We start from the raw sequence: 92,058 nt of genomic DNA, 5'->3' as shown, positions 1-92,058 counted from the left end.
AACCAAAATTTATTTTAACACCAGGTTGGGATTTTTTTAATACATCGCTATAAGCTTTCCAGAACCCTACGCCTAGCGTAGGGTTTTCTTTCTACGAAAAATAAAGCCACCCATACTCTTAAGGTGGCTTGAACTGATTAATGTAGATAACGCTTTACATCTTTATAGAAATTCTCTCTCGTTCCAAAATAGACGAATATTATGTGATTATCCCCTTCGAAATATTGATAGCAAATTCGCAATGAAACTTGTTGAAACTTGAAATCTAAGGATCTTAAATCCTTTAGGTCGCCTTTTAAGGGAGAACCAATGGATGGTTCCTTTAATATTTCTTCTTGGTGCTTAATAAATTCTTCGTAAAGCTTGCTATTGCTTTTCTCTACCTTTTTCAAGATTCTTTCCATTTTCTTCGTCGAAGAACATGTCGAGCCCATTAAAATCGTCTCCTTCATCCTCCTCCGACACCGCATCACTTGTTATGTCATTTAGAAATCCATCAATACGGTTATCCAAAAACCTGTTGTATTCTTTCACTCGACGTGAAAATTCATCTGCTAAATCATCACCAGAAAACCCTTCACTCATCACATTTTGTAGGATCGTTTGAATATCTTGATCTTGAATAGACTTTTTTTGTTCTGGTTTGATTAGTATAGCGTTGTCTAGCAAATAAGCATGGACCGTTTCTTCTATTCCTAAATAATCAAAAAAAGCCTTTGGTATCGTGAGTTGCCTTTTAGATGTAATTTTTATATCCCTATACTCACGAATATTCCCGAATTCGTTAGCGCCCTCTGCAATTTGTATTTTCATATTATTTATCATCCTTTTAGTTTCTCAACTTCTATTTACAGTCTCTACGAACAACTACTTTCTCATATTTTTTGGTTTATGTGTTTACTTCAACTTTTTTCCCAGTTAAATTTGTTCGACTATGTTTTGTGTTTTTTAATATCTATTAATGTTTATTTGCTTTTTTATATAATGTTTCAGCTACTAGTGGGAATATAGATGGTATATATCCTTACTAAGTAAGGTTACTCTTATTATACCCATATTTTATAAAAAAACAACCTTACTAAGTAAGGAATTTAAAAAAGTTGTTTTATTCTGTTTGCACATAACTTGGTTGATACTGTTTTTGAAGAAGAATGCATGGCTACTGTGCCGAAGATTCTTCGAATAAGCCAAAGAATAAGGATAAGAAGAAAACAACGTTTCTTCGTTGAAAGGTTGTTTCATCGTCTATTTCTTCACAACCGTCTAAGTTAGTCGCTCCTCCAATCAACTCTTGCCCCGTTACTTTAAGTATATTTATTCACAACCTCTCCCCTTAAAATTGGGAAGAACCCCAACAGCGTAGCTTTGACCAGCAGTCCAATTCCAAGACTCATTATATGCTGTTTCTTTTACGGTAAAAGGGATATGATTATTAGCTGATATAAAAAAGAATGGAATTGATGAATTTAGGTAAACGTCTGCATATTGGCTTTTAGCGGCCTCTGAAAGATTATTTTCCCTGATAAATACTGCGTCATAAGACTTCAGTTCTTCACTTGCCATTTCATCAAATGAGATTTTTGTAAATATCACTTGTTCCTCATTTACCATAAGTATAGTTTATCCTCTTTTCACTAACCTGCTCCGACAGTGAAAAAGCATTCCTGCTTGTTCCGGAAACGCACGCTTTCGCTAACGTACAATTATTCACAAAATTAATTACATCATTACAGCGGCCAATGGAAAATTTATATATTTGGAAATAATACTAAAGATACGTCTTTAAATTCATTGAGGAGGTACATTATGAAATTTATCTTAGGTAGCATTTGTTTTTCCTTCTTACTCTTTATTGGCATTTCAGTAAATGCAGAAAAAATAAGAAATGAAAAGGAACAATTGATACTTTACCCAGCAAACCGTGACAAAGTAATTAGGCAAAGCCCAGATCAGTTTTATAAAGAGTTACAAACAGAATTTCATTACAAGGAGTATTCTGGTGCAACATTAAGCAAAAGGGAAAAGGTTCTATTTAAAGACATTGATAAATTTGTCTATAAGTACAAAGATGGTGAAGTACAATATTCTTATCCTGATTCTAACATTAAAGAGTTTTATCCTGCTCCAAACCCTAATAGGCAGGTCTATTTTCTTATGAGCGTAAAAGAAACAGAAAAAGAATTTAAAGGACAATATGCTATATATGATGCCGAAACAAAACAGTTTATATCATTACTATCTTGTTTTCGAAAAGTTATAGTATCTGGATGCTAATCCAATCAATTATTGATTTCCTTAACTATTTCTTTCATTACCCCTTTTAAAATTTCCAGTAATCTTTGCCATTATTAACTGTGCTTCCGTTGTACTTTCTGCAACACTAATTTTCTTTAGAAATTTCTCTGCTTCTGTTCCTTTCAAGACTTTTACTTGTCTGCCATTATAGTCCAGAAAGACTGTATTATCTTTTGTTACTCGAAAATTAAAAGGTTCGTCATCTAAACGATTTCTTTTATCGATATTATTCATTATCTTTTTATCATCCCTTTATTATTATTTTTAGCACTAACCCGCAACGGTAAGGAAGTTGCAACCTTGAACTCCCCACCACTTAGCATCTATTACGAGCTGTTTGAAGTGGGGGGATTGATCAATCCCCATTTATCTATGAATCCTTACATTATATTCCATAATGCAATTTTCAGCCATTATGATTTACCCTTATTAAGAAAACAACGATTCTTCCTTGAAGAGTTGCTTTTCTCTTATTCTATTTCTTCCAATAAAGCAACCATTCGTAAAAAAAAAACGACTGCCCTTATTCAGCAATCGCACGCGTTCCAACCTATTTTAATTTCCTTCTCTTTATAAACATAAACAAGAACACCATTGCTACCATAATAAGAATGGCATAAACAAAATTTGAGTAGATGTCCATTTTTTCCACAATAACTTCCCAGTTAGAACCTACCGATGCCCCGAGGTTGACTAGTACAATATTCCAAATCAGCGTTCCGACAAAAGTAAAGGCAAGAAAAACTCCAAAATTCATATTGGACATCCCTGCTGGAATTGAAATTAGGCTTCTAATTAATGGGACAAAGCGGCAAAAGAAAACTGTCCATGAACCATATTTATCAAACCAGGCATCTGCCTTATGTATATCATGTTTGGTCACTCTTAGAATATGACCCCATTTATTCACGACCTGTTCCAATCGTTCCACACCAAACTGGAGTCCAAGGACATAGAGCACAATCGCCCCAATCATTGAGCCGGCGGTAGAAGCAATCACGACTCCAACAATGGTTAAATTCGTTGTCGAGGTCATAAATCCACCAAATGTCAAAATCACCTCAGATGGGATAGGTGGGAAGATATTCTCCACCGCAATTAGGAGCATAATCCCTACATAGCCATAGTCATTCATAATGTCCAGCAACCAATTTTCCATACTGAGCTCCTTCAATTCAATAAATTCACGCTACCTAAAATAGTTTAACAGAAATAAACACCCATTAGATCATTTTCACTAAAGAGACTCGTCCACTCTATAAATTATACGATTTGAACCTGCTAATATGAATGATCAATATTTTTTCTTTTTTCGTGAACGAAATAGATTTCCCATTCGTACTATCTTTAGTTCGCAATTATTTATTAAATTATCACGAATCGAGGGTGCAAAAATGAAGGTATTTCTGATTTTCTGGATCGCTTCCGTCATCGGTGCGATCGCGGTCACGCCATATCAATTTAAGATGTTGCAAGGAAAAATAGAAGAGGAGCGAAGAAACAAACCAGGAAAAAAGGTGCCGTCTACACCTGTCCTCATGCTCATTAGTGTTTTTCAGTCAGCCTTATTATTAGGGGTGGCTTCCTATGTAGGAACAAGATTTGCCCCGAAGGTGGACTTACATTGGTATATAGTAGATAACTGGTTGTTCGGGATAGACATTCCTTACTCTGTTCCCACTATGATTGTCGTGGCTATTCTTGCAGGCTTACTATTATCTATTCTGATTATCGCTATTGATATGGCCTTTGCTAAGAAGATGCCGAAGATAGACATGCCGCTTCCATCAAGAAAACAATCCTTACTAGCCTCATTGTATGGCGGAATCTCTGAAGAAGTGTTAACAAGACTTTTCATTATGACGATTACTGTTTATTTAACTTCATTGATTGGATTAGAAGACAGCGCCTATTGGATTGGTATTGTAGTAGCCGCACTATTATTTGGAGTCGGTCATTTGCCAGCAGCGATCCAAGCCATCGGTAAGACGAAGGTCGTTGTCATCCGTACCATCCTATTAAATACCATTCCTGGAATCGTTTTTGGTTATTTGTATTGGAAATACGGAATTGAAATCGCAATGATCTCACACTTTGCTGCAGACATTGGGTTACATGTTGTGTTCGGCCCATGGTACCGAAATAAAATCGGACAAAAATAAAAAGGGGATCTCCCCTTTTTTTGCTTAGATTAAGGTAAACCCACTCAGTAGAATCATAATCGCTAATATCGTTCGCAACGGCTTTGCGGGAAATTTAGAGGACAAACTGCTTCCTATCATCACTCCCGGAATGGAACCGACAAGAAGGTTAAACATTAATAAATAATCCACATGCCCGATACCCGCATGGAGTAGGCCAGCCACCGTCACCAATAAAAAGGCATGTGCGATGTCGGTTCCGACTAATTCGGATGGGGTCATTTTGTATAAAAAAAGCATCGCTAGCGCAAATAAGGAGCCCGAGCCAATCGAAGTCAACCCGACGATGAATCCCAGGGCTGCACCGATTCCAATAGTCAATGCTTTCTTTTCTTCCAATGACTTCAGCTGAATACGATTTAACTGAAACCTTTCTTTCATAAAAGTCTTAATCAAAGTCGTGATGGCCACGACAATTAGAACATAACCAAGTGCATGCTTAATGATTTCATCCTGATTTTGAAAAAAGGTATCGAAGAGATGAAGAATTCCCACCGCACAGGCTGCACTCGGAATACTTCCGATGGCTAAATATTTCACAAGCTTTAGATTTATTGTCTTTTGGCGCCAATGCTGAACCGAACCGAAAAATTTTGTAATGGAATTATAGGTAACAAATCCCCTTCGGTCAGTTGGAACGGAGCCCGTAATAAAGCTATTGATGCAGGGAAGGACTAATCCTGTTCCAATACTGCTAATCACAAGTACCGCAAAAAAAGGAACCAATTTTTCAAAAAATACGAGCACAGAGAATGAAATCGTCATCAGTAGCAAACCTATGACAATCAGAGTTTTCATCAACCTCATCTTTTTCCCAATCTTGCTCCCTGTGATATAAGACGTTGTTGTCATGAAAAGCAATGGAATAGCAAGGATTCCACCCTTTAAAACACCATCAATTTGATGCTCTTTTTCGAGAATATCGGAAATATAAAACAATATTCCAAATAAAGTAAACAAACAGGTTGCCCCAGTTAAATAAGCAACAAAAAGCCAGCGTCCTTCCGTCTTAAAAACGGAAAGCAGGCCCTTCACATACTGTCCAACCGGAGGTGGTTCCTTTTTTGTCTTTTTTTCCTTGATAAAAAATATCGTTAATAAAACAGAAATTAAGCAAAAAACGGGAAAGGCAAAAAAAGCTGCGTACCAGAATAGAAGGGCAAATAAGGACCCGATAATCGGACTGATCACCTTTCCAAATCCGTTGGAAGCCTCGACTAGGCCTAGAACCTTACTCTGTTCTCCCCCTTTGAACAAGTCACCCGTCAATGCCATCGCAATAGGGGCTGTACCTGCTGCTCCGATTCCTTGCATAATTCTTCCCGCCAAAATCCATGTATATGCACTGGAAAACCATGCCGCTGCAGCACCCGCAAGTAGCCCTCCTGACCCATACAAAATAAGAGCAGGAATGATAATGGCCTTACGAGAAAAACGATCAGATAAATAGCCTAGTACAGGGATAGAAATGGCAGCAGCAATGGAGAATACCGAAATAATTAAACTTACCTTAAATTGGGTTATATCTAGTTCTGTTTTCATCTTAGACAGGATCGGGATAAGCATGGAGTTCCCCAACACGAGAATGAGCGGGATAGAGCCAATGGCAAAAATGGTCATCCCTTTATGTTTTCGCTCAGACAAAATCGAACACCCCTATCCAAATACGAATTTAAAGAATAGCCAATGAACCTATTTTATTGTTTGAGTTGATTTCGAAGAATATACAAAGCTTGATAAATTTACCTTCAGTTACATCAAGCCTATTTCCATGTGTAAAAGCCCAATATATACACATTCACCCAGATTATGAATATAACTATCCTAGGAAAAATAGAGGAGGCTTACGCCCATGGATTTTTTGCGATTGCCGAAGAGAACTACTGGAAGTAGAAGCTATGGCCTTACTTCTATTGTTGATTTCGGTACGCCTGTAGGTGAGTTAAAGCATATACTTGGTGATTATCACCAGTTCATTGACATCGCCAAAATTGGCATTGGCTCAGCCTATATTGCGCCAAACCTAAAGGAAAAAATCAAGCTTTATCAAGAATATGGAATCCGTCCCTATTTCGGTGGAACTCTGTTTGAAAAATGCTATCTGCAAAATAAGCTTTCAGAGTACTTGAGCTGGTTAGCTGAATTAGGCATAGAATGGGTGGAGGTTTCAAACGGCACTTTTGACATTCCATTGGAAGAAAGACTGGAGATTGTGTCAGAGTTCAAAAGAGATTTCTGGGTGATTGCAGAGGTAGGTTCCAAGGATTCCGAGTGTGATATGCCTGTTACGGAATGGAAACAAGAAATAGATTACTTTTTGAATGCAGGCTGCCAATATGTCATCACAGAAGGCAGGGACTCAGGCACTGCAGGTATCTATGATCAAAATGGCCGAATTAAATCAAATCTCGTCAAGAACCTGCTAGAAGAACTCGATGATAAAAAAATAATTTTTGAAGCCCCTACTCACAAGCATCAAATGTACTTTATTAATGAGATTGGTCCTAATGTGAATCTTGGAAATGTAAAATTGGCTGATGTATTGATTTTAGAGGCACAAAGACAAGGCCTTAGAAGCGAAACCTTTTACTTGGAGGAGCAGGAATGGAAATTACCCTTATAAGGCATCTCCCAACAGAATGGAACAAGAAGCATAAGCTTCAAGGAAAAAGGGATATCCCCGTCCTGCCAATTTCGGTAAAGGACCAATGTGACATGCTGGATAATGCACTACTTTTAAGAGGAAAATGCTTTGAATATGTTCTTTGTAGTGCTCTACAAAGAACAGAGCAAACAGCCTTCGCCTATGGATATGAGCCCATCAAAGAATCATTATTAAACGAATTAGATTTTGGGAAATTCGAGGGACGTCCAAAGAGTGAACTTCTTGCAGCTTACGGAGACCAATGGCTTGAAAATCCTAGAGAGATGGTTCTCGGCGAAAGTCTCTTAAATTTAGAACAGCGGATTATTCATTTTTTGAAAAAATACAAGGATGCTTCAAGCATCTTAGTCTTTGGCCATGGCTCCTGGATGCGAGCATTCATCTCCTATCATAAATATGGACATATCAACAAAATGAACAAACGAACCGTAGAAAATAATGAATCCATTTCACTAGAATTTATGACGGTCGAAGCGTAGAAACGAGGTGATTTACTTGGCAGAGTGTTTAACCTATGAGAACTGGGGTGAGCCGATCTTCGATGATCGTTCTGATTACTATGAGGTATTAAAATGGGCTTTCCAAGAATATGGGGATGACATTGTCTATGCCTGCAGCTTCGGAGCAGAAGGCATCGTACTTATCGATCTCATTTACAAAGTCAACAAAAGAGCAAAAATCAAGTTTCTGGATACTGGGCTCCATTTTGAAGAGACCTACGAATTAATTGAACAGGTTAAAGACCGCTACCCCAGCCTTCAGATCGAGATGGTGACACCTGAGCTAAGCTTAGAGGAGCAATCAGAATTACATGGAGAAAAGTTATGGGCACAAAACCCCAATCTTTGCTGCCATCTTCGAAAGGTCATTCCTCTCGAAAAAGCTCTAAAGGGTTCAAAGGCGTGGATATCTGGGTTGAGACGTGACCAATCCCCTACAAGAAAGACAACACAATACATCAACAAAGATGAAAAATTCAAGAAGATCAAAATCTGCCCGCTCATACATTGGACATGGGACGATATTCTCAGCTACATCCATCTCAATCATCTTCCCTATAACCCCTTACATGATGAAGGCTATCCAAGCATCGGCTGTGCGCCATGCACACGGCCCGTGAATCATTCAGGAAACCTTAGAGAAGGCCGCTGGGCAGGACTGAACAAAATAGAATGTGGGCTGCACTTAGAAAACTAATGTGAAAAAAGGAGTTGTAAAAATCGTGTCAAAAAGCATTCCACATGGTGGAAAACTAATTAATCGAATGAACCTTCATGCAATGGAAGACTATTCACGAAATTTCGTTGAGATCGATTCGTTCGAGCTAAGCGATTTGGAGTTAATCGCAAATGGCGCCTACAGCCCATTAGAAGGCTTCATGAATCAAAAGGATTATGAGTCCGTCGTCTATCAGATGAGATTGTCAGGTGGGCTGCCTTGGTCTATTCCTATTACGCTAGCGGCAGATCGAGAGAAGGTGCTCGAGCTAGAAACCGGTGAAACGATCAATCTCATATACGACGGAACCATTTTTGCGACGATGGAGCTTGAGGAAATCTTCTATCCCGACAAAGAAGTAGAAGCCCTAATGGTCTATAAGACCATGGATTTGAACCACCCAGGGGTACAGAAACTAATGAATCGTCCTGATTACTATTTGGCAGGGCCGATCACCCTCTTGAAAAGACCCCCTAAAGATAAATTTGTGGACTATTATATAGATCCTGCCGATACAAGACAACATTTTCAAGAGTTGGGCTGGAAAACGATTGTTGGATTTCAAACCCGTAATCCTGTTCATCGAGCCCATGAGTATATTCAAAAATCCGCATTAGAAATAGTCGATGGCCTTTTTCTACATCCCTTAGTGGGCGAAACAAAGGCTGATGATATTCCAAGTGAAATTCGAATGAGAAGCTACCAGGTACTGTTGGAGCACTATTATCCAAAGAAACGTGTATTCTTATCTGTCTTCCCAGCTGCCATGCGCTACGCAGGCCCACGAGAAGCCATTTTCCACGCCATCGTTCGCAAAAACTTTGGCTGTACCCATTTCATTGTGGGAAGAGATCATGCAGGTGTTGGAAACTACTACGGAACCTATGATGCTCAGAAAATTTTCTCCCATTTTAGTGAAGAAGAGCTTGGGATTAAACCATTATTTTTCGAGCATAGCTTCTATTGCACAAAATGCGAGAACATGGCTTCTGAGAAAACATGTCCCCATGATCGTGAGCATCATGTCATCCTTTCCGGTACAAAGGTCCGCTCCATGCTAAAGAACGGCGAACTCCCTCCTAAGGAGTTTAGTCGGAAGGAAGTCGTCGAGATCTTAATTCAAGGAATGAAGGAAATTTACGTAAATTGACAACTTAGACCGTGTAAAGGATGTTAGAAATGAGAAAAAGTAATCATATCACGTGGCATCAGGCCACCATTTCCAAAAAAGATCGTCATTTACTTAATGGACACAAGAGCTGTGTTCTGTGGTTTACTGGACTATCTGGCTCGGGCAAGTCCACATTGGCCAACGCAGTGGACCAGGCCCTTTATCAACATAAAGTTCAAAGCTTTTGTTTAGACGGTGACAACATTCGCCACGGCTTAAATAAAGACCTCAGCTTCCGAAAAGAAGATCGAAAAGAAAATATTCGTAGAATCGGGGAGGTCGCAAAGCTCTTCGTCGATAGTGGGCAGATCGTTTCCACTGCATTTATCTCACCCTTTCAAGAGGATAGGGAATTAGTCAGAAGCATGTTTCTTGAAGGAGAATTTATTGAAATCTATCTCAAATGTCCATTACAGGTTTGTGAAAGTCGGGATCCAAAGGGGTTATATAAGAAGGCGAGAATAGGAGAAATTCCTGAATTCACTGGAATTTCGTCCCCTTATGAAGCACCTACAAATCCAGAAATCATCATTGAAACGGATCGAATGACGATTGAGCAATCAGTTATAAAAGTATTGTCCTATTTAAAAGGAAAGAAGATCCTTTAATATCGGATCTTCTTCTTTTCCCTCCATTTCAAGACTAAATTAATCTCTTAGTCTAAATTTACTTATCAATCCTCTTAAGATCTCTGCCCTCTCCGCTAACGCTGTGGCGGAAGCAGTGACTTCTTCAAGTGTCGCTAATTGTTCCTGTGAAGCCGAGGCAATTTCGGATGTGTTATTGGAAGAAATTCTTGCTAACTGAGCTACTTCTTCTATTAATGTATGAACCTGTTCGATACTGGCAGACATCTCTTCTGAGATAGCAGAAAGTTCTTGTGTTTGGGAATTCACTCCCTCGATTGATCTTAGAATTTGGTCAAATGTCCTTCTTGTTTCTTCCGCTAATATAAGTCCGTTCTTTGCGATTTCATTTCCATCATTTGTTATTTCCGCGGCTTTCCCAGTATCTTTTTGGATCAGTTGAATAATCTCTCCAATTTGATTAGCTGATTTCCTCGATTGCTCCGCAAGCTTCCTTACTTCATCAGCTACTACAGCAAAACCCTTGCCATGCTCCCCCGCTCGCGCTGATTCAATAGCTGCATTTAATGCTAGTAGATTGGTTTGATCGGCAATATCCGTTATAACGCTTATAATTACTCCAATTTCATTCGTTCTGCTTTCTAAAGCCTTCATCATAGAATTTGTATCCGTTGTGGAACGATAAATTTCATCCATTTGTCCAACAACCTTATGAATATATTCATTACCGATAGTGGCCTGCTTCGTTGTTTCACTTGCTGATTCTGCTACCGTTCCTGTCGAATCAGCAATTCGTTGAACTCCAATCGTGATTTCAGCGATGGCATTCACACTCTCCTCTGTGTTTCTTCCCTGGATTTCAATCGTATTAGAGACTTCTTGAATGGATTGAACAACCTGGTTTGTTGCAGAAGTCGTCTGTTCACTACTCGCCATTAATTCCTCAGAAGAAGATGCGACCTGCTCAGATGTAAGGTTTACCTCATGAATAATCTCTCTCAATGTTTCTGCCATTTCGTTGAATGATGTAGCTAATTTTCCAATTTCATCTCTACTTTTTACCTTAATAGCTTCAATCATTAGGTTGCCTTTCGTTATTTCTTCTGCTCCCTTTGAAATAAGCTGAACAGGACCGGAAATACTTTTACTCAAAGTTAAGGCGATTGCTACACCCATCAAAACGGCAATAATACTAATAATAAGAACAGTAACCATGATAAGTTTCGTTTGCTTTGAGAGCTCTTTACTAATAGCGTTTAGATTCTTTTGCTGATAATTTAATAGTTCATTTGCTAGTGCTGTTAATTTCTCTTTAGCTGGTTGGCCTTCTTTTTCCATGGCATGAATATATCGCTCTGAATAGTCTAATTTCTTATATTCAATCATCTTACTTGCAATAGCAGAGTACTCTACCTCTGCCGCCATGATATTATCGATAAGGGTCATACCTACTTCTTCGTCTGTTGTTAATGTTCTCAATGTTTCAATCGTATTTTGAAAATGTTCTCTAGTAGTATTGAAACTGTTTAACGAATTTTCATCCCCGCTTATCAAATAATTTTGAATATACATAATTTCATCAGAATTGCTTAATACTAAATCATTGGTAAGTTTAATTTTTTCTGTGCTGCCTTCTAGCAATAAAGCGTACCTATTATCAATTTTCTCAAATTGAAAGTAAGTAATTCCTGTTACTATCGCTAACAGTAAGATTATCGAAAAAAAACTAAGAAGGATTTTTTTCCTAACAGTCATATTCATATTTTTATCCACTCCTTTCGCTTCTTTCAAAGCAAGCAAAAAACCTGAAATAAAATAATCCATAGTAATAAATAAGCTACTATGGATTATTATTTCTCTAAAAAGCTTTACCTGTGGATCCAAATAGTCGGATTTTTCCTCTAACCGTTTCTTTCACAGCTTCTCGGCCATAGCGAATATATTTACTAGCATCATAAATGTCTGGATCTTGATTTAAAATGTTTCTCACGGTTTTAGAAAAGGCCAGATGATTGTCTGCATTTACATTAATCTTTGCCGTTCCTAGTGAAATGGCCTTTTTTATCTGTTCTGCAGGTAACCCTGAACTACCATGTAGGACCAATGGAATACCAACGATTTGAGATATTTCCTTCATTTCCACAAACCCAAGCTTAGGTTCCCCTTTGTATAGCCCATGAACGGATCCTAAGGCTGGAGCTAAACAGTCAATTCCCGTCTTCTTGACTAACTCTGCACATTCGTGTGGATCAGCATATATTGATTCTTCCAACACAATGCCATCTTCTTCTCCAGCGATGCTTCCCAATTCTGCTTCAACCGTTATTCCACGTCTATGAGCGTATTCAACAACCTGTGCTGTTAATCTTACATTTTCTTTAAAAGAATAATGGGAACCATCAAACATAACAGAGGTAAATCCTGCATCTATAGCAGCTTTACAATTTTCCACACTAGATCCATGATCTAAGTGAAGTGCTACTGGAACGGTAATGGACATCTCATTCATTAGTGCTTTTACTATAGCCACTGCGACTGAAAAACCACCTAGATAATCAACCGCCCCTTCAGTCACCCCCAGAATAACAGGAGATTTTTCTACCTCCGCTGCTTCTAAGACGGCCTGCGTCCATTCGAGATTATGTATATCGAAATGCCCAACAGCATAGCCCTCACTTAAGGCTTTTGTTAGCATTTGTTTAATTGAGACTAATCCCACCTTGACGTCCTCCTTCCCAAGATAAGGACTTAAGTAAATTTAATAATGATGAATGATTTCACTTAATTAAGCTTCGCTAAAATTTCTCTAATAAAAGCTGGCTCATCCTTTGGAGTCCTTGAAGTAATGATGTTTTGACTTACCACAACTTCTTCATCTTTGTATTTTGCACCGCTATTAATAACGTCATCGCGAATACCAATATAACAAGTAAGTTCTTTCCCCTTAAGAATATCAGCACTTATCATGACCTGTGGACCGTGACAGATTCCAGCAATTATTTTCGTTTGATTATTTAGAGCCTTTACAAATTCTACTATTTCTTGATTAACCCTCAATTCTTCAGGTGCACTACCACCTGGTATGACTACTGCATCAAACTCACTTGCATTAGCTTCAGAGGCTGCTAGTTCAATTTCATAAGAAACTGTATTTTTCTTTCCTTCGCATATTATTCCTTTTGCATTCCCGATAATGACCGTCTCATGTCCTGCTTCCTTGACTGCTTCATATGGATTTTTCATTTCAGAGTCCTCGAAGCCTGGTGCTAGAAGAAAAGCTACTTTCGCCATTTTATTACCTCCAGAAGAAATTTTTTTAAAAAAGGGAAAGCCCCTACCCTATATAGTAGAAGCTTCTCCCTAAGTTAACTAGTCAATCCCTATTGAAAAATTAAGCCTTAGTGCTGACGTTTGTTAGGTCAAGGAAGAAATCATAAGCCTCTTTATCCGTGTACCCCTCATGAACTACTTTATTTACAGCTTGAATCATTTCCTCAGGGAAATTTGATTGGAAAATGTTTCTTCCCATATCAACTCCAGCTGCTCCTCCTTGGATGGAGTTATAAGCTAAAGTTAAAGCGTCCTTCTCATGAATCTTCTTTCCACCTGCAACAACCAACGGTACAGGACAAGCGGCCGCTACTTTTTCAAAATCATCGCAATAATATGTTTTAACAATTGAAGCACCAAATTCAGCTAACATTCTCGTTGCTAACAAGAAGAATTGAGTAGTTCGCTCCATTTCTTTTCCTACAGCAACAACACCTAATGTAGGAATCGAATATCTAGTGCCTAGATTAACCGCTTTATTCAATTGTTCAATAGTTTCTTTCTGTCCGTCCGCACCAATGAAGGTTTGAATTGCTATTGCGCTAGCATTCATTCGAATGGCATCTTCAATGTCAACTACCATTGATTCATGACTTAAATCATCCTGTAAAACACTTGAACCTGATGATGCTCTTAATGCGATAGATTTATTGAATGTAGGGGGGACACTACTTCTAATCGCACCTCTAGTACCCATCAAGCAATCTGCATAATTTGCTAACTTTGGAATAAGAATATCTAATCTTTCCAACCCAGATGTTGGGCCCATAAAGTACCCATGATCAAATGCCAGCATTACGGTTTTGCCAGTCTCTGGATTAAAAATTCTTGATAATCGGTCCTTCATTCCCCAGTCTAAGTTTGAAGCACCTTTTACATGATAGTTACCATGATTTGAAAATGGAACATCCTCTGAAAAATTTTTCGCTGCCTTATTTCCAATAATATCTGCCACTTTTATCTTCCTTTCTTTGCTGTAATTCTATGAATCTTTGAGATTAGAAATCATAGTCTTTTGTATTATCCTTTGTAAAAACCGTTCTTTCTGGTAAAACAATGATCCCTGAATCATCAGCTTCATAGTCATAGCCTTGAATTTTATTAGACTCTACTTTTACTTGACCAATTTCAGGAACATCTAATGTATCGCCTACTTTTAACTCATTGCCTAGCGCTAAGTGATAAGCAATATAGACCGCGAGTGCACCTTGGTCCTTAACATCCCATAAACCATGATTTTCAATTGTGTCATTTTCAATATACTGTCTCATTGAGTTAGGTGTTGCGAATCCTGTAATAATGACATCCTTTTTGTTTAAACCCTTGTTTTGAGCTGCCTGTGCCATTGCTGGAAGGGCAGTTGAATCAGGGCAAATGATAATATCAATATCAGGGTAAGTATCTAAAATACTTTCACCTACTTGAAGAGATAATTGTTCGTTCCCTTCACCAAATTGAGTAGTAACAACTTCCCACTTAGGGTATTTTTCTTTTATATATTTATTTGCATAATCAACCCATGAGTTTTGGTCAGGAACAGTTGGACTTGAGTAGAACCAAGCTACTTGTTGTGCTTCATTCGGATTTTCAAGTTGGCCTGCTGCCATATCTACAAGCATTGAACCTAATAATTCCGGTGTACCTTGATTGATATAAGCTGTTCGATATTTAGGATCAACATCGGAATCCCAAGTCACTACTTTGATTCCTGCATCTAATGCTTTTTGTAACGCTTGATTCAAGCCGTCAGAAGAAACCGACGAAATTGCAATTGCATCTGCACCACTATTTACTGCACTGTTAATAATTTGAACTTGGTTTGCAACGGTACCTTCAGGTGCACCATCATACTTAACTTTAAAGCCGATCTTCTCAGCCATTTCTTGAGCACCATCATTTCCAGACTCAAAGAAGGAGTTTCCTGTCATTTTTGGAATGAAGACTACTTCAATATCCTTTGCATCCTTTTTTCCTCCATTGTCACCTTTTGGGGTGCTTCCAGCATCGTCACTATTACAAGCTGCTAATAACATTGTTGATAGAGCCAAACCTGTTAATGCTTTAAAGAATTTTGATTTACGCATTTAGACTACCTCCTCTATCCTTTTTAATAGTTAATAATCTTTTCATGCTTGTCTTGATTTCTTGACCTCCCATTAAAGCTACCGAAATAATCAAGAGAAACCCTGTAGCTAAGCCTATATACTGTGTTTGGACCCCACCCATCTGCAAGCCTAATTTTAGAAAACCTATAATAATACTTGCGAGAGCTGTCCCGATAACACCCCCTTTACCGCCAGTTATTAAGGTGCCTCCTAATACAACAGCAGTTAATATCGGCATTAAATATTCAGCACCAAAATCTGCTCTGGAACTCCCTAAGTATGATGTCAAAATAACCCCAGCAATCCCCGCACTTAGCCCTGATAATACATAGGTACTAGCCATTATTTTTCGAGTATCAATCCCTGAGTACTCTCCAGCATTTTGGTTGATTCCAGTTAAATAAATATATCTACCATACCTAGTCCTATGTAAAAGGATATAGGCGATGAGCAGCATGACAACAAATACGATAACGGAGTGTGGAATACCAAATAACTTCCCATTTGCTAAATTAATGAACCCCTCCGAAAATCCAGAAATTCCTTCATAAGTACTTGCTCCGGATATACCAACCAGCACTAGTGCAATACCACTATACAAGAGCATTCCACCTAGTGTAATAACCATCGCTTGAACTCTGGCATAGGCGATTAGAATACCATTTAATAAGCCACATAAGCCGCCAACTAATACTGCTAAAAGTGCAGCGCTCCAGATATTCATCCCAACCACTTGAGCCAATAATCCTGTAACCACTGAAGTTAGTCCAATAATAGAGCCTCCAGATATATCTATACCGCCAGTAATAATTACGAAGGTAACAAAGAAAGCGATAATCGCAATTCCTACAAAATCGTTAAAACTATTTAATAGAATGTTAATATTCCAGAATCTTGGATTGATCATGCCGAAAATTACGACTTCTGCTACTAAAGTTGCTAGTAATACTAAGTTCCGTTTTGGTATTTTTTTCATCATACTAACCTCACACCTCCTCCTGATAGTTTAGGACCCTTGCATTTAATCTTTCCTTTATTGTTTTCTTGGTGTTGCGGCGTGAAATTATTGCATCAACAACAACGATTATAATTAAAAGAGAACCTGAAATGGCTGAGTTCCAGAATGCAGGAACCTTCAAGAATACGAGTGCAGAGTTAATTGAGCTCATGATAATAGCGCCTATTGAAGCACCAACAATGGATCCAATACCTCCACTTAAACTTACCCCTCCCAGGACAGCTGCTGCGATAACCGTCATTTCGATTCCTACTCCAGCCGTTGTTGATATAAATCCAATCTGACTAGCAAATATTAATCCTGCTATAGAAGCACAAACACTATTAATGACGAAAGCGATAATTTTAAATCTCTTAACAGGTATTCCGATTAATACCGCACCATCCTCGTTATCACCAATAGCAGCGAAATATCTTCCCTTTTTACTATTAGACAAGAAAAGATGAACAAGAATGACTGCTAAAATAACAATAATGGTTAGGAAATTTATTCCCAAAACTTTCATTTGTGAAATATGTTTAAAACTTTCTGGAAGATTCTCAACCCATTGACCTTTTGTAAAAATAACTTGGGTCACCCTAACAATTTCCAACATCCCTAACGTCATAATAAAGGAGGAAATTTTTAATTTAGTAACTCCAAAGCCATTAATTAAGCCGATTACAGCACCAATTGCGATAGCCGTTATAACAGCTATAAAAATGCTCCCTCCATCTCTAAGAATAACTCCACTTACAGCAGCACTTAGCCCTAGCACTGCACCGATTGAGATATCGATTTCACCTGTTAACAAGACGAATGTCATCCCCATCGCTAACACAATATAGAGCAAGCTGTTTTTGAGCGCATTTTGAATATTTCCAGCTGAGATGAAATCAGAGTTTACTAGACCTACAATAATGAAAAGTAAGACTAGGAATATAATTGTCCTAAATTCTCTATGCTTATGAAAGCTTGTAAGTTTAGGCATGTCTTTCACTTCCTTTATATGTGCCAAAAGCTGCATTCATCACGTTTGTTGCATTTATTTCATCTATTCCTAAACAAACCCTACAGGTTCCTCGGTAAATTGCATAAATTCTATCACTGATTCTTTCAATTTCTTCTAAATCAGATGAGATGAGTAAGATCGAGTAACCCTGCTCTTTCAACTGCATAATAATGGAATAGATATCACTTCTAGCAGCTGCGTCAATTCCTCTTGTTGGTTCATCCATAATTATGAGCTGTGGATTTGTTGATAAGATTCTTGCAATTACTACCTTTTGTTGATTTCCACCAGATAATGATTTAATCTCGTCATCATGACTACTAATCTTAATGCTTAGTTTGCTTACATATTCATCGGTAATCTCTTTTTCAAATTTTTTATCGAGGAAGAAACGACGCTTCTTAATTACTTGAGCGGTTACATTGCTACTCACAGAACTAATGGAAAAAATTCCGTTTAAGAATCTGTCTTCAGGAATGTATGCTAACCCGCTTTCAATCGTTTCATTAGCTGCTAAATCCGTGATATCTTTACCATTCAAATAAACTTTTCCACTTTGAACTTGGTTAATACCATAAATAGCCTCTGCAATTTCAGTTCTCCCAGCCCCAACTAGACCCGCAAGACCAACAACTTCTCCCCTATATACATTAAAACTAATATCTTTAAAGCCATCTCCACAAAGTTTCTCTACCTTAAGTATTGGCTCTTCGTGACTACGATCAATATATTCCTTCCGAAAAACGTTACTCTCGCCTTTCTCACTATCAAGAGGCAATAGTCCCTTGATTAACATATCCTTTGTGAAGTTATTAATTTGACCTTTAAGGGTAACTTTACCATCCCGTAAGATAACTGCATGTGTGGAAATTTGAAAGACCTCGTCCAATCGATGTGTGATGTAAAAAATCCCTACTCCAGAGGCTTTTAATTGTTCAATCAATTTAAACAAAGACTCAGTTTCTGCAAATGTTAACGAAGAGGTTGGTTCATCCAAGATAAGAACTTTTGCGTCTCTTAACAGCCCCTTAATAATTTCAACCTGTTGCTGTTCTGCTATGGATAACGATAGAGCAAGTCTATTTAGATCTAAATTCCAACCTAATTGCTCGATTAGACTTTTCGCAGACTCCCTGACTTCAGCCTTAGTTTTATCAAATCCAATGGTAAGGTTCTGCTCAACAGTCATATTTGGAAATAATAATGGCTCTTGTGGAACTAGGTATATCCCCAACTTATTGGCGATTGCAGGGCTATAATTCGAAATCTTATTTCCCCGGATTTCTATACTACCTTCATCCTCTTTATAAACACCTGTTAAAATTTTCATTAAAGTGCTTTTTCCCGCTCCATTACCGCCAATAATGGAAATAACCTCTGATTCACTTATTTCAAGAGAAACACCTTTTAGAACTTTGTTTTGATTAAATGATTTCTGGATATTTTCTAATTTTACGAGCAGTCTTGAACCTTCCATAAAAGCCCCTCCATACCTTCCTAAAAAATACGTGTATGTATCCAGTTAGAATTGAAATCGCTTTCTTTAATTAATCCAAATTATAAATAAAAACAATTTATTAATCAAGTATCATTTTATTATTTTTTTAACTATTTCGATTGTTCACTAAACGTACATATATTTAAATCAAGATAGATATACAATTCACGAAGGATACTTATAAATTAAGGGATTACATCAACTATATCCCTCTCAAAATTATTCATCACTAATATTGACTATCTTTTTTTATTGTTGCTATAATGAAGATGCTAACGAAACAATTGTTTATGCTAATATATTTTGTTTAACTAAATAAATTTAAAAGAGTGATAAAAAAATGGGATATGAAAATGATTTAATCGTAAAAATTGCATGGCAGTATTATATTGAAGGTTTAACACAAAATGAAATTTCTGAATCGCTAAACCTTTCCAGGATGAAGGTAATTAAATATCTTGAGAAGGCAAAAACGAATAATGTTATCCAATTCAAAATTAACCTAGAAGAAATGGATAACATTAACATTCAAAATAAGATCAAAGAAAAGTTCAATCTAAAGGATATTTATATTGTTCCAACCTCAAGTGAAAAAGTAGAGAGCCTTACCATTGCTGCTGCTCAATATATTGAAGATCGTATTACAAGCGACACCATGCTCAGCATTGGCTATGGGGAAGCAGTCTCGAAAACGCTCGCACACTTGAGCATATCTACAAAATATAAAATAACATTCGTTTCTTTGTCTGGTGGTGTGAAATTCTACATGCCAACTGCAATTGATACAAGGTCTGACTACTATACAAATCCAAATTATAATCACTATATTGTACCTGCACCTTTGCTTGTAGCTTCAAAAAATCTCGCCGCCCAGCTTCTGGAGGAAAAACCGGTAAAAAAAATATTGGATATGGTTCCTTATTCTAATATCACAGTAATTGGAATTGGCGCATTGAATGACAGGGCCACTTTAATCAAAGAAGGATACCTCAATACGAATGATTTTGAAATATTGAAGACTAGAGGCGCTGTCGGTGATTTGTTAAGCCAATTTTACGATATTAATGGCAATGTCTTGGATTTGGATTTTCACGAGAAGCTTATCAGCACTGAAATTGATGTATTAAAATCACTTAATCATGTTGTAGCGGTTGCTGGGGGCCTTGACAAAAAGGATGCCATCATAGGGGCACTTAGAGGGGGATATATTGATGTACTAATTACGGATGAATTGGTTGCCAACAGTCTAATTTCAGATGAATCTTAGTGAATCAAATGAAAGGGTGGTTATTCATGGAAAAATACTTAATGGCCATTGATGCTGGTACTGGAAGTGTAAGAGTCATTTTATTTAACACACTCGGAAAGGAGTTGTATGTCGCTCAATCCGAGTGGACACACAAAGAGGACGTTCGATACCCAGGTTCAATGGATTTTGACATTGTTACAAACATCGCAATCATTACTAATTTAATCAAGGAAACCATCACAAACAGCAGGGTAAATCCAGAAGATATTCTAGCCATTTCTACAACGAGTATGAGAGAAGCAATCGTCCTATATGACGAGACAGGAAAAGAATTATGGGCCTGTGCGAACGTTGATTCCCGGTCCAATAATGAGGTTTCTAATTTGTATAACATAAGCGATACAATTGAATCTGATCTTTATAAAATTTCGGGTCAAACATTTTCTTTAGCGGCAATCCCAAGGATTCTCTGGGTCAAAAATAATCTTCCTGAAACATACGATAAAATTAAGTATGTCACGATGCTCAACGACTGGATTACCTACCGCTTGTCTGATGTAATTTCAGTAGAACCATCAAACGGCTGTACTTCTGGCCTTTTTGATATTAAGAAAAGGACATGGGATTCCAACATTGCAAAGAATGTAAATCTAAGAGAGGACATTTTTCCAATCGTTCATGAAAGCGGTACAGTAATTGGTCAAGTAACTAAAGAAATGTCAACGCTTACAGGATTAAGTCCAGAAACATTAGTAGTTGCTGGAGGTGGGGATGCACAGCTAGGCTGTATTGGTGCTGGAGTAATCAACGAAGGAGATGCTGCAGTATTTGGCGGGAGTTTTTGGCAATATGAGTATACTACAAACAATGTTCAAATCGATGACGAATGCAGGGTAAGAATCAACTGCCACGCCGTCCCAAATACTTGGCAGTATGAGGCCATTGCCTTCTTCCCAGGTCTCGTCATGAGATGGTTTAGGGATAGCTTCTGTGAGTTTGAAAAACATTTTCAAAAGGAAACAGGCGAAAGTGTTTATGTTCAAATGGAAAAGCGGGCTCGCGATGTACCTCCTGGTAGCTATGGCATGCTAGCTACATTTTCCGATGTCATGAACTATAAGTCTTGGAAGCATGCAGCCCCAAGCTTCCTTAATTTCCAACTGGACTCAGAGAAATTTAATAAAGTGAGCTTTTATCGCGCCATTATGGAGAATGCCGCATTTGTCACAAAAGGAAACATTGAGTTAGTCAATGATATTACAAACACTTCTCCTGAATCAATTGTTTTTGCTGGTGGTGCATCTAAAAGCGAATTATGGTGCCAAATCGTTTCCGATGTACTGAACAAGCCATTAAGGGTACCGGTAGTTAGAGAGTCTACTGCTCTTGGAGCTGCCATTTGTGCTGGAGTAGGTGCAAATGTTTACAATAACTTTGATGATGCGATTGCAAAAGTCATTCAATTTGAAAAAACGTATTATCCGATTAAAGAGAATAATGCAGTTTACGAAGAGCTGTACAAAAAATGGAAAGAAATTTACAAAAAGCAATTAGAACTAGCTGACAATGACTTGACAGAACATATGTGGATAGCACCGGGAATTAAATAGAATACTAGATGGAGTGATTACAATGACAATCGTTAACGAGAATGATAGAGAATATAGATTTGGAGACAGTGGTCCAAAATATTTATTAAGAGGACCAAGAATGAATTTTGGTATTGTTGTTTTAAAACCTGGGCAGGATTTCCAAGCTCACTATCACAATATTATGGAGGAAAACTTCTTTATTCTCGAAGGAGAGTTAGAGATTCATATAGATAGTGAAATTTTCCAGTGCAAAAAAGGAGATTTTATCCATGTAGAACCAAAAAAGGTTCATTATTTAGTCAACAAGGGCGAAACCGACTTTAAAGCTGCTTTTATGCTTTCACCTTTCCAAGAAAAAGATAAAGTTGATGTAGAATATAACCCTCCCGTTTAATTGGAATAAAAATAGAATGAAAGTTCTCTCCCAGCTCAAAAGCAAAGAAGATCCTTTAAAGCATAAGGATCTTCTTTTATTTCTTCCTCCAACTCGGGATCAAAATGCCTCCTGGATAAATTTTAAGATTATAAATAAAGTCAATAATATTGGTCGAGATAAATTGACAGATAATCGCGAAGATAACAATTTTATAATCAATGACGAGGGCGGTTAATAAAAAGATCAGCAGGTTAATCCCCATCATCACCTTACCTGGACTCCACTTCTTGTAGGAGGCAATCATCAAGGCGGGAATAACCATTCCCCCACTGGATGCCCCTGCACGAATGAGGATGCCTACGCCAATACCAAAAAAAATACTACCTCCTAAAATATCCAGTATGATATGCCAATGTGGGATTGGGAGAAAATACGAAGATAGGATCGTGACAGTAGTGGAGGTTGTCGCCACAGCTAGAATCGTTCGAAATGTCCATGTGTAGCCAAAATATTTCAAAGCAAATACAAGGAAAACAATATTAGCTAACCATAAAGAAAAGCCTAAAGGCAGTTGAAACCAATGATTCGCTAAGATGGCCAAGCCAGCCGCACCACCCGATGGAATGGAATGGGGAAACAAGAAGATGGACATCGCCATTCCTTGTAGAGATGCTCCTAAAAATAGCGAGCAATAAATTAATAATGTTTTATACATTTCTTGTTTCCCTCCCAACCAGGCTTCTCCCCTTGTCCATTTTATGAATGATGAAAAGAGAATATGAATTCACTTCTGAATTCTCTCTTAGTTGCATCACTCTTTTTTTATCCGGACAATCAGCAACATGAAAAAGGATAGAAGGACAATGGAAATGACCCACATCCATGCCATTTTCATATTACCAGAATCAATGGCTATATAAATGGCTGTAGGAATCGTTTGTGTTTCTCCCGGAATATTACCTGCGAACATCAGAGTAGCTCCAAATTCACCCAAGGCCCGTGCTATGCTTAATATACTTCCAGAAATAAGGGCTTTTGAAGCTAACGGAATAGAAATAAATAAAAAAATTCTCCATTCACTTGCTCCATCTACCCGAGCTGCGTCCTCTATGTCACGGTTAACCCCCTCAAATCCCGATTTTGCGGATTGATACATAAGTGGAAATGCTACAACGATGGAAGCAATGACAGCTGCCCACCATGTAAAAATGATGGGCTGCCTAAAGATCCATTCGATTGCCTGTCCTGCCAAGCTATTCTTCCCAAAGACGACAATAAGAAAAAATCCAACAACTGTAGGTGGGAGAACCATCGGGAGCATGAGAATGGTCTCCAAAACGGCTTTCCCTCTAAAAGTTCTTCTAGCGAAAATTCTTCCTATCAACGCTCCAATGAAAATAACGATAATACCCGATATCGTAGCTACCTTTATTGATAGCCAAATTGGACTTAAGAATTCTTGCATGAATTCTTTATTTAGTAGTAAATCCATATTCCTCAAATACCTTTAGAGCAGCATCACTTTGTAAATACTCATAAAATTCTTTTGCTGCTTCGTAATGTTTTGAATCTTTAATGATCCCAAGTGGATAAATAATTGGAGTATGTGTTGCCGGATCGGCTGACGCAACAATTTCAATTTTGTCAGAAACCAATGCATCGGTTTTGTAAACAATTCCAGCGGCCACATTACCAGTTTCAACATAAGATAAAACCTGACGAACATCCTTTGCGTAAACTACTTTTGATTCAACATCTTTCCATATATCCATCTTTTCAAGAGATTCTTTTGCGTATTTTCCTGCAGGCACTGATTCAGGAGTCCCGATTGAAATTTTGCCTACCTCTTCTTTTGTAAGATCTTCAAAACCTTTAATCGATTGATCCCCCTTTGGAACAACTAATACAAGTTCATTTCCAAGCAGATCCAATCCATCTTCCTTTGCAATATTCCCTTCCTCTACCAATAAATCAAACTTATCTTCTGCTGCTGAGAAAAATAAATCAACTGGCGCTCCTTGAGAGATTTGCTGCTGCAAAGAACCGGAGGCTCCAAAGTTGAATTTCAAAGTTACTTCAGGATGTTTTTCTCGATATGTCTGCCCGATCACATCCATTGCATCTTTCAAACTTGCTGCTGCAGAAATCGTTAATTCCACCTTCTCCTTACTTTCTTTTTTTGGTTCCTGCTTGTCTGAAGATTGATCTGTATTCTCATTATTCGAACACGCTACCGCAAACATAAGTACAAATAAGAGAATACCAACGAATTTAAACCACTTTTTCATTTTGCACCTCTGCCTTATGAATATAATTAGTTATAACCATTTATAACTAATTATAGTTTATTATAACTAGTGATAAAAATAAATGACTAATCTCACAGTTTTAGAATACACATATCCTTAGTTTTTTCCCATTATCCGTCTAATTAAATGCAATCTTCTATTTTTCAATCAAAAAATGATGTTATTTAATATGAGCAAACACAAAGGAATAGCCGATTAAGCTATTCCTTTTAATTTCCTATTCGTTTAATCTGAAAAACTGGTTAACCTCTTATAGTTCCGCTTCTAAACGAGTTAACAATTCAATAACTTGGTTTGAAGCTCTTTCAAGCTGCTCAAAGGCTTTTTCAACACCAGCTGAATCACTTTTTGTATAACACTCAACTGCTAGTTTGGCATATTGGTGGACTTCTTTGTGAGGCTCCTCTAATTGTTTAAAGGCATCCTTACTTTTCACATGAGCAGGCAAATCACCATAATACCACTTCCCTAACCTGCACATATCATGTGATGTTACCTCTTGTGCCCCAATAGATACAACTCCTAGCATCATATTATATACTTTCCACTTCCAGAGTAGATGATCTGTTTTAGCCACTCTAACAATATCTTTAGCACTAAGTTTAACGTTAATATTAAAGAACGATTTGCGATAATCATCCAATTGACTACTCAATTCAAAAACTGTTTCTGCTGTCTGTTTTGCAATTTTTTGAGAGTGAACACTGTATTCATTAATAATGCTATTTCGCTCTGCAATATCCACAACCGTAGCTGTCTGCTCTTCACTCATCGCAGCTATTTGTGCAGTTGATTCACTAATCTCTTTCATCATTGACACAATTCTCATTAATGCATCTCCAGCGTACTCAGCTCCTGTAACACTTTGTTCAACTAAATTCCCTGTATCCCGAATTTGTTGTATAAGCTGCACTGATACTTGCTGCAAAGAGTCCATATTAGAAGTGATTTTAATTATTTGCTCCTTCGTATGCTCAGATAATTTTCGAACTTCTGCAGCTACGACAGAAAAACCACGCCCATGTTCACCAGCCCTAGCTGCTTCGATACTAGCATTTAAGGCAAGCAGGTTCGTTTGATCCGCTATTTCTCTTATCATCTTGACTACATCCTGGGTATGTTTAATTTCCTGACTAAGCTGTCCCACCTTTGTTACGACCTCTTCATAAACATGACCCACCATCTGTATACCATGTAGCGCCTCATCTACCACTCGTTTACTATCTTCTGCTGACTGAACAGCCTCATCGGTTCCTTCGGCTACCTTTGTAGCATAGTTAGCAACTTCTTGAATTGATGAGCTCATTTCTTCTGTTGCTGCTGTCACACTATACGTTTCATCGAGCTGTTTTTCCATGCTTGTAATAAGCTGCTTTGTCGTGTCAATGCCTGTTGTCTCACTGAGCATGTCTGAAACAGAAAAAAGAAAGGATTTAAAGGTTTCTTCCATATATTTTTCTACAATAAGCTGCTGGTCAAATGCAGCAAGCTTTTGAACCGCAAGAACCGTTTTCATCATTCTATCAGGATTTTGATGTGATTTTTCCATTAATATTGAGGTCATTAGTTGAATCATTAAGTGATGAGCAGATATAAAGTGTTCTGCAGTCAAGTTGATTCTACTATGTACCTGCCCAATATTAAGTCTTGTGGATATATATTCATAATTGACTTCCGCACTCAAGAATTGATGCAAGTATTTTTCCATTGTCTTCTTTAATTTTTCAAAGGTCGAGTGTTGAAGGATGATTTTTTGAAGCTGTTCCACCGATTGGATATTTTCATAGAAGTGATTAATCAATTCCTCTTTAAAAGGAGCTAGAATGATAGCAGCCTCTTTGACATATGCCAATGAATCTTGATCAATACCGAAAAATTTCAATCGTTCTTTGACTCTTTCCCCGACTTGGGAAATATCTGTTTTACCCGAAAAATTCAAATATTCATTCCATGGTTTAGCTTTTTTTACAAAAATGTTCATTAACTTCCCTCCGCAATAATTAAGTTTTATTTTTATTTTTATAATTCTTCAATCTTTGTAAAAAATTATCGGCATCCTTATCAAAAAAGTTAGAAAAAAAAACCGACCCGTAACATACTAGGGTCGGTTGCACTACTTGCTCCAAATCATCCAAGTGCCCACATACAAATGATTCTTCATCGCTTCCATAATTCTATGTATTAAAATGTCATTTACTATATTTAAGTTTATTATAGTTAATAAATTACAAAAATCAACAAAAACTGCTAAATATATCTAATTTATGATAAAAAAGTAAAGACCACTAGTTTATAAGACTACCAACTGATTTCTCCCATTTTCTTTTGCTTTGTATAAATTTCTGTCCGCCAATTTGATTGCTTCTTCAAGCTTAGTGTTTTTTTCTATTTCAGCTAGCCCAATTGATACAGAGACCTTTATAGATTGATTTTTATCTATTTTGAATAAAGTAGTCCGAATCTCATTCTGAATTTCCTCAATCAGCTTTTTTGCTTCTTCAAAACAAGCCGTCCTTTGGTACAGAATAAATTCCTCGCCACCATACCTGGCAATTTTTATATTTTCATTTTCATACTTCTTGAATATCCTCGCCAACATCATCAATACTTGATCTCCAGCTATATGACCATATTTATCGTTCAACTGCTTGAAATGATCAATATCGATCATGGAAATGGAATGTGTTTTATTTACTTCCAACAAACTTTCCTCAACTAATTGTGTGAATTTATTTTTATTTAGTAGTTTTGTAAGAGGATCGTGGCAAGCAAGGAATTCCAATTGCTGCTTTAAAGCCTCGCGCTTATGTTCTAGGAGAATAAAAAGATAAAAAATGACAGCTGTACCAAGAAATGATAGATACCTTATCCAGAAAATATCCATAAATATTTCCAATCCGTTAGGAAGGATAAATATAATAGGGAAATCAGAAATAAACCAACATACTGATATAAGGATCATTCTGCCTATCAAATGGCTGCGGGCTTTGTCGGGTTTATAAAATGACAAGGTAAACAAGGTCGGTAGAATCATACCGAATATTATTCCTGGAATGGCCCCATCTCCTCCCATGAAAAAGCGCCAAAAGCTGACAATAGTAAGGACAGGGAGCGTTATTTTCCAGCCTCTGAGCAGCGCCAAGAATATGAGTGGAATCAGCCTTAAATCCAGTCTGTAGGATCCAAATTGAATTGGCAAATAAAACATTGCAATAATTACCCCTGAAAAGAGTAGAATAATACACAAACTAATCTGCCTCTTAGAAAAATGTTCCCGGAAGCTCATGAGTGTGCTCATTGTTAAATGACCCAATAATATGATGGCCAAATTTGATAAGATGGATTGAATCATAGGCAGTAACCTCTTTTCAGAATTATTTCCACCTTTATTATAATGGAAATATTGTAAAATACAAGAAATTGAATAGTAATTTATACCTATGAAAATAATATAATATAGTCAAAAGTCCTATGTCTATCCATTTATTTATGTTGTATTTTTTAGTCCCCAGCAGCAAGCTAAAAAGATAATTAACATCCTTATTACCTCAAACTAATATTTTTTTACAATTCCATTATAGATTTCTTAATATTAAAATGGTAAAATAGTCACAATTGAATAATAGTCATAAAGTACTAAAGTTTTAAATTATCTGCGACTACCTATCAGATCCTCATATAGAATGGGTGGGAATGAATTGTCCGTATTAATTATTGATAAAAAAGGGGAAGATTGTGAACTTCTAAGGGATTATTTACATTCGATGGGAATTAGCAATATTCATTTTACTGTAACAACAGAAGAAACCCTAAAAGATTTAACCGAGTCACCTACAAAAGCAGAGTTAATCATATACAATTATGATCCCTCAAGCATTTCCAAAACTCAGCTTATGAATTGCCTAGGGCTGCTTGTCGAATTAGTTGACATACCAATCATATTGCTAACCCCCTTGAATGATAGGAGTATTGTTGAAAGAGCTTTTGAAAGAGGGATTTATGATTTCATTCCTGAGCCGATTGACTATCTTCATTTCAAGGCTAGAATTCATGCTTCAATTAAATATCAGAATGAAACAAGGCTACGAAAAAATAATGAATATAGTTTTCAAACAGATTTAGCCATTGCAAAAAAAATACAGAGACATGCATTGACTCCTTCATTATGTAGTAAAAATATACAATTTGATGGAATTAATATTCCAACCAATAAACTAGGAGGTGACATGTATAGTTGGTACCAGATTGATGAGAATTTATACGCAGTCATGCTGTTCGACGTCATGGGACATGGCATCGCTTCTTCTTTGGTAGCTATGTCTATTCGCTCCCTTTTAAAAGGTATGATGACAAGATTAATAGATCCTGTCAGCGTCATGAACGAGTTAAATCGGCACGTCTATGAATTATTCGCTGATGAGGATGACATGCAGAGCTTTTTGTTGACTGCTATATATGTCGTAATTGATATAAAAAACGGTCAGATTCAATATGTAAACGCAGCAAACCCTCACGGCTTCATCTTTGGAAAATTTGGAGAAGTAATCAAGCTGCCTTCAACTACAACGATCCTAGGACTACTTCCGACCATTAATGTCCATAAAAAAACGCTGACACTTAAGGGCTGGCATCGCATCATTTTATATACAGATGGGTTATTCGCTTTAAGTGATAAAAATGTTCTCTCTAGTAAGCTGTTCAATCCTTACCTCACTTATGACAATTTTAAGGCCTTGACGAGTTTTACCGATGATCATTATTTGCATCAGAGACAGCATAATGATGATATAACTATTGTTTCCATCACAATAGACATTTAAAGGTAGGTTTTATATTATGGAAATCACCCTTAGCCTGCTACCTAATCAAAAAGGAATAACATTTGTTGACCAGATGATTCATACATACATGACCGTCTATGATCTTCCCAGTAAAAGAGAAATATGTTTTGTAGTCCACGAACTAATGATTAATGCAGTAGAAGCCATGAATGAGACTGGGAATAATGAAAAAAAATCTATCGAACTGCAAGTATTCTATTTGGACGGAACGATGAAAATTACCGTGATAGATTCAGCTGGAGGAATCCCAAATGAACATTGGGAAGATTTTTTACAGCTTGACACGGATATTATTACATTTTCTGATCGGGGTCGTGGATTGCTTTTTATCAAAAATATGGTTGATGAGATTTGGTTTAAGAATGTATCCGAGGAAAAGTTTTTGTAGGAGTCTCCAAGAAGATAATTACATGAACTTTGTAGCTTCTAATCATTTTAAAAGAGACAAATTGTAAAACCTATTGGGAGGGAATCAAATGAAGTGGACCATTGGAAAAAAAATGAATTTCCTGATGATCAGCTGTATTGTTTTATTAACCGCTATTCTGGCTGGTCTCAACTATTATTTAACAAAGAAGAATTTAATTGAAAGTGCTCAGATGAAGCTAGTATCGGATTTACAGCTAAGTTATCAGTATATTGATGAGAAAATTCCTGGGGAATGGCAAATTGTTGATGGTCAATTATATAAAGGAAAGACTAGCCTTGTTGGTAATGAAGAACTTGCAGACATGACTGGAAAGCTTACTGGTGGCAATGCGGTTTCTTTATTCCAGTTGGATACTAGAATTGCGACGAATGTTGAGCAAAACGGAAAGCGAATGCTAAACACAAAGATCTCTGATGCGGTTGCGGAAGTGGTTCTTCAGAAGAAGGAAAGATATCTAGGACAAGCTGATGTACTAGGAGAGTCATATCAAGCAGCATATGAACCAATCAAGAATAGGAATGGAGAAGTAATAGGGATTTGGTCTACAGCCGTTCCGGAGAAGCCATACTCCAAAATCGCTGCTTCATCAGCAATTGATAATCTTGTCATTTCTGCCATTATCGCACTTGCCATAGTAGTTCTTATTACCATTTTCATGAAAAGGCAAGTTATATCGCCAATTATGAGACTGCGCGATAATGCTAACGAAATAGCGAATTTGAACTTAAAGGTTGAGCTTTCTACCCCAAAAGGCAAGGATGAAATCGCCGACTTAGCAAATTCCTTCATCAAAATGAAGGACAGTTTACTAGGAATCACCGCTAATATAACGAATAACACGAATCTAGTAGCAGAGTCTTCCAATCTACTAGCTGAGGCTGCCATTCAGACAAGTGAAGCTGCTAATCAAATTGCCTTAACAATGAATGACGTTGCTGCAGGAACAACTACTCAAGCCCATCAGGCCGGGGTGATCCTCACGATGATGGAAGAAACAGTTGATGAGGTAAAAGCCAGTTTGGAAAGAGCCGAGAAAACCCTTAAAAACGCCAAAGAATCAACTCAAATTGCCAGAACAGGAGAAGAAGCAATAAATGAAGCTATTAAGCATTTAGGGACTGTTACGCAAACAGTGACATATGCTACAGATTCGATACACAAATTAGGAAAACGTTCTGAAGAAATCGGTGGCATTATTACAGTCATAACAGAAATCGCAGAACAAACAAATCTACTTGCCTTGAATGCTGCCATCGAAGCTGCCAGAGCGGGAGAGCAAGGAAAAGGATTTGCTGTGGTTGCTGAAGAAGTTCGCAAATTGGCAGAGCAATCAAGTTTTTCCGCTGGGAAAATTACTGGCCTAATTGAAGATATTCAAGCTGAGACGTCCGTGACTGTACGAACAATGGAAAGCAACTTAATAGCAGTTAATGATCAGGTGAACATTATTAATAAAGGCGGTGAGGCATTAAAAGAAATTGTTGAAAAAGTTGAGGAAACGGAGAAAGGTGCAGAGGAAATGAAAAATGCCTTTGAACTTGTAAGCAACAATTCTCAAAATGTTCAAAATGCCATTCAGGAGATTTCTAGTATCATTGAAGAATCTGCTGCTGCCACTGAAGAAATCGCTGCAACCTCCGAGGAACAATCTGCTACAGTTGAAGAAATCACGTCAAGCTCCAATGAATTGGCAACAGTTGCCGAGAAGCTTCGAAACGAGGTCAATAAATTTCAACTATAACAGAGGATTCGCATCCAGAATTCATAATAAAAATATAGAAACGTGAAGGGATGTAGGAATAATGGAAAGTAGTAAACCCAATATTAGAATAGAAACTAGGCAAGAATTTGTAACTATTTTTCTTGAAGGGAATCTCGAGTATGGCATGCTTGAGGAGATTAAAAAGGTGCTGCAAAACCAAAATCTAGAGACGGACCAAGGATACGTTATCGATGTCCAAAGAGTAAATAATATTGACAGTACTGGATTTGGGATGATTGTTAATTTTGCCAAAAGAGTATCTGTTAAAGGAAAAAAGATCGTGTTTATCGTTGTTGACGATTTCATCAGAAATTTATTTGCGATATCACAGGTGGACAAGGTATTCCCCATTGTCGACAATATGACAGCGGCCCAGAAAGAAATGGTAGCAAACTGGACAGGTGAATTATCCATTAACGAGTATTAGCTTAATTAAAAAGGCTTATCCCCATCACTTGAGGATAAGCCTTTTACCTATTATTAAAAGTTTGCGATTCTTCTTACATGACCAGAAAAATGACTCTTATAGTAACCAGAATTCATATCTGCAATCGCTACACCCGTAGAAGACTGAGAACCGATGAATTTGCCTCCTCCAAGGTAAATCCCCACATGTCCATCCTTCTTGTAGGTGTCGAAGAATACTAGATCACCAGGGCGAGCTTCGCCATAGGAAACTCGGGTACCTTGATTTCTTAAGGCACTAGTGCTTGTCCCAATATTGATGCCAGCTTGTCTGAATGCCCAGCTAACAAAACCAGAACAGTCAAAACGGCCATTTGCTACATCATATTGGCTTCTTCCAGCACCAAACACATATACAGAGTTTCCAATATATCGATAACCAGCTTGTAAAATTGTATTTAGGCTTCCATCATTTGCAGGTGGAACATATCCAACTTTTCCACCGCCGCTACTGCTGCTGCCGCCTTTACTGCTTCCACCTGATGATGATTGAGAACTACGTGCAGCGTCTCTTGCAGCCTTTGCAGCCGCCTCCGCTGCCGCTTTTTCAGCTGCGATTCTGGCAGCTTCCTTCTCTTCTAGGTCACTCTTCTTAGCAAGATTGCCCTTTTGTTCTTCTTCAAGCTGCTTTTTCAATTCATCGTTTTGAGCCTTTTGCTCAAGCATTTGAGCCTTCATACCTTCAAGCTCTGTTTTCATTTCCGTTAATCCAGTTAATTTCTCATCCACTGCGGCCTGTTTTTCTTTTACAGCCGCTTTATCTAATTCATGCTGTTTAATCAAATCGCTATCAGCGTTAGCAATTTGTGAGACAGCAAAAACACGGTCGATAAAATCACTAAAATCCTCAGAGCCTAATAATACTTCAATATAACTAACCTTTCCACCTGATTCCTGGAAGGACTGTGCACGCTTTTTAAGTATCTCCGTTCTTTTGGCAATCGTGTCATTTAAGACAGCAATTTCTGCTTCGAGCTTTGCGATTTCTTGTTGAGTTGTTTTTATATCGCTTTCTGTCTTAACAATCAAATTATTATTGTCTCTAATAGCCTCTTCCACGCGTTTAATTTGTTTCTGTAAGTCAGACAATTCTTTTTGCGTATTAGCTATATCTTCATTAACTTGTTGAATTTGTGAAGAGTAGTTTGCACTTACTGAAGGGATTGCAATTAGGCTTCCAACTCCTAAAATGATGGATGTGTTCAGAGCTACAAGTTTCTTTTTCAACATAAGCTTTCCTCCGACCTCTTGATTTCGACAAGTTCTATTAAATATGTACTCTACGAAAAACCGATTAAATTACAAGTTCTTCGCTTTCGTTCGTAATTTTCTATAAAAATGACAAATTTCCAGTTAAAAAAACATTTTTTTCTCTGTCTAGTACTATAGCAGTCTATCATAACAGTAAGGTTAAGATAATATTACAAATATATTTCAATTTATTAGTACCAGATGCTAATACAAGCACAAAAAAAGCCTCCCAAAATGGGAAGCTCTTTTATTGTTCATTCGTATCTTTTTCTTCTGGTTTACTGTAATCATACTGAGAACGGTCAACTGGCTTGAAGCCGTTCGGTGCATAGAAACGTAGCAAATCTCCGTTTACGACCTTGTCAGATAGATGCAATTTATATTCAACAATTTTCTGGAGTCCTTTTGCTTTCTCCTGCTCGGTATCACTGAGCGGCTCTCCAGTATTGGAATCATAGAACTTTCCACCTACTGATGAAATAGTTGGGCTTACAAAATCACCATTTCGGAATGGGATTAGGGTATCGTGCTGCTCTGATAATAAATCCGTACCTAATTGCACATACTCTTTTGTATCAATTCCTAATAAGTGCAAGAGAGTTGGAAGTAGGTCGATTTGGCCACCATAAGTATGGTTGATACCGCCCTCCATACCTGGAACACGGATGAAGAGTGGCACACGCTGTAGGCCTGCTGCTGTATCAAAGGTTGACAGCTCTCTGCCAATTACTTTCTCCATCGCACTATTATGGTTTTGTGAAATACCGTAGTGGTCTCCGTACATGATAATAATAGAATTGTCATAGAGACCAGATTCCTTCAAATCATTGAAGAATTGCTCTAACGCTTCATCCGCATAGCGAGCCGTTTGGAAATAATTATCTACAGACTTATCACCGGTTGTATGCGGCCCAATCGTTGCCAATGACTGATCCATTGAATATGGGTAGTGATGAGATACAGTAATAAATTTTGTATAGAATGGCTGTGGCATTTGTTTAAGCATTTCGAAGGATTGTTGATAGAAAGGCTTATCCATTAGACCATATTCAGCCATATTTTGATCATCTGTTTCATAATAGCTTAAGTCATAAAAACGATCGTAGCCAAAAGATTTGTAAATCTCATTACGATTCCAGAAGCTTCCGGCGTTTCCGTGGAAGACAGCAGAAGTGTAACCCTGCTGGCCTAAGATCGCTGGCGCAGCTTCGTAAGTGTTCAAGCCTTTTGTTGTAAAGGCCGACCCCTGTGGCAAGCCATACAGTGAATTCTCTAACATAAACTCAGCATCAGAGGTTTTTCCTTGAGCTGTTTGATGGAAGAAGTTATCAAAGAACATCGTGTTTCCATCTTTTACTAAAGAATTCAAGAATGGCGTTACTTCCTCTCCATTGAGCTTATAGTTAATAAGAAACTCCTGCATCGACTCAAGATGCAAGTAGATCACATTCATCCCTTTACCAACGCCAAAATACTTTGGATTAGGTTCCGCATAGTTGGACTTTGTAAAGTTAATGACTTCCGTAATATCACTGCTATCAGCTAGTACCCTTTGGGCAGATGCCTTCGTACTTTGAACGGCATCATAAATTGTATAGTTGTACATTCCCAAGTACTTGACAATATAGTTTCGGTCAAAGCCTCTTGTTAAAAGCTGCGGTCTATCTCCTTCTGCCAATGCAAGATTCAAGCTTGAAATTCCTAACGCAAGAGATAGCACCCCGGCAACAGTGCGTCGGTTAAAGTTCTTTGCATCAACCTTTACTACTTTAAATACATATAGCCCAATGAGTAAGAAAACATCTACAAAAAATAGAATATCATATGGTTTTAAGAGTGAAACAACACTGCTTGATACATCACCGAAGTTCTGTGTTTGAAATAAGGTTGGCAGCGTAATAAAGTCGTTGAAAAATCGGTAATACACGACGTTTGCATAGACAAGAAATGATAACAAAAAGTCTAATATCAATAATACCCGATATTTTCTTTTTCCCTTAAAGAAAAGTGCTATTCCCAAAAATAATAGGGAAGATCCAAGTGGATTTATAAATAATAAGATTTTCTGTAAAGTATTCTCAATTCCTAATTCAAATTGTGTTAATTGAATGACATAAGTTTTTATCCAAAGGAGTAGAACGGTAATCAAGAAAAAACCAATATATTTATCAAATATTTGAGGACGTTTTAGTATTTTATTCATTCTTGCACCTACCTTCTAGTAAACTATTATACATTTCTGGTTACGGAATAAAATATGAATTTTTTCCCAAATTTATTTATTGCTAACTCGGCTTCTGTTTGTAATCGGATGAAATCATCTTTGGGACAAAATCCTCAACAATATATATGATAGAACTGCTCAAATTTGAACATCAATAATAGATATTCATGTATCAGTTTCTGCCACCAACCTTGAACAAAATATTAATATACTCCTTTTTTTAAAAAAGTCAACTGGCTAATGATTTATTTTAAGAAAAGAACTTTTCTCAAAGCTTGTTGCTAAATAAAAATACTAACATTATGAATAGACGTATTACCCTCAAAAAAGTTTCCCCAAACGTAAAAGTTTCACTATTTTGAAAAAAGGGCTCATTGCATGATTCATTTTTCATACAAATAGCCCTTTTTCACTACTTTAGTTGGATAATTCGACAAATATTTTCTGCTGCTGAAGCAAGATTTTTCTCGCCAGACTGTAAAGCTTCCTCAATGGAGGTTACCTCTTTAAGGATCCCTATAACAGAGGTGAATCCGTGCTTATACAGTTCCTCAATGCCAGCTCCAACCCGTCCGGCAAATGCTATGACTGGAATGTTCAAGCGGCTGGCAGTTCGTGCTACACCATAGGGCGTCTTTCCATAAAGAGTCTGTCCGTCAATGCTTCCTTCCCCTGTAAAAACAAAGTCGGCACCAACCATTTTTTTCTCAAGATCGGTATATTCGATCACAAGCTCGATACCTCTCTTCAATTCTGCATTTAGAAAAGCCATTAATCCTGCCCCAAGCCCTCCAGCAGCACCTGCCCCTTCCTTCTCAGCAATATCTTTACCTGTAAATTCATAAATTTTGTTGGCAAAATGTGTAAGGTTCTGATCGAGCTGCTTCACGATCTCAGGTGTTGCTCCTTTTTGCGGACCAAAAATGTAGGAGGCCCCATTGGGACCAACTAATGGATTGGTGACGTCACATGCTACTTCTATGGTGACCGAAGCCAACCGACCATCAAGCTGACTCGTGTCGATGGTGTCCAGCTCTTTTAAAGAACCTCCCCCAAATGAAAGCTCCTTTCCTTCTTTATCCTTAAATGAAGCTCCAAGGGCTTGGAGCATTCCCAAACCACCATCATTTGTTGCACTTCCACCTATTCCGATTAGTATTCTCTTTGCCCCTCGATCAAGAGCGTCCTTAATTAGCTCACCCGTCCCGTATGTAGTCGTAAAAAGCGGATTTCTCATCTCTTTCTTGATTAATTGGATCCCGCTTGCACTTGCCATTTCGATTACTGCTGTCTTTTTGTCTCCCAGCAGTCCATAATTCGCAAGAACCTTATCCCCTAAAGGTCCAGTAACCTCGATGTCGATCACAGTTCCATTCAACCCGTCGACCAATGATTCGACGGTTCCTTCACCACCATCTGCCATTGGAACAATGACACATTCAGCATCAGGAAATACATTTTTTATTCCCTTTTCCATCGCAAGGGCTGCCATTTTTGCTGTCATACTCTCTTTGAATGAATCTGGTGCTAAAACAAATTTCATCGAATCTCAACCTTTTTCTATTATTTATTCTTCACTTTTAGTGTTGATTATGACACCGCCAACGAAAAAGAGCATGTTCATGATAGAACATACTCCTCTAGTTTCAGCTTAAATTTTCTTTTGTTCTTCCTCTAAATCATCATCCATAATCCCTTTTGTAGAACTCTTAAATTCTCGAAGGGATTGTCCGAAAGCTCTTCCGATTTCAGGTAACTTTTTAGGTCCAAAGATAATAAGGGCAAGTACAAGAATAATGATTAACCCTGGAATGCCAATATTTGATAGCATTTCTCGACCACTCCTTTTGTATATCGCTTCAGCACCATTCGCTATCAAGCATTCAACAGCTTGTACAACGCTGGTCAGGGTGCTTTAGCTCATCTTAGTTTACCGCATCAAAAATTTTCATTACATATTCTATCCAACAACATTGTAACACAGTTTACCACCTATTGCGCAAAAAGTAGAGTTTTTTTCGTGCAACGCACACACTCCTCTACGCTATCAGACAATGCCTCAAAGGACTGTCCACAGGTTTGACATGTCTTCATTTGAATGTCAAATTTCCTCTCTTCGTATTGACGAACGGTCTCAGAAACGGAAATTGCTTTTTCTGGACAAATATCCTCGCATAAACGACAAGCAGAACAGGCCTGTGCTGAAATAATAACATGTGAATTTGTGATTTGGATACAATTTTTATCACAGAGCTTTTGACACGCTTTACAGAGGGTGCATTTTTCTGTGTCCAAATAAATATCGGCGAATTGATAGTCCTGGTAATATTTAGATAAATCCAAATCCTTATGATTAAATCTCCATTTTGCCGGCGCCATTTCCTTCATTAGTGATTGTGTTTCTTCTTTCCAAGAAAAGAATAGCTCCCTGCGGGTATAGGTTTCTTCTTTGCGCTCGATTTTTTTATACTGAATGGACAAAGGAGCCATATCTAACTTCTTCAGGAGCTCATTCGTCTTCTCGATCGTCTCACTCCATGCTTCGCCTACGTTTTCCTCGGAAATAATGCCTTTTACACCTTTTCTAGCATAGACCAGCATTTCCTTCACCGAGGGAATCCTGTCCTTGTCTACCACTAGGTGCTGCTGTATGAATTCCCTTTTAGGAAAAATACCTGCCACAGCTTGCACGGGACATGCTGAAATGCACTTGCCGCACTCCATGCATTTCTTTTGATGAATGACAGGTATTCCGTTTTTTAGCGTAATGGCTTCTGTTGGACATATGTCCAAGCAGCTTGTACAGGTTGAACGGGGACTCTTATGGCGAGAACACGATGTCAAAATGCAATATTCGTAATCTAGACTCTCAATCCATTTGCTAAAAATCCCCATTTTCAACACTCCTTTTTTTTGCCGCATAATGCGTATGGGTTCACTTCGTTGCTCGTACCGAACAAAACACGTTCACTCCATACGTATTATGCTAAGTTCAACACTGAACATTATCAAAGACAATAATTAAGCTCCTAGTACATAGAATACATATCTACTCATGCCTTCAGCTAAGAAAAGAACGACTAATGCTACATAGGCAAATGTAAGAGAAACTTTTTTTGCACGACCTAGAGATAAATAGCCTAGCACGCCTACTCCAAGAACCTCGATAATCCATCTTAATGCTACAGTTGTTTGATAGCCTTCAAGTGAAGCGAATGCGTTATGTCCTGCAATCATATTTACTTCAGGAATAGCTGTACCAAATAATGCGACACCTATTAGTTGAATAGCGATCCCTGCTAAAGAAATGAAGAATGCACTCCTAACAACATTCTGTGCTAGTTCACTTTGATTTCCTTTTAATACCGGTACAAGAAGGCTAGCAGTAAGTACTGGGCCTAACACTAAAGCAGTTCCGTAAAATGAAGTGAATGTATTTATGGAGTGCCATCCGCTTACTAAGGATTTAGAGTAAATCGCACCCATACAATAAATATCAACAAGTCCAACTACGGATGTGATAACTAGCAGAAGTAGGTTTACCTTTTTCTGCAAAAGAGCAAATCCCGCTGTTACACAAGTAGCCCCAATAAATGCACTGGTCACTAGTATTTCACGACTCATCCAAGAAGTGCCGACATTCCGAATCGCATTTAGTGCATGAGATGGTGTTCCTAAGTGAGCAAATGAAGCAGCCAAACCTACAATTGAAAATCCTGCAATGACTAATAAAGGAAGCTTCATTGCTTTATAGGCTTGCTCTGTGCCAAGTTTCATCATTTTTTTATAAAAAATAGTTAGCATGAGGATGCCGCCGATAGCTGCCTGCATACAAACGGTAAAGATTAATAATGCCCATTCATTCATGATTATGACCTCCCTTATTTAGTATGGATAATTAGGTTTGGTTTTGTAATGCTTGAGGATGGAAGCCCTTTGATGTTTGCATTATCACCATGTTTCTTTCTTAATTCATCAATTGGTCCGAACTCAATGGCTCTCATAATACAGGATGAGACGCACACTGGGTCTTCCCCCTTCTCACGTAAATCTAAGCATGTATCGCATTTTGTCATTTTTCCGATTTCTTCATTATATTGCGGTGCTCCATATGGACAGTTCCATTCACAATAACGGCACCCGACGCATTTATCATGGTCAACTACAACGACGCCATCCTCTTCACGTTTGTGCATAGCAGTTGTTGGACATCCTTGTACACATCCTGGCTCATCGCAATGATTACAAGAAATAGATACATGATAGATTGATGGCTTTGGGAAGGTTCCTTCCTGAAAGTCATATACTCTGCGGTAGTTTCTTCCAATCTCTAAATCACTTTTATCCTTGCAGGCAACTGTACAGGTTTTACATCCCACACATTCTGCAACATTTATATAAAAACCCATTTGAGTCATGATTCAAGCCCTCCTTTAATCAAACTTGATAATTCGCTGTGCCCATTTTGCATCATCTTCAAGTTGCTCTCCGTCCCACTTCTCCAAATTACAACGGGCTGTATTATATCCGGATGTACCTAATCCAGTCGGGACAAAACCAACAAGCATATTATCTGCCCCTCCTCTGTCTACTCCTGTTTCTTCATCTATATCAACCCATGCTCCATGTGGTAGGGCAATTGTTCCAGGCATTAATGTTTCAACAATTTTTGCTGGTCGAATCGTTTTACCGTGTTCGTTAGACATAAGCACCGTTTCGCCTTCTTTAATTCCTAGTTTCTTTGCATCCTGAGCACTGATATAAACTGGATTTGGCCAAGCTTCACGGAGCTGTGGAACGTTATCAAAAGTACTATGTGAACGCCTTAAATAATGTGGATTAAATACTTGATATGGGTACTTTCCTTTTTTCTTCGTTTCCCAGTTTTCGAAAGTAGATTCATATCCCTCTGCCTTCGCCATATATTTTGGAATTGGAGGAATCTCTGTAAAGGCAGTCTTTGAAGCCTCATTTAGAGCTCTACAGTATATTTCAAACTTCCCGCTTTCACTGGAAACAGGATTCTCCTCTGGATTATCGATAAAATCCTTGTAGGCAATAAAGCCATAGTTATCGCCTGGTTTTCTAGGAATCTGATATATTCCTGTGTCAACAAATTCCTTCAATGGAATACGCCCTTGCTGAGGTGTTCCTTCTACTCCCCACTCCTTAATATCTTGGGCAGTAATGGTACAAAGCGGCTCATAATCCACTCCATTTTCTTTAACAACTTCACTTCCGGCAAGCTGATTGAAGTACATTTGCTTTTCTGAAATTGGATATACTTCATCTGGATTGGTTCCGAACTTCTTCAATAATTCTTTGGCGATTTCGATATCCGTCTTGGATTCATATAATGGATCAATAATTTTTGACCAATTGATTAAGATCTCTCTGTTTCCTCCTTTGACGGCACCTTCTGTTTCCCACTGAGTAGCAACCGGGAGGACAATATCCGAATACTTGGCATTCGTTGTTAGGGCATAAGCATTTGTCACAACAAACTCTACCTTACGATGTGCCTCTATTCCTCTTCCAATGCTGCTTCGGGTTTGTAAATGAGCATTGTAATTATGATAAATAAACTGGATATCTACTTTTCTTTTCCCTTCACCTTTTTGAAGGAACTCTCCATTCAATACAGCATCCCAAATTTCATTTTCGTTCATTAGATTGTCTACTGGATTATCGATAGAAGGAAGTCCAGCTCCTCCACCTTTCAACAGCATTGGACCGTTGTTCCCAGCATACTCCCAACAGCTAACTCCTGTCATATTGCCAGAGCTTCCCATATGTCCTGTCATCATGCCAAGAGTTGAGAAGGTTTGTACCCATCCTTCTCCATTATTTATACGAGCAGGTGCCCAACCTGTTAATAATGCAACTCTTTCAGTACCGCCAATCTCACGGGCAAGAGAACGAATTCTACTAGGTTCAACACCACAAATTTCAGCAGCCCATTCTGGTGTTTTTGGTTGCCCATCGTATGTTCCAAGAAGATAGTCTTTGAAATTGTCCTTTGGGTCTGCCCCCTCAGGCATATGGTCTTTATCAAAACCAATCGTATATTTATTTAAGAAATCCCATTTCACCAATGGATTTGTTGCTGGATCATCCTCGTCTAGTAATGTATACATCATCCCAAGGGCAAGAGCATCGTCCGTTCCTGGTCTAATTGGAACCCAATCTGCATCAAACACACTTGCAGAATCGGTATACAATGGATCAATCGTAATAAAGCGTGCTCCAGCTTTTTTCGCTTGTAAATAGTTGTAGGTCGGACTTCCCATTGTGCTCCAAGCTGGATTGGCTCCCCATAACACAATCAATTGTGAATTACGAAGATCTAGGCGATCATTAATCCCATTAACGTAAAGACCTTCCCCAACTCCAAGCATTTCATACGTATACAGCCATGCTCCCCAAGAGATCGTTCCAGTACTTTCTGTACAACCACCTTGTGTTTTGAACACTTTCCCTATGTCAGCTCCACCAGATACATAGATGGACTCATTTCCGTATTTTTTCTTAATTCTATTTGTCTCAGAAACGATATGATCGAGAGCTTCGTCCCAAGAAATTCTCACCCACTGGTCTTTGCCTCGAAGCTCTTTCTTTCCACCACCAGGCTCCCAGTTCTTACGTTTCATTGGATATTTCAAACGGTCTGCATTAAACACTTGCTTCCGTTGAGAACGTCCTCTCAAGCAGCCTCGCTGCTGTGGAAAATCAGGACTATCTGGATGTGTATCGTCTGTTTTTTGACGAATGACAACCCCATCCTTCACCAAGACCTTATTTAAGCAACGGCTTCCACAGTTATGCCAGCAAGCAGCTGTTTTCCAAACACCTTCTCCTCCGCTATCTTCCATACCAATATTTGCTTCAGCCTTTGCTACAAGACCCCTACTCACTGGAATGGCCGCAGTCGCAGCAATTGCTGAAGACCAGCCAATAAAAGATCTTCGGGACATTTTAAATTCTTGTGCTTTCTTAAATAGATCAAACATCGTAATTCTCCTTTCATTAGGAAAGTTATTGAATAATTTCTATATTCAAGAGTTCTTTTAGAACCTGTGAATCCATTTGAAGATAATAATTTAACACCTTGGCCATCCCTTTATAAAATTGGGTATCAGCATTTTCTATAATTTTCTTGCTGAATTCTGGAACAAAAACGAGTAAATGATTATCCATAAACTGTTTTTGCTCAGCAAGTAAGTATGTGACTTCTTTGATATTTCCTTCTTCAATAGACTGAAGACAGAGCTTATTTAAGTGGTAGAGAAAATCTAATTCTAATCCGATATGGTCATCTGCTTCGACATGCCGTTCAGCAATTTCAAACCCAAAATGCTTATATTTGTTTCTTACATCTATCGTGCATTGCTGAAAGAGAATGGGCTCCTTCTGAACGTAGACAGATTCCCAAGGAGGGGCTGGTAATTCAAAGGGACCTACCATCATTCTCGTATAATCCCAATGCAGGTCATCAAAGTGACTCTGGTTATGAACAACATCAAACCTCTCAAAATACTCCTTTATCTCATTAATCCCATTTTGAATTTCTTGCGAATCTTCTTTAAATGGGAACATCTCAGCCATGTTTTGCAGCCTAAAGATTTTTATATATTCTTGTGAAGGCTCTTCAATAAAGAATCTCCGCAAAATGTCATAGGCGTATTCCCTAGCAAAAAGAAGATCAGCTATTTCCTGCAAGGCGATTTGAGCTCTCATAAGTCTCTCCTCCTGTTATATTTATAAGCTCTTCCATTTTGAATAGATCTGGTGTCGTCCAATCAAGGCCAATTTCACGAATAAGTTGTTCTCCATCTTCCCTTTCCGCTACATTGGAGCTGATTGCAATTTCGATATTTTTGTTTCTCAAGTGCTTTATAGCATGAATAGAGAATTGAATGAAATCGTACTGGTCATTTTCGGTATAATGAATCTCATTTTTTTCTAGAAGTAATTTCACTTTTTTTCGTTCAGTGCCAAAAACCTTAGCTGTTTTAAAAAAGTAATCGATATCAGAAAAAGTATAAGTGCGATCGAGTGCCCCACCGTAATTTTGCTGATAGACCTGCCCCGTATGCTTATTTTCTAAAGAGCAATAATGAACACCCAGATTTAAGTTCTCTTTCAAAGCAAACTCTACAAGTTCTAGACATTCTTTTTCACTTTCTGCTACTGCAAGCCCTCCTGCATACCAATAGTTGTAGTACATTTCGTATGGAGGATATTTAAGCTGAAAGCCTCTTTCTTTAAAGGCTTCAGCATTGCCAAGTGGGAAGCAAAATTCCAACAAGTTAATGCCGAATATATCAATTTTGTCCAATTTAAGGAGGAGTACCTTCATCTCATTTAAGGTTCCAGGAATAACAGGCATTTCAACCATAATGTTCGGAATATATTTCTTCGCAAGCTCAATTCGACCAAGTGTAAAGTTGATGCGTTTATACGAATCGTCCATTTTGATGCTGAAGCGAATTTCATCTAACCCTGATTTTTGAAGCTTCTCTAATAACTCTTCATCTAATAGATCTCCTGTTGTATAGAGCCTTGTGTAAGCCTCGGGTATCAAGTCGTTAGCAGTTTCGAAAAACTCTACCGTCTCATCCTTAAAAAGGAGTGGCTCCCCACCCGTAAGTGCCAGATGCTTAAGCTTGACACCGCTATTGACCAGCTCCAAAAGTTCCTTTTTTATGTCTTTTTGTTGATTCTTATAAAAGGTGTAATCATCCTGATTTGGATTAAAGCAAAAATAACAACTACGGTGACATTTTAACGAGGTATAGGTTGTGTAGCTTCCTGTTCCCGTTTGACATGCCTCGCAAGCACTGGATATTCTACCTGTGACAACGCTTTTCTTGTTATTGCGAATCGTTGCACCCGCATTTTCTAATTTCCTTAACTTCAACTCTTTTTCAGAATCAAGAGCTTTTACTTCAAAAGGAAGGCCAAACGTCTCTATATGTTCGATCGTCCTTCTTTCAATATTTGTGTATATTTGAGCATATTGCTGAAAGACTTTGTTTTTTATCGTTGTGACATTATCCATTGTGATTTTTCGAAGCATATCCTCACATCCTTTTGGTAATAAGAACCTCACAATAAACTATATTGTGAAACTCATCACAAACTTGAGCTTATTTTTATTATAGAATGAAGAGTAAGAGAAAGATACGTACTCAGTAGACAAAAAGCAATGGACATTTTTGTACTCTGTAACAACTCATTTATTACGAACTTGTGACTTCGATTGTTCAATCAAAAGGTCTGAATTAAGATAGATAGGTGAGATTGCTTTAAGAAAGGGTGATTAGATGGGCAATTTGGAAGAAAACCGCCTTGTTCCTGATATATTCAATAGTCTGCTAGTAGTTTCTGCTGAAGAAGGATTAAGTGGGATTTCAAATGAGCTGTCTAGGCTCTTATCCCTCCCGGTCATTGTTACCGATACTTTTTATAATGTACTTGCTACATCCATTGACAACGACCCATTGGAAATCGTCGTTTCTACCCATTTCGAAAGACAGCAAAATACAGCATATTTTAAATGTACGCTAGACATATTAGGAGAAAGCTATGAAAGTTTTGGCCTTCCAATTCGTCAACGGGAGCAAAACCATGGCTATTTATTTTTTTTGAATAAGCACTCAGAACATCATATTCTTGAAAAATATGAAGCACTTAATCAGTTTAGCGCTTCATTATGTATGCTTAATCTAAAACAGCTCAACGATCTTAAAGAAGAAAAACATCGCTTTAAGGATGCTTTTCTATACGACATTCTTTATGGAAACTTTAAAAATAAAGAAGATATTATTTCCTATGGGGCCATTTGGAAATGGGAGTTAGACCAGCCTCATATGGTGATTGTTTTTTCTATCATAGAATACAATCATTATTCAGCCGATCGACAATTAATTGAAACTCTTCTATATATAATAGATAAAACTCTCACTCAGCACGGAATTGAGCCAATCACAATTAAGAAACAAAATGAAGTCATTGCTATCATCCCAGCAAGTGAGAAAACAAGCTTTTCTAGTAAAAGCAAGCTAATTGATTTCCTTCATTATCTCATCGATGAGACTAAAGAAACGAGCTTACTAAATCGAGTAGCTTGTGGAGTCGGACAAATATACGATAACCCATTGGAATTATACAGGAGCTATCAGGAATCAAAGGTTGCTTATGAGTTAGGCTTGTTATTAAAAATAGAAATACCATTTTTTCATAATCTAGGACTTGAACGAGTGTTATACAAACATGATTTACAGGATCTGAAGGAATTTTATCAACATATTGTCGGAGACTTAGTGAAGTACGACCAATTAAACGGAAGTGAACTGATGTATACTCTAGAAAGCTTCGCTCACCATCAGTTTGATCTAAAGCAAACTTCTGAAGCGATTTTCCTCCATCGCAATACATTAAGATATCGAATCAAAAAGATCGAGGAAATCTTAAATATCAAATTAGATGACTTTCATCATCGCCTAAATATAACCGCCGCCTTCAAAATCAAACAGCTGCACAAAATTTAAAGTAGGTGATCTGTCGATGAAAATAACTCGCAATGTATGCCCCAGAAACTGCTTTGGAACCTGCAGCATTCTCTCCTATGTGGAAGATGATCAATTGCTAAAGATAACGGGTGATCCAAAGCATGGCTTTACCGGAGGACATTTGTGTGCCAAGGGCTATGCCTATACCCAATACGTGGATAACCCTTTGCGTTTAAAATATCCGATGATCCAAGCATCAAGGGGCTCTGGGAATTGGAAAAGGATTTCATGGGACGAGGCCTATACCATTATCGCTGAGAAAATGGTTGAGCTCTACCGCCGCTACGGTTCTAATCTAGTAAGTGGATTTAATAAATTTTCAGGAAACTTAGGTTTGCTGCATTACGCTGTGGAAGGGATGTTCAATAGCATTGGACCACATACAAAGACATACGGAGATCTCTGTCTAGCTACTGGAGAAGCAGCTATTAGAGATGCCTTTGGTGATTTCATTAGCCCGATTCCTGAAAATATGGCGAATGCCAAAATGATTGTTATCTGGGGGGCGAATCCTGCTGTTACTAATATTCATCAAATGAAGTTTATTTACAATGCACGAAAAAACGGTGGGAAGCTCGTTGTCATTGACCCAATATATACAGAAACGGCTGCCAAGGCCGATTTATTTGTGCAAATAAATCCTGGTACCGATGCGCTCCTCGCATTAGGAATTGCGGAGATCATTCTCGAAAAAGGAATGGCCGATCTCTCCTTTGTAGAAAATCAAGCAGGATTTCGCGAGTATAAAGAGCTTCTATCAAACACTCAAATTTCAGAGATATGTAAGCACACAGGGGTTAGACTCGAAGTAATGGAAGAGCTAGCGGATTTGTATGGAAATCTAAAACCTGTTGCTACATGGAGCGGGTTCGGTCTGCAACGCAATGAGTTTGGCGGTCAAAGTATTAAAGCAATTAGCTCCTTGGCGGCCATTTCTGGCAATCTTAAATACGGGGGTGTCTATTATGCCCACGGAGATATTAGCGATTTTCCTATGAATCTCTTAAATTTCCCTGAAAAAAAACATCCAACTATTAAGGACTCAAGAAGGGTCAACATTTCCAATTTTGCCGGGGAATCAAACAGGCTTAAGGACCCGCCACTAAAGCTATTATGGATCGCCTCACGCAACCCGCTTGCCCAGGATCATAATATGAAGGCCTGGAAAGAGCTGATTAGTAGCTTAGAACTAATCATCACGGTAGATTTATTTATGACGGAGACAGCGAAACTATCCGACATTGTTCTCCCTGCAGCAAGTCATTTTGAGGAGGAGGATCTAAACGTCAGTTATTGGCATCATTGGCTTGCAGTGAATGAAAAAACGCTCCCTCCTTTCTACGAAGCAAAAAGTGATCTAAAAATTGCCGGGGAACTAACCCAAAGATTGAACGAAATATCTCCCCAATTCTCTACCTTTCCGTCCAAGCTAGAGCCACTAGATTGGATTGAGAAAGAATTGAATGAGAAGGTGAGAGATTTGTACGGAATTAAGAGCTATAAGGATTTATTAGAAGGACCTAAGCCACGGAGGGATGAAAGAAAACAGGAAGGTTTTTTTTCCTTCATTAATTCGAATGATGTCAAAAGGATTTATGATGATTCAGAATGGAGGAAACAGGAAAAACATTCATATCCATTTCGACTGCTCTCACCGCAGTCACTGCTCCAAATTCATTCACAGTTTGGTAATCTACCCTGGCTCCAACCAACTGTTGATGAAGGAGAAGAAACAATTGTTGAAATAAACGAAAATATCGCCGCAAGCTCTGGGATTTCAAATAATATGAAAGTAAAAATATATAACGAGAACGGTTCAGTTATCGCAAAGACCAAAACAAACCCGCAATTGCCTTCTGATTGTCTACTTGTCAAACAAACAGGAGTGAATTCTATCAACCAGCTTATCGGAATACACGCAGAAATGGATATGGCCCCGACTACAATCTATTTTTATGATAGCTTTGTAGCCATCTCAAAACTATGACGGAAAGAAGACGATCTAGATGACGAAACAAATGGGATTTATATTTGATGCTGATATGTGTATTGGATGTATAGCTTGCGAAGTCGCTTGTCGGAATGAAAATAATACAGAGGGAAATATCCGCTGGCGCCGTGTGTCAAGGCTTACATCCGAGAGTTTTCTGTCTAATTCCTGCAATCACTGCAGCAGTCCAGAATGCTTTCGTGTTTGTCCTGAAAATGCATTTACAAAGCGTCATGATGGCATTGTTCTCATTGATTCCAATCTTTGTACAGGTTGCCAGCTTTGCGTAAATGCTTGTCCTTACGGAGCGCCGCAATATAACTTCGAGACGAACAAGGTCTCGAAGTGTCAAATGTGTTATCCTCGACAGGACAAAGGACTTCCTCCTGCTTGCGTTGAAGCCTGTACAACCGGTGCATTAACGATTGCAGATTTAGAAGAATTCCATGATCCTGATGCGGTACCAACGATTGAGGGATTTCCTGATATCCGCATGACCCAGCCATCTGTGGCTTTTTATTCTGTGAAAGATAGAAAAAGGTATTTTCTTAATAGATAATAGAGTTTATTTGTGGTAAAAGTCACTGACATCTGTTAATATTTGTATTAATATGGATATAATCCCTTTTAAGTAATAGTAAAGGGAAGCTACTATATTCTGATTGTTTTCAGATAAGCAGATCTATTAGGACTTTATTTAAAGGAGCAGTTACCACAATGGCTGTACTTGCTAACGAAAAAAAATTAGTCAATATGATTGAAACATTGAGAAAGGAAATGATTCAATCGGGAATGAAGGAGGGTCTCTCCAGCAAAAAAACAATTGAATTAAGCCAGCTCCTTGACCAATACATGCTTAAGTATCAAAAAACAACCTATAAAATATAAGGACTCTCTCAATTAGCCGTTTAATGTTGAGGGATTTTTTGTTCCAATGAGAAAAGTCTAGGCATAAACCTAGACTTTTCATAGCTACTTATTTTGGTGTGTTTATACCAGAATTCGATACAAGAAGCTGTGCTCTCTTGTTGTTGGTTGCAATGATATAAATGGCTCCGATGGCAATCGCTGCCGCAATGATGGAACCAATATTGAAGATTCCTTTTTCGTTCCACCACACGATTGAGTATCCAAGTGCACCAAGCAATAAGGCATAATAGGTAAATGGCAGAAGTGTTTTTCTGATAACGGTTCCTTCTTTTCCTACTAAACCAACAACAGCCGATGCAGCAACTACGTTATGAACACAAATCATATTCCCTGCTGCTCCACCAACTGCTTGCAATGCAACGATCCACTCTGGATTAACCCCAATCTGTGAACCGACATCGTATTGGAACAAGGAGAACATCATATTACTGACCGTGTTACTACCAGCAATAAAGGCCCCGATTCCTCCAATAAAGGTTGCAAAAATTGGCCAAGCATCTCCAACTAATGCTGCAACACCATTCGCAAGTTCGATTGGCATTCTTTCATACCCAGCTGCTCCGCCACCAGTATTTAAGAAAACCTGAACCATTGGGACTGTAAAAATTAAAGCAGTTGAAGCAGAGATCATTGTCTTTGCGGATTGGCTCAATGCACGCCCATAGGCTTTACCGTCCATTCCATGTAAGAAATATGTGATTAGGGATACTAAGATGAAGATTGCACCAGGTGAGTAAAGAGGTTGAAAACTAGATGTAATTCCCGAATCGAAGATGTTTTCCCATTTTAGCGTCCAAGCTTGACTCCATTCCATAAATGGCAAGGATTTCAATCTTGTTAATATTAAGAAAATTCCGACTAATACATATGGAATCCATGCCTTCCCCATGCTCATGCTGCCACTTTTGTGCGCTATATCTTTAATCTCAATTTTACCAGACCATTCAGGATCCCATTTTGATTTTTCTTCAAAATCCCATACCTCATCCTTTGGCATTAGGAAGCCTTTTTTCGCTGCAAAGATGACAATCGCTAAACCAACAAGTCCACCAACCATCGATGGGAACTCAGGTCCAAGTGTATTTGCTACAATCACATATGGAATCGTCATAGCAAAGGCAGAGAACAAAGCAAATTTCCAAATCTTTAAGCCTTCAGTAAAGGACTTGTTCTTACCGAAGAATTTTGTCATGAATGCAACCACGATAAGTGGAACTAAAGTACCTGCAATCATGTGCAAGATTGAGACTTTTTCAGCAATACTAACAGTTAATGCTAGAAAATCATTTGTAATACTAGGGTCAGCTGCTAAGCCCGATTGAGCTCCTACTAGCATTGGTGTTCCAACGGCTCCAAAGGAAACTGGAGTACTTTGGATGATCATCCCTGCAACAACGGCAGCCATTGCTGGGAAGCCTAATCCAACCATTAATGGTACCGCAACAGCAGCAGGTGTACCAAATCCCGCAGAACCTTCAATAAATGAGCCGAATAACCAAGCTACAATAATAACCTGAATACGTCTGTCTGGTGAAATATCTGTAAATCCTTGACGAATCGTCTTAATTCCACCGCTTTCCTGAAGCGTATTTAAAAGTAGAATCGCTCCAAAAATAATGTACAAAAGTGTTCCTGCTGTGAAAAGACCATGGAGTGAGGCAGCAGCAACATTAGCTCCTGGCACCTTCCAAACAAATAAAGCTAGAACGATTGCGACTACGTAGGAAATTGGCATTGCTTTACTAGCAGGCCAACGAAGCCCTACGAGAAAGATGGCAACTGCAATAATTGGCAGAAGCGATAAAAAACCTAACATGCCTGTACTCATAACATTTCCCCTTTCAAGTTTGTTAATAAAAAATAATAATTTCTACTGTTGCTTAATAAGCAACAAAGTTATACAACAATACAAAAAATGTTATATAACAGATACATCCTAAATAAGATTATACACAGTTTATTTTATGATTCAACAAATATTTTGAAAATTTTTTAAATAAAGTAAAATAAAAAAATTTGTTCGAAATATCTTTTTCAAGGTTTTTCCAAAGTTTATCCTACCCTAGTAGATTTCTAGTAAAGCTAAAATAGGAACAATATTGGTCAAAACCTAAAGATTTCAAACAAATTTTCATAAAAATTATGAATTTCCAACATAACCGAGTCTTGCGGAAATCATTCTGCCAGCAGTCATCATTTTTTCTTTTAAACGCTCCAGTCTCTCATCTGTCATTCTCATGGTCGGGCCTGAAATACTGACCGAAGCGACGACTTTTCCTAAATGGTCAAAAATTGGAACAGCAATACAGGTGATTCCCGTCTCATTTTCCTCCAAATCCAATGCGTATCCAAGCTGCTTCACTTTCACGAGTTCTTGGAGAAATTCATCCTTGTCGGTTATCGTTTTATCCGTATGCATGGGCAACCCTTTACGGTCGATGATGTCTAATACAATATTGAGTGGCAAATGTGCGAGAATGGCTTTCCCTACAGAGGTACAATGCATAGGGGCTCTTTTTCCTACCTTTGAATGCATTCTCAATGTTTCATTGCCTTCCAATTTTTCAATATAGACGACCTCGCCCTGATCATAGACAACTAGATGAATAACCTCATTAGTATCTCGCTCAAGCTCAAGTAGGAATGGCTTTGCCTCTGTTCGTAAATCAATCGATTCTAATAATCTTGAACTAATTTCCAGGAATTTATAGCCAAGCTTATAACGTCCTGTTTCTACGTCTTGTTCAACATATCCATATTGCACTAATGTTGACAAAATTCGATAGACGGAGCTTTTATTAATATCGATTTGATTGGCAATCTCTGTCACACCAAGACCGCCCTTCTTGGAGCTTACCATGGCGATAATGTCTAAAGCCCGCCCTACCGACTTAACCGTATTTTCCCTATCTTTATTATTCATATGAATGTTTAACTTTCAGCTCCTATCTTTTCATATAGCGTAAATGTGTTTCTTAATACCCCTATTTCTTCAATTTCACATTCAATGATATCATTTGCGCGAACAAATTCCGCTCCAACCGGGCTGCCCGTGAGGATTACATCTCCTGGCTGCAACGTCATTACTTTAGAGAGATAAGAAATCATTTTGGGAATAGAAATAATCATCAATTCTGTTCCACTATTTTGTTTTTCTACTCCATTCACTTTAGCGCGAATTTTTATTTTTTCTATCTCTAGCTCTGTCTCGATTACCGGCCCAAGCGGTGTGAACGTATCAAAGGATTTTCCGACAGTCCAATGGCCAGCCTCATGGAAAAATTGCGGTGCGGTCACATCGTTTCCGATTGTATAACCGAATATGTAGTCGAAAACCTCCGACTCCTCAAGATCTTTTGCTTCCTTTCCAATAATGACAGCCAGCTCCGATTCAAATTTCACTTCCTCACAACCTACAGGGATGTTAATATTCTCCTCAGGACCAATAACGGATGAAGTCGGTTTAAAGAAGAACACCGGAATGTCTGGGAGAGTATTTGGAAGATCTGTCTTTTCCGCGACAAAGTTTGCTCCGATTCCAATGATCTGATTTGGTTCTAGGGGAGCTAGAAACACCGCTTCATCCGTTGAAAAGACTTGTCCCGTATAGGACCAATCTTTGAAAATATCACCTTTAATTTCTCGTATAACATCATTTGCAACGACACCTGTATAGGTAGTCGAACCGACTCTAAAACGCGTGAATTTCATTTTGCTTCTCCTTCGCTTAGTTTTTTTTGAATATACTGTGAATTCATGCGATGTCTTAGCTAAATGAGTCTCTACGATGTTATCTCTTTGGTGGTTCTCTGCTGTTCTGCTTATCTGATATCTAGTATGAAGAAGGAGGCATTCTTTTTCAAGATAGAATGCCTCTATACGGTGTGAATATTTTATTGTCGGTTGGTGCACCAACCCACTAAATTTATCATATTATTTTGCTACAGCAACCTTCGCTTTAAATTCTGCACGGCGACGATGTAGAATTGGCTCTGTATAGCCATTAGGCTGTTCGTAGCCCTTAAATACTAGGTCACATGCAGCTTGGAAGGCAACGGATTCATCATAATTTGCAGCCATTGGACGATAAGCAGCATCTCCTGCGTTTTGCTCATCAACTACCTTTGCCATCCGCTTCAATGTCTCTAATACTTGCTCTTCGGTTACAATACCATGGTGAAGCCAGTTTGCCATATGTTGACTAGAGATACGGAGTGTTGCTCTATCCTCCATCAATCCAATGTTATTAATATCAGGAACCTTCGAACAACCAACACCCTGTTCAACCCAACGGACAACATAGCCTAGAATCCCTTGTGCGTTGTTATCTAGCTCTTGCTGGATTTCCTCCGGTGTCCATGTAGGATTTTCAGCAACCGGGATGGTTAAAATATCATCTTGTAAATCTGCATTTGCAGCCTCTTTGAGTAATTCATTTTGGACTTCAGCAACGCTTACCTGATGATAGTGAAGGGCATGCAATGTTGCTGCTGTTGGCGATGGAACCCAAGCCGTGTTCGCCCCTGACTGTGGATGACCAATTTTTTGCTTAATCATCTCAGCCATCATATCCGGCATAGCCCACATTCCTTTACCAATTTGAGCGTGGCCCTGGAAGCCCACGGAAAGCCCGACATTAACATTAGATTTCTCGTAACCTTGTAACCACTTGGTCGCCTTCATATCGTTCTTGCGAATCATCGGTCCTGCTTCCATGGATGTATGCATTTCGTCGCCAGTTCGATCGAGGAAACCGGTGTTAATAAAGACGACTCTTTCTTTTACCTTACTAATCGCATTCTTTAAGTTAATGGTTGTACGGCGTTCCTCATCCATAACTCCGATTTTTAAGGTATTGCGCTCTAGTCCAAGTAAATCCTCGACACGATCGAAAAGTTCATTAGCAAAAGCTACTTCCTCAGAGCCATGCATTTTAGGCTTTACAATATAGATGGAACCCTCGGATGAATTTTGGAATTTACCAGTGCCTAAAAGAGTATGTTTGCCAATTAAACTCGTCAGAACTGTATCCATGATCCCTTCTGGAATTTCTTCTCCGTCTGGGCTTAAAATCGCATTTGTTGTCATTAAATGACCAACATTACGAGTGAACATGAGGGAGCGTCCCTTTAGGGTAACTTCCTCTCCAGTTGGAGAAGTATACTCTCGGTCAGGATTCATGGCACGGGTCATTGTCTTGCCTCCTTTTTTGAAGGTAGCAGTTAAATCCCCTTTCATGAGACCGAGCCAGTTGCGATAGACGTGAACCTTATCCTCTGCATCAACAGCCGCCACAGAATCCTCACAGTCCATAATCGTAGATAGAGCCGACTCCATTAATACATCCTTCACGCCAGCCTTATCTGTTTTTCCAATTGGTGATTCACGGTCGATTTGAATTTCAAAATGAAGGCCGTTATTTTTTAATAGGACTGCAGATGGCTCATCCCCGCTTCCTTGATAACCAACAAATTTAGAATCATCTACTAGACCTGTTGTCGCTCCGTTTGCTAATTGAACAACTAGCTTGCCATTCGCAACGGAGTATTTTTCCGCATCCTTATGTGAACCGTCAGCCAATGGTGCCGCTTGGTCAAGAAACTCCCTCGCAAATTCAATTACCTTAGCACCTCTTACAGGGTTGTATGCTCCCTCGCGATGAGCTCCACCTTCCTCACTAATCGCATCCGTGCCATAAAGAGCATCATAGAGGCTTCCCCAGCGGGCATTCGCTGCATTTAACGCATAACGAGCATTGTCAACAGGTACAACCAATTGCGGCCCTGCAACTAAAGCAACCTCAGGGTCCACATTCTCTGTTGTCACTTGATAGTCTTCAACCTCTGGCTCAAGATAACCAATTTCCTCAAGGAAGCGCTTATATTTTTCAAAATTAAACTCTTTATTTTCTTTATGCCATTGATTCAACTTCTCCTGAATTTCATCACGACGTGCTAATAATGCCTTATTCTTTGGAGCTAAATCTTTAATTAGCGCTTCGAACCCAGCCCAAAATTGATCTTGGTCCACTTGGCTCCCTGGAAGGGCCTCAGAATTAATAAAATCAGCAAGAATTCCTGCAACCTGAAGATTTCCAATTTGAACGTATTGAGTCATTGATTCTTCCTCCTAATTCCATTTTGTTTGTTATTACGAAACAGCGTTTCTTTTATTATTTAAAAAAATAATATCATGAAAAAAATGTTCTTTCAACAATTTTCAAAAAATTAATGAGCGTCTATTTATTTGGAGCAGCAAATAGAAAACGCTGCTCCCTAGACCTTTAGACCGTTTTCACAGCCTCTTTTAATTCCTTTTTAACCTCTGCACAGCGCCCCGGTGAAGGGAAAAGTTTCCCTGAGTTGAGAAGATTCTTCGGATTAAAGACTTCACGAATATCGGTTTGGGCGATTATTTCTTGATCGGAGAAAACATAGCGCATTTCTTCCTTTTTTTCGATGCCGACACCATGTTCTCCTGTAATGGTTCCTCCGACATCTGCACAGACCTGGAGACAAGCGCTTCCAGCCTTCAAAGCCTTTTCGGTTTCTCCGGGCACTCTCGCATCAAAGAGGACAAGAGGGTGAAGATTGCCATCTCCTGCGTGGAAGATATTTGAAATGCGCAAGCCGTATTCTTCACTAATTTTATTGATTCTTGCTAGAACTTCAGGTAGCTTACTTCTTGGTATCACTCCGTCCTGAACAAGATAGTCTGGAGAGATGGCACCCATCGCACCGAAACCGGTCTTCCGGTTGGCCCACCATCTCCCCCTCTCTTCTTCACTCTGCGCTACCTTTACTTCACGAACATTTTGCTTTCTGCAGACCTCCAAAATTTCATTAATTTGCTCATCGATCCCTGCTGAGATCCCATCCACCTCAATGAGAAGGAGAGCTTCAATATCTCGCGGATGACCTACTGGGAACGCGGCAGCTTCGACCCCTTCAATCGCCGTCTTATCCATCATTTCAAGCGCTGCAGGAACAATTCCAGCAGAAATAATATCTGAGACTGCTTGACTTCCATCCGATACTTTATCAAAATACGCTAATACGGTTTGTTTCGCCTCTGGATTCTTTAGAATTCTTACCGTTATTTTCGTAACTATTCCTAGGGTTCCTTCAGAGCCTGTCAATAGGCCTAATAGATCATAGCCTGGAGCATCAGGCACTCCATTTGTGCTAATCTCTAGAATTTCACCGTTTGGCATGACGACCTCAAGACCAAGAATATGGTTTGTGGTGACTCCGTACTTTAGACAGTGGGCACCACCGGCATTTTCAGCTACGTTCCCACCAATCGTACAAGCATATTGACTGGAAGGATCTGGGGCATAATAGTAGCCTTTATGAGCAATTGAGTTGGTTAGCTTAAGATTGACAAATCCTGGCTCTACTACCGCACGGCGATTTTCAAGATCCACACTTAAGAGCCGCTTCATTTTCACCAAGCTAATGATCACTTCCCCATTTAACGGGATTGCACCGCCACTAAGCCCCGTTCCTGCACCTCTTGCTAAAAATGGTAGCCCATGGGCATCACAATATTTCACAATCTCAGCGACCTCTTCCGTATTATCTGGAAAAACAACCGCCCTCGGTAGATGCTTATGAATCGTAAAACCATCACAGTCATAGGCGAGAAGATCGGGTCTCTTGTAAAGAATCCACTTCTCTCCGACGATTTTCGCAAGATTGATAATATCCTTATCCGTTGTTTGCAAGCCTTTTCTTGCCATTAGTTCCCCCTCTCTTTCTCATCTTCTTTTTGGTATGCCCAATCAAGCAATTGGACGGTATGAACAATTTTTTGATTTCTACCATATTTTTCAACCCCAACGGCCATCTGCAGCATACAGCCAGGATTCCCCATGGAAATCATTTCAACATCGGCAGGCACATTCTCCATTTTGCTTTCTAGAACAGCCCCTGCCATTTCAGGATTAGTAATGTTATAAACTCCCGCACTTCCACAGCATCGATCGGCATTTGGCATGTGAACCATTTCAACACCAGGTATATTGATTAATAAATCACGTGGTTCCTCCCTTACGCCCTGACCATGGGCTAAATGGCATGCATCGTGGTAGGTAATCTTTGTATTCAACTCTGCCTTTGGAATTTCGTAGCCTGTATCGTATAAGTATTTTGAAATATCCTCTACCTTTTGAGAAAATTCCTCTGCTTTTTCGCGCCATTCTGGGTCTTCCCGGAACAGCTCTGGATATTCCTTCAGCATGCAGCCACAGCCAGCCGCATTGACGATCACCTTTTCCGAACTTCTAAAAGCTTCAATATTCTGCTTAGCAAGCTTTCTTCCTGTTTCACGATCCCCTGCATGCACGTGAAGGGCCCCACAGCAGGTTTGATTTTTAGGGATAGTCACGTCATTTCCGTTTCTTGTCAGCACATTAATCGTTGCTTCATTAATATCGCTGAACATCACATCCATAATGCAGCCTGTTAACATCGAAACCTCATGCTTTGTTTCCCCTTTTGCCTTAATCACATCCTGATTTTTGTATTTCTTTTGAACAGGCGTACCGATTTTTGGCATGATTTTTTCCATTTCAACGAGATGCTTTGGCATGATATGAATGAGGCCTGTCTTTCGAACTACCTGTTGTATACCGCTTTTTTGATAGAATTTAAGAAGGCCACCTAAAGAATGCATGCGGTTTTGATGGGGGAAAAGTCCTTCAAGAATCGCTTTGCTGACCGTCCCTTTAAACCCTTTGAGCGGCATCGCTTGTCGCACCTGACCACGAGCCTCCTCAATCAGTCCACCAACATCTACATCAGCTGGGCATGCAGTCGTACAGGCACGACAATCAAGACAAACAAAGACAGGATCGGCAAATTCTTCATCGACTACGAGCCTTCCCTCCGCTACAGATTTGATCAGATGAACTCGACCACGTGGAGAGTGCTGCTCCTGACCTGTTAGTTCATAAGTCGGACAGGCTTCTAGACACATCCCACAGTGAACACAATCGGCCCACTTTTTTTCATCAGGCGGATCACTCCATAGGTAATTGCTTAAGCTATTTGTTTGGCAGGATGGGGCCTTTTTCAAATCCAATTCTCTTACACTCAAGGTTATATCCCTCCTACAAATCGTTTAGGATTCAAGATATGATTTGGGTCAATCTTCTTTTTGATTCCATCTAACAGAAAGAAGTAAGATGGCTTCTCTCCCCATACACTAATCTTTTGCCGAAGTGATAAAGGGAGATGCTTAATGGTCACATACCCACCGAGTCCCTCGGCCACGCTTCTTAAATGATAAATTGCAGCTTCTATATCCTCATTTGCACCCGCTAGGTTTATTTGACAAAGTCCATGTCCTAATCCTCCATGGGCTTCGACACGAAGATTATATGAATCACGGAGAAGTTCACTTTCTTGAATCATCTTGAGAACATCAAGATTAACTACTCCAACTTTGAGTGAGGCCTCTGTTTCTTGTTCCGTTTTTGCCTTTTTTCCATTCGGAGCAAGACGATAAAAATGCTCCCAAAATGCTTGTGCCTTGTCCTGTGGAAGTATTTGTATTTCGCTATTATTTGGTTTTATTTTCTTGATGAATTCTTCTTGATAATGCACCGAGCTCTCTACATCCTCAAAACACATCGCCAAAATATATGAACTTTGTCCAGTAAGAATCTCAGACATCATGGGGCTTATGAGCTCCAGTGAAACAGGCTCCATCATCGAGTCTAGTATCTTTACTGCAAAGGCTTTAACCTGTTCGATGTCTCCACTCGGAAATGATAGTAAAACAAGACTCTCATATTTCGGCAACGGCCTTAGCTTTAAAGTGATCTCCGTAATCACGCCTAAAGTACCCATGGAGCCAATAAAGAGCTTATTCATGTCATAGCCTGCAACATTTTTTACAACCTTTCCTCCAGTACGGATAACCGTTCCATCAGGATAGACAACACGCAGACCGATCACGACATCCCTTGCGGAACCATACCCCAAGCGTTTGGGTCCACTATCATTAGCCGCAATCACTCCGCCAATCGTAGCGTCTTCTGGCCAAGCAGGGTCTAATGAGACTTTTTGATTGTAGCCAGCTAAATAGTCCTGCAGTTCCTTGAAGGGAGTCCCTGCCTTCACGGTCACAGTCATATCTCCAACTGTATGCTCAATAATCCCCCGATAATTCCTGAGGGAGAGGACGATATCCTCACTTTCCGTGATTCCACCATAACCTCTTTTTGTCCCCCCTGATACGACGGAAATAGTCTTTCCATTCTCATTTGCATAGCTTAATAGTTTGACTATTTCATCCTCAGTTTCTGGGGCAGCGATTATTTTTCCCGAATTTCCTAGATAGGAGCTCTGTGCATCGTTTTCGGTAATGCATTCTTCACGTATAATGTCCTTTAATTCCGTAAGAGCATTTGAAGTCATCATCAAAACGTCCCTCCTCTATTCTTTTATATCTGCTCTCACTACTTGCTTTCGGATAGACTCCATAGATTTGTCTGTAAAATCCGTTCCACGTATTCTAAATGTTCAGTCATTTTATTCTTAGCTTCTTCTGCGTGATTCGCTCTAATCGCATGAAAAATATCTTTATGCTGCTCATTGATTTTCTTTACTTTGAGGTGATCTCTTTGGATGAAATGGTGAAAGTCATTCATATGTTTTTTCGTGGTGGCTGAAATGAATTGCATGAGTTGAATGATGATTTGATTTCCAGAGGCTTTAGCTATTGTCATATGAAAGTTATAATCATGCTCCCAATCGCCCAAAGCTTCTTGGGATATGATTTCTTTTAGCTCTCTTACATGTCTATCTGATCTGTTCGTGGCTGCCAATTCCGCAATTTTCGGTTCTAGCATTTTTCTTACTTGGTATAAATCGCGAACATCACTTGATTCAGGGCTTATTAGTGGATGATTAAAAAGGGTGACCGATTCAAACGTTCTTATGTAGGTCCCTTCTCCTTGTCTGACATCAACAGTACCTTTTCCCTTAAGGGTGATAATCGCATCCCGTATCGCAGAGCGACCTACGCCAAACATATCACACATTTCACGGACCGACGGAAGCTTTTCCCCTGATTGAAATGTCCCATCCTCAATAAGCTTCTCTATTTGTTCTACAACAGATTCCGATACCTTCTTCACATAAATCTTCTCTACATTCACAAATTCCTCCCCCTTTCCTCCTGACATTTTTTCAGATATCACATATCTGATATGCGCTATCTAATCACATTAAATCATTGATTCCGACAATAATCAATCATTTTTTGAAATTATAGAAAAATTAAGAAATCCAGAGCGAATAGAATATTCTTTCATATACTGACAAGAAGAATAGCTATTATTTCAAATCTGTTATAGTACAAGCCTAACTGATTTTTTCAAGGGTCATGAATCGAAAAATGATGTGAATAAATATATTTCCTTAAACAAATAATAATGAAAAAATAGAGGTGAGATAGTAATGGGGTTACTGAATGCCTTTAACGAGTGGAAAAACAATCGTTATGAAAAGCATGTTTCGCAAATGAGGGATGAAAATAAATGTCCAGAGTGTTATGGCAGAGGATTTTTGATTTATCCAGCGAATGAATTCGTCTATTTGTCCAATCCGCTAGATTGTCCCGGCTGCAATGGCAGCGGTCTATATTCTGAATGGTCTAATCTAGTATAAATCAGTATACTTTTTATCCAATAAAATAAATTTAACCTACTGATAGCCGTCAGTAGGTTATTTGTATGAGACTCTAGCGTCTATTGCTCTTTGGATCAAATGCATCACGGAGACCATCCCCGATAAAGTTGATACAAAGCACGGTTAATAGTATTGCAAGTCCAGGTGGAACCCAAGCTTCAGGACTATTTCTTAGAATTCTTATACTCTGAGCTTCGGAAATCATATTGCCCCATGTTGGTGTAGGCTGTGGTATCCCAAAACCAAGGAAGCTTAATGCCGATTCGATAATGATATAGGTAGCCATCATTAAGGTAGCATTAACGACGATTGGTCCAATCGCATTCGGAATAAAATGCTTTAGGATAATTCGCATATCACTAACACCTATTGCCTTGGCACCTATAATAAACTCCTGCTCCCGCAATGTGAGGAAAGTTCCCCGTATAATCCGTGTCAGGTTTGGCCAGGAGGTCAGGGCAATGATGCTGACAAAGATAACTACATTCACCTTCTCCAATACTGCAACGATCGTTAGAACAAGAACTAGGAATGGCAGCATGAGCATTAAGTCAGTTGCTCTCATAATAATGGCATCAATCTTACCACCATAGTAACCAGCAATAGATCCCAATAATACTCCGATCACGAGTGTGAAGATCATGGCACTAAAGCCAACGATGAGAGAAATACGCCCTCCATACAATAGACGAGCTAAATTATCCCGACCCGAGCCATCATTTCCAAGTGGATGATCCGCACTTGGTGGACGTTCTACTAAAGACAGATTCGATTTTGTTGGATTCTGATCCGTAATTAATGGCGCGAAAACAACAAGTAGAATAATCACGATCAGCATAATTACACTTATAACAGCAAGCTTGTTTTTCATAAAGCGATTAATGGCAATACGAGTAGGGCTTGTCCCTTTTTCCGCCTTATCTATGACGTTTCCTGGATCAATACTGGTAGTTTGTTGTGGTTTAAGTTCCATTGCATTCACCTCAATCGTAGCGGATTCTTGGGTCAACGATACTATAGAAAATGTCAGCTAATAAGTTCCCTAATAGAACTAAGAAACCTAGCATTAAATTAATCGCCATAATGGTTGGATAATCTCGATTTCCTATAGACTGTAAAAATAATCTCCCAAGACCAGGAAATTGGAAAACACCTTCTGTAATAACGGCCCCAGCCAATAAAGTCCCTACTTCAAATCCCAATAAGGTAATGATGGGGATAAGCGCATTACGAAGAGTGTGCTTGTACAGGACGGATCTTTCGGTCATCCCTTTAGCTCTTGCTGTACGAATATAATCACTTCCTAGTACATCAAGAACCTCGGAACGCATATAACGCATATAAGTAGCTGTTCCCGCCAAACCGAGAGTTAAGCTTGGTAAGATCAGATGACGAATCTTATCAATAAATAATTCAAAGCCTTCCATTCCAGGTCTAGTAACCGTTCCTTGAGCAGGTAGCCAGCCTAGTGTGATAGAAAAAATATAAATCGCCACTAATCCAAAGAAAAAGTTCGGTGTCGCAAGTCCGAAGAAGCCAAAGGCTGTCGCACCATAATCAAGCGGTGTATACGGATGCCTTGCTGAATAAATCCCAATTGGAATTGACACTACAATTGTGATAAACAATGTCATGAGTCCCAAATATAAGGTATTTTCTAGCCTTTCACCTATAAGGTCCGATACGGCTCGTCCCTTAAAAATCATTGATTCACCAAAATCACCACGAATGGCACCTTTAACCCAATTCAAATATTGAATATGGATGGGATCATTTAGACCTAAAGCCTCTCGTTGCTTCTCATATACTTCCGGGTTAATTTTTGGATCTAATCTGCTGGAAAACGGGTCTCCTGGTGCGGCTTTGATAAGGCCGAAGCAAAGGATTGTAAGGACAAAGAGCATTGGGATAAAAACAAGAACTCTTCGGATGATATATTGATACAATGTTGTCCCTCCATTCTAGAAAAGAAAAGAGCGCGGCGCCATACCAAACGCTCTTTTCCATATTTTTGTAGAAGTTATTACTCAGTTACATACCATTTATGTGGATTATTATGGAAGCGGTATGGTAACACTTCTACACCTTGTAAGCGCTTATTATAAGCCCATAGCTTGTTCTTAGCATATAATATTACGGCAGGAAGATCTTCACCGAACATTACTTGCCATTCGCTTAGCTTTTCATTGCGATAAGCTTTATCGAAAGCTTCTGGTGGCTTATTAGCTTCCACTAGCTTTGCATCAGCAGCTTCGTTGTTCCAGCGTGGATAGTTGTAAGGAACATCTGATCTCCAAATACCGCCTGGGTCTGGATCATCGCTAGCTAAAGACCATCCAATTAGGAATAGATCCCATCCATCTGAATTAACATCAAGATCTTCAAAGTATACAGCTGCTTCTTTTGGTTGTACTAACTCAACCTGAATTCCTACTTCTTGAAGGAATTCTTGGATAATTGGAGCAGAACGCTCACGGTCTTTGTTTCCTAGTGGATAGTTAAGATTTAGTACCCACTTATTTCCTTGTGGATCTTCACGGAATCCATCTCCGTCTTTATCAACATAACCAGCTTCATCTAATAACTTTTTAGCTTGATCTGGATCATGCTTATATTGAGGAGGATTCTTATCATCATAAGCATCAAATTGTGTTGCGATCGGAGAATTGATAACCGATCCTTTTCCATAGAATAATCCTTCCATGAGGGCTTCACGGTCAATCGCATAAGCAATTGCTTGACGTACCTTTGGATCTTTAACCTTTGGATTTTCTTTCCACTTTGATTTGTCCATGATCGGTCCATGATTCATCATGAAGCCCATGATTTGATAACCAAAGTCTGGTTGCTCAACAATTTCGATATTTGGCATTGCAGCGACTGTTTCATAGTCTGCAGCTGCAAATCCGTTTGGATCCGCTACGAAATCAATTTCACCATTTTCTAACAAACCAAGGATAACCGCTTGGTCAACAACCTTCCAAACAACTTGATCCAAGTATGGCTCACCTTGCCAATAATCAGCGTTCTTAGCAAGAACATATTGCTCACCTTGAACCATTTCAGTAAACTTGAATGGTCCAGTACCAATAACTTTTCCTGCTTCACGAGATTCTGGAGCAGAAGGCATATCCGCAATATCCATGCTACCAAAAATATGCTCCGGAATGATTGGGAATGCTGCGTCACCTAAAGCCTTTACGTTTGGCTCTTTAAACTTGAACGTAACTGTATGATCGTCTACTTTAACGACACCTTGGAATTCTTGTGAAGCACCTGTACTATATTCGTCATAGCCTAATAGGTTCTCAGCAATGTAAGTACGAATTCCCCCAGCTTCAATATATCCAGGGCTTGCAAGCATCTTATATGTGAACACAACGTCATCTGCCGTAAATGGTTCTCCATCATGCCACTTTGCATTTTCTTGAAGCTTGAATGTCACTTCAGATTGATCATCGTTAAATGTCCATTCTTTTGCTAGGCTTGGGATAAACTCAAGATTTTCATCTTGTCCAACTAATCCCTCATAAATGAAATCAATAATATTTGCTTCATATGCTTCTTCATAGAAAATTGGGTTAAACTGTCCAGATGGAGCTGTATCCATTGCACCCGTTAATGTTCCACCCATTTGTGGTCCTTCAGCTTTTTGCTCTGTTCCTTTCTTACCATCCTTTGGTTCATCACTAGTCTTCTTGCCACCCGAACAAGCAGCAAGGATACCTAGCAAAAGAACAAAGCTAAGTAATAATAACAAACTCTTCTTAAACTTCAAACTATTCACCCCTTTTAATATTTGGAAATCAATTAACTACAAAGCTCTCGATTCTTTAGCAGCACCACCTCCTTTTCAGCAGGCTGTTTTGGTCACTAATTTTGCTTATCATATAAATGACATGCAACATAATGTCCTTCACCTACATGGATGAGATCTGGTCGATCAATTGAACAACGCTCATGGGCCTTTGGACAGCGAGTTCGAAAAGCACAACCTGATGGAGGGTTTGATGGACTTGGCAAATCCCCTTTTAAGATGATTTTTTCGCGTTTATTCACCACATCTGTAGATGGGACTGCAGATAATAGGGCTTCAGTATATGGATGCAATGGAGTTTCGTAGAGATTTTTCTTCGGTGCGATTTCTGCAATCCTTCCTAGATACATAACTGCTACTCGATCACTAATGTGTTTGACTACACTTAGGTCGTGAGCAATAAATAAATACGTTAAATTAAATTCATCCTGCAGGTCTGCCATCAAATTAAGAACCTGGGCCTGAATGGACACATCAAGTGCGGATACAGGTTCATCACATACAACAAATTTCGGATTCAAAGCGAGTGCTCTTGCAATGCTTATCCGCTGTCTTTGCCCACCCGAAAATTCATGTGGGTATTTGAGGCGGGCATCTGGTCTTAGACCAACTTTTTCTAGCAAGGCAATTGCTTTATCTCGACGTTCCGACTTTTTTAGTGATGTTTGTACAAGAAGTGGCTCCTCAATTAATTCCTGAACATTCATTTTTGGATTTAGAGAGGCAAATGGGTCTTGAAACACGATTTGCATATCACGTCGATATGGACGTAGCTGTCGATTAGAAAAGCTCGTGATATCTTCATTTTCAAACAGAATCTGCCCTTCAGTGGGCTCCATTAGACGCAGAATCACACGGCCCAATGTTGATTTTCCTGAGCCAGATTCACCTACAACCCCTAATGTCTCCCCTCTTATCACGCTTAGGCTTACGTCATCAACGGCCTTGACATGCCCAAGAGTACGCTTCAGGACGCCTCCCTTAATAGGAAAGTATTTCTTTATATTTTTTGCTTCTAGTATATAATCCTGATCTGTCTTTTTTTCTAGTTCTCTTTCTACTACTGACACTAGTTAGCCCCCTCATTCATACAGATAGCATCGAACTTTATGCCCTGGCTCTACTTCTCTTAATTCCGGATTCTTCTCACGACATTTGTCCATGGCATGTGGACAGCGATCGGAAAAGCGACAGCCCACTGGAAAGCTATGTGCTGCTGGAACCATCCCCTTGATCGCACCTAATCTATCAACCTCTTTTTCTAGACTTGGTAAGCTCTCAAGTAATCCAGTTGTATAAGGATGCTTCGGATTTAAGAACAGTTCCTCTACCTTCGTTTCCTCCACAATTTGTCCACCGTACATAACCATTACCTTATCGGCATATTCAGCGACAACGCCCAAATCATGGGTAATAAGGAGAACGGCCATGTTGAATTTCTTCTTCATCTCGTCCATTAAGTCGAGAATCTGTGCTTGAATAGTCACGTCGAGAGCAGTTGTTGGTTCATCTGCAATTAATAGTTTTGGGTCACATGAAATCGCAATGGCAATCATTGCTCTTTGTCTCATTCCACCTGAAAGCTGATGTGGATATTCCTTCATCGTTTCTTCTGCTCTTGGGAAACCAACAAGTTTGAGCAATTCTATTGCTTTTCTTTCTGCCTCTGCTTTTGAAATTTTCTTATGTCGAATGAGTGTTTCTTTTATTTGATTCCCAATGGTAAACACTGGATTTAATGCCGTCATCGGTTCCTGGAAGATCATCCCGATCTCTCTGCCACGAATATTTGTCATTTGTTTATCCGTTAAACCAACGAGGTCTTTTCCGTCAAAGAGAATTTGTCCGTTCTCTATTTTTCCTGGTTTATTAATTAGCTTCATGATCGATAGAGAGGTAATGCTTTTCCCACTACCAGATTCGCCGACAAGGGCGACTGTCTCACCTGGATTGACGGAGAAATCTACACCATCTACGGCTTTTGCCACTTTTTTCCCTTCTAAATAGAAGTATGTTTTTAGTCCCTTCACATCTAATAATGTTTTTTGTGTCATTCACTGCACCTCAGCTTTGTATCCACATACTTGTTGTTAGTCATGGATTAGAATTGTGAAAAAATGATTTTTAACAAAACCGTTAAAAATCATAAATATGAACTCAAATAATAATTTGTTAGCAAAAGTATACTATCAGGTTCAAATTTTTGCAATATAGGGAAAAATTGAAGTTGTTATAATTTTCAATTTAATTTCGACTTCCGAAGGAATTTTTATTATTAAGAGGGACGAAAGAAATAGTTTTGAAATAGTTTCCAGAACTTTTTTAGAATAATAAATTAACAGAAAAATCATTTTATTTACTAGTTCTATAATGAATCTTCCCATAAATTCGTCTAATTTTGACATAATATTTACACTTAATAGATTCTCATTCAAAAAATCATTATTTATCTATTAACCTCCTAAAAATACATTTGTATTCATAAAAATTCATCTTTGTAACAATTGAAACTTTTTTTCTCAATGTTATTTCTCCTTATTAAATCAACCCTAACTTCCCTGTTTTCTAATAATTTTTTAGCTCAATTTACTATTGTATGCTTCTCTTCTACTCGACTTTCCTTTGTATGAAGATCACAACAATGAATAATACTATGAAGGCAATAGATTAGTTCGAAAGGATTGTTAGCTGTGCTATCAAGAGACCAAATTTTAGATTTCAAACGAAAACTGGAGCAACAAAAAGAAGATATAGAGGATAGATATGACGTAAATGACCATTTTGGCTTAACATCTGGACATTCCCATGAATCAACGGGGGAATTGTCTTCTTATGACAATCACCCTGCAGACGAAGGGACTGAGCTATTTGAAAGAGGAAAGGATATTGCCTTGAACGAGCATTACCAGGACGAACTGAATGACATCAATAAAGCATTACAGGCTATCGAAGACGGTACGTACGGAAGATGTGAAGTATGCGGAAAAGAAATCCCTCTCGAACGATTAGAGGCATTGCCTAACACCACATATTGTATTGAACATTCACCCGATCAAGTGACCTCCCATGAGCGACCATTAGAGGAAGGGGTCTTAATGCCCCCGTTCGGAAAATTTGATATGGACGAACAGCATGAGTCAGTCTCCTTTGATGCGGAGGATTCATGGCAAGAGGTTGCCAGCTGGGGCACGTCGGAATCCCCATCTGATCTCGTTGATGTACCCGATAACTACGACGAAGTCTATATCGAATCCGATGAAAATGTTGGCTATGTAGAGGATTATGAGAATTTCGTCGGCGTCGATATGGAAGGAAAGAACATTACAATCTATCCAAATGCCCAGCATGAGCGCTATGAGGAGGTCTTAGACGAAGAGGGAATTATGACAACCTTTGGCGACCTCCCCGCATTTGAGCATGAGCCCTATGTAGAGGATAAAGAGGACAAGGATTAATTCCATTGTCCTCTTTTTCATTAAGGCTGTGTCATATTTGATTGTTGATCTTAATATCGCCTTATACATATACGTTCACTAAGTTATTCGTACCGAATAAAACCCGTTCACGTACATGTATAAGGCTGAAATCAACACTGAAGACTAACATAGCTTTTCATTAAAAAAGCAATTCGTATACCTCATTTAACTGATTTTCCCGCTCATTATCGTGAGATTCCTTCGCATGATTAATTTCGTCAGGAAGAATCTTATTTAAAAAATCAATTTGATGAGCTGACAGCTTTCTCACAAATGATTCCTCTGTGGTAAAATCAAACTCCCTTATGATTGAATAGATCTCTTCAGCAGTATCTGAGCGATCAGTGTAATTTGATAATATTTCCTTCAAATACCCTAATGGTTGATTCAATCCATATCCATCCCTTCTATTTTGAGAGTATATCTCTATTGTAGAATGTGCTTATTTAAGGCGATTATAACCTGCAGTTTTTTGTTACCCTCGTTTATCAACAGAAAAAAGTGGTCACAATGATGAGGAAGTTAACCACCGAGGTGATGGGCTGTGCCACCCCATTTGTACTTAAATTTTGTCAGGCTACCACTCTTTTTTCGAATCCTTATTATCGCCTTATTAATTATTTTCACCTTTGGATTTCTTATTTATATCGTAGAACCTGAAACATTCACAAGCCCATTTGAAGGAATATGGTGGGCGATTATTACAGTTTCCACTGTAGGCTATGGTGATATCGTACCGAAGACCACGCTTGGGAAATTGCTCGGAATGCTCCTGGTACTACTAGGAGCTGGTTTTGTATCCACCTATTTCGTCACATTGGCTTCAACCACTGTAAAAAAACAAACGGATATATTAGAAGGGAAAGTCATGTTTAAGGGAAAGGATCATTTTGTTATTGTTGGCTGGAATGAACGCTCAAGGGTTATCACGGAAAAAATTCTAAAGAGCTTATATCATGCACCTGTTATTCTGATCGATCAGAGTTTGGAGAGTAATCCATTTTCAGACTATCGTGTTCATTTTATTAAAGGCAGAGCCCATATAGATGAAACCTTAATGAAGGCAAATATTTATGAAGCAAAAAAAGTCATCATTACAGCGGATCAAAATCTCGATGAACTGCAAGCAGATATGAACTCAATCTTAGCCTTGCTAGCGATAAAAGGCCTTAATCCCCATGCAATCTGTGTAGTAGAAATGCTTACAAATGAACAGGTGCCTAATGCGCAGAGAGCAGGGGCCGATGAGATTATCCAATCCAACCTTATTTCCGCATCCATCATGATGAATTGTCTATCTGCAACAAGGATGGCTGAGCCTCTTGTATCCCTCCTTGAACAGTTCAACGGAAGCCGATTTGTTTTCCGTTCTTCAATCTCCTTTATTGGAAAGAGCTTCATCGACACAAATAAGCTCCTTATAGAAGAAGGATCTCTTTTATTTGGGATAAAAAGGGGAGTGGACACAATCGTAAACCCACCACACCCTTTTATTATTAAGGAAGAGGATATTCTTCTTGTCATCAGCAAGACAGAGAACAGCTAAAGAAGGGGTTCTCTGGCGCAAATACCAATACCTTTTCCCATATTCTTATAATTTTTTGGAAAGGGAGCATCCTAATCTAAGACAAAGTCCCCCTTAGCTTTTCCAAGGGGGACTTGCCTTTTATAATCTCTTTTCCAGCTCTGCTTTCTTTTCCTCGAAGCCAGGTTTTCCAAGTAAAGCAAACATATTGACCTTGTATGCCTCGACACCAGGCTGATCAAATGGGTTCACTCCTAGTAGATATCCGCTCATAGCGCAGGCCTTTTCAAAAAAGTAAACCAGGTAGCCAAAGGTGTATTCATCAAGCTTTGGTACGGTTACGACCAAGTTCGGTACTCCTCCGTCTGTATGGGCAAGGAGCGTTCCTTCAAAGGCTTTATTATTGACATAATCAACGGTTTTTCCAGCGAGATAGTCGAGCCCATCCAAATCACTCTCCGCCTCTTCGATGGTCAGTTCATGACGTGGTGTCTCCACTTTCACAATCGTTTCAAATAGATCCCTTCTGCCCTCCTGCACATATTGACCTAAGGAATGTAGATCGGTGGAGAAATTAGCAGAGGATGGGTAAATCCCCTTCTGATCCTTTCCTTCACTCTCTCCGAAAAGCTGTTTCCACCATTCTGAAAAATATTGTAGGGAAGGCTCATAATTGATGAGCATTTCAATCGTTTTCCCTTTGTTATAAAGAATATTACGAACGGCCGCATATTGATACGCTTGGTTCTCTTCAAGTTCAGAGGCACTGTATTCCTCTCTGGCATCTGCCGCACCTTTCATCATAGCCTCAATGTCCGCCCCACTCACAGCAATAGGTAGGAGTCCGACCGCCGTTAGCACCGAGTAGCGACCGCCTACATCATCTGGGATTACAAAAGACTCATAGCCTTCCTCGTTTGCAAGAGTCTTAAGGGCACCTCTTGCCTTATCTGTCGTCGCATAGATTCGCTTTCGTGCTTCTGCCACTCCGTATTTTTCTTCAAGGAGCTTCCGGAAAATTCGAAAAGCAATGGCAGGCTCTGTCGTCGTTCCTGACTTCGAAATAACATTGATGGAAAAATCTCTTCCTTCTATTACATCCATGACATCCTTCATATAAGTGGAGCTAATATTATTGCCAACAAAAATGATCTGTGGAGTTTTTCGTTTTTCTTTACTAAGAGCATTATAAAAGCTGTGATTGAGCACATCGATAGCAGCACGTGCTCCCAAGTAAGAGCCACCAATTCCGATGACGAGCAAGATCTCCGAATCATTCTTTATTTTTTCGGCTGACTTTTGAATTCGGAAAAATTCCTCTTTGTCATATTCCACCGGTAAATCAATCCAACCTAAAAAATCATTCCCAGCCCCTGTTTTCTCGTGAAGGGAGTGGTGGGCAACTTTAACCAAATCACGTAAATATTCAAGCTCATGTTCACCAAAAAAACTAAGAGCCTTTGTATAATCAAAATGAATTTGTGACATAATGGCCTCCGTCCAAAAATTTAATATTTGGCTGTTTTCATAACTTTTTTATGGTCCTAATGCCGTTCTTGTGAAAAAAGCCTTCTATATAAGCCTATCCATTCATGCTGGATTTTTTTCGTCTCGCTTTGAATTTTAGAGTTGTTTATAAGGAAGCTTTGTAAATCGCCAGTACATCCTCACGATTCAATTTCTTAAAGCGACCAAATTCTCCATTTATCATCGCTTTGTCTGCCATTATTTCAAGTTTGCTGTCATCAATGTCGTAGTCTGCTAATCGTGCTGGCGCGCCGATACTACTCCAGAATTCGCGAAGCTTTTCGATTCCTTCTAATCCTGCTTCTTCGGCTGTCTTGCCCTCAGGGTTGACGCCAAACACCCGAACTGCCAGCTGCTTGAAGCGTTCTGGCTTGACGTGAAGATTATGCTTCATCCAGTTTGGGAACAGGATGGCAAGTCCTCCGCCATGGGGAATATCATAGACAGCAGAAACCGCATGCTCAATATTATGTGTTGCCCAATCGCCCTGATATCCCATTGACAACATACCATTCAAAGCCATCGTTCCATTGTACAGAATGGTGGCACGATCCTCGTAGCTCTCTAAGTCATTCAAAAGCTTCGGCGCAGTTTCCATCACTGTGATAAGAAGCGATTCACACATCCGATCCTGAAGCAATGTATTCTCCTCTAAATGGAAGTAGTGCTCGAATACATGGGACATCATGTCAACAATTCCATAAACCGTTTGATTTCTCGGCACTGTATATGTATTGACTGGGTCCAAAATCGAAAATCTCGGGAAGGTTGCCGGGCTTCCCCAGCCGTACTTTTCATTTGTCTCCCAATTTGTAATGACAGAGCCCGAATTCATTTCTGACCCTGTTGCCGCAAGTGTCAATACCGTTCCAAATGGAAGTGCTTCCTTAGCAAAAGCCTTTTTTATCACTAAATCCCAAGCATCCCCGTCGTATTTCGCACCAGCAGCAATCGCTTTCGTACAGTCAATCACACTTCCTCCACCAACTGCCAATATGAATTCGACTCCGTTGGATTTACAAATTTCAACACCTTTGCGTACAGTCGATATTCTTGGATTTGGTTCCACTCCAGATAGCTCATATAATTCTACATCTATTTCTTTTAAAATTTGAACAACCTTATCGTAAAGGCCGCTTTTCTTAATACTTCCGCCCCCATAAACGAGAAGAACCTTTTTGCCGTATGCTGGCACTTCTGTTTTCAGCTGTTCTAATTGTCCTTTTCCAAAAATTAATTTAGTCGGATTCCAGTATGTAAAATTTTTCATGATGTTTCCTCCCTTCTTTAATTAACACTTGGCTGTTTTCGCACGGATTGTGGTTCTGGAATGTCCTTAATACCGGCCATTCCGTTTCATACTAGGTGTGCGATACGCAAAGATTGAGCAGCACTTTTCTCCGTTGTTTCTACAGATAGACTGCATCAAACATCGTTTCCTCCAATTATTTGTTATTCAAAAACAACAATGTTTGAGAAAAGAGCCTAACACTTTTATTATCATTTATCTATTTTCGAATGGCAAATAATATAATACGCAAAAAATCCTTGCACTTCGGCAAGGATTTTTAAAAGATAGGGCCTATTATATGTTGTTGTTGTTCTATATACCGCCTTATACGTGTACGTTCTCTAAGTTATTCATACTGAATAAAACCCGTTCACGTACACGTATAAGGCTACAATTAACATTATCTAAGACTAGCTTAATATTTTCTTGATTCGTTCAATCGCCCAGTCTAAATCCTCTTCACTAATCACAAGTGGTGGTGCGAAGCGGATGACCGTATCATGGGTTTCCTTACAAAGTAAGCCTTCATCTTTTAGCTTTTCACAATATGGACGTGCTGCTTCATGTAACTCGACACCGATGAATAGTCCACGGCCACGAACCTCTTTAATGATTGAATTATTGATTTCCTTGAGCTTCGCTTTGAAGTATTCCCCTAGACGAAGGGAACGTTCAGCCAATTTTTCTTCTACTAGAACATTGATTGATGCAATGGAAACGGCGCAGGCCATCGGATTTCCACCAAATGTCGAACCGTGGGAGCCTGGGTTAAAGACCCCAAGAATGTCCTTATCCGCAACTACGCAAGAAATCGGAAATACTCCTCCACCCAGCGCTTTACCCAAAATGTACATATCAGGGGTGACATTCTCCCATTCACAGGCGAACATTTTCCCAGTTCGAGCTAACCCAGCTTGGATTTCATCTGCGATAAATAGAACGTTGTTTTCTTTACATAATTGATAAGCAGCCTTTAGGAAGCCCTCAGGAGGGATCACAATCCCCGCTTCTCCTTGAATTGGCTCAATTAGAAATGCCGCTGTGTTTGGCGTAATCGCAGCCTTTAGAGCATCTAAGTCGCCGTAAGGAATGAGCTTAATCCCCGGGAGCATCGGTCCAAAGCCACGCTTATATTCTTCATCCGAGGATAAGGAAACAGCTGTCATTGTGCGACCGTGGAAATTTCCGATACAAGCGATAATTTCTGCCTGATTATCGGCCACTCCTTTTACATCATATGCCCATCTACGTGCTGCCTTAAGCGCGGTTTCAACTGCCTCCGCACCTGTATTCATCGGGAGAGCCATATCTTTATCGGTGAGCTTACAGATCATTTCGTACCAAGGGCCAAGCTGATCATTGTGAAACGCACGTGAGGTTAACGTTACCTTATCTGCTTGCTCCTTAAGTGCCTCGATAATTTTCGGGTGACGATGGCCTTGGTTTACCGCAGAGTATGCACTGAGCATATCCATATATTTATTGCCTTCCGGGTCCTCCACCCAAACTCCCTCTGCTTTAGAAATAACAATCGGTAGAGGATGGTAGTTGTTGGCTCCGTATCGATTGGTTTGTTCAATAATAGACTCTGTTTTGTTTGTAACTGTCATATGCTGGCACTCCTTTTCTTCTATATATCACTTTCTTCTACAAGTTCAATACATTTCTGATGTTGTCTTTGCCTGCATATGAAGAAGCAGGTAGTCTGGACCGCCAGCCTTGGAGTCGGTCCCTGACATATTGAAGCCACCAAACGGCTGATAGCCAACAATCGCTCCAGTACAGCCACGGTTGAAGTAAAGGTTTCCGACATGGAAGTCTTCACGAGCCTTTTGGATATGCTCGCGGTTTGTCGTGATCACAGCACCTGTTAGACCGTATTCCGTATTATTGGCAATGTCAATCGCCTCATCGAAATCCTTTGCTTTCGCAAAAGCGACGACAGGTCCGAAGATTTCTTCCTTCATTAAGCGTGCTTCCGGATCTAGATCTGCAAATACCGTTGGCTTGATGAAGAAACCAGTCGAGCTGTCTCCTTCTCCACCTGCCATGAGACGACCTTCCTCTTTGCCAATTTCGATGTAGCTCATGATTTTATCAAAAGCTGCTTGGTCGATGACAGGTCCCATGTAATTGTTTTGATCCACTGGGTTTCCTTGTGTTAACGCATTAGTTAGCTCAACCACACGGTTAAGAACCTGATCATATACATCCTCTACGACAACCGCACGGGAACAAGCAGAACATTTCTGTCCGGAGAATCCAAAAGCAGAGGCAACGATCGATTGCGCCGCAAGCTCAAGATCGGCTTCCTTGTCCACCACAATCGTGTCCTTACCACCCATCTCCGCAATGACACGCTTCAACCAGATTTGGCCGTCATTTAGTTTCGAAGCCCGTTCGTAAATTCTAAGACCAACGTCACGGGAGCCTGTGAAGCTAATAAAGCGAGTATCCTTATGGTCCACTAAATAGTCTCCAACCTCAGCCCCACTTCCTGGCACAAAGTTCAGTACGCCAGCAGGTAAGCCTGCCTCCTCCATCACTTCGACAAATTTTGCCGCTACGACTGGAGTTGTCGATGCCGGCTTCAAAAGTACCGTATTCCCTGATACAATTGCCGCCACCGTCGTTCCTGCCATGATCGCCAATGGGAAGTTCCACGGCGAAATAATTACGCCAACACCGAGCGGAATATAGTCATAACGGTTATATTCATTGGGACGGCTGTTGACTGGAACACCGTCTTTGATTCGAAGCATTTGTCGTGCATAGTATTCGAGGAAGTCAATCGCTTCAGCTGTATCCGCATCCGCTTCTCTCCACGGCTTACCCGCTTCCTTCGTCAATAGAGCAGAGAACTCATGCTTGCGACGACGAATAATGGCAGCTGCTTTGAACAGGACATCCGCACGCATTTCAGGCTTCGCCTTTCTCCATGATTGAAACGCTTTCACCGCAGCCTGCATCGCTTTCTCTGCAAGCTCCTTGTTTGCCTTTGACACACGACCGATGATTTCCTCTTTGTTTGCTGGATTAATAGAAATGATTTTGTCCTCGGTTGAGATTCGCTCTCCCCCAATGACCAAATCATAATCCTGACCTAAATAGCCCTCGACTGTATTCAAGGCTTGAAGATAGCCTTCTCTTTCCTTTTCTACCGAAAAATCGGTAAACGGTTCATGCTTATATGGCTGTACCATGTTTTATCCCCCTTTTTTAAAATCATTCATTGATTAGATATGCAAGAATTATGCCAATTTCAAAAGGCTGTTGTAGATGGTATTTTTGTTTAATAGAGCAAAATAATTTTGCCCTTCTAGGCAATCTTTTGCAAAAAAACCTTGCACTAGCTAAAATGGAGAATGAAAGTAGGGAGATATTATGGAAGCTAATAATCTAAAGGATATCATATTTGAAAAAATCCTTGATTCGATCGATGTTGGTGTACATGTCGTCGACTCCAATGGAATGACGATTTTTTATAATCGAAAAATGGGTGAAATTGAGGAGATGAAGATAGAGGATGTTCTTGGAAAAAACATTCGCGAGGTCTTCTCTTTCCATAAAAATGGAGATAGCACGCTGCTCAGGGTACTGAAAAGAGGAACAAAAATCTCCAATGTGCGCCAATCGTATTTTAATAATAGGGGCCAAGAAATTACGACAATTAATAATACCTTCCCGATCGACAAGGACGGTGCACTAATCGGGGCGATGGAAATTGCCCGCGATGTTACAAAGATTGAAAAAATGATTCGAGATAACATCTTAAAAGGAGATACGAGGTATACCTTTGATAGTATCATTGGGCGGAATGATGCACTCTTAGAGGTTATTGAAGCAAGTAAGCGAGCGACAAGGACCAATTCCTCCATTCTCATTATCGGTGAAACCGGAACAGGAAAGGAGCTCTTTGCTCAAAGCATTCACAACGGCAGCAGTCGCTCCTCAAAGCCCTATCTCTCTCAAAATTGTGCCGCCATCCCAGATACATTAATGGAAGGAATCCTCTTCGGAACCAAAAAAGGGGCTTTTACAGGCGCAGTCGATCGACCTGGCTTATTTGAACAGGCCAATGGCGGTACATTGCTCCTTGATGAAATCAATTCGCTTGATTCTTCGCTGCAAGCAAAGCTTTTGCGTGTCATCCAGGAGAGAACCGTCCGCAGAATTGGGGATACAAAGGATGTCCCTGTCGATGTACGCATCATCGCTACGATTAACGAGGACCCGATCGATGCCATTACTACTGGAAGACTGCGAAAGGATCTATTCTATCGACTAAGTGTTGTTTCGCTCTTCATTCCCCCTTTACGAGAAAGAAAGGATGATATCGAAGAGCTCATTCACTTTTTTATAAAAAAATACAATCACTTGTTTCGGATGAATGTTGCAGGAATGGAAAAGGGGCTCATGTTAAGATTAATGGAATATGACTGGCCAGGAAATGTTAGGGAGCTAGAGCATATAATTGAAGGAGCAATGAATCTAATTGACCAAGAGGAGTTCATCACCTCATCCCATCTCCCTATCCATCTGCGACAAAGGCCGCAATTTCGCAAAGAGGAAATGAACTTAGGCGCAGCGAAAGAAGAAGGAAAATCACTTGATGCTTTCCTTCGAGAAGCCGAAATCGTTTTTTTGAAAAGAAGCTTGGGGCAGCATGATGGGAATATTACAAGAACAGCCAAATCATTAGGAATGAGTCGACAAAACCTGCAATATCGCTTGCGGAAATACAATATTCGAGCTGATTTGCGGTAAGTTGAGGATTTTTGCGAAAGCAGTATTTCCAGCCTTTTTGATCGAAAAAACCGGGCAGCAAATTTTCCACCCGGTTTTCCATTCTTATCTTTGAGATTGTTCAATCCATTCTTGAAGCTTATCTTTAAGTGTATTGAAGCCTTGCGGAGTTTCTTCCTGCTTGAATGCTACTGCTGCTTGACGCTTGCGTGGTTTTTTTGCCTTTGGAGCTTCTGTACGTACAGGTGCTTCTTGAGTCGCACGAATGGATAGGCCAATTTTTCCTGCTTCCTCATCAATAGATAACACCTTAACTGTTACTTCATCTCCAACTTTTAAATGCTCATTGATATCCTTAACAAAGCCATGTGTCACTTCAGAAATATGAACAAGACCTTGAGTATTTTCACCAATTGCAACAAACGCACCATAAGGCTGTATACCAGTCACCTTTCCTGCAATAACACTTCCTACTTCGATTTTTTCTGTCATGAGAACACTCCTAAATATGATTTATTTTTTATACTTTTCCCTACTCCTTAGGCGATTACCCTGCAACCTTTTATAGGGGACCCACAGAGCATAACCACACTTGAGAAAAAAATAGGGCAGACTTTTATCACCGTTCGATTATACGTCTGTCCCCCAAATTTTTAAGAATGATTTAACTAAGGGAAGTTCACTTTATACGCAATAAAAAATTATATCATAAGTAGGAGAGTTTGACAAAAGACACAATTTGGCTTCTGTCCGTTCAAATCTTCAAATTTCTCAGATTGTCTATGAAGGCGTTTAATTTAAGTTATTTTTGACTTCTTAAAGTTAGCATATTTATTTCGGGTGGATTCAAGAATCGGAACTTCAAAAAGAAAATCGCATCACTGCTCCCAAGGCCGGTGCTTACATATTGCTGTACTCTTTGATAGTTCCACAATCCTTTGACCCGATCCTGCGGAGGAAATAAACCGCCCCAAGGGTAATATGGATCAGGAACGAATAGCGCACCGATGATTGGCAACCGAATTTGCCCGCCATGGTAATGACCTGCCATAATTAAATCATAGTTGTGAAAGGTATATTTCTCATCAGCCTTTAGATCATCGATTTTTGCATCAGGAATAGGGTAGTGGTTTAGAGCAATCAGGACGTCTGAATCGGTCAAGGTGTTCAATGTGGATAATTTTTGTAAAAGCTGCTGTTGCTTAGGGCCAATTTTAATCTTGCTTCGTCCTTGATCAACTTTGGTCCGAATTGAGTTCTCAAAATAGGTAAAATATAATGCAGCATCATCTCGTTTTACTGTTTGGACGGAATCCAGTAGCTGAACTCCTCTTTCCTCCAATCCCTTAACAAAATCATCCTTTTCCTTCGGATAATCCGAGCCAAGAATATAGCTTTCCGGATCCGTATTCCCAGGAACAAAAAAGGCAATCTCCTTGTTGTCGATCCCCTCCAATAATGTATAAACTGGTTCATAATTTGTACTTTTCGGATCATCAAGCAAATCTCCAGTAAAAACGATAGCATCATAATCAACCGAATTAATGGCTTCCAGCAATTTTTCCTGATGATCCCCAAACTTCCTTTCATGAAGATCCGTGATTTGCAGGATCGTGAAGCCATCGAATTCTTCCGGCAGACTATTGATTGAAATGGTTTCTTGGACGGTGATGATGCGGTTGTTGTCGTGGATGGTGTAGATGCTTAATAGGATAATACAAACGGTAAAGACCATTCCGATGAGAAGGAATAATTTTTTTCTGATTGGAATTTTCACAATGTTACGTTCTCTCCTTGATTTTAGGCACTAGGTTTCCATCTGAAAGGAAATCCTTTTTTTCTATTATATAGATTTCTTAATTTCCTATTTAGTGGTTTTTCCAATAGGACATGAATAATTGAACCAAAAATAATCGAAAAGACGATCAATAAAATGGCCAGCAAAAAATTAGGGATTTTCAGGATTGTCATAGAACTAAGGATAATGCTTAATGCTGACATACACGTGAAATGTGTTAAATAAATGGAAAATGAGGCATCTCCTAGAAATTTGGCCATTTTTGGTATTGTAATTTCTCTCTGTAGATCAATGGAAGAAAACCCAATAAGTAAAAAGATTGAAGATATGGTTGTTGTTATTTGCAAGTCTATATTAAAATAACCAAATTCTTCATTTATCCATGATAGCGGGAAACCGATTAATCCCGTAAAAATCATCACCTTTGATATACCCATTTGAATTGGTATTTTTGTAACCAAATAGGCACAAGCAACTCCTAATAAAAAGATCAAATTATTAAAACTAAATAAGAAGTTGATGAAATAATGCGAACTCTTTAGCACTTCTATGCTAAAGAGTAATGAAAGAAATCCCCATACAGCCGGAATAAATACTGATACAAATTTTTTTTCAAAGAAAGATAGGGAAATAATTAAATAGAAAAAAACCGTATGCGATAAGGACCAAGCCACACTTAATATTGGATATTCATCATCTGGATAAAGGAGAAACGAAGCGATGATATGACCGATGTGCCTCTCATTTCCTGAACCTAAGCTTGGAAAGATAAAATACACAGGCAAAATACAAAGGGTTAATATCCAATAAAACGGATAAATACGTATGAATCTCTTGTATAAGTAATCCTTAACTTTTCCTTGATTTCCAAAATCCTTATGGTATAGGTAGTAGACCATAAAGCCTGAAAGGGCAAAAAAGTAGTACACTCCACCAGAACGTGCAACATGTGGCAAATGTAAGAAATCGTAATGGAAGTAGGTAGCCATAAAAGCTTTTGCATGTAATAAAATCACAAATAGCGGCACTAACGCTCTAGAGAACTGGATTAAGTTTAATTGCTTTCTCATAAGAGACCTATCCTTTCACTTGGGGATCTAATTGTGAAGTCATTAATTGTCTTTTTGCTTGCAGTTTTTTCAGAGCTGAGTGAATCGGTTTCTCGATCAATACATGAAACATGGAACCGATTATTATGGATGATAATATCAAAATGGAAGCGAGTAAAATGTTCGGTAATTCCCGAATTGGAGAAGAACCAAATAGATTACTAATAAGAGACATACACGAAAATTGCGTTAAGTAAATGGAGAAAGATGCATTCCCGAGAAAATGAGCAAGCCTTGGAAGCTTAATCTCCTTCTGTAAATCTATGGATGCAAATCCTAATATCAAAATAATGGAAGAAAAAGTAGTACTATACTGAAGATCGATATTTACATAACCATATTGAGTGTTTAGCCAAGATAAAGGAAACCCAAGTATTCCGAAAATGACAGATAAGACGGATAGAGAAGTAGGAAATCGAAATTGTGTAACCATATATCCACAGATAATACCGGACAGAAAGATAAGATTGTTGAAATTAAATAAGAAATTTACAATAAAAACAGAACTAGATAAAATCTGAAGGCCGAATAATAATGAAAAAAAGCCCCATACAAATAGCAGGGCTTTTGAAAACAATCTATGAGTTAAGAACAGTAGGGAGAACATTAAGTAATAAAATACGGTATATACAAGTGACCAAGCCGGTGGTAATATTGGCTCAATTTCATACGGCATTAAAAGAAGAGATGTAATAATAGTCCCCATTTCTTTATTTTGCCCAGTGCCTAAGCCTAAAAGGATTGAAGTAAAGGGTAAAACACTGAGAGTCAAAATCCAGTAAAATGGGTATATCCTTATCCATCTGCCATATAAGAATTTTGAAATAATCCTTGGATTGCCAAAGTCCTTATGATATAAGTAATACATCATAAATCCTGATAGAGCGAAAAAGTAATACACTCCGCCGGACTTTTGGACATTTAATAAAAAGGGAAATCCATTTCCAAAATAATTGACCATAAATGCATCGGCATGTAATAGCATGACAAATAGCGGCACTATTACCCTCGAAAATTGTATTAAATTCAGCTGTTTCCGCATTCGAAAGCGTCCTTTCAAGTCAGATTTTTTACAGAACTAAATAATTGTCATATTTAACAAGTGTTGTTCCCTCTTTATAGTCTGGACTATTTTCAGTGTTTGCTCTTCCGCTTAGATTATTAATAATGTTCTTAACAAAATTCTGACCCATTTCATGAGCATGAAGATATCCCCCGCCAAATCTTGGATTAATCTCGGAGATAATATATTTATCCTCCTTCTTGAAGCAGTCAATATCAATAGGACCTGAAGGATTAAGGACATCGATTAGTTTTCCAACCAATGCTTTGAGTTCTGGATCCTTAACTGATATGGATTTGTCTGTTTCTCCAGCTCTCATCTTTATTTTTCTTTTCATAAAGATATTTGAAGGTTTATTTGTGATTAGATCGATATAGCAATCCACGCCATATTCCTCCCCATTAATAAATGGCTGGATAACCATTTCCTCATTCCTATATTCCTCAAGTTGCTTTAGGCTAGTAACCATGCTAATACCTATGCTTGCACTGCCTTTCCGTGGCTTCACGATAAGGGGAAATTGCAGCTCTCTTATTTTAATTGCATTCATAACCTCATTTAGGTTCACATAGGTTGGAACTGCTGGGATTTCTCGCTTTCTTAAAAACTCATATGTTTGATATTTATCGAAACAAATATCCACGATTTTTTTCTCTGAAACAATTACCTCAATACCATCCTGAGCAAATTCATCCTTAAAGCCTGCCAGTAATGAAAGCTCTGGATCAATTAAGGATAGTACAGCATTAATTTGATATTTATGACAATGATATTTGATATGGCTGATATACTCTTGATGATCGATACGCGGTACAATTTCATAAGCATCTGCATGATATAATGCTGGCGCAGTTGGATCACAATCTACAGCTACAACCATTCCATTTATTTGGTTAAGCTCTTTTCGAAAATACTCAACCAATTTTACCCTACGCCCCACACTGCATATTAAAATATTCATGTGTTTCTCCTTTTTCAAAAACTTAATTTAAGCCCTTAAATATGCCCCTATTAAAACCAAAAATCCAAGCATGATTAATATGCTTGGAAACATAATAAGATATCGTTTTTGAATCTGATGAATCATAGGAATAAAAAAAACGATTAATAAGGAAATGATCACCATTAGGATTCCGGAATACCGTAAAGTTAGTAAGGTGTACACCAAATAAATAATTGGTGCAACAAATACTAGTGGCATCATAGCCAAAATTAGAGAGATTATTTTTTTGCTAAAGCTGTACTCCCCTCTCAGAAATAGAATTATATTAAAGCAGAGAAGCCCAAAAAGGAAGGGCCAAAGAAAAGCATAGCTGGAGCCCTTGAGAAAGGTGCTGCTCAAACATACCAAAATAAGCCAGACGCAAAATCCACCCATAGTTATGTCTTTCACATCAATTCTTTTTGAAGCAAAATTATACAAAATTAAGATGAGCCCAAACATAAGAAATATCATACTCGTAAACACAGGATTACTGATGCTGGGATGGGCACTAAGAGTCCATACATCCACTCCTGTTATCAAAGATATAACGGTTACTATGCCTTTTCCGAAAAAATAGGCTATGCCAAAAATAAATAAAAATATAAAAAGCCCTAGGCTGCTCCCTGTTAATGTCAGACTTTTTCGTAAGTACCCCTGAAGAAATGTTAAAGTATAAAAAATCACCGCTAAAAACATAAGAGGTAGCACAAGCTTTTCACTATAGCTTACGACCTTTTTTCCAATCAGATTAAAATATAGGCTCTCCCCGTCCTCCTGTGCTATTAACTCCATATTCCCAAAATGTCGAACAAGATCTAGCATATTTTCTCCGTGGTGCTGGAGGCTTTTCAAATTTAGCTGTTCCACCGTGTCCTCTTGTGTATGATAGCTGTAGATGCTGTCGAAAAAACCAAAATTTAATCCATACATTCCCGTGGGCTTATATATCGAAAGATCTGTGTCATTTGGCATCGCCTTATACAAATCACTAATAAATGAATGGGTGATAGGATTTGAAGCTCCCTTTGCAAACTCTGCTACCAATCTCTCATTTTGCTCGTTCATCTCAAACAATACTGATGGACCACTGCTTCCTCTTGCCTCAAAATTTAAAACAAGATCAACTTCCTCAGCCCATGGATGTTTTTTAACAAATGCTTGTGCACCTAAAAGACCAATTTCTTCTCCATCAGAAATCAGAATGATCATATCATTTTTTAACGGAGTAGATTCCCTTAATGCCCTTATGGTTTCAAGAATGGCTGCCACACCTGATCCTGCATCAGCAGCACCAGGACTATTTGCATCTGAATCATAATGGGAAGTAATCATAATCGTCCCTGTAGATTCATCACCGGGTATTCGTGCCACAATATTCTCAACCTTACCTTCATAGGGTAGACCCCATACCGTTAAATTTCCCTCTACTATCTGTATTTCTGGTGAAAGACCAAGGCCGGTTAATTCCGACAACAAATAATCTCTTACACGGTCATGCTCGACTGAGCCAATTGGTCTTGGCTTATTCGCAATCTGTTCTAAAAACTGCATCGCTCGCTCAGCAGAAAACTGCTCCTTTCCTGAACTTTGTGGCAAAACCTCTGGCATTTGAAACTGAAGGAGCCCGATCCAAATAGAAAGTATGCTTGCAGTTACTATTACGAAAATGAGAATAAGGTTTTTCAGGAATAAGCTTCTTTTAATAGGCATAGGTACTGCTGTCGTCACTTCCTCATTCATACATGTTCCTCCATTAAAAACTGTATAGCTCTTCGTTAAAAAACTGCTTAAAAGTTTCTTTCTCTCTAGCCACCAAAATTTCATTTTTCTCTAAAACTAGTATCCCAGGCCTTTCTTTTATAAACGGGGGATTAAAGACAATCGTATAGGCACCGACATTCTCGAAAATAAGGTAATCACCTTTATCAGGCATTTCCCCAAATAAATTGTAAGCAAGATAATCTTTCTCCATACATGTGTAACCAACTACATGATAGTGATGATCGTCTCGTTTCCTTTCCTTACCTGTAATCACTTTCATCGGGAGATTATTTCTGTGCATAGTCGGCTTAATATTATGGACGCTTCCATCGACTAATACGAATTGATGGTGCTTAATACTTTTCACCTCGATAACTTTTGAAACAAAACTCATCACATTCGCCACCATCGCAACCCCAGGTTCCAATATGAGTATGGGTCTATGGTTTTGATCTGGAAATTCTTTGTTCATAACCGAGCAAATTACTTCTGCATAATCATCAAAGGAAGGTGCGTCTAATTGAAAAGAGTTCGGCAGTTCTCCATAAATCCCACCGCCAATATCAATAAATTCCAAAGTTTCATTAATATATTCCTTTGCTAGATGACAGAGTCTTTCTGTTTTCCTTAGGTAGGATTCGACTGTTCTATTCCGAGTCGAAAAATGACCATGAAGGCCTATTATTCGAATATTTTTCTCTCTTTTAAGCTCGGAAATAGCTATATTTAAATCTCCATTCTCCACACAGATTCCAAATCTACTGACCTCATACCCATCCTGAAGGATACTCATACCATTCTCTGACAAATCAAAGTTCAATCGAACACCAACTGAAATATCCTTGTGACGATGATTCTGAGCATACTCCCTCACATACTCAATTTCGTACATGGAATCGAGATTTACGATACTAGCGTTTTCTAGTGCAAGAAAAATATCCTCCTTACTTTTTAATGGCCCATTAAAGATAATTTTTTTTGGATTCTCCCCTATACGTATCGCTAAATCATATTCCAATCTCGAAACTACCTCTGCATAGGCACCAAGCTTTGAAAGCTCCTTGCAAAGATAAGGAAGATAGTTGGTTTTATAGGAGTAGCCAATAATAAAATTCTCATACCGACTCTGAAAAGCATGGTTCATTTTTCGATAATTATCCTTTAGCTTCCCTGTGTCCAACACATAGTAGGAAGAGCCATGTTTTTCCTCTAACTGATGCAAAGTTTGATAATCCCATAAAAAGACATTCTTATTCTCTTTAAAAATACTCTTCAATACAATCCCCCTAATTTCTCTCTCCCTACCTAAGAATGGGCAAGTTCTCGATCCTTAAGACTTATATTGTGAACAAAATAATCTACAATTTCGTTGTCAATTTTGCAATCAAACTTTCTTGCAAAAAACATATTCGAATTTTCAATGGCAGTAATATCATCCTTTCGAAGATACTGAGGCGAATTTCTCTCGTTTAATGCTTCTCCCCATTTCAAGTAGAAAAGGTTGTTATTCACCATATCCGTTTTATAATGGGAATTCATAACAATTGTTTGAAAAAAGCTCTCGTCTGGAACTAGTGTATTTTCGAAGAAGGAGTAATACCATGTATTTTCCTGTAAAAAATTTAGAATATACTTGACTACTTCAAGTGGCATCGTAAACCATTGGGATCCCTTATAAATGGAATATTCATCTGGAAAGGGATTTCGATTAGGGATGATATTAATTCCTTTGCTATAGAGAGTCAATAGAACTCGTCTCAATATCCTGATTGGATGGTAATTTGCATAACGTTTTCTCATTATTTTTGGCCATTGTATTTTTACTAATCCTAATTCACTATGACTGAGCTCTCGATATCCCATATAAATATTATTACGACTAGTCATTAAGAATTCTTTAAAACCATCGTTTACCAGTAAATCCTGACCACTCCTTAAACAAACGAAATCATAGTTTTTTCCCGATAATACCACTTCCTTAAGTAAAAGCAGAGTTGCTTCTACCTGACTTATATCACCCCATTCAATATCTACACTTTCCTCAAGCACTTTTACATTTGAATTCAGGACAATTTTATCCTTCATATCACTATAGCTTTTCCGATCTATATGGACATAAACGTCTGCTTGCTTACTGCCCAAAAGCTGAAGTATAAATTTGTTTACTTGTTCAGGATGATTGTGTACCTGTAAAATAAAGGCTGTTCGCTGCATAATTGAACCCCACTTTTAAAAATAAAGTTATCTTTATTAAATTTAAATAAATTCTTAATAAAGGACATTTTCGCAGGAATTTTCCCCCAAACCAATAGAGTTTCCAATTAAATCGTAACTCCCTAATAATTCATTGAAATTTTCCTTTGAATTAAACATTAGTACGTCGATAATAGATAGCCAAGGAACGAACTCTTTTCCTTGGGGATACACAATTGGTTTTGACTTAATAAAGCTTAGTCTAACTCCATGTCTAAGAAAACTCTCTTCATTATAAAGTTCTAGACCACCAATCGGATTAATATAATGAGAGGCTTTAAGCCGCTTATTAATTTCGATAACCCGCTCCTCACCTTTTAAGTGATTCTTTTTTTCGATTTTTGAAGACATTACAATTGGTGTTGAAATATTTAAATACTCACAAACTTTTGTTAAGCTTCTAGTTATTAATTTTGAGATATCATCTTCAGGGTTTATTTCCAATATTTCTTCTACAAGTTTAGTAACTTCAAAATAATATGGTGCCTTCCCATAGCTAGCTTTTAATATCCGAAGAAGCCTCTTTTTTTCTTCAACAAAAGCATCAGAAAAATATCTTTGATTGATATTTAAAGATGATGATGCTTTTTTCAAACTAAAGGTGAATAAAAAAGGACTACCGTTAACCAGTATCCTATTCCGATTAATCCATCCTCCTTTAATAAATTGAACATCATCATGGACAACAAATAGATCTACAGCTTTTATGAGCTGAAAATAGCCAATATAAGGAAATAAATAGGGTTGCATGATTGCGACCTTCATAGGTTCTCCTTTTAGTATTATTTTGTTTTTTTGAGTAATTGATTTTCTATTGAACTTTGAGTTTCTCTCTTTGTTGAAGATAATAATGGACAGTTCCGGTTATTCCTCTATCAAATCCATATTTAATCTGAAATCCTAATTCTCTTTGTAACTTTGAATCATTAATTGCATATCGAAAATCATGACCGGGACGATCGTGAACAAAACTAATTAGCTGCTTATAACTTGTAGTTCCACATTCGTTTTTTCCTAATGGAATTAACTCATCAAGAACATCACAAACAGTTTGCGCTATTTCTATATTTGTTCTTTCATTGTGCCCCCCAATCAAATATGTCTCACCAGCTTTCCCTTCCAAATACACCTGTTCTATAGCCCGACAATGATCCATCACATACAACCAATCCCGTACGTTTTGACCATTTCCGTAAATTGGGATAGGTTCAAGAGCCAGTGCTTTGCGAATAATGGTTGGAATTAGTTTTTCCTCATGCTGCCTTGGGCCGTAATTATTGGAGCAATTGGTTGTTACTACATTCATCCCATATGTGTGAAAATAGCTTCGTACAAGCATATCTGACGATGCTTTACTAGCTGAATAAGGACTGTTTGGAGCATATGCAGTATCCTCAGTGAAGTAACCATCTTTTCCAAGAGAGCCGTATACCTCATCAGTTGAAATATGATAGAACCTCGCATTCATATATTCCTTCTTATAAGAATTCACTCCATCCATCCAGAAATTCCGTGCTGCTTCAAGCAAAGTAAACGTACCCAATACATTGGTTTCTACAAAGGATCTTGGATTTGTTATTGAATTATCTACATGTGACTCTGCTGCGAAATGAATGACTCCATCAATTTCGTACTCACTAAATACTTTTTCAACAAGTGACAGATCACAGATGTCACCCTTTATAAAAAAATGACGAGGATCATCCATACAACATTCCAGGTTTTCAAGATTCCCAGCGTAGGTTAGCTTATCAAGATTAATAATTCGAATATCATTATGTTTTTCCAACATATATAAAATAAAATTGGAGCCGATAAACCCGGCTCCTCCTGTAACAAGTAAGTTCATAACGCTCTCTCCATCATTTATTTTATAATGCCCTTGCCATTTCCTTTTCCAAAATTAGAGTTGCGATTCTATCTACCTCTTCTAGTTTTAAATCACTAAATAGAGGCAGACATAAGATTCGCTTTGAAATTTTCTCCGATATAGGACAATCATGTCTTTCTTGCAAATAAGGAAGTTCATTAAGTGATGGGTAAAAATATCTTCTTGACTCGATACCATTCTTCCTCAATAAGCATTGAGTACTTAACAACTCCTCCTCCGTTTCAAAAATCAGAGGATAATAGGAGTAGTTGTAAATCACATCTTCTGGGATATGCGGTCTGGCAAATCTGTTAAGAAGGAGGTCATCATACGCTTTAGATAATCGTTTTCTTTTTAAAATGATCTCCTCTATATACTTAAGATTGCATAGCCCCATCGCAGCATGAAACTCCGAATTTTTTCCGTTAATTCCAACCAAAATATGCTCTTCCCCTGTAAATCCGAAGCTCCTTAACAATTTAAGAGATTGTTCCAGTTCTTGACCACAATTATTAACGACCGCTCCACCTTCAATTGTATGAAACAGCTTTGTAGCATGAAAACTGAGTATAGCAATGTCTCCATAGGAGAGCAACGACCTCCCTTTGTATTGAACACCAAAGGCATGAGCTGCGTCATATATAATTTTAAGTCCATATTTTGTAGCAACCTCTTCAATTTTCTCCACATCACAAGGAATTCCAAATACATGGGTCGCCAAAATCGCTTCCGTCTCCTCGGTAATCGCCGCTTCAATTTTCGTCGAGTCAATGCATAATGTCTGTGGATCAATGTCAACGAAAACTGGTCGGCATTGCTCCCAGAGAATCGAAGTAGTTGTCGCTACAAACGAAAAAGGAGTTGTTATGATTTCCTTTGTAAGGCCAAGGGATTTAAGCGCCAGCTGCAAAGCAATCGTTCCATTACTAACATAATGAAGGGAAGGGAGGAGTAAATGTCTTCTTAATTCCACTTCAAGTCTCTGAACAAAAGGACCGTTATTCGTCAACCACTTTGTATTCCAAAGTTCAGTAATTAAGAAATCATATTCATCCTTGGGAGGCAGAAAGGGCTGCGAGACTGGAATCATTTCTAAACCTCCCATGAACTAGATCGTGCAGATAAGCACCATAATCATTTTTATATTGAAGGGCTCGTGCTAAAACATCCTCACTAGATATCCAATTATTGCGATAGCTAATTTCCTCAAGGCAAGCAATTTTGTAGCCTTGTCTTTTCTCAATTGTCTCAACAAATTGACTTGCACCTATGAAGCTTTCAAAGGTTCCTGTGTCTAGCCAGGCAAAGCCACGCCCAAGCACACCAACCTTCAACTGCTTCCTTCTTAAATAGTCTCTGTTAATATCTGTGATTTCAAGCTCTCCCCGAGCTGAAGGTTTCACATTTTTTGCAATCTCGACGACACGATGATCATAAAAATATAACCCTGTTACTGCATAATTTGATTTTGGATTTAGCGGCTTTTCTTCAATAGATAAAGCGTTGTAATTATTATCGAATTCCACTACCCCAAACCGCTCTGGATCCTTAACCTGATACCCAAAAACAATCGCACCTTCCTTTAATTCGGCCGCAATCTTCAATATTGGTGTAAACCCCTGTCCGTAAAAAATGTTGTCTCCAAGAATTAGACAGACGGGAGAATTGCTAATGAAGCTCTCCCCAATAATAAAAGCATCCGCTAAACCGCGCGGATGCTCTTGTACAGCATATTCTAGTGTAATCCCCCATTTTGAACCATTACCTAATAAATCCTGAAACAAAGGTAAATCCTTTGGAGTCGAAATAATTAGAATTTCTTTAATTCCAGCCAACATGAGAACAGATAATGGATAATAAATCATGGGCTTATCATAGATTGGTAGCAGTTGCTTTGATATCGCTTGAGTAATAGGATAAAGCCTAGTCCCACTGCCTCCAGCAAGAATGATTCCTTTCATAGTATCACCTTCCTCTTCAAATCCTCGAAAAGTTCAAAGTTTGATTATAAGTCTCTAACAATAATATACGTCTTATTTACCGTTTCACATTCTATTTGAAATTTAAATCTAAACAGAAATTTTAACCATCTTGAATTTACTTTATGAATCTCTGCCTTGAATTTCTCCATCCCTATTTCTTTTGCAAATTCGAGACCAAAATTCACCAAATTAGCTATTAAATTTCCCCCACGGTATGATGGTATAATCCCAATTGTACTCGTGTAAGCAGTTTTAGTAACAAAATCATTTGCATAGATGGAAAGCACACCTATATCAGAATTTCCATCTGTTAAAATAAAATTGTATCCATGCTCAATTAATTTTTTTGCATATCTATGTAGTTTTTCTTTATTATCAGTCGGAAATAAAAAATTAGAATCTATGTTGACAATCCCTTTGGCCAGTCTCTCAATATCGTCTGCGCTTTTGCCCAGTAATATTAATTCAATACCTTCCCCTGAAAAAATGTCTCGATAGTGTTGTAAACAACTTATCTTAACTTTCATACATTTTTACCTCCTTTGATTTAAGCTTTCTAATTGAGAACCAAATGAATATAACGAGGAATGCACAATTAAATAATTTTATAATTATCATCGCATAACTAGCCCCTAGGAATTCCCAGTTATCTATGAATAACAAGAAAATAAAAATTCCCGCAACAGCAACCATTATTTGAATTGAAAGAAGTGATTTGGATTTATCTTGGACAATAAGGATAACTGTCAATGCATAAGATAATAAGAGAAAGAAATTACTCCAAATCATAATCTTGGCAAACTGATAGGAGTCTGTATAACGACCGCTTGTTAATAAAGATATAAACGGTTCCGAAAATATTGAGAAAATAATATTAACAACTATTAAAAAACCAAAAACAAGCCCAACAATCTGTAGAAAGTTTTTAAATCTCTTTTTGCTCGCATTCTTATATAGATCTGGTTCAAAAGCTTGATATACTGCAGAACCTAGTGCGAAGAGTATTCCAGACATTTTGAGCCCTATATTATATAAAGCGAAAGAATCAATATCATTTTGTCTTTCCAAAATAAGCCGATCAATATAGGTTGTTGGTATATCCAGTAATGCTATTAAAATTAGCGGAAAACAAAATGACAATGCTTTCTTAATAAGTTGAAAATCAAATTTAACCTTTTTAAACATGATTTTTATGGCTACAATACCCAATATTATTTGGGCTAATAGGCTTCCTATCATTCTACCGGAAGCACCTAGGTTGAATATAATCACCAAATACAAGCCAAAAATTATCGGTAGTACCACACTAATACTTTGAAGGATAAAGAATTTTAGCCCTTGCTTTCTTAGCTTATAGTCAATCCCCAAAAATGAAACAAAGATAGAAAAGTAAATGGCCCCTAACGATAAAATTCCATACGGAAAAATAGGAAAGGTGACCTTCGCCGAATTAAAATATATGAATAGAAGGATTAGCCCTACTAGGATAATGCAGATGTTGATAAAAGATAAAAACATTACTAATGTTGCCCTAACTTCCTTATTCTCTTCATCCGACCGCTTAAAAAAATCCTTCATATAAAAAGAATAAAAAGATAGATTCATAATCGGCAAGAAAATCTGGGCAATTGCATCAAAATACCCCGTAACCGCAAAATCAAAAGAGCTAAAATTCTTCGAGAAAATAGGGAAGGTAATGAGATTAATAAATAGCCCTATAATAGAAGGCATAAAAAAATAAACGATATTCTTTATATTCACTGCATAAGCATTTAAAATATCTCTCAGATTAGCTACATGAATATTGATAAAATTTTTTAATGCAGCCACTTATAACCCGTACCTTTCAAAAATTTCAACGTACTTCTTTGCTGTATTCTCATTTTTTAAGTACTCAACGATCTGTCTCCCTGCGTTCCCGTGCTCCAAAAATAATGCTGGTTTTTCTATATATTTTTCAATGGCTTCAGCAAAAGACTCAATTTCCAAATTACAAATAAAACAATTCTCACTATCTCTAGCATAGAATTCCAAATGATTTATCTGATTGCTAACAACAATTCCCATTCCTGAAGCTGTTGCCT

84 protein-coding genes and 1 riboswitch (1 of these 85 cut by a window edge) are annotated in these 92,058 nt (G+C 38.6%); of the genes, 22 read left to right on the top strand and 62 right to left on the bottom strand.

Annotated features, from left to right (window positions below; translation table 11 throughout):
- Positions 1-137 precede the first annotated feature (137 nt).
- From J2S07_RS08600 to J2S07_RS08590, 3 genes are all read right to left on the bottom strand, one after another.
- Positions 138-404, bottom strand: coding sequence for a type II toxin-antitoxin system RelE/ParE family toxin (locus J2S07_RS08600; protein ID WP_307150012.1), 267 nt, complete (start codon positions 402-404; stop codon positions 138-140).
- Positions 367-813, bottom strand: coding sequence for an AbrB/MazE/SpoVT family DNA-binding domain-containing protein (locus J2S07_RS08595; protein WP_307150011.1), 447 nt, complete (start codon positions 811-813; stop codon positions 367-369). The genes J2S07_RS08600 and J2S07_RS08595 overlap by 38 nt, the downstream gene beginning before the upstream one ends.
- A 501-nt stretch (positions 814-1,314) precedes the next feature.
- Entirely contained in the window at positions 1,315-1,611 is a 297-nt protein-coding gene (locus J2S07_RS08590; protein ID WP_307150010.1) for a hypothetical protein, read from the bottom strand.
- Positions 1,612-1,806: 195 nt separating this feature from the next.
- On the opposite strand from J2S07_RS08590, the gene J2S07_RS08585 reads away from it, so the two are divergent.
- Entirely contained in the window at positions 1,807-2,274 is a 468-nt protein-coding gene (locus tag J2S07_RS08585; protein ID WP_307150009.1) for a hypothetical protein, read from the top strand.
- Positions 2,275-2,295: 21 nt separating this feature from the next.
- On the opposite strand, the gene J2S07_RS08580 is transcribed toward J2S07_RS08585, so the two are convergent.
- Together J2S07_RS08580 and J2S07_RS08575 are read right to left on the bottom strand one after the other, a co-directional pair.
- On the bottom strand, positions 2,296-2,529 hold the full coding sequence (locus J2S07_RS08580; RefSeq protein WP_307150008.1) for a hypothetical protein: 234 nt from the start codon (positions 2,527-2,529) through the stop codon (positions 2,296-2,298).
- 316 nt (positions 2,530-2,845) lie between these two features.
- Positions 2,846-3,454, bottom strand: a complete 609-nt coding sequence (locus J2S07_RS08575) for a DedA family protein (protein WP_307150007.1) — start codon at positions 3,452-3,454, stop codon at positions 2,846-2,848.
- 235 nt (positions 3,455-3,689) lie between these two features.
- Here J2S07_RS08575 and J2S07_RS08570 point away from each other — a divergent pair, with 235 nt between their 5' ends.
- Complete coding sequence (locus J2S07_RS08570; protein WP_307150006.1) at positions 3,690-4,457, top strand: CPBP family intramembrane glutamic endopeptidase; 768 nt, start codon at positions 3,690-3,692, stop codon at positions 4,455-4,457.
- Positions 4,458-4,481: 24 nt separating this feature from the next.
- Here the strand turns inward: J2S07_RS08570 and J2S07_RS08565 are convergent, their stop codons facing one another.
- Positions 4,482-6,143, bottom strand: coding sequence for an MFS transporter (locus J2S07_RS08565; protein WP_307150024.1), 1,662 nt, complete (start codon positions 6,141-6,143; stop codon positions 4,482-4,484).
- A 205-nt stretch (positions 6,144-6,348) separates the two neighbouring features.
- Here J2S07_RS08565 and J2S07_RS08560 point away from each other — a divergent pair, with 205 nt between their 5' ends.
- The 5 genes from J2S07_RS08560 to cysC are packed head-to-tail and all read left to right on the top strand — an operon-like array spanning position 6,349 to position 10,158.
- Complete coding sequence (locus tag J2S07_RS08560) at positions 6,349-7,119, top strand: phosphosulfolactate synthase (protein ID WP_307150005.1); 771 nt, start codon at positions 6,349-6,351, stop codon at positions 7,117-7,119.
- Positions 7,101-7,640: a histidine phosphatase family protein gene (locus J2S07_RS08555; protein ID WP_307150004.1), complete on the top strand. Its 540-nt coding sequence runs from the start codon at positions 7,101-7,103 to the stop codon at positions 7,638-7,640. Before J2S07_RS08560 ends, J2S07_RS08555 begins: the two co-directional genes overlap by 19 nt.
- Before the next feature lie 16 nt (positions 7,641-7,656).
- Positions 7,657-8,358 carry a phosphoadenylyl-sulfate reductase gene (locus tag J2S07_RS08550; RefSeq protein WP_370872804.1) on the top strand — a complete coding sequence of 234 codons (702 nt, stop codon included), beginning with the start codon at positions 7,657-7,659 and terminating at the stop codon, positions 8,356-8,358.
- A 25-nt stretch (positions 8,359-8,383) separates the two neighbouring features.
- The gene (gene sat, locus J2S07_RS08545; protein ID WP_307150003.1) at positions 8,384-9,529 is read left to right on the top strand and encodes a sulfate adenylyltransferase; all 1,146 of its coding nucleotides are present in this window, start codon (positions 8,384-8,386) and stop codon (positions 9,527-9,529) included.
- 29 nt (positions 9,530-9,558) lie between these two features.
- Positions 9,559-10,158, top strand: a complete 600-nt coding sequence (gene cysC / locus J2S07_RS08540; RefSeq protein ID WP_307150002.1) for an adenylyl-sulfate kinase — start codon at positions 9,559-9,561, stop codon at positions 10,156-10,158.
- Positions 10,159-10,197: 39 nt separating this feature from the next.
- Here the strand turns inward: cysC and J2S07_RS08535 are convergent, their stop codons facing one another.
- The 8 genes from J2S07_RS08535 to J2S07_RS08500 form a co-directional block, all read right to left on the bottom strand.
- Entirely contained in the window at positions 10,198-11,898 is a 1,701-nt protein-coding gene (locus J2S07_RS08535) for a methyl-accepting chemotaxis protein (protein WP_307150001.1), read from the bottom strand.
- Positions 11,899-11,995: 97 nt separating this feature from the next.
- Positions 11,996-12,856, bottom strand: coding sequence for a class II fructose-1,6-bisphosphate aldolase (gene fba, locus J2S07_RS08530; RefSeq protein WP_307150000.1), 861 nt, complete (start codon positions 12,854-12,856; stop codon positions 11,996-11,998).
- A gap of 62 nt (positions 12,857-12,918) precedes the next feature.
- Positions 12,919-13,428, bottom strand: a complete 510-nt coding sequence (locus tag J2S07_RS08525; protein ID WP_307149999.1) for a type 1 glutamine amidotransferase domain-containing protein — start codon at positions 13,426-13,428, stop codon at positions 12,919-12,921.
- 100 nt (positions 13,429-13,528) lie between these two features.
- A complete protein-coding gene (gene lsrF / locus J2S07_RS08520) occupies positions 13,529-14,422 on the bottom strand; it encodes a 3-hydroxy-5-phosphonooxypentane-2,4-dione thiolase (RefSeq protein ID WP_307149998.1) in 894 nt (297 codons plus the stop codon).
- 43 nt (positions 14,423-14,465) lie between these two features.
- On the bottom strand, positions 14,466-15,551 hold the full coding sequence (gene lsrB / locus J2S07_RS08515) for an autoinducer 2 ABC transporter substrate-binding protein LsrB (RefSeq protein ID WP_307149997.1): 1,086 nt from the start codon (positions 15,549-15,551) through the stop codon (positions 14,466-14,468).
- Positions 15,544-16,551: an ABC transporter permease gene (locus tag J2S07_RS08510; protein ID WP_307149996.1), complete on the bottom strand. Its 1,008-nt coding sequence runs from the start codon at positions 16,549-16,551 to the stop codon at positions 15,544-15,546. Before J2S07_RS08510 ends, lsrB begins: the two co-directional genes overlap by 8 nt.
- A 7-nt stretch (positions 16,552-16,558) precedes the next feature.
- Entirely contained in the window at positions 16,559-17,560 is a 1,002-nt protein-coding gene (locus tag J2S07_RS08505) for an ABC transporter permease (RefSeq protein ID WP_307149995.1), read from the bottom strand.
- Complete coding sequence (locus J2S07_RS08500) at positions 17,553-19,058, bottom strand: sugar ABC transporter ATP-binding protein (protein ID WP_307149994.1); 1,506 nt, start codon at positions 19,056-19,058, stop codon at positions 17,553-17,555. Before J2S07_RS08500 ends, J2S07_RS08505 begins: the two co-directional genes overlap by 8 nt.
- A 361-nt stretch (positions 19,059-19,419) precedes the next feature.
- Here J2S07_RS08500 and J2S07_RS08495 point away from each other — a divergent pair, with 361 nt between their 5' ends.
- From J2S07_RS08495 to J2S07_RS08485, 3 genes are read left to right on the top strand one after another with little or no spacing between them, the layout of a single operon-like run.
- Complete coding sequence (locus tag J2S07_RS08495) at positions 19,420-20,346, top strand: sugar-binding transcriptional regulator (RefSeq protein ID WP_307149993.1); 927 nt, start codon at positions 19,420-19,422, stop codon at positions 20,344-20,346.
- Positions 20,347-20,372: 26 nt separating this feature from the next.
- Positions 20,373-21,938, top strand: coding sequence for an autoinducer-2 kinase (gene lsrK, locus J2S07_RS08490; protein ID WP_307149992.1), 1,566 nt, complete (start codon positions 20,373-20,375; stop codon positions 21,936-21,938).
- Positions 21,939-21,960: 22 nt separating this feature from the next.
- The gene (locus J2S07_RS08485) at positions 21,961-22,314 is read left to right on the top strand and encodes a cupin domain-containing protein (RefSeq protein ID WP_307149991.1); all 354 of its coding nucleotides are present in this window, start codon (positions 21,961-21,963) and stop codon (positions 22,312-22,314) included.
- A gap of 76 nt (positions 22,315-22,390) precedes the next feature.
- On the opposite strand, the gene J2S07_RS08480 is transcribed toward J2S07_RS08485, so the two are convergent.
- From J2S07_RS08480 to J2S07_RS08460, 5 genes are all read right to left on the bottom strand, one after another.
- Complete coding sequence (locus tag J2S07_RS08480) at positions 22,391-23,011, bottom strand: YitT family protein (protein ID WP_307149990.1); 621 nt, start codon at positions 23,009-23,011, stop codon at positions 22,391-22,393.
- 96 nt (positions 23,012-23,107) lie between these two features.
- On the bottom strand, positions 23,108-23,788 hold the full coding sequence (modB, locus tag J2S07_RS08475; RefSeq protein ID WP_307149989.1) for a molybdate ABC transporter permease subunit: 681 nt from the start codon (positions 23,786-23,788) through the stop codon (positions 23,108-23,110).
- A complete protein-coding gene (gene modA, locus J2S07_RS08470; protein WP_307149988.1) occupies positions 23,769-24,584 on the bottom strand; it encodes a molybdate ABC transporter substrate-binding protein in 816 nt (271 codons plus the stop codon). The genes modB and modA overlap by 20 nt, the downstream gene beginning before the upstream one ends.
- 271 nt (positions 24,585-24,855) lie before the next feature.
- Positions 24,856-26,586: a methyl-accepting chemotaxis protein gene (locus J2S07_RS08465; protein WP_307149987.1), complete on the bottom strand. Its 1,731-nt coding sequence runs from the start codon at positions 26,584-26,586 to the stop codon at positions 24,856-24,858.
- 112 nt (positions 26,587-26,698) lie between these two features.
- Positions 26,699-26,782: riboswitch (cyclic di-GMP riboswitch) on the bottom strand.
- Positions 26,783-26,895: 113 nt separating this feature from the next.
- Positions 26,896-27,891, bottom strand: a complete 996-nt coding sequence (locus J2S07_RS08460) for a diguanylate cyclase (protein WP_307150022.1) — start codon at positions 27,889-27,891, stop codon at positions 26,896-26,898.
- A gap of 412 nt (positions 27,892-28,303) precedes the next feature.
- Between J2S07_RS08460 and J2S07_RS08455 the strand changes: the two genes are divergently transcribed.
- From J2S07_RS08455 to J2S07_RS08440, 4 genes are all read left to right on the top strand, one after another.
- Positions 28,304-29,425, top strand: a complete 1,122-nt coding sequence (locus tag J2S07_RS08455; RefSeq protein WP_307149986.1) for a SpoIIE family protein phosphatase — start codon at positions 28,304-28,306, stop codon at positions 29,423-29,425.
- Positions 29,426-29,441: 16 nt separating this feature from the next.
- Entirely contained in the window at positions 29,442-29,834 is a 393-nt protein-coding gene (locus J2S07_RS08450; protein ID WP_307149985.1) for an ATP-binding protein, read from the top strand.
- An 88-nt stretch (positions 29,835-29,922) separates the two neighbouring features.
- Positions 29,923-31,617, top strand: a complete 1,695-nt coding sequence (locus J2S07_RS08445) for a methyl-accepting chemotaxis protein (RefSeq protein ID WP_307149984.1) — start codon at positions 29,923-29,925, stop codon at positions 31,615-31,617.
- A gap of 61 nt (positions 31,618-31,678) precedes the next feature.
- Entirely contained in the window at positions 31,679-32,065 is a 387-nt protein-coding gene (locus J2S07_RS08440) for an STAS domain-containing protein (RefSeq protein WP_307149983.1), read from the top strand.
- Between the two features lie 53 nt (positions 32,066-32,118).
- Here J2S07_RS08440 and J2S07_RS08435 read toward each other — a convergent pair whose 3' ends face one another.
- The 10 genes from J2S07_RS08435 to J2S07_RS08390 form a co-directional block, all read right to left on the bottom strand.
- Positions 32,119-33,333, bottom strand: coding sequence for a coiled-coil domain-containing protein (locus J2S07_RS08435; protein ID WP_307149982.1), 1,215 nt, complete (start codon positions 33,331-33,333; stop codon positions 32,119-32,121).
- Positions 33,334-33,601: 268 nt separating this feature from the next.
- Entirely contained in the window at positions 33,602-35,557 is a 1,956-nt protein-coding gene (gene ltaS, locus J2S07_RS08430) for a lipoteichoic acid synthase (RefSeq protein ID WP_307149981.1), read from the bottom strand.
- 433 nt (positions 35,558-35,990) lie between these two features.
- A complete protein-coding gene (locus J2S07_RS08425; RefSeq protein WP_307149980.1) occupies positions 35,991-37,121 on the bottom strand; it encodes a glycerate kinase family protein in 1,131 nt (376 codons plus the stop codon).
- A 108-nt stretch (positions 37,122-37,229) separates the two neighbouring features.
- The gene (gene tatA / locus J2S07_RS08420; RefSeq protein ID WP_307149979.1) at positions 37,230-37,409 is read right to left on the bottom strand and encodes a twin-arginine translocase TatA/TatE family subunit; all 180 of its coding nucleotides are present in this window, start codon (positions 37,407-37,409) and stop codon (positions 37,230-37,232) included.
- 161 nt (positions 37,410-37,570) lie between these two features.
- Positions 37,571-38,473 (bottom strand): 4Fe-4S dicluster domain-containing protein, encoded by a 903-nt coding sequence (locus J2S07_RS08415; protein WP_307149978.1) that lies wholly within the window; start codon positions 38,471-38,473, stop codon positions 37,571-37,573.
- Between the two features lie 126 nt (positions 38,474-38,599).
- Positions 38,600-39,445, bottom strand: coding sequence for a dimethyl sulfoxide reductase anchor subunit family protein (locus tag J2S07_RS08410; protein ID WP_307149977.1), 846 nt, complete (start codon positions 39,443-39,445; stop codon positions 38,600-38,602).
- A 14-nt stretch (positions 39,446-39,459) separates the two neighbouring features.
- Positions 39,460-39,996 carry a DMSO/selenate family reductase complex B subunit gene (locus J2S07_RS08405; RefSeq protein ID WP_307149976.1) on the bottom strand — a complete coding sequence of 179 codons (537 nt, stop codon included), beginning with the start codon at positions 39,994-39,996 and terminating at the stop codon, positions 39,460-39,462.
- 15 nt (positions 39,997-40,011) lie between these two features.
- Positions 40,012-42,588, bottom strand: a complete 2,577-nt coding sequence (locus tag J2S07_RS08400; RefSeq protein ID WP_307149975.1) for a molybdopterin-dependent oxidoreductase — start codon at positions 42,586-42,588, stop codon at positions 40,012-40,014.
- A 25-nt stretch (positions 42,589-42,613) separates the two neighbouring features.
- A complete protein-coding gene (locus J2S07_RS08395; RefSeq protein WP_307149974.1) occupies positions 42,614-43,315 on the bottom strand; it encodes a TorD/DmsD family molecular chaperone in 702 nt (233 codons plus the stop codon).
- Entirely contained in the window at positions 43,281-44,657 is a 1,377-nt protein-coding gene (locus tag J2S07_RS08390; RefSeq protein ID WP_307149973.1) for a radical SAM protein, read from the bottom strand. Before J2S07_RS08390 ends, J2S07_RS08395 begins: the two co-directional genes overlap by 35 nt.
- Before the next feature lie 247 nt (positions 44,658-44,904).
- Here J2S07_RS08390 and J2S07_RS08385 point away from each other — a divergent pair, with 247 nt between their 5' ends.
- The 4 genes from J2S07_RS08385 (at position 44,905) to J2S07_RS08370 (ending at position 49,030) form a co-directional block, all read left to right on the top strand.
- Entirely contained in the window at positions 44,905-46,131 is a 1,227-nt protein-coding gene (locus J2S07_RS08385; RefSeq protein ID WP_307149972.1) for a PucR family transcriptional regulator, read from the top strand.
- Between the two features lie 16 nt (positions 46,132-46,147).
- Positions 46,148-48,139, top strand: coding sequence for a molybdopterin-dependent oxidoreductase (locus tag J2S07_RS08380; RefSeq protein WP_307149971.1), 1,992 nt, complete (start codon positions 46,148-46,150; stop codon positions 48,137-48,139).
- 19 nt (positions 48,140-48,158) lie between these two features.
- Positions 48,159-48,701: a 4Fe-4S dicluster domain-containing protein gene (locus J2S07_RS08375; protein ID WP_307149970.1), complete on the top strand. Its 543-nt coding sequence runs from the start codon at positions 48,159-48,161 to the stop codon at positions 48,699-48,701.
- Positions 48,702-48,859: 158 nt separating this feature from the next.
- On the top strand, positions 48,860-49,030 hold the full coding sequence (locus tag J2S07_RS08370) for an aspartyl-phosphate phosphatase Spo0E family protein (protein ID WP_307149969.1): 171 nt from the start codon (positions 48,860-48,862) through the stop codon (positions 49,028-49,030).
- 88 nt (positions 49,031-49,118) lie between these two features.
- Here J2S07_RS08370 and J2S07_RS08365 read toward each other — a convergent pair whose 3' ends face one another.
- From J2S07_RS08365 to J2S07_RS08330, 8 genes are all read right to left on the bottom strand, one after another.
- The gene (locus tag J2S07_RS08365; protein ID WP_307149968.1) at positions 49,119-50,900 is read right to left on the bottom strand and encodes an L-lactate permease; all 1,782 of its coding nucleotides are present in this window, start codon (positions 50,898-50,900) and stop codon (positions 49,119-49,121) included.
- 312 nt (positions 50,901-51,212) lie between these two features.
- A complete protein-coding gene (locus J2S07_RS08360; protein WP_307149967.1) occupies positions 51,213-51,995 on the bottom strand; it encodes an IclR family transcriptional regulator in 783 nt (260 codons plus the stop codon).
- A gap of 8 nt (positions 51,996-52,003) precedes the next feature.
- A complete protein-coding gene (locus tag J2S07_RS08355) occupies positions 52,004-52,783 on the bottom strand; it encodes a fumarylacetoacetate hydrolase family protein (RefSeq protein WP_307149966.1) in 780 nt (259 codons plus the stop codon).
- 222 nt (positions 52,784-53,005) lie between these two features.
- The gene (locus J2S07_RS08350) at positions 53,006-55,189 is read right to left on the bottom strand and encodes a malate synthase G (protein WP_307149965.1); all 2,184 of its coding nucleotides are present in this window, start codon (positions 55,187-55,189) and stop codon (positions 53,006-53,008) included.
- 166 nt (positions 55,190-55,355) lie between these two features.
- Positions 55,356-56,813: an FAD-linked oxidase C-terminal domain-containing protein gene (locus tag J2S07_RS08345; protein WP_307149964.1), complete on the bottom strand. Its 1,458-nt coding sequence runs from the start codon at positions 56,811-56,813 to the stop codon at positions 55,356-55,358.
- Positions 56,813-58,171 (bottom strand): (Fe-S)-binding protein, encoded by a 1,359-nt coding sequence (locus J2S07_RS08340; RefSeq protein ID WP_307149963.1) that lies wholly within the window; start codon positions 58,169-58,171, stop codon positions 56,813-56,815. The genes J2S07_RS08345 and J2S07_RS08340 overlap by 1 nt, the downstream gene beginning before the upstream one ends.
- A 2-nt stretch (positions 58,172-58,173) precedes the next feature.
- Positions 58,174-59,499: an FAD-binding oxidoreductase gene (locus J2S07_RS08335; protein WP_307149962.1), complete on the bottom strand. Its 1,326-nt coding sequence runs from the start codon at positions 59,497-59,499 to the stop codon at positions 58,174-58,176.
- A gap of 38 nt (positions 59,500-59,537) precedes the next feature.
- Positions 59,538-60,239 (bottom strand): FadR/GntR family transcriptional regulator, encoded by a 702-nt coding sequence (locus tag J2S07_RS08330; RefSeq protein ID WP_307149961.1) that lies wholly within the window; start codon positions 60,237-60,239, stop codon positions 59,538-59,540.
- A gap of 301 nt (positions 60,240-60,540) precedes the next feature.
- Between J2S07_RS08330 and J2S07_RS08325 the strand changes: the two genes are divergently transcribed.
- Positions 60,541-60,750, top strand: coding sequence for a methionine aminopeptidase (locus J2S07_RS08325; protein WP_307149960.1), 210 nt, complete (start codon positions 60,541-60,543; stop codon positions 60,748-60,750).
- A 73-nt stretch (positions 60,751-60,823) separates the two neighbouring features.
- Here the strand turns inward: J2S07_RS08325 and opp4C are convergent, their stop codons facing one another.
- The 5 genes from opp4C to J2S07_RS08300 all read right to left on the bottom strand — a co-directional run bounded on the left by opp4C (position 60,824) and on the right by J2S07_RS08300 (position 66,642).
- Positions 60,824-61,744, bottom strand: coding sequence for an oligopeptide ABC transporter permease (gene opp4C, locus J2S07_RS08320; protein WP_307149959.1), 921 nt, complete (start codon positions 61,742-61,744; stop codon positions 60,824-60,826).
- A 10-nt stretch (positions 61,745-61,754) separates the two neighbouring features.
- The gene (locus tag J2S07_RS08315; protein WP_307149958.1) at positions 61,755-62,717 is read right to left on the bottom strand and encodes an ABC transporter permease; all 963 of its coding nucleotides are present in this window, start codon (positions 62,715-62,717) and stop codon (positions 61,755-61,757) included.
- A gap of 77 nt (positions 62,718-62,794) precedes the next feature.
- A complete protein-coding gene (locus tag J2S07_RS08310) occupies positions 62,795-64,558 on the bottom strand; it encodes a peptide-binding protein (protein WP_370872802.1) in 1,764 nt (587 codons plus the stop codon).
- A gap of 86 nt (positions 64,559-64,644) precedes the next feature.
- The gene (locus tag J2S07_RS08305) at positions 64,645-65,658 is read right to left on the bottom strand and encodes an ABC transporter ATP-binding protein (protein WP_307149956.1); all 1,014 of its coding nucleotides are present in this window, start codon (positions 65,656-65,658) and stop codon (positions 64,645-64,647) included.
- A 12-nt stretch (positions 65,659-65,670) separates the two neighbouring features.
- Positions 65,671-66,642 carry an ABC transporter ATP-binding protein gene (locus tag J2S07_RS08300; RefSeq protein WP_307149955.1) on the bottom strand — a complete coding sequence of 324 codons (972 nt, stop codon included), beginning with the start codon at positions 66,640-66,642 and terminating at the stop codon, positions 65,671-65,673.
- A 636-nt stretch (positions 66,643-67,278) separates the two neighbouring features.
- On the opposite strand from J2S07_RS08300, the gene J2S07_RS08295 reads away from it, so the two are divergent.
- Positions 67,279-68,043 carry a TraR/DksA C4-type zinc finger protein gene (locus J2S07_RS08295; RefSeq protein WP_307149954.1) on the top strand — a complete coding sequence of 255 codons (765 nt, stop codon included), beginning with the start codon at positions 67,279-67,281 and terminating at the stop codon, positions 68,041-68,043.
- A 160-nt stretch (positions 68,044-68,203) separates the two neighbouring features.
- On the opposite strand, the gene J2S07_RS08290 is transcribed toward J2S07_RS08295, so the two are convergent.
- Positions 68,204-68,455 carry a sporulation protein gene (locus tag J2S07_RS08290; protein WP_307149953.1) on the bottom strand — a complete coding sequence of 84 codons (252 nt, stop codon included), beginning with the start codon at positions 68,453-68,455 and terminating at the stop codon, positions 68,204-68,206.
- A gap of 153 nt (positions 68,456-68,608) precedes the next feature.
- Between J2S07_RS08290 and J2S07_RS08285 the strand changes: the two genes are divergently transcribed.
- Positions 68,609-69,610: a potassium channel family protein gene (locus J2S07_RS08285; RefSeq protein WP_307149952.1), complete on the top strand. Its 1,002-nt coding sequence runs from the start codon at positions 68,609-68,611 to the stop codon at positions 69,608-69,610.
- 120 nt (positions 69,611-69,730) lie between these two features.
- Here the strand turns inward: J2S07_RS08285 and J2S07_RS08280 are convergent, their stop codons facing one another.
- The 4 genes from J2S07_RS08280 to pruA form a co-directional block, all read right to left on the bottom strand.
- A complete protein-coding gene (locus J2S07_RS08280) occupies positions 69,731-71,077 on the bottom strand; it encodes a glucose-6-phosphate isomerase (RefSeq protein WP_307149951.1) in 1,347 nt (448 codons plus the stop codon).
- A 145-nt stretch (positions 71,078-71,222) separates the two neighbouring features.
- Entirely contained in the window at positions 71,223-72,386 is a 1,164-nt protein-coding gene (locus tag J2S07_RS08275; RefSeq protein WP_307149950.1) for an iron-containing alcohol dehydrogenase, read from the bottom strand.
- Between the two features lie 431 nt (positions 72,387-72,817).
- A complete protein-coding gene (locus J2S07_RS08270; RefSeq protein WP_307149949.1) occupies positions 72,818-74,017 on the bottom strand; it encodes an ornithine--oxo-acid transaminase in 1,200 nt (399 codons plus the stop codon).
- A 45-nt stretch (positions 74,018-74,062) separates the two neighbouring features.
- Positions 74,063-75,610: an L-glutamate gamma-semialdehyde dehydrogenase gene (pruA, locus tag J2S07_RS08265; protein ID WP_307149948.1), complete on the bottom strand. Its 1,548-nt coding sequence runs from the start codon at positions 75,608-75,610 to the stop codon at positions 74,063-74,065.
- Between the two features lie 181 nt (positions 75,611-75,791).
- Here pruA and J2S07_RS08260 point away from each other — a divergent pair, with 181 nt between their 5' ends.
- On the top strand, positions 75,792-77,174 hold the full coding sequence (locus J2S07_RS08260; RefSeq protein ID WP_307149947.1) for a sigma-54 interaction domain-containing protein: 1,383 nt from the start codon (positions 75,792-75,794) through the stop codon (positions 77,172-77,174).
- A gap of 84 nt (positions 77,175-77,258) precedes the next feature.
- On the opposite strand, the gene yugI is transcribed toward J2S07_RS08260, so the two are convergent.
- The 15 genes from yugI to J2S07_RS08185 all read right to left on the bottom strand — a co-directional run.
- A complete protein-coding gene (gene yugI / locus J2S07_RS08255; protein ID WP_307149946.1) occupies positions 77,259-77,645 on the bottom strand; it encodes a S1 domain-containing post-transcriptional regulator GSP13 in 387 nt (128 codons plus the stop codon).
- A 310-nt stretch (positions 77,646-77,955) separates the two neighbouring features.
- Positions 77,956-78,930 (bottom strand): metallophosphoesterase, encoded by a 975-nt coding sequence (locus tag J2S07_RS08250; RefSeq protein ID WP_307149945.1) that lies wholly within the window; start codon positions 78,928-78,930, stop codon positions 77,956-77,958.
- Between the two features lie 23 nt (positions 78,931-78,953).
- Positions 78,954-80,021: an acyltransferase family protein gene (locus J2S07_RS08245; protein ID WP_307149944.1), complete on the bottom strand. Its 1,068-nt coding sequence runs from the start codon at positions 80,019-80,021 to the stop codon at positions 78,954-78,956.
- A 7-nt stretch (positions 80,022-80,028) separates the two neighbouring features.
- Complete coding sequence (locus tag J2S07_RS08240) at positions 80,029-81,102, bottom strand: acyltransferase family protein (protein WP_307149943.1); 1,074 nt, start codon at positions 81,100-81,102, stop codon at positions 80,029-80,031.
- 28 nt (positions 81,103-81,130) lie between these two features.
- Positions 81,131-82,084: an ATP-grasp domain-containing protein gene (locus J2S07_RS08235; RefSeq protein WP_307149942.1), complete on the bottom strand. Its 954-nt coding sequence runs from the start codon at positions 82,082-82,084 to the stop codon at positions 81,131-81,133.
- A gap of 27 nt (positions 82,085-82,111) precedes the next feature.
- Positions 82,112-83,848 carry a M28 family peptidase gene (locus tag J2S07_RS08230; RefSeq protein WP_307149941.1) on the bottom strand — a complete coding sequence of 579 codons (1,737 nt, stop codon included), beginning with the start codon at positions 83,846-83,848 and terminating at the stop codon, positions 82,112-82,114.
- 13 nt (positions 83,849-83,861) lie between these two features.
- Complete coding sequence (locus J2S07_RS08225) at positions 83,862-85,145, bottom strand: type III PLP-dependent enzyme domain-containing protein (RefSeq protein WP_307149940.1); 1,284 nt, start codon at positions 85,143-85,145, stop codon at positions 83,862-83,864.
- A gap of 29 nt (positions 85,146-85,174) precedes the next feature.
- Positions 85,175-86,083 (bottom strand): beta-1,6-N-acetylglucosaminyltransferase, encoded by a 909-nt coding sequence (locus tag J2S07_RS08220; protein WP_307149939.1) that lies wholly within the window; start codon positions 86,081-86,083, stop codon positions 85,175-85,177.
- A 54-nt stretch (positions 86,084-86,137) separates the two neighbouring features.
- On the bottom strand, positions 86,138-86,887 hold the full coding sequence (locus J2S07_RS08215; protein ID WP_307149938.1) for a WbqC family protein: 750 nt from the start codon (positions 86,885-86,887) through the stop codon (positions 86,138-86,140).
- 46 nt (positions 86,888-86,933) lie between these two features.
- On the bottom strand, positions 86,934-87,971 hold the full coding sequence (gene rfbB, locus J2S07_RS08210; protein WP_307149937.1) for a dTDP-glucose 4,6-dehydratase: 1,038 nt from the start codon (positions 87,969-87,971) through the stop codon (positions 86,934-86,936).
- Between the two features lie 22 nt (positions 87,972-87,993).
- Complete coding sequence (locus tag J2S07_RS08205; protein WP_307149936.1) at positions 87,994-89,082, bottom strand: DegT/DnrJ/EryC1/StrS family aminotransferase; 1,089 nt, start codon at positions 89,080-89,082, stop codon at positions 87,994-87,996.
- Positions 89,042-89,953, bottom strand: a complete 912-nt coding sequence (rfbA, locus tag J2S07_RS08200; RefSeq protein ID WP_307149935.1) for a glucose-1-phosphate thymidylyltransferase RfbA — start codon at positions 89,951-89,953, stop codon at positions 89,042-89,044. Before rfbA ends, J2S07_RS08205 begins: the two co-directional genes overlap by 41 nt.
- 44 nt (positions 89,954-89,997) lie before the next feature.
- Entirely contained in the window at positions 89,998-90,501 is a 504-nt protein-coding gene (locus J2S07_RS08195) for a GNAT family N-acetyltransferase (protein WP_307149934.1), read from the bottom strand.
- On the bottom strand, positions 90,491-91,804 hold the full coding sequence (locus tag J2S07_RS08190; RefSeq protein ID WP_307149933.1) for an MATE family efflux transporter: 1,314 nt from the start codon (positions 91,802-91,804) through the stop codon (positions 90,491-90,493). Before J2S07_RS08190 ends, J2S07_RS08195 begins: the two co-directional genes overlap by 11 nt.
- On the bottom strand, positions 91,805-92,058 hold the 3' end of the coding sequence (locus J2S07_RS08185) for a glycosyltransferase family 4 protein (protein ID WP_307149932.1). 874 nt of this gene lie beyond the right edge of the window; the window shows 254 of its 1,128 coding nt (coding positions 875-1,128); its start codon lies off the right edge, out of view; it ends in the stop codon at positions 91,805-91,807.

This window comes from Anoxybacillus andreesenii, assembly GCF_030813005.1.
Lineage (GTDB): Bacteria > Bacillota > Bacilli > Bacillales > Cytobacillaceae > Robertmurraya > Robertmurraya andreesenii.
This window is presented reverse-complemented; position numbering and strand designations above follow the sequence as displayed.

Bases quoted from the DNA above. Each gene is read 5' to 3' on its own strand.
- J2S07_RS08600 (WP_307150012.1), bottom strand. From the start codon at position 404: ATGGAAAGAATCTTGAAAAAGGTAGAGAAAAGCAATAGCAAGCTTTAC.
- J2S07_RS08595 (WP_307150011.1), bottom strand. From the start codon at position 813: ATGAAAATACAAATTGCAGAGGGCGCTAACGAATTCGGGAATATTCGT.
- J2S07_RS08590 (WP_307150010.1), bottom strand. From the start codon at position 1,611: ATGGTAAATGAGGAACAAGTGATATTTACAAAAATCTCATTTGATGAA.
- J2S07_RS08585 (WP_307150009.1), top strand. From the start codon at position 1,807: ATGAAATTTATCTTAGGTAGCATTTGTTTTTCCTTCTTACTCTTTATT.
- J2S07_RS08580 (WP_307150008.1), bottom strand. From the start codon at position 2,529: ATGAATAATATCGATAAAAGAAATCGTTTAGATGACGAACCTTTTAAT.
- J2S07_RS08575 (WP_307150007.1), bottom strand. From the start codon at position 3,454: ATGGAAAATTGGTTGCTGGACATTATGAATGACTATGGCTATGTAGGG.
- J2S07_RS08570 (WP_307150006.1), top strand. From the start codon at position 3,690: ATGAAGGTATTTCTGATTTTCTGGATCGCTTCCGTCATCGGTGCGATC.
- J2S07_RS08560 (WP_307150005.1), top strand. From the start codon at position 6,349: ATGGATTTTTTGCGATTGCCGAAGAGAACTACTGGAAGTAGAAGCTAT.
- J2S07_RS08555 (WP_307150004.1), top strand. From the start codon at position 7,101: ATGGAAATTACCCTTATAAGGCATCTCCCAACAGAATGGAACAAGAAG.
- cysC (WP_307150002.1), top strand. From the start codon at position 9,559: ATGAGAAAAAGTAATCATATCACGTGGCATCAGGCCACCATTTCCAAA.
- J2S07_RS08535 (WP_307150001.1), bottom strand. From the start codon at position 11,898: ATGAATATGACTGTTAGGAAAAAAATCCTTCTTAGTTTTTTTTCGATA.
- J2S07_RS08525 (WP_307149999.1), bottom strand. From the start codon at position 13,428: ATGGCGAAAGTAGCTTTTCTTCTAGCACCAGGCTTCGAGGACTCTGAA.
- lsrB (WP_307149997.1), bottom strand. From the start codon at position 15,551: ATGCGTAAATCAAAATTCTTTAAAGCATTAACAGGTTTGGCTCTATCA.
- J2S07_RS08510 (WP_307149996.1), bottom strand. From the start codon at position 16,551: ATGATGAAAAAAATACCAAAACGGAACTTAGTATTACTAGCAACTTTA.
- J2S07_RS08505 (WP_307149995.1), bottom strand. From the start codon at position 17,560: ATGCCTAAACTTACAAGCTTTCATAAGCATAGAGAATTTAGGACAATT.
- J2S07_RS08500 (WP_307149994.1), bottom strand. From the start codon at position 19,058: ATGGAAGGTTCAAGACTGCTCGTAAAATTAGAAAATATCCAGAAATCA.
- J2S07_RS08495 (WP_307149993.1), top strand. From the start codon at position 19,420: ATGGGATATGAAAATGATTTAATCGTAAAAATTGCATGGCAGTATTAT.
- lsrK (WP_307149992.1), top strand. From the start codon at position 20,373: ATGGAAAAATACTTAATGGCCATTGATGCTGGTACTGGAAGTGTAAGA.
- J2S07_RS08485 (WP_307149991.1), top strand. From the start codon at position 21,961: ATGACAATCGTTAACGAGAATGATAGAGAATATAGATTTGGAGACAGT.
- J2S07_RS08480 (WP_307149990.1), bottom strand. From the start codon at position 23,011: ATGTATAAAACATTATTAATTTATTGCTCGCTATTTTTAGGAGCATCT.
- modB (WP_307149989.1), bottom strand. From the start codon at position 23,788: ATGGATTTACTACTAAATAAAGAATTCATGCAAGAATTCTTAAGTCCA.
- modA (WP_307149988.1), bottom strand. From the start codon at position 24,584: ATGAAAAAGTGGTTTAAATTCGTTGGTATTCTCTTATTTGTACTTATG.
- J2S07_RS08465 (WP_307149987.1), bottom strand. From the start codon at position 26,586: ATGAACATTTTTGTAAAAAAAGCTAAACCATGGAATGAATATTTGAAT.
- J2S07_RS08460 (WP_307150022.1), bottom strand. From the start codon at position 27,891: ATGAGCTTCCGGGAACATTTTTCTAAGAGGCAGATTAGTTTGTGTATT.
- J2S07_RS08450 (WP_307149985.1), top strand. From the start codon at position 29,442: ATGGAAATCACCCTTAGCCTGCTACCTAATCAAAAAGGAATAACATTT.
- J2S07_RS08445 (WP_307149984.1), top strand. From the start codon at position 29,923: ATGAAGTGGACCATTGGAAAAAAAATGAATTTCCTGATGATCAGCTGT.
- J2S07_RS08440 (WP_307149983.1), top strand. From the start codon at position 31,679: ATGGAAAGTAGTAAACCCAATATTAGAATAGAAACTAGGCAAGAATTT.
- J2S07_RS08435 (WP_307149982.1), bottom strand. From the start codon at position 33,333: ATGTTGAAAAAGAAACTTGTAGCTCTGAACACATCCATCATTTTAGGA.
- ltaS (WP_307149981.1), bottom strand. From the start codon at position 35,557: ATGAATAAAATACTAAAACGTCCTCAAATATTTGATAAATATATTGGT.
- J2S07_RS08425 (WP_307149980.1), bottom strand. From the start codon at position 37,121: ATGAAATTTGTTTTAGCACCAGATTCATTCAAAGAGAGTATGACAGCA.
- tatA (WP_307149979.1), bottom strand. From the start codon at position 37,409: ATGCTATCAAATATTGGCATTCCAGGGTTAATCATTATTCTTGTACTT.
- J2S07_RS08415 (WP_307149978.1), bottom strand. From the start codon at position 38,473: ATGGGGATTTTTAGCAAATGGATTGAGAGTCTAGATTACGAATATTGC.
- J2S07_RS08410 (WP_307149977.1), bottom strand. From the start codon at position 39,445: ATGAATGAATGGGCATTATTAATCTTTACCGTTTGTATGCAGGCAGCT.
- J2S07_RS08405 (WP_307149976.1), bottom strand. From the start codon at position 39,996: ATGACTCAAATGGGTTTTTATATAAATGTTGCAGAATGTGTGGGATGT.
- J2S07_RS08400 (WP_307149975.1), bottom strand. From the start codon at position 42,588: ATGTTTGATCTATTTAAGAAAGCACAAGAATTTAAAATGTCCCGAAGA.
- J2S07_RS08395 (WP_307149974.1), bottom strand. From the start codon at position 43,315: ATGAGAGCTCAAATCGCCTTGCAGGAAATAGCTGATCTTCTTTTTGCT.
- J2S07_RS08390 (WP_307149973.1), bottom strand. From the start codon at position 44,657: ATGCTTCGAAAAATCACAATGGATAATGTCACAACGATAAAAAACAAA.
- J2S07_RS08385 (WP_307149972.1), top strand. From the start codon at position 44,905: ATGGGCAATTTGGAAGAAAACCGCCTTGTTCCTGATATATTCAATAGT.
- J2S07_RS08380 (WP_307149971.1), top strand. From the start codon at position 46,148: ATGAAAATAACTCGCAATGTATGCCCCAGAAACTGCTTTGGAACCTGC.
- J2S07_RS08375 (WP_307149970.1), top strand. From the start codon at position 48,159: ATGACGAAACAAATGGGATTTATATTTGATGCTGATATGTGTATTGGA.
- J2S07_RS08370 (WP_307149969.1), top strand. From the start codon at position 48,860: ATGGCTGTACTTGCTAACGAAAAAAAATTAGTCAATATGATTGAAACA.
- J2S07_RS08365 (WP_307149968.1), bottom strand. From the start codon at position 50,900: ATGAGTACAGGCATGTTAGGTTTTTTATCGCTTCTGCCAATTATTGCA.
- J2S07_RS08360 (WP_307149967.1), bottom strand. From the start codon at position 51,995: ATGAATAATAAAGATAGGGAAAATACGGTTAAGTCGGTAGGGCGGGCT.
- J2S07_RS08355 (WP_307149966.1), bottom strand. From the start codon at position 52,783: ATGAAATTCACGCGTTTTAGAGTCGGTTCGACTACCTATACAGGTGTC.
- J2S07_RS08350 (WP_307149965.1), bottom strand. From the start codon at position 55,189: ATGACTCAATACGTTCAAATTGGAAATCTTCAGGTTGCAGGAATTCTT.
- J2S07_RS08345 (WP_307149964.1), bottom strand. From the start codon at position 56,813: ATGGCAAGAAAAGGCTTGCAAACAACGGATAAGGATATTATCAATCTT.
- J2S07_RS08335 (WP_307149962.1), bottom strand. From the start codon at position 59,499: ATGATGACTTCAAATGCTCTTACGGAATTAAAGGACATTATACGTGAA.
- J2S07_RS08325 (WP_307149960.1), top strand. From the start codon at position 60,541: ATGGGGTTACTGAATGCCTTTAACGAGTGGAAAAACAATCGTTATGAA.
- opp4C (WP_307149959.1), bottom strand. From the start codon at position 61,744: ATGGAACTTAAACCACAACAAACTACCAGTATTGATCCAGGAAACGTC.
- J2S07_RS08300 (WP_307149955.1), bottom strand. From the start codon at position 66,642: ATGACACAAAAAACATTATTAGATGTGAAGGGACTAAAAACATACTTC.
- J2S07_RS08280 (WP_307149951.1), bottom strand. From the start codon at position 71,077: ATGTCACAAATTCATTTTGATTATACAAAGGCTCTTAGTTTTTTTGGT.
- J2S07_RS08275 (WP_307149950.1), bottom strand. From the start codon at position 72,386: ATGAAAAATTTTACATACTGGAATCCGACTAAATTAATTTTTGGAAAA.
- J2S07_RS08270 (WP_307149949.1), bottom strand. From the start codon at position 74,017: ATGACAGTTACAAACAAAACAGAGTCTATTATTGAACAAACCAATCGA.
- pruA (WP_307149948.1), bottom strand. From the start codon at position 75,610: ATGGTACAGCCATATAAGCATGAACCGTTTACCGATTTTTCGGTAGAA.
- J2S07_RS08260 (WP_307149947.1), top strand. From the start codon at position 75,792: ATGGAAGCTAATAATCTAAAGGATATCATATTTGAAAAAATCCTTGAT.
- yugI (WP_307149946.1), bottom strand. From the start codon at position 77,645: ATGACAGAAAAAATCGAAGTAGGAAGTGTTATTGCAGGAAAGGTGACT.
- J2S07_RS08245 (WP_307149944.1), bottom strand. From the start codon at position 80,021: ATGAGAAAGCAATTAAACTTAATCCAGTTCTCTAGAGCGTTAGTGCCG.
- J2S07_RS08240 (WP_307149943.1), bottom strand. From the start codon at position 81,102: ATGCGGAAACAGCTGAATTTAATACAATTTTCGAGGGTAATAGTGCCG.
- J2S07_RS08235 (WP_307149942.1), bottom strand. From the start codon at position 82,084: ATGAATATTTTAATATGCAGTGTGGGGCGTAGGGTAAAATTGGTTGAG.
- J2S07_RS08230 (WP_307149941.1), bottom strand. From the start codon at position 83,848: ATGAATGAGGAAGTGACGACAGCAGTACCTATGCCTATTAAAAGAAGC.
- J2S07_RS08220 (WP_307149939.1), bottom strand. From the start codon at position 86,083: ATGCAGCGAACAGCCTTTATTTTACAGGTACACAATCATCCTGAACAA.
- J2S07_RS08215 (WP_307149938.1), bottom strand. From the start codon at position 86,887: ATGAAGGTCGCAATCATGCAACCCTATTTATTTCCTTATATTGGCTAT.
- rfbB (WP_307149937.1), bottom strand. From the start codon at position 87,971: ATGAACTTACTTGTTACAGGAGGAGCCGGGTTTATCGGCTCCAATTTT.
- J2S07_RS08205 (WP_307149936.1), bottom strand. From the start codon at position 89,082: ATGATTCCAGTCTCGCAGCCCTTTCTGCCTCCCAAGGATGAATATGAT.
- rfbA (WP_307149935.1), bottom strand. From the start codon at position 89,953: ATGAAAGGAATCATTCTTGCTGGAGGCAGTGGGACTAGGCTTTATCCT.
- J2S07_RS08195 (WP_307149934.1), bottom strand. From the start codon at position 90,501: ATGAAAGTTAAGATAAGTTGTTTACAACACTATCGAGACATTTTTTCA.